The sequence below is a fragment of the Herbaspirillum sp. genome (assembly GCF_035644555.1).
Lineage (GTDB): Bacteria > Pseudomonadota > Gammaproteobacteria > Burkholderiales > Burkholderiaceae_D > Herbaspirillum.
On sequence record NZ_DASQOH010000053.1, the window covers coordinates 1 to 113245 of the forward strand.

The 113245-nt window shown below is 65.1% G+C and carries 110 protein-coding genes, 1 tRNA gene, 1 pseudogene and 1 riboswitch (1 of these 113 cut by a window edge); of the genes and pseudogenes, 82 read left to right on the forward strand and 30 right to left on the reverse strand.

All coding sequences use genetic code 11. The annotated features are described in order from the left end of the window. The 3 genes from VE092_RS14980 to VE092_RS14990 all read right to left on the reverse strand — a co-directional run. Nucleotides 1-1118 (reverse strand): GGDEF domain-containing protein (locus VE092_RS14980; RefSeq protein ID WP_324878044.1); only part of this gene is annotated, 1118 nt, incomplete at its 3' end. Nucleotides 1119-1388: 270 nt separating this feature from the next. After that, a complete protein-coding gene (locus VE092_RS14985) occupies nucleotides 1389-2042 on the reverse strand; it encodes a response regulator transcription factor (RefSeq protein WP_324878046.1) in 654 nt (217 codons plus the stop codon). 83 nt (nucleotides 2043-2125) lie between these two features. Beyond that, nucleotides 2126-2782 carry a sensor histidine kinase gene (locus VE092_RS14990; RefSeq protein WP_324878048.1) on the reverse strand — a complete coding sequence of 219 codons (657 nt, stop codon included), beginning with the start codon at nucleotides 2780-2782 and terminating at the stop codon, nucleotides 2126-2128. A gap of 172 nt (nucleotides 2783-2954) precedes the next feature. Between VE092_RS14990 and VE092_RS14995 the strand changes: the two genes are divergently transcribed. Then, nucleotides 2955-3031, forward strand: a tRNA-Arg gene (locus tag VE092_RS14995). A 99-nt stretch (nucleotides 3032-3130) separates the two neighbouring features. Here VE092_RS14995 and VE092_RS15000 read toward each other — a convergent pair. Next, nucleotides 3131-3535, reverse strand: a complete 405-nt coding sequence (locus VE092_RS15000) for a response regulator (RefSeq protein WP_324878050.1) — start codon at nucleotides 3533-3535, stop codon at nucleotides 3131-3133. 508 nt (nucleotides 3536-4043) lie between these two features. Here VE092_RS15000 and VE092_RS15005 point away from each other — a divergent pair. The 8 genes from VE092_RS15005 to VE092_RS15040 all read left to right on the forward strand — a co-directional run bounded on the left by VE092_RS15005 (nucleotide 4044) and on the right by VE092_RS15040 (nucleotide 12063). Continuing rightward, nucleotides 4044-5159: a patatin-like phospholipase family protein gene (locus VE092_RS15005; protein WP_324878052.1), complete on the forward strand. Its 1116-nt coding sequence runs from the start codon at nucleotides 4044-4046 to the stop codon at nucleotides 5157-5159. An 81-nt stretch (nucleotides 5160-5240) separates the two neighbouring features. Next, nucleotides 5241-6917, forward strand: a complete 1677-nt coding sequence (locus tag VE092_RS15010) for a methyl-accepting chemotaxis protein (protein WP_324878054.1) — start codon at nucleotides 5241-5243, stop codon at nucleotides 6915-6917. A 216-nt stretch (nucleotides 6918-7133) separates the two neighbouring features. Next, nucleotides 7134-7679 carry an iron transporter gene (locus VE092_RS15015; protein WP_324878056.1) on the forward strand — a complete coding sequence of 182 codons (546 nt, stop codon included), beginning with the start codon at nucleotides 7134-7136 and terminating at the stop codon, nucleotides 7677-7679. Between the two features lie 105 nt (nucleotides 7680-7784). Further along, on the forward strand, nucleotides 7785-8126 hold the full coding sequence (locus VE092_RS15020) for a cupredoxin domain-containing protein (protein ID WP_006464000.1): 342 nt from the start codon (nucleotides 7785-7787) through the stop codon (nucleotides 8124-8126). Nucleotides 8127-8171: 45 nt separating this feature from the next. Further along, the gene (locus VE092_RS15025) at nucleotides 8172-9050 is read left to right on the forward strand and encodes an FTR1 family iron permease (protein WP_324878058.1); all 879 of its coding nucleotides are present in this window, start codon (nucleotides 8172-8174) and stop codon (nucleotides 9048-9050) included. A gap of 57 nt (nucleotides 9051-9107) precedes the next feature. Then, on the forward strand, nucleotides 9108-10445 hold the full coding sequence (locus VE092_RS15030; RefSeq protein ID WP_324878271.1) for a 4Fe-4S binding protein: 1338 nt from the start codon (nucleotides 9108-9110) through the stop codon (nucleotides 10443-10445). Between the two features lie 163 nt (nucleotides 10446-10608). Beyond that, nucleotides 10609-10947, forward strand: coding sequence for a zinc ribbon domain-containing protein YjdM (locus VE092_RS15035; RefSeq protein WP_006463997.1), 339 nt, complete (start codon nucleotides 10609-10611; stop codon nucleotides 10945-10947). Nucleotides 10948-11055: 108 nt separating this feature from the next. Then, nucleotides 11056-12063, forward strand: a complete 1008-nt coding sequence (locus VE092_RS15040; protein ID WP_324878060.1) for a bile acid:sodium symporter family protein — start codon at nucleotides 11056-11058, stop codon at nucleotides 12061-12063. Between the two features lie 82 nt (nucleotides 12064-12145). Here VE092_RS15040 and VE092_RS15045 read toward each other — a convergent pair whose 3' ends face one another. Beyond that, entirely contained in the window at nucleotides 12146-13195 is a 1050-nt protein-coding gene (locus VE092_RS15045) for an NADP(H)-dependent aldo-keto reductase (protein WP_324878063.1), read from the reverse strand. Between the two features lie 190 nt (nucleotides 13196-13385). Between VE092_RS15045 and VE092_RS15050 the strand changes: the two genes are divergently transcribed. Beyond that, on the forward strand, nucleotides 13386-14669 hold the full coding sequence (locus VE092_RS15050; RefSeq protein WP_324878065.1) for an MFS transporter: 1284 nt from the start codon (nucleotides 13386-13388) through the stop codon (nucleotides 14667-14669). Between the two features lie 33 nt (nucleotides 14670-14702). On the opposite strand, the gene VE092_RS15055 is transcribed toward VE092_RS15050, so the two are convergent. After that, on the reverse strand, nucleotides 14703-17906 hold the full coding sequence (locus VE092_RS15055) for an EAL domain-containing protein (RefSeq protein ID WP_324878067.1): 3204 nt from the start codon (nucleotides 17904-17906) through the stop codon (nucleotides 14703-14705). A 718-nt stretch (nucleotides 17907-18624) separates the two neighbouring features. Here VE092_RS15055 and VE092_RS15060 point away from each other — a divergent pair. Next, on the forward strand, nucleotides 18625-19731 hold the full coding sequence (locus VE092_RS15060) for an S-(hydroxymethyl)glutathione dehydrogenase/class III alcohol dehydrogenase (RefSeq protein ID WP_013234687.1): 1107 nt from the start codon (nucleotides 18625-18627) through the stop codon (nucleotides 19729-19731). A 10-nt stretch (nucleotides 19732-19741) separates the two neighbouring features. Beyond that, entirely contained in the window at nucleotides 19742-20590 is an 849-nt protein-coding gene (gene fghA, locus VE092_RS15065; protein ID WP_324878070.1) for an S-formylglutathione hydrolase, read from the forward strand. Nucleotides 20591-20748: 158 nt separating this feature from the next. On the opposite strand, the gene VE092_RS15070 is transcribed toward fghA, so the two are convergent. The 5 genes from VE092_RS15070 to VE092_RS15090 all read right to left on the reverse strand — a co-directional run bounded on the left by VE092_RS15070 (nucleotide 20749) and on the right by VE092_RS15090 (nucleotide 24556). After that, nucleotides 20749-21252, reverse strand: a complete 504-nt coding sequence (locus VE092_RS15070) for a hypothetical protein (RefSeq protein ID WP_324878071.1) — start codon at nucleotides 21250-21252, stop codon at nucleotides 20749-20751. Then, the gene (locus tag VE092_RS15075; protein ID WP_324878073.1) at nucleotides 21249-21887 is read right to left on the reverse strand and encodes a hypothetical protein; all 639 of its coding nucleotides are present in this window, start codon (nucleotides 21885-21887) and stop codon (nucleotides 21249-21251) included. Before VE092_RS15075 ends, VE092_RS15070 begins: the two co-directional genes overlap by 4 nt. Next, nucleotides 21884-22387, reverse strand: coding sequence for a PAAR domain-containing protein (locus VE092_RS15080; protein WP_324878075.1), 504 nt, complete (start codon nucleotides 22385-22387; stop codon nucleotides 21884-21886). Before VE092_RS15080 ends, VE092_RS15075 begins: the two co-directional genes overlap by 4 nt. Before the next feature lie 212 nt (nucleotides 22388-22599). After that, complete coding sequence (locus VE092_RS15085) at nucleotides 22600-23523, reverse strand: Gfo/Idh/MocA family oxidoreductase (protein ID WP_324878077.1); 924 nt, start codon at nucleotides 23521-23523, stop codon at nucleotides 22600-22602. 46 nt (nucleotides 23524-23569) lie between these two features. After that, nucleotides 23570-24556, reverse strand: a complete 987-nt coding sequence (locus VE092_RS15090; RefSeq protein WP_324878079.1) for an aldo/keto reductase — start codon at nucleotides 24554-24556, stop codon at nucleotides 23570-23572. 142 nt (nucleotides 24557-24698) lie between these two features. Between VE092_RS15090 and VE092_RS15095 the strand changes: the two genes are divergently transcribed. Continuing rightward, entirely contained in the window at nucleotides 24699-25616 is a 918-nt protein-coding gene (locus VE092_RS15095) for a LysR family transcriptional regulator (protein WP_102662094.1), read from the forward strand. A 280-nt stretch (nucleotides 25617-25896) separates the two neighbouring features. Here the strand turns inward: VE092_RS15095 and VE092_RS15100 are convergent, their stop codons facing one another. The 3 genes from VE092_RS15100 to VE092_RS15110 all read right to left on the reverse strand — a co-directional run bounded on the left by VE092_RS15100 (nucleotide 25897) and on the right by VE092_RS15110 (nucleotide 30416). Then, nucleotides 25897-27471, reverse strand: a complete 1575-nt coding sequence (locus tag VE092_RS15100) for a DHA2 family efflux MFS transporter permease subunit (RefSeq protein ID WP_324878082.1) — start codon at nucleotides 27469-27471, stop codon at nucleotides 25897-25899. Between the two features lie 39 nt (nucleotides 27472-27510). Beyond that, nucleotides 27511-28749 carry an HlyD family efflux transporter periplasmic adaptor subunit gene (locus VE092_RS15105; RefSeq protein ID WP_324878084.1) on the reverse strand — a complete coding sequence of 413 codons (1239 nt, stop codon included), beginning with the start codon at nucleotides 28747-28749 and terminating at the stop codon, nucleotides 27511-27513. A 149-nt stretch (nucleotides 28750-28898) separates the two neighbouring features. Beyond that, the gene (locus tag VE092_RS15110; protein WP_324878086.1) at nucleotides 28899-30416 is read right to left on the reverse strand and encodes an efflux transporter outer membrane subunit; all 1518 of its coding nucleotides are present in this window, start codon (nucleotides 30414-30416) and stop codon (nucleotides 28899-28901) included. A 262-nt stretch (nucleotides 30417-30678) separates the two neighbouring features. Between VE092_RS15110 and VE092_RS15115 the strand changes: the two genes are divergently transcribed. The 13 genes from VE092_RS15115 to VE092_RS15175 all read left to right on the forward strand — a co-directional run bounded on the left by VE092_RS15115 (nucleotide 30679) and on the right by VE092_RS15175 (nucleotide 41675). Then, on the forward strand, nucleotides 30679-31305 hold the full coding sequence (locus VE092_RS15115; RefSeq protein WP_324878088.1) for a TetR/AcrR family transcriptional regulator: 627 nt from the start codon (nucleotides 30679-30681) through the stop codon (nucleotides 31303-31305). A 238-nt stretch (nucleotides 31306-31543) separates the two neighbouring features. Further along, complete coding sequence (locus VE092_RS15120; RefSeq protein WP_324878090.1) at nucleotides 31544-32167, forward strand: methylamine utilization protein; 624 nt, start codon at nucleotides 31544-31546, stop codon at nucleotides 32165-32167. Nucleotides 32168-32206: 39 nt separating this feature from the next. Then, entirely contained in the window at nucleotides 32207-34594 is a 2388-nt protein-coding gene (locus tag VE092_RS15125) for a putative bifunctional diguanylate cyclase/phosphodiesterase (protein WP_324878092.1), read from the forward strand. Between the two features lie 61 nt (nucleotides 34595-34655). Then, nucleotides 34656-35666 carry a DUF3034 family protein gene (locus VE092_RS15130; protein ID WP_324878094.1) on the forward strand — a complete coding sequence of 337 codons (1011 nt, stop codon included), beginning with the start codon at nucleotides 34656-34658 and terminating at the stop codon, nucleotides 35664-35666. 18 nt (nucleotides 35667-35684) lie between these two features. Beyond that, entirely contained in the window at nucleotides 35685-36122 is a 438-nt protein-coding gene (locus VE092_RS15135; RefSeq protein ID WP_414653502.1) for a group I truncated hemoglobin, read from the forward strand. 141 nt (nucleotides 36123-36263) lie between these two features. Then, on the forward strand, nucleotides 36264-36635 hold the full coding sequence (locus VE092_RS15140; RefSeq protein ID WP_324878098.1) for a hypothetical protein: 372 nt from the start codon (nucleotides 36264-36266) through the stop codon (nucleotides 36633-36635). 29 nt (nucleotides 36636-36664) lie between these two features. Then, nucleotides 36665-37237: an RNA polymerase sigma factor gene (locus VE092_RS15145; protein ID WP_324878100.1), complete on the forward strand. Its 573-nt coding sequence runs from the start codon at nucleotides 36665-36667 to the stop codon at nucleotides 37235-37237. Beyond that, nucleotides 37234-38106: an anti-sigma factor gene (locus VE092_RS15150; protein ID WP_324878102.1), complete on the forward strand. Its 873-nt coding sequence runs from the start codon at nucleotides 37234-37236 to the stop codon at nucleotides 38104-38106. Before VE092_RS15145 ends, VE092_RS15150 begins: the two co-directional genes overlap by 4 nt. Before the next feature lie 194 nt (nucleotides 38107-38300). After that, the gene (locus VE092_RS15155) at nucleotides 38301-38489 is read left to right on the forward strand and encodes a hypothetical protein (RefSeq protein WP_006463975.1); all 189 of its coding nucleotides are present in this window, start codon (nucleotides 38301-38303) and stop codon (nucleotides 38487-38489) included. Nucleotides 38490-38686: 197 nt separating this feature from the next. Then, nucleotides 38687-38875, forward strand: coding sequence for a YjfB family protein (locus tag VE092_RS15160; RefSeq protein ID WP_006463972.1), 189 nt, complete (start codon nucleotides 38687-38689; stop codon nucleotides 38873-38875). A 264-nt stretch (nucleotides 38876-39139) separates the two neighbouring features. Further along, nucleotides 39140-39442, forward strand: coding sequence for a helix-turn-helix transcriptional regulator (locus VE092_RS15165; protein WP_324878106.1), 303 nt, complete (start codon nucleotides 39140-39142; stop codon nucleotides 39440-39442). Then, nucleotides 39439-40779 (forward strand): type II toxin-antitoxin system HipA family toxin, encoded by a 1341-nt coding sequence (locus tag VE092_RS15170; RefSeq protein ID WP_324878108.1) that lies wholly within the window; start codon nucleotides 39439-39441, stop codon nucleotides 40777-40779. Before VE092_RS15165 ends, VE092_RS15170 begins: the two co-directional genes overlap by 4 nt. After that, nucleotides 40776-41675 (forward strand): pseudouridine synthase, encoded by a 900-nt coding sequence (locus tag VE092_RS15175; protein WP_324878110.1) that lies wholly within the window; start codon nucleotides 40776-40778, stop codon nucleotides 41673-41675. The genes VE092_RS15170 and VE092_RS15175 overlap by 4 nt, the downstream gene beginning before the upstream one ends. 65 nt (nucleotides 41676-41740) lie before the next feature. Here VE092_RS15175 and VE092_RS15180 read toward each other — a convergent pair whose 3' ends face one another. Continuing rightward, complete coding sequence (locus tag VE092_RS15180; protein WP_324878112.1) at nucleotides 41741-42409, reverse strand: GntR family transcriptional regulator; 669 nt, start codon at nucleotides 42407-42409, stop codon at nucleotides 41741-41743. Between the two features lie 148 nt (nucleotides 42410-42557). Between VE092_RS15180 and dctP the strand changes: the two genes are divergently transcribed. From dctP to VE092_RS15250, 14 genes are all read left to right on the forward strand, one after another. Continuing rightward, complete coding sequence (gene dctP, locus VE092_RS15185) at nucleotides 42558-43580, forward strand: TRAP transporter substrate-binding protein DctP (protein ID WP_324878114.1); 1023 nt, start codon at nucleotides 42558-42560, stop codon at nucleotides 43578-43580. After that, complete coding sequence (locus VE092_RS15190) at nucleotides 43577-44155, forward strand: TRAP transporter small permease (protein WP_324878116.1); 579 nt, start codon at nucleotides 43577-43579, stop codon at nucleotides 44153-44155. The genes dctP and VE092_RS15190 overlap by 4 nt, the downstream gene beginning before the upstream one ends. Further along, nucleotides 44152-45501, forward strand: coding sequence for a TRAP transporter large permease (locus VE092_RS15195; RefSeq protein WP_324878118.1), 1350 nt, complete (start codon nucleotides 44152-44154; stop codon nucleotides 45499-45501). Before VE092_RS15190 ends, VE092_RS15195 begins: the two co-directional genes overlap by 4 nt. Beyond that, nucleotides 45502-47169, forward strand: a complete 1668-nt coding sequence (gene mdcA, locus VE092_RS15200) for a malonate decarboxylase subunit alpha (RefSeq protein WP_006463963.1) — start codon at nucleotides 45502-45504, stop codon at nucleotides 47167-47169. Between the two features lie 38 nt (nucleotides 47170-47207). Then, complete coding sequence (gene mdcC / locus VE092_RS15205) at nucleotides 47208-47522, forward strand: malonate decarboxylase acyl carrier protein (RefSeq protein ID WP_006463962.1); 315 nt, start codon at nucleotides 47208-47210, stop codon at nucleotides 47520-47522. Then, complete coding sequence (locus tag VE092_RS15210; RefSeq protein ID WP_324878122.1) at nucleotides 47519-48424, forward strand: biotin-independent malonate decarboxylase subunit beta; 906 nt, start codon at nucleotides 47519-47521, stop codon at nucleotides 48422-48424. Before mdcC ends, VE092_RS15210 begins: the two co-directional genes overlap by 4 nt. A gap of 9 nt (nucleotides 48425-48433) precedes the next feature. After that, nucleotides 48434-49174 carry a biotin-independent malonate decarboxylase subunit gamma gene (gene mdcE / locus VE092_RS15215; protein WP_324878124.1) on the forward strand — a complete coding sequence of 247 codons (741 nt, stop codon included), beginning with the start codon at nucleotides 48434-48436 and terminating at the stop codon, nucleotides 49172-49174. Next, nucleotides 49171-49890 (forward strand): malonate decarboxylase holo-[acyl-carrier-protein] synthase, encoded by a 720-nt coding sequence (gene mdcG / locus VE092_RS15220; protein WP_324878126.1) that lies wholly within the window; start codon nucleotides 49171-49173, stop codon nucleotides 49888-49890. Before mdcE ends, mdcG begins: the two co-directional genes overlap by 4 nt. Further along, nucleotides 49878-50816, forward strand: coding sequence for a triphosphoribosyl-dephospho-CoA synthase MdcB (gene mdcB / locus VE092_RS15225; RefSeq protein ID WP_324878128.1), 939 nt, complete (start codon nucleotides 49878-49880; stop codon nucleotides 50814-50816). Before mdcG ends, mdcB begins: the two co-directional genes overlap by 13 nt. After that, the gene (locus VE092_RS15230) at nucleotides 50813-51757 is read left to right on the forward strand and encodes an ACP S-malonyltransferase (RefSeq protein ID WP_324878130.1); all 945 of its coding nucleotides are present in this window, start codon (nucleotides 50813-50815) and stop codon (nucleotides 51755-51757) included. Before mdcB ends, VE092_RS15230 begins: the two co-directional genes overlap by 4 nt. 244 nt (nucleotides 51758-52001) lie before the next feature. After that, entirely contained in the window at nucleotides 52002-52250 is a 249-nt protein-coding gene (locus VE092_RS15235; RefSeq protein ID WP_006463956.1) for a DUF6139 family protein, read from the forward strand. 44 nt (nucleotides 52251-52294) lie between these two features. After that, nucleotides 52295-52537 (forward strand): hypothetical protein, encoded by a 243-nt coding sequence (locus tag VE092_RS15240; RefSeq protein ID WP_006463955.1) that lies wholly within the window; start codon nucleotides 52295-52297, stop codon nucleotides 52535-52537. A 205-nt stretch (nucleotides 52538-52742) separates the two neighbouring features. Next, on the forward strand, nucleotides 52743-53675 hold the full coding sequence (locus tag VE092_RS15245) for a 2-hydroxyacid dehydrogenase (protein WP_324878134.1): 933 nt from the start codon (nucleotides 52743-52745) through the stop codon (nucleotides 53673-53675). Nucleotides 53676-53874: 199 nt separating this feature from the next. Further along, nucleotides 53875-54369: an acyl-CoA thioesterase gene (locus VE092_RS15250; protein ID WP_324878136.1), complete on the forward strand. Its 495-nt coding sequence runs from the start codon at nucleotides 53875-53877 to the stop codon at nucleotides 54367-54369. A gap of 84 nt (nucleotides 54370-54453) precedes the next feature. Here the strand turns inward: VE092_RS15250 and VE092_RS15255 are convergent, their stop codons facing one another. Both VE092_RS15255 and VE092_RS15260 read right to left on the reverse strand, forming a co-directional pair. Next, nucleotides 54454-55245, reverse strand: coding sequence for a hydratase (locus tag VE092_RS15255; RefSeq protein ID WP_324878138.1), 792 nt, complete (start codon nucleotides 55243-55245; stop codon nucleotides 54454-54456). A gap of 47 nt (nucleotides 55246-55292) precedes the next feature. Further along, nucleotides 55293-55742: a CopD family protein gene (locus VE092_RS15260; RefSeq protein ID WP_006463951.1), complete on the reverse strand. Its 450-nt coding sequence runs from the start codon at nucleotides 55740-55742 to the stop codon at nucleotides 55293-55295. A gap of 172 nt (nucleotides 55743-55914) precedes the next feature. Here VE092_RS15260 and VE092_RS15265 point away from each other — a divergent pair, with 172 nt between their 5' ends. Next, nucleotides 55915-56796, forward strand: coding sequence for an MOSC domain-containing protein (locus VE092_RS15265; protein WP_324878141.1), 882 nt, complete (start codon nucleotides 55915-55917; stop codon nucleotides 56794-56796). A gap of 60 nt (nucleotides 56797-56856) precedes the next feature. Next, on the forward strand, nucleotides 56857-58005 hold the full coding sequence (locus VE092_RS15270; protein ID WP_324878143.1) for a branched-chain amino acid ABC transporter substrate-binding protein: 1149 nt from the start codon (nucleotides 56857-56859) through the stop codon (nucleotides 58003-58005). A 78-nt stretch (nucleotides 58006-58083) separates the two neighbouring features. Here VE092_RS15270 and VE092_RS15275 read toward each other — a convergent pair whose 3' ends face one another. The 3 genes from VE092_RS15275 to VE092_RS15285 form a co-directional block, all read right to left on the reverse strand. Beyond that, nucleotides 58084-58533: a hypothetical protein gene (locus VE092_RS15275; RefSeq protein ID WP_324878145.1), complete on the reverse strand. Its 450-nt coding sequence runs from the start codon at nucleotides 58531-58533 to the stop codon at nucleotides 58084-58086. Nucleotides 58534-58871: 338 nt separating this feature from the next. Then, entirely contained in the window at nucleotides 58872-59879 is a 1008-nt protein-coding gene (galU, locus tag VE092_RS15280) for a UTP--glucose-1-phosphate uridylyltransferase GalU (protein ID WP_324878147.1), read from the reverse strand. Between the two features lie 78 nt (nucleotides 59880-59957). Continuing rightward, nucleotides 59958-60341: a hypothetical protein gene (locus VE092_RS15285; RefSeq protein ID WP_324878149.1), complete on the reverse strand. Its 384-nt coding sequence runs from the start codon at nucleotides 60339-60341 to the stop codon at nucleotides 59958-59960. A 407-nt stretch (nucleotides 60342-60748) separates the two neighbouring features. Here VE092_RS15285 and VE092_RS15290 point away from each other — a divergent pair, with 407 nt between their 5' ends. From VE092_RS15290 to VE092_RS15415, 26 genes are all read left to right on the forward strand, one after another. Further along, entirely contained in the window at nucleotides 60749-61000 is a 252-nt protein-coding gene (locus VE092_RS15290; protein WP_017450312.1) for a GlsB/YeaQ/YmgE family stress response membrane protein, read from the forward strand. Nucleotides 61001-61377: 377 nt separating this feature from the next. Continuing rightward, entirely contained in the window at nucleotides 61378-63027 is a 1650-nt protein-coding gene (gene pgm / locus VE092_RS15295) for a phosphoglucomutase (alpha-D-glucose-1,6-bisphosphate-dependent) (protein ID WP_324878154.1), read from the forward strand. A gap of 174 nt (nucleotides 63028-63201) precedes the next feature. After that, nucleotides 63202-63552, forward strand: a complete 351-nt coding sequence (locus VE092_RS15300) for a hypothetical protein (protein WP_324878155.1) — start codon at nucleotides 63202-63204, stop codon at nucleotides 63550-63552. 34 nt (nucleotides 63553-63586) lie between these two features. After that, a complete protein-coding gene (locus VE092_RS15305; RefSeq protein WP_006463942.1) occupies nucleotides 63587-63733 on the forward strand; it encodes a hypothetical protein in 147 nt (48 codons plus the stop codon). 240 nt (nucleotides 63734-63973) lie between these two features. Further along, nucleotides 63974-64741, forward strand: coding sequence for a hypothetical protein (locus tag VE092_RS15310; RefSeq protein WP_324878157.1), 768 nt, complete (start codon nucleotides 63974-63976; stop codon nucleotides 64739-64741). Nucleotides 64742-64889: 148 nt separating this feature from the next. After that, nucleotides 64890-65447, forward strand: a complete 558-nt coding sequence (locus VE092_RS15315; RefSeq protein ID WP_324878159.1) for a hypothetical protein — start codon at nucleotides 64890-64892, stop codon at nucleotides 65445-65447. 65 nt (nucleotides 65448-65512) lie between these two features. After that, a riboswitch (cobalamin riboswitch) is annotated at nucleotides 65513-65750 on the forward strand. 144 nt (nucleotides 65751-65894) lie between these two features. Next, entirely contained in the window at nucleotides 65895-66101 is a 207-nt protein-coding gene (locus tag VE092_RS15320; protein ID WP_006463938.1) for a CbtB domain-containing protein, read from the forward strand. A gap of 10 nt (nucleotides 66102-66111) precedes the next feature. Beyond that, nucleotides 66112-66846: a CbtA family protein gene (locus tag VE092_RS15325; protein WP_324878162.1), complete on the forward strand. Its 735-nt coding sequence runs from the start codon at nucleotides 66112-66114 to the stop codon at nucleotides 66844-66846. Nucleotides 66847-66909: 63 nt separating this feature from the next. Further along, nucleotides 66910-67251, forward strand: a complete 342-nt coding sequence (locus tag VE092_RS15330; RefSeq protein ID WP_166757936.1) for a (2Fe-2S) ferredoxin domain-containing protein — start codon at nucleotides 66910-66912, stop codon at nucleotides 67249-67251. After that, nucleotides 67244-71425 (forward strand): cobaltochelatase subunit CobN, encoded by a 4182-nt coding sequence (locus VE092_RS15335; protein WP_324878164.1) that lies wholly within the window; start codon nucleotides 67244-67246, stop codon nucleotides 71423-71425. Before VE092_RS15330 ends, VE092_RS15335 begins: the two co-directional genes overlap by 8 nt. Continuing rightward, complete coding sequence (locus VE092_RS15340) at nucleotides 71422-73452, forward strand: putative cobaltochelatase (protein WP_324878166.1); 2031 nt, start codon at nucleotides 71422-71424, stop codon at nucleotides 73450-73452. The genes VE092_RS15335 and VE092_RS15340 overlap by 4 nt, the downstream gene beginning before the upstream one ends. Next, nucleotides 73398-74201 (forward strand): cobalt-precorrin-7 (C(5))-methyltransferase, encoded by an 804-nt coding sequence (locus VE092_RS15345; RefSeq protein WP_324878273.1) that lies wholly within the window; start codon nucleotides 73398-73400, stop codon nucleotides 74199-74201. Before VE092_RS15340 ends, VE092_RS15345 begins: the two co-directional genes overlap by 55 nt. Beyond that, a complete protein-coding gene (locus VE092_RS15350) occupies nucleotides 74198-75787 on the forward strand; it encodes a precorrin-8X methylmutase (RefSeq protein ID WP_324878168.1) in 1590 nt (529 codons plus the stop codon). The genes VE092_RS15345 and VE092_RS15350 overlap by 4 nt, the downstream gene beginning before the upstream one ends. Further along, on the forward strand, nucleotides 75787-76992 hold the full coding sequence (gene cbiD, locus VE092_RS15355) for a cobalt-precorrin-5B (C(1))-methyltransferase CbiD (RefSeq protein ID WP_324878170.1): 1206 nt from the start codon (nucleotides 75787-75789) through the stop codon (nucleotides 76990-76992). The genes VE092_RS15350 and cbiD overlap by 1 nt, the downstream gene beginning before the upstream one ends. Further along, on the forward strand, nucleotides 76989-77756 hold the full coding sequence (gene cobI / locus VE092_RS15360; RefSeq protein WP_324878172.1) for a precorrin-2 C(20)-methyltransferase: 768 nt from the start codon (nucleotides 76989-76991) through the stop codon (nucleotides 77754-77756). The genes cbiD and cobI overlap by 4 nt, the downstream gene beginning before the upstream one ends. After that, a complete protein-coding gene (gene cobM / locus VE092_RS15365; protein WP_006713051.1) occupies nucleotides 77753-78529 on the forward strand; it encodes a precorrin-4 C(11)-methyltransferase in 777 nt (258 codons plus the stop codon). The genes cobI and cobM overlap by 4 nt, the downstream gene beginning before the upstream one ends. After that, entirely contained in the window at nucleotides 78526-79362 is an 837-nt protein-coding gene (locus tag VE092_RS15370; protein WP_324878174.1) for a cobalamin biosynthesis protein, read from the forward strand. Before cobM ends, VE092_RS15370 begins: the two co-directional genes overlap by 4 nt. Nucleotides 79363-79382: 20 nt before the next feature. Then, nucleotides 79383-80942, forward strand: coding sequence for a precorrin-3B C(17)-methyltransferase (cobJ, locus tag VE092_RS15375; protein ID WP_324878175.1), 1560 nt, complete (start codon nucleotides 79383-79385; stop codon nucleotides 80940-80942). Between the two features lie 2 nt (nucleotides 80943-80944). Continuing rightward, entirely contained in the window at nucleotides 80945-82072 is a 1128-nt protein-coding gene (locus tag VE092_RS15380) for a GTP-binding protein (protein WP_324878177.1), read from the forward strand. Nucleotides 82073-82097: 25 nt separating this feature from the next. After that, nucleotides 82098-82700, forward strand: a complete 603-nt coding sequence (cobO, locus tag VE092_RS15385) for a cob(I)yrinic acid a,c-diamide adenosyltransferase (RefSeq protein ID WP_324878179.1) — start codon at nucleotides 82098-82100, stop codon at nucleotides 82698-82700. Further along, nucleotides 82700-84034: a cobyrinate a,c-diamide synthase gene (locus VE092_RS15390; RefSeq protein WP_324878181.1), complete on the forward strand. Its 1335-nt coding sequence runs from the start codon at nucleotides 82700-82702 to the stop codon at nucleotides 84032-84034. Before cobO ends, VE092_RS15390 begins: the two co-directional genes overlap by 1 nt. Next, a complete protein-coding gene (bluB, locus tag VE092_RS15395) occupies nucleotides 84031-84729 on the forward strand; it encodes a 5,6-dimethylbenzimidazole synthase (protein ID WP_324878183.1) in 699 nt (232 codons plus the stop codon). Before VE092_RS15390 ends, bluB begins: the two co-directional genes overlap by 4 nt. After that, nucleotides 84726-85337 carry a bifunctional adenosylcobinamide kinase/adenosylcobinamide-phosphate guanylyltransferase gene (cobU, locus tag VE092_RS15400; protein ID WP_324878185.1) on the forward strand — a complete coding sequence of 204 codons (612 nt, stop codon included), beginning with the start codon at nucleotides 84726-84728 and terminating at the stop codon, nucleotides 85335-85337. The genes bluB and cobU overlap by 4 nt, the downstream gene beginning before the upstream one ends. Continuing rightward, entirely contained in the window at nucleotides 85331-86278 is a 948-nt protein-coding gene (gene cbiB, locus VE092_RS15405) for an adenosylcobinamide-phosphate synthase CbiB (RefSeq protein WP_324878187.1), read from the forward strand. Before cobU ends, cbiB begins: the two co-directional genes overlap by 7 nt. Beyond that, entirely contained in the window at nucleotides 86271-87293 is a 1023-nt protein-coding gene (gene cobD / locus VE092_RS15410; protein WP_324878189.1) for a threonine-phosphate decarboxylase CobD, read from the forward strand. Before cbiB ends, cobD begins: the two co-directional genes overlap by 8 nt. Then, nucleotides 87286-88782 (forward strand): cobyric acid synthase, encoded by a 1497-nt coding sequence (locus VE092_RS15415; protein ID WP_324878191.1) that lies wholly within the window; start codon nucleotides 87286-87288, stop codon nucleotides 88780-88782. The genes cobD and VE092_RS15415 overlap by 8 nt, the downstream gene beginning before the upstream one ends. Before the next feature lie 69 nt (nucleotides 88783-88851). On the opposite strand, the gene VE092_RS15420 is transcribed toward VE092_RS15415, so the two are convergent. Continuing rightward, nucleotides 88852-89049 (reverse strand): hypothetical protein, encoded by a 198-nt coding sequence (locus VE092_RS15420; RefSeq protein WP_006713029.1) that lies wholly within the window; start codon nucleotides 89047-89049, stop codon nucleotides 88852-88854. Nucleotides 89050-89380: 331 nt separating this feature from the next. On the opposite strand from VE092_RS15420, the pseudogene VE092_RS15425 reads away from it, so the two are divergent. From VE092_RS15425 to VE092_RS15435, 3 genes and pseudogenes are all read left to right on the forward strand, one after another. Next, nucleotides 89381-89548 (forward strand): annotated as a pseudogene (locus tag VE092_RS15425) (PAAR domain-containing protein); the annotation flags it as partial. A gap of 69 nt (nucleotides 89549-89617) precedes the next feature. Beyond that, complete coding sequence (locus VE092_RS15430) at nucleotides 89618-89929, forward strand: hypothetical protein (protein ID WP_324878276.1); 312 nt, start codon at nucleotides 89618-89620, stop codon at nucleotides 89927-89929. Beyond that, nucleotides 89926-90561, forward strand: coding sequence for a type VI secretion system amidase effector protein Tae4 (locus tag VE092_RS15435; RefSeq protein WP_324878194.1), 636 nt, complete (start codon nucleotides 89926-89928; stop codon nucleotides 90559-90561). Before VE092_RS15430 ends, VE092_RS15435 begins: the two co-directional genes overlap by 4 nt. A gap of 346 nt (nucleotides 90562-90907) precedes the next feature. Here VE092_RS15435 and VE092_RS15440 read toward each other — a convergent pair whose 3' ends face one another. Further along, nucleotides 90908-91894, reverse strand: coding sequence for a response regulator transcription factor (locus VE092_RS15440; protein WP_324878195.1), 987 nt, complete (start codon nucleotides 91892-91894; stop codon nucleotides 90908-90910). Next, complete coding sequence (locus VE092_RS15445; protein ID WP_324878197.1) at nucleotides 91872-95336, reverse strand: ATP-binding protein; 3465 nt, start codon at nucleotides 95334-95336, stop codon at nucleotides 91872-91874. Before VE092_RS15445 ends, VE092_RS15440 begins: the two co-directional genes overlap by 23 nt. 539 nt (nucleotides 95337-95875) lie before the next feature. On the opposite strand from VE092_RS15445, the gene urtA reads away from it, so the two are divergent. The 8 genes from urtA to VE092_RS15485 all read left to right on the forward strand — a co-directional run bounded on the left by urtA (nucleotide 95876) and on the right by VE092_RS15485 (nucleotide 103742). Then, nucleotides 95876-97132: an urea ABC transporter substrate-binding protein gene (gene urtA, locus VE092_RS15450; RefSeq protein WP_077236840.1), complete on the forward strand. Its 1257-nt coding sequence runs from the start codon at nucleotides 95876-95878 to the stop codon at nucleotides 97130-97132. Nucleotides 97133-97256: 124 nt separating this feature from the next. Continuing rightward, entirely contained in the window at nucleotides 97257-98174 is a 918-nt protein-coding gene (gene urtB / locus VE092_RS15455) for an urea ABC transporter permease subunit UrtB (protein ID WP_006713022.1), read from the forward strand. Nucleotides 98175-98217: 43 nt separating this feature from the next. Continuing rightward, nucleotides 98218-99444 (forward strand): urea ABC transporter permease subunit UrtC, encoded by a 1227-nt coding sequence (gene urtC / locus VE092_RS15460; RefSeq protein WP_324878274.1) that lies wholly within the window; start codon nucleotides 98218-98220, stop codon nucleotides 99442-99444. After that, on the forward strand, nucleotides 99441-100208 hold the full coding sequence (gene urtD, locus VE092_RS15465) for an urea ABC transporter ATP-binding protein UrtD (RefSeq protein ID WP_324878200.1): 768 nt from the start codon (nucleotides 99441-99443) through the stop codon (nucleotides 100206-100208). Before urtC ends, urtD begins: the two co-directional genes overlap by 4 nt. Nucleotides 100209-100233: 25 nt before the next feature. After that, the gene (urtE, locus tag VE092_RS15470) at nucleotides 100234-100923 is read left to right on the forward strand and encodes an urea ABC transporter ATP-binding subunit UrtE (protein WP_102663786.1); all 690 of its coding nucleotides are present in this window, start codon (nucleotides 100234-100236) and stop codon (nucleotides 100921-100923) included. A 30-nt stretch (nucleotides 100924-100953) separates the two neighbouring features. Continuing rightward, nucleotides 100954-101985: an aliphatic amidase gene (locus VE092_RS15475; RefSeq protein ID WP_324878203.1), complete on the forward strand. Its 1032-nt coding sequence runs from the start codon at nucleotides 100954-100956 to the stop codon at nucleotides 101983-101985. Between the two features lie 193 nt (nucleotides 101986-102178). Further along, the gene (fmdA, locus tag VE092_RS15480; RefSeq protein ID WP_006713014.1) at nucleotides 102179-103357 is read left to right on the forward strand and encodes a formamidase; all 1179 of its coding nucleotides are present in this window, start codon (nucleotides 102179-102181) and stop codon (nucleotides 103355-103357) included. Nucleotides 103358-103445: 88 nt separating this feature from the next. Next, complete coding sequence (locus tag VE092_RS15485) at nucleotides 103446-103742, forward strand: FmdB family zinc ribbon protein (RefSeq protein WP_006713012.1); 297 nt, start codon at nucleotides 103446-103448, stop codon at nucleotides 103740-103742. Nucleotides 103743-103771: 29 nt separating this feature from the next. Here the strand turns inward: VE092_RS15485 and VE092_RS15490 are convergent, their stop codons facing one another. Both VE092_RS15490 and VE092_RS15495 read right to left on the reverse strand, forming a co-directional pair. Next, the gene (locus tag VE092_RS15490; RefSeq protein ID WP_241811624.1) at nucleotides 103772-104008 is read right to left on the reverse strand and encodes a hypothetical protein; all 237 of its coding nucleotides are present in this window, start codon (nucleotides 104006-104008) and stop codon (nucleotides 103772-103774) included. A 10-nt stretch (nucleotides 104009-104018) separates the two neighbouring features. Next, nucleotides 104019-104891: an HDOD domain-containing protein gene (locus VE092_RS15495; RefSeq protein ID WP_324878208.1), complete on the reverse strand. Its 873-nt coding sequence runs from the start codon at nucleotides 104889-104891 to the stop codon at nucleotides 104019-104021. 150 nt (nucleotides 104892-105041) lie between these two features. On the opposite strand from VE092_RS15495, the gene VE092_RS15500 reads away from it, so the two are divergent. After that, a complete protein-coding gene (locus VE092_RS15500; RefSeq protein ID WP_324878210.1) occupies nucleotides 105042-107552 on the forward strand; it encodes a DUF3141 domain-containing protein in 2511 nt (836 codons plus the stop codon). 26 nt (nucleotides 107553-107578) lie between these two features. Here VE092_RS15500 and phnX read toward each other — a convergent pair whose 3' ends face one another. Genes phnX through phnD form a run of 5 tightly spaced genes read right to left on the reverse strand, consistent with a single transcriptional unit; the run spans nucleotide 107579 to nucleotide 112123 of the window. Beyond that, nucleotides 107579-108406 (reverse strand): phosphonoacetaldehyde hydrolase, encoded by an 828-nt coding sequence (gene phnX / locus VE092_RS15505; RefSeq protein WP_324878212.1) that lies wholly within the window; start codon nucleotides 108404-108406, stop codon nucleotides 107579-107581. A gap of 52 nt (nucleotides 108407-108458) precedes the next feature. Next, a complete protein-coding gene (gene psrA / locus VE092_RS15510; RefSeq protein ID WP_324878214.1) occupies nucleotides 108459-109556 on the reverse strand; it encodes an iron-containing alcohol dehydrogenase PsrA in 1098 nt (365 codons plus the stop codon). A gap of 47 nt (nucleotides 109557-109603) precedes the next feature. Beyond that, nucleotides 109604-110449 (reverse strand): phosphonate ABC transporter, permease protein PhnE, encoded by an 846-nt coding sequence (phnE, locus tag VE092_RS15515; protein WP_324878216.1) that lies wholly within the window; start codon nucleotides 110447-110449, stop codon nucleotides 109604-109606. 1 nt (nucleotide 110450) lies between these two features. Further along, entirely contained in the window at nucleotides 110451-111260 is an 810-nt protein-coding gene (gene phnC, locus VE092_RS15520) for a phosphonate ABC transporter ATP-binding protein (protein ID WP_077236853.1), read from the reverse strand. Then, nucleotides 111257-112123, reverse strand: a complete 867-nt coding sequence (gene phnD, locus VE092_RS15525) for a phosphonate ABC transporter substrate-binding protein (protein ID WP_324878220.1) — start codon at nucleotides 112121-112123, stop codon at nucleotides 111257-111259. Before phnD ends, phnC begins: the two co-directional genes overlap by 4 nt. A gap of 174 nt (nucleotides 112124-112297) precedes the next feature. Here phnD and VE092_RS15530 point away from each other — a divergent pair, with 174 nt between their 5' ends. Together VE092_RS15530 and VE092_RS15535 are read left to right on the forward strand one after the other, a co-directional pair. Next, a complete protein-coding gene (locus VE092_RS15530) occupies nucleotides 112298-113158 on the forward strand; it encodes a LysR substrate-binding domain-containing protein (RefSeq protein ID WP_324878223.1) in 861 nt (286 codons plus the stop codon). 74 nt (nucleotides 113159-113232) lie between these two features. After that, on the forward strand, nucleotides 113233-113245 hold the 5' portion of the coding sequence (locus VE092_RS15535) for a Dabb family protein (protein WP_324878225.1). 290 nt of this gene lie beyond the right edge of the window; 13 of the gene's 303 nt are visible here — the first part of the coding sequence; the start codon lies at nucleotides 113233-113235; its stop codon lies off the right edge, out of view.

Genomic DNA, 113245 nt, shown 5'->3' on the forward strand with positions numbered 1-113245 from the left:
GTCAGCTGGTCCTCGCGCACCAGTTCGCCCATCTGCTGCAACTGCTGCTCCAGGGTGTGGATGCGATCTTCGGCCTTTTCCACTTCCTGGCGCGCATCTTCCATGGCGTCGCGCGAACGGGTCGCTTCTTCCTGCGCCTTCTGGGTTTCGCTCATGATCTCGCTGAGCACGCTGTTGAGGTCGGCGATATTGCCGGCCTGACTGATCTGCTGCGAGAAGCCACGAATGGTGCGCTGGTAGTTGTCGGTGGTGGAGACCATCGCCGAGAGCCGATCCACAAAGGTCAGCATCATGTTCTTGACCACCACCTTTTCCTCGGACAGGGTGTTCTTCAGCAGGCCCTGCTTGTAGATCACTTCCTTGAGGTTCTTGGTGGCGTCGGCCAGCGAGGTGCTGCTGAGCGGCCCGGCAATCAGGCTTTGCACCGTCTCGATCTGGCTGGACAGCCAGGAGCCCTGTTCCAGCAGGCCGTTGATGTTTTCCAGCAGCAACTGGAACAGGCGCATCAGCAGATCCTGCTGCTGCGCCATGTCGTCGGTCTTGAGTTCGATCTGGAAGCTCAGTTGCTTGACGCGGGCGATGATGTCGTTCATCGCCTGTTCCGAAAAGGCGGTCTTGAGATCCTGGCCGCTGTCGCGTGATTCGTTGGCCAGCTCAGGCGCGGTCGAGAGCAGCGAGGGCAGGTTGAATACCAGCACCCGTGCCAGCATTTCGCGCAGCATCTTCTCCTTTTTGCTGTCGCGGATGAACTGGCGTTCCAGGTCGATGGGCACCAGTTCGCCGTGCGGGACTACCGGCGCGGCCGGGACGATGGGGCGGCTTTGCCAGTTGGCATCGGCGAACTCGATGAGCTGGCGCTCGAATTCGCTCCAGTCGCCGTTTTCGCGGGCGCGTACCAGGCGCGTGCCGAGCAGGCCGTTCTCTCCCGGCTGGCGGGACAGCTTGGTGGCGAAATTGCCGAGCACGGCCTCCGGCGAGACGCCCGGCGCATCGCCCTGGATCTCCTCGTAGGCGATGCGGTATGCGTCGGGAGTGGGCGCGATGCGCCGCGCCCCCAGTCTCTGGAAAGCTTCTCGGGCGATCTCGACAGGCGTGAGCGTGGTCGGTTTCTTGGTCATGCCGGCTGACTATATTGTTGGTGTGTATGTCGGTTTGCGACAGGAAGTTCCTTACGGTATCGGCGCACCCGGGCATTGCTTGAATGCCGCGTCGGACCGACGGATCACCCGCAGACGCCGACAGGTTCCCCGCTGTCGACTGTCTGTTGTCAGCCTCCTGCAGCAGAGGGACAAAATGACAACTAATTGTACGTCAGCGCTATCGCCGGGGATGCGTTTAATAGGGGGAGAAAAGGCCCGCATCAGCCAAAGCGGGCCTGGCTGTCTCTTTTATTCCACCAGGTTGTTCTTGAGGGCGTAATGGGTCAGCTCGGCGTTGTGGCGCATCTTCATCTTGGCCAGTACCCGCGAGCGATACATGCTGATGGTCTTGACCGAGAGCAGCAGCTCGGCGGCGATATCGCTGACGGTTTTGCCGGAGGCGATCATGACCATGGTCTGGTACTCGCGGTCGGACAGGGTCTCGTGCAAGGGCGTGTCATGGTCGAAGCCGATCTGGGTGGCCAGTTCCTGCGCCAGCGAGGGGCTGACGTATTTGCGCCCGGAAGCAGCCTGGCGGATGGCCGCCAGCAGTTCGGCCGGCGCCGCCTGCTTGTTGAGGAAGCCGGCGGCGCCGGCCTTGAGGGCGCGGATGGCGTACTGGTCCTCGCGATGGATGGACAGGATCAGGATTGGCAGCTCGGGCTGTTCCTTGCGGATCTGCTTGAGGATGTCGATGCCATTGCGGTCGGGCAGGACGATATCCAGCAGCAGGACATCGCCATTGCCCTCGCGCGCCAGCTTGATCGCTTCCAGCCCGTTGGCCGCATGGCCGGCCACGACGATGTCCTTGCTGCCGGCACAGATCTGGCGCAGACCTTCGCGCACGATGGCGTGGTCGTCGGCGATCAGGACCTTGATGGCGGCAGTGGCTTTCTTGCTCATGGGCGGAATGCGTGACTCTTCTGGACGTGCGACGGGCGGCTTCAGCCGGTGGGCTGCGCGAGGCCGTATTCTATAGCGTTCGCTCAGGGAGCGACAGGCACCCTGACCAGGATCACGCTGCCGCCGTCGGTGCCGCGCTGCAGCGTCAGATTGCCGCCGAGCGCCTGTGCGCGCTGGCGCATATTGCGCAGGCCGTGGCCATGTGTGGCCGCCAGCGCGGTGTCGAAGCCCTGTCCATTGTCACTGATGGACAGGTCCAGCACGCCCTCGGCCAGTGCCAGTTCTACCCGGATCTGGCTGGCCTTGGCATGGCGCACCGCATTGCTGAGCGCTTCCCGCGCTATGCGCAACAGCCCCAGCACCAGGAATTCATCGGCCAGCTGCAGTGTCGACGGGCTTTGCAGGCTGCACGGCAAGCCACTCTGCCGCGTCACCTGACGGCACTGCCAGGAAAGGGCGTCGACCAGGCCGAACTCGACGATGGGAGGGTGCAGGTCGTCGATGATCTGCTCCATGCTCTGCTGCGCCTGCTGCAGCAACTGGTGGGCATAGTCGGCCTGCCGCAGCGCAGGGCTGCCGGGCTCCGCGCCGGCCAGTCGTTCGCGCAGCTGGCCCAGTGCCATGCCGATGCCGACCAGTTGCGCACCGAGTTCGTCATGCAGGTCGCGGGCGATGCGGGCGCGTTCTTCTTCGCGGATGCGTTGTTGTCGGTTCAGGTCCAGGTCGGCTTGGTCGGGCATGGGGCAGGGCGGGGTGGATGGGAATGCCATCATAGCCGCCGGCCGGCTTGCGGTCACCTGGGGTGTGCCGCCCGGAATTGCCAACGGTTACCGGTTGTTTTCCGAGGAGGCACGAAATTTTGGCCAAGGGGCTTCCCAAAGCCAGGGACTTGCGGCTATAATTTTGTTTTTCGCGGCTGTAGCTCAGCTGGATAGAGTACTTGGCTACGAACCAAGGGGTCGTGGGTTCGATTCCTGCCAGCCGCACCAGATATGAAGGGTCCATCGCAAGATGGACCCTTTTGTCTTTTCTGCGCCCGTAGGCTGCGCCGGACCAGCTCCCGGTTTTACTTCCCGTCCAGCCTCGCCTCAGGCAGCGCTGTCGGCGGGCAGCCAGCGTGTCACGGTCTGGCTTACCAGCTGCATGAATTCGCGGGCATCGACCGGTTTCACCAGGTAATCGTTGGCGCCCGCCGCGCGTGAGCGGACGGCATCGTTTTCATCGTAAGAAGTGGCGAACATGATGATCGGCAGGGCCTGGGTATGCGGATGCGATCTCAGCAGCTGCAGCAGTTCCAGCCCCTCCATGCGCGGCAGGCGTGGTTCCAGCAGGATCAGGAAGGGCAGGGTTTCCGGCTGGCGTTGCGCCTGTTCGCTCAGCAGCGATTCCATGGTGTGCTCGGCATCCTCGAACCAGCCGAAGGCGCAATCGAGCTTGCTGCGCCAAAGGCTGAAGCGCGCCAGTTCCACCGACTCCGGACTGGGATCGACCATCAATATGCTGGGGCGGGACATGCGTATGAGAGAAGCGGAACCTGGTTTTTTTGGATACGGCACTTTTGTGTCCGGCAAGTTTGACATAGCAAGTTACAGAAATCCATTGCTGTTTGCTCACGTGCAGGCCCGGCGTGGCCGGCTCCGCTTCGGTTCCGCTTCGCCACGGCCTGGCGCAGGAGACTGCCAGCGCCGCGCGCAGGTTCTGGCTCGCGTTAGCCCAGTTTGCTTACGCCAAAATGACAAAAGGCCACCCTTCATCGCCTCCCGGCCGATTACGCGCCGCACGTCCACTGCCTGCCTGCCTCATTAAATTTCTGAATGCCAGATATGCGGGAATAAAATCCCGCAGTGCAGCATCACGCCGTTGCCGTTAAGCTATATTCGCGACGTGCGACCGGAATGTCTACAAAAGTTACGCTCATAGTTACGCGGTCGCGATCAGGGGTGGCGGCAGTTCGGTGCTTCCGGTGCATTGCACAAAAACGCCAATACAACAGGGGGTGCGATGAAAGTTTCACCAGGACGAAGCAGGAAAGCGCTGGTCATCGGGGGTGGGGCGCCCAATTCGACATTGATTGCCGGCGCGCTGGCGGCATTTCTCGACCAGGGGGTGGAGTTTGACGTGATTTCCGCCTCCGGTGCCGGTGTGCTCATGGGCCTGCTGGCGACTGCGCCGCGCGATGCCACGCCACGCCAGGCCTTGCTGCAATGGGCCGAGGTCGGGGTGGCCGACAGCATCTACAAGCTGTTTCCGGTCAACTACAAGGTCTTCAAGAAGCCCGGGGCCCAGGCCGAAAGCTATCGCGAGTCGATGCTGAACCACTTTCCGCCCATGCCGGGCCTGGCCGCCAGCCCATTCGCCGAACTGCTGACGCAGCATTTCGCCGCCGCCTCGGCCAAGTGGAACGACTGGATGCATCTGCTGATGTCGGCCATGTCACCCTCGGACCTGCATTCGGGCAGCCTGGGTCTGTGCGCCCATCTGCCGTTCCTGGAACAGTCCATCGATTTCAGTGCGGTCGCGGCGATGAGGCCGGAGTTCTTCATCAACGCCTACAATATCGACCGCCACCACATGCAGATATGGGGCAAGGACCAGATCACCCCGGCCCATGTCCGGGCTTCGCTGTCCTTCCCCTTCCTGTATGCGCCTACCGAAATCGACGGCGAAAACTACATCGAGGGCGCGGCACTGGATACGCTCAATTTCACCCCCTTCATCACCGACCCCGAGACTGGCGTGGCACCGGCCGGCGAGGTCGATACCCTGGTGGTGCTGGACATCCTGGGCGAAGACCGCCTGATCAGGAAGCCGCGCAATCTCTACGACGCCTGGGTGCGTTCCATCATCACGCCGCTGGTCAAGATCTCCAAGACCGAGCAGCGCCTGTTCGAACTGGAGCACAACCGCGATCCGCTTACCGGTGCCGCGCGACGGCAGGTGCTCAAGGTCGATCTGATGGGGGGCGTACCGTCACAGCATTGGCCGCAGGTCTTGGACTGGTCCAGTTCCAACATGCAGCTGCTGTTCGACGTCGGCTATCGCGCCGGGCTGGACTTCTGTCACCAGCATCACGACCTGCTCGACGCCCCGAGCCCGGCCACCTCGCTGGCCGCCTGAGCCGGGCCGGTCCCACGGTTTTCCTGCCTGACCTGCCGGCCCGTTCCGGCCATTTCATTTTTCATCGATGGATTTTCAATCATGACCATTACCAAGCGCCTCATCATCACTCTCTCGACGGCCCTGCTGGCGCTGCTGTTCGTCGGCGCCGGCGGCCTGTGGCAACTGCAGCGTGCCCAGCAGCGGCTGGAGCTGATCCAGAACCGCATCATCCCGGGCATGGACAGCCTGAACCTGCTCAAGGGCTACCTGGCTGATTCGCGCCTGGCCGGCTATCGCCTTTCCGTGTTCGCCAACCTGCCCGACAAGAGCGCCCTGCAAAAGGCGGTGGATGCCGCCAACAAGGCGCTGGACGAAGAGTTCGCCCACTACGAGCGCGACCTGATCTTCGACGACAAGGATCGTGCCCTGATCCAGGCCGACAAGGCCAACATCGAGGCTTATCGCAAGGCCCTGGTGCCGTTCTTCGCGGCCGCCTATGCCAACGACATGGATGGCGTACGCGCCACGCTGCAGGCCGGCACTCCGCTGGCGATCTCGGCGGCGGCCGCCAAGAAGGGCTTCGACGACCACATCCTGATCGGCCGCAAGATGATCGACGCGGTCAAGCAGGAGAGCGATCAGGCCTATGCCTTCGCATGGCGCAGCATGATCGCGGTGATCGTGGTGGCGGTATTGCTCACCGCCGTGCTCGGCATCCAGATGCTGCGCAGCGTGATCCGTAGCCTCGGCAAGATCCAGCAGACCTTCGAACACGTCAGCCAGACCCTGGACCTGTCGCGCCCGGTGCCGGTGGAGCGCATGGATGAAATCGGCCGCACCGCCGCCGCCTTCAACAAGCTGCTGGCGCGCATCGTGGATGTGGTGGCGACCACCCGCAGCTCAACCGATTCGGTGACGGTGGCCGCGCGCCAGATCGCCGCCGGCAATGCCGACCTGTCGGCGCGCACCGAACAGCAGGCGGCCGCGCTGGAGGAAAGTGCGTCCAGCCTGGAGCAACTGACCTCGGTGGTGCTGCAGAATACCCAGAATGCCCGTCAGGCCAACGAACTGGCGCAATCGGCGTCACACATCGCTTCGCAAGGCGGCGACGTGGTGCGGCAGGTGGTCGATACGATGAATTCCATCAATGATTCCTCGCGCAAGATCGTCGACATCATCGCCGTGATCGATGGCATTGCCTTCCAGACCAACATCCTGGCGCTCAACGCGGCGGTGGAAGCCGCCCGTGCCGGTGAGCAGGGGCGAGGCTTTGCCGTGGTCGCCTCGGAAGTGCGTTCGCTGGCCCAGCGCTCGGCAGCAGCTGCCAAGGAGATCAAGGAATTGATCGACGACTCCGTGGACAAGGTCGGCAGCGGCAGCAAGCTGGTCGAGCGGGCCGGTACCACCATGAGCGAGATCGTCGACAGCGTGCAGCGCGTGACCCAGATCGTCGGCGATATCGCTGATGCCAGCGAAGAGCAGAGCACCGGCATTTCCCAGGTCAACCAGGCTATCTCACAGATGGATCAGGGCACCCAGCAGAATGCCGCCCTGGTAGAGGAAGCCGCCGCAGCAGCGCAGGCCCTGCAAGGGCAGGCCGAGAAGCTGGAAAGCGTGGTCGCGGTGTTCAAGCTGGAACAGCGGGCGGCCGTCGGCGTGGCAGCGGCTGCTGTGGCCAAGCCCGCCGTGGATGTGACCCCCAGGGCGGCGCGTCTGCCAGCAGCGGCATCGGCCTCCGCCAGTCTCAAGAAGGAGCCGGAACTGCAAGAGTTCTGAACGACATAATCTCATTCCGGCCCCGTGGCGGGGCCGGTCAAGCCGGCCAGGTGCCGCCCGATTCACCTCGGGCGGCTTTTTTTCGTCCGGCGCTTCGTCTGCCATGCCTTGCTCGGTACCCCATTGGCAAATTGCAGAGGCAAGCAAGCAAGACTGGCTCAAACGATGATATACTTAATGCTAATCATTATCATTTGACCACCAGGAGAATACGCAATGATCGGTTTCAAGAAACTTGCCGTCGCCGCTGTGCTGAGCATGTCCTTCGCCGGAGCAGCCTCGGCCGCTGAATACCCCATCGGCAAGCCGCAGATCCAGAACGGCTTCGAAGTCAACGCCGTCTACCTGCAGCCGGTGAAGATGGAGCCGGACGGCATGATGCGCAAGGCCGAGGAATCCGACATCCACCTGGAAGCCGACATCCGGGCCGTCGCCAAGAACCCCAACGGCTTTGCCGAAGGCGACTGGATGCCCTACCTGGTCATCAAGTACGAACTGACCAAGGTCGGTTCCAGCAAGTCCATCAAGGGCGACATGATGCCCATGGTCGCCAACGACGGCCCGCATTACGGCGACAACGTCAAGCTGGAAGGTCCGGGCAAGTACAAGCTCAAGCTGACCATCTCCTCGCCTGCGGCCAACGAGCACGCGCACTTCGGTCGTCACGTGGACAAGGAAACCGGTGTCGGTCCGTGGTTCAAGACCTTCGAACTGACCTATGACTTCACCTTCGCCGGCATCGGCAAGAAGGGCGGCTACTAAGCCCTCGTGGAGCACGGGCCGCTGGCCCGGTGCCCGTGCATCGACTCCGGCCTGCTGCCATGGCGGCGCGCCGGTTTTATCGTTTTCAGGATTTTCGGAGTTTCGATGATTGCAAGCATTGTCCGTTCGTCCCTCCTGGCATTGACCCTGTTCGGCGCGGCCGTGCAGGCACAAGCCTCGGACCTGCCGACCTTCAAGCTGGAGATGCAGGACGGCAAGCTGATTCCGCCGCGCATCGAAGTGCCGGCCGGTCAGCGCATCAAGATCGAGGTGCACAACATCGGCAAGTCCGCCGCCGAGTTCGAGAGCGTGGAACTGCGCAAGGAAAAGGTGCTGGCCCCCGGCGCGCAATCCTTCGTGGTGATCGCGCCCTTGCGTCCGGGCGAGTACAAGTTTTTCGACGACTTCCATCTCAACATGCCGCAGGGCGTGATCGTCGCCAAGTAGGCGGCGGTGTTGCAGGGAGTCCAGGTTTCTAGGGAAGGGTAGTTCATGGGACAGGTCATGTTCATCGTCTGGCGCGAGAGCGTCGAGGCGCTTCTGGTGGTCGGTATTCTGTATGCCTGGCTGAAGAACGGTGACGTCAGCGCGCGCCGCGGCATCCCCTATCTGTGGGGCGGCGTGGCTGCCGGCGTGCTGCTGGCAGCCGGTCTGGGCGCGGCACTGCTGGGCTTTTCGGAACTGCTCTCGGGCGACGCCCAGACCTGGTTCCAGATCGCCATCGTGCTTATCGCGGCGGTGCTGATCGTGCAGATGGTGTTCTGGATGCGCAAGCACGGTCGCACGCTCAAGAAGGACATGGAAAACTCCATGCAGTCCAGCTACGAGAGTGGCAACTGGTGGGGCGTGTTCGTGCTGGTGATGCTGGCCATCGCCCGCGAAGGCAGCGAGACCGCGGTGTTCCTGTACGGCATCGGCCTGGGCCAGCAGGACGCCAGCACGGCCTCGCTGGTGCTGGCCGGCGTGATCGGGTTCGGGTTGGCCTTCCTGACCTTCTACCTGTTGCAGCTGGGCGGCAAGATCTTCTCCTGGCGCCGTTTCTTCCAGGTCACCGAAGTCATCCTGTTGCTGCTGGCAGCGGGTCTGCTGGTCACCGGCGTGGAAAAGCTGTTCGATGTGATCCTGGAAAGCTCGGACATGCTGGCCTCGGCCAACTGGACCATGACCTTGACCGCACCGGTGTGGGACACCTCCATGCTGCTGGATGACTCCACCACCCTGGGCAGCCTGGTATCCACGCTGACCGGCTACCGCGCCCGTCCGGCGCTGCTGTCGGTGATCGTCTATGTGGTCTACTGGGCTGTGGTATGCTCGGCCCTCTATCGAAAACCCCAGCCTCAGCCCAAGAGCAAGAGGCAAGAAGCAGTCTGAAGCCTGATGACGACCTGTACGCAATCGCCGACTCTGCTCACGCGTACCGGAGAATGGATGCGCCGCAATGGCGCATTCATCCGAGGCCTGCAATGGATCGTGGTGGCCGTGTATGCGCTGCTGATCCTGGTCCCGGTGTTCCTCCCTCTGCCTGACGAAACCGCCCACCTGTGGTCCAACTTGACCCTGATCGCCCAGTTCGCCTTCTGGGGCATCTGGTGGCCTTTCGTGCTGGTGAGCATGGTGTTGATGGGGCGGGTGTGGTGTGGCGTACTCTGTCCTGAAGGTGCACTCACCGAATTCGCCAGCAAGCACGGCCGCGGCAAGGCCATTCCCAAATGGATACGTTGGGGCGGCTGGCCCTTCGTGGCGTTCGCCCTGACCACCGTCTACGGCCAGATGGTCAGCGTCTACCAGTATCCCAAGGCGGTACTGCTGGTGCTAGGCGGTTCCACCGTGGGGGCCATGATCGTCGGCTATCTCTACGGCCGCGACAAGCGCGTCTGGTGCAAGTACCTGTGCCCGGTCAATGGCGTCTTTGGCCTGCTGGCCAAGCTGGCGCCACTGCACTACAAGGTCAATGAAGAGGCCTGGCGCGCGTCCTATCACCCCGAACACAAGATCATCCCGATCAACTGTGCACCGCTGGTGCCGCTGCGCAACATGAAGGGCGCCTCCGACTGCCACATGTGCGGGCGCTGCAGCGGTCACCGCGATGCCATCGCACTGACCTTCCGCCCTCCGGCGGTAGAAGTGGTGCAATTCGGCAAGACCCACAACAACCTGTGGGAAAGCGCGCTGGTGCTGTACGGCCTGCTGGGCATCGCCATCGGCGCCTTCCACTGGACCGTGAGTCCCTGGTTCATCGCCATCAAGCAGGACATCGCCACCTGGCTGATCGACCGCGACATCATGTGGCCCTTCGGCACCCAGGCGCCGTGGTGGCTGCTGACCAACTACCCGCAGCAAAGCGATGTCTTCACCTGGCTGGATGGCGCCATGGTGGTCGGCTACATCCTCACTACCGGCCTCGTACTGGGCAGCGGAGTGGCGCTCATGTTTGCTTTGGCCACACGGCTGTTGGGCAAATGGGAATGGGGCCGCTTCAACCACCTGGTGCAGGCCCTGATCCCGCTGGCCGGTTGCGGCGTCTTCATCGGCCTGTCGGCGACCACCATCAGCCTGTTGCGGGCCGAGCATTGGCCGGTGTATTGGGCCAATGATGTGCGCGCTGCCTTGCTGGCTGCCATGACCTTGTGGAGCCTGTGGCTGTGCTGGAAGGTGGTCGCGCGCCACGCCGACGGCTGGAGCCGGCAATGGCTGGCGATGCTGCCCTTGATCGGTGGCCTGGCCCTGGTCAATACCGCCTGGTGGCTGATGTTCTGGGGCTGGTAAGCAGGGACGCAGCAGCGAAGTCAACACCAAGGACGGCAGGTCTGCCCAGGCGGATCTGCCGTTTTTTTCATGTTTCGATGGCGAAGATGAACAGGATCATGGCGCAGTTGGCGGTTGAAGCAGTACAATCGCTGCCTTTTAACGCTAATTGCCGGAGTTTTTGATGAGTACCTTGCCAGCCTGTCCCCAATGCCAGTCCGAATTCACCTACGAGGACGGCAACCAGCTGGTCTGCCCGGAATGCGGCCATGAATGGAGCGCCCAGGCGACTCCTGCCGCCGAACAGGCCCGCGTCTGGCGCGATGCATCCGGCAACGTGCTGCAGGATGGCGATACCGTCACCGTCATCAAGGACCTGAAACTGAAGGGCGGCGGCGGTGTGGTCAAGATGGGGACCAAGGTCAAGAACATCCGCCTGGTCGAGGGCGACCACGATATCGACTGCAAGATCGACGGCTTCGGCTCCATGGGCCTGAAGACCGAATTCGTGCGCAAGGCCTGAGCCGCATCGCCTCCTGCGGTACTGCAAGGGACGGCGCCTCTCACGTAAAATGGCGGTTTGCCCACGCTGCGGCGCGGGTCATACCAATACAACAGAATCGATACCGCCATGGCCCGTCCCCGCTTCCTGCCCGACAACATGACCCTGATGCTGCTGGCCGTCGTGCTCACAGCATCCTTCCTTCCCTGTACCGGCCAGGTGGCCGAGGCCTTCGATGGCCTGACCACCTTCATGATCGGCCTGCTGTTCTTCATGCATGGCGCCAAGCTCTCGCGCGAGGCGGTGGTGGCCGGCTTCACCCACTGGAAGCTGCATGTAACGGTATTGCTCTGCACCTTTGCACTGTTTCCCCTGATCGGCCTGTTGTTGAAACCCGTGCTGCTGCAGTTCATCACGCCCGAGCTGTACCTGGGCCTGCTGTTCCTGTGTGTGCTGCCTTCCACCGTACAGTCTTCGATCGCCTTCACCTCGGTGGCACGCGGCAACGTGCCTGCGGCCATCTGCGCAGCTTCGGCCTCCAACCTGCTGGGCATTTTCCTGACGCCACTACTGGTGGGCGTGCTGGTGGTGGCGCATGACGGCGGTGGACATTCCTCGCTCGATTCGATCCTGAAAATCGTTTATCAATTATTGCTGCCCTTCGTGGCCGGCCAGATCGTCCGTCCCTGGATCGGTCGCTGGATCGAACGCAACAAGTCCTGGCTCAAGTTCGTCGACCAGAGCTCCATTCTGCTGGTGGTCTACGTGGCCTTCAGCGAAGCCGTGGTGCAAGGATTGTGGCACCAGGTGCCGGTGTCCATGCTGGTGGCGCTGCTGGTGATCAATGCCGTGCTGCTGGCCATCATCATGGGCATCACCACCTTCGGCAGCCGCCGCCTCGGGTTCAACAAGGAAGACGAGATCACCATCGTCTTCTGCGGCTCCAAGAAGAGCCTGGCCTCGGGCGTACCGATGGCCAAGGTGCTGTTCTCCAGCGGCGCCATCGGCATGGTTCTGCTGCCGGTGATGCTGTTCCACCAGATCCAGTTGATGGTGTGTGCGGTGATGGCGGCGCGCTACGGCGCCCGCGAGGAGCAGGTGCAAGCGGCCGTGGCCACTGAAAGTAGCGGCGACTGAAAATTGCTTGCTCGTTTGAGCGATGTGATGACACAAAAAAACCGGCGTAGCCGGTTTTTTTGTTGGTTCCGTCAGGCAAGGATCAGGGTGCCGGATTCGGCTGGGTGCGATGGATTGCCTCGATCCCCGCCAGCACTTCCTCGCTCAACTCCAACTGGGCGCTGTCGATATTGCTGCGCAGCTGTTCCAGCGTGGTGGCGCCAATGATGTTGGAGGTCAGGAAGGAACGGCTGTTGACGTAGGCCAGGGCCATCTGCGCGGGGTCCAGGCCGTGCTTGCGGGCCTGGGCGACGTACTCGGCCGTGGCGCGTTCGGCTTGCGGATTGGTGTAGCGCGCAAAGCGCTCGAACAGCGTCAGTCGACCCCCGGCCGGACGGGCGCCGTCAAGATACTTGCCGCTCAACATGCCGAAGGCCAGCGGCGAATAGGCCAGCAGACCGACCTGCTCGCGATGGGCGAACTCGGCCAGGTTGATCTCGAAACTGCGGTTGAGCAGGTTGTAGGGATTCTGGATGGTGACTATGCGCTCCAGCCCGTGCTGCTCGGCCGCGCGCAGGAATTGCGCCACGCCCCAGGCGGTTTCGTTGGACAGGCCGATGGTGCGGATCTTGCCCGCCTTCACGAATTCGCTCAGGACCTTGAGCGTCTCCTCGACCGGCACCGTGCTCTCATCGTCCACGTGCTGGTAGCCGAGCTGGCCGAAGCTGTTCACACTACGGTCCGGCCAGTGCAGCTGGTACAGGTCCACGTGATCCAGTTGCAGGCGTTCCAGGCTGCCATGCAAGGCCTCGGTCAAGCCCTTGCGGTCCAGGTTGTTGATGCCGCCGCGGATATGGCGCGGGTTGTGCGGCTTGCGTGCCGGGCCGGTGCATTTGGTGGCGATGAGCAGACGGTCGCGCTGGCCGGACTTCTTGAGCCAGGTGCCGAGATAGCGCTCGGTCAGGCCTTGGGTTTCCGGCTTGGGAGGGACCGGATACATCTCGGCCACGTCGATCAGGTTGATGCCATGTTCGACGGCCAGGTCGAGTTGCGAATGGGCTTCGGCTTCGCTGTTCTGTTCGCCCCAGGTCATGGTGCCCAGCGTGATCTGGCTGACCTTGATATCGGTGCGGCCGAGTTGGCGGTACTGCATATTGGTTCTCCTTGTAGTTGCGTCGGCTGCGGGCCGTGGCCTGCTCCTGCCGGCGGGCGCGGGATCGGGTAGTATATCTGCGCCCGTCCTGGCTTGCAGGGCAGGGCCGCAGCGGCGCCAAGACCGCCAGCGTCATGCCGGCCGCCACGGGCGATGCCGGTTCCAATTCGCCCAGACTCCATATCCAGACATGTCATCCACCAGCACCACCGAGCCGCCCGACGCGGACAGCGACGCGCAGCAGCCCCTGTATCGCCACACGCCCTTCAAATTGTTCTGGTGCGCCAGCGTGGCTTCCACCATCGCGTTGCAGATGCAGATCGTGGCGGTGGGCTGGCAGGTCTATCAGCTCACCCACAGCGCCTTCGACCTGGGCATCGTCGGACTGGTGCAGTTCATCCCCTCGCTGTTCCTGGTATTCGTGGTAGGCCATGTGGCCGATCGCCACGACCGTCGCAACGTGGCCCGCGTCAGTGCATTGGTGGAAGCCCTGGCCGCGGCCACGCTGGCCCTGGGCAGCATCGGCGGCTGGCTCAATCGCGAGATGATCTTCGCCATCGTCGCCGTCATCGGTGCCGGCCGCGCGTTTTCCAAGCCGACCATGTCGGCCCTGCTGCCCAGTCTGATGTCGCCCAGGGCCTTGCCGGGCGCGGTGGCCGGTTCGGCCTCGGCCACCCAGTTCGCCATCATCATCGGACCGGCGCTGGGTGGCCTGCTCTATGTGGCCGGACCGGCCGTGGTGTATGCCAGCAGTTGCGTCCTGTTCGCCCTGTGCAGCCTGCTGCTGTCGCTGATCCGGCGACCCGCGTCGGCAACCGCTGCTGCCGCCGCCACGGCCAAGCCGACCGGCGCCAGCCTGTCTTCGGTGTTCGCCGGGCTGGCGTTCATCCGCAGCAAGCCGGCCATCTTCGGTGCCATTTCGCTGGACATGTTCGCGGTCCTGCTGGGCGGTGCGACGGCCTTGCTGCCGGTCTATGCCAATGACATCCTGCATACCGGCACGGTCGGCCTGGGCCTGTTGCGCTCGGCGCCCGCCGCCGGTGCGCTGGCGGTGGCACTGTGGCTGGCGCGATGGCCCCTGGGCGGCCGCGTGGGCCGCACCATGTTCATGGCGGTGGGGGTGTTCGGCCTGGCGACCATCGTCTTCGGGCTGTCACGCTGGTTCCCGCTGTCGCTGGGCGCGCTGGCGGTGCTCGGCGCGGCCGACATGATCAGCGTGGTGGTACGTTCTTCCTTCGTCCAGCTGGAAACTCCGGATGCCATGCGCGGCCGGGTCTCGGCCGTCAATTCGGTCTTCATCGGCACCTCCAACCAGTTGGGTGAATTCGAGTCCGGCGTGACCGCCGCCTGGTTCGGCGCCGTACCCGCGGTACTGATCGGTGGCATCGGCACGGTCCTCATCGTGCTGCTGTGGATACGCCTGTTCCCTTCGCTCTACCAGGTAGACCGGCTCAGCGCGCGCACGGCGCGGTAAGGGCAGGGCACAGGGCAGCGGTCGGCCTGCCGCTTACGGTGGGCTGCCCTCGGCGATCAGCGGCTGCGCGGCCTGCCGCTGCACCTGGTGCTGCATCAGCAGCATCTGCAGGAACTGGGCATAGGGCACCGGCTTGCTGAAGTAATAGCCCTGGTATTCGTCCGAGCCGAACTCGCGCAGCGCCTGCAGCTGCTTCTCGGTCTCCACGCCTTCGGTCACCACCTTCAGGTTCAGGGCATGGCTCATGGCAATGATGGCCTGCACGATGGCGCTGCTGTTGGCGTCGTCGGGGATGTCGTTGATGAAGGACTTGTCGATCTTCAGCGTATTGACCGGGAAGCGCTTCAGGTAGGCCAGCGACGAATAGCCGGTGCCGAAGTCATCGATGGAGATGGTGAAACCCTCGGCGCGGATGCCGTCCATGATGGCGATGGCCTGGTCGCGATTGTGCATCACCATGCTTTCGGTGATCTCGAATTCCAGGCAGGCCGGTGGTGTGCCGTGCCGCGCCACCACCGACTTGATGTCGTCCAGCAGGTGCTCGTCGCCGAACTGGCTGCCGGTGAGGTTGATGGAAATACGTCCGCATTCCAGATCGCGCTCCAGCATCAGGCCGATATCGCGGCAGGCCACATCCAGCACCACCAGCCCGATCTGGTCGATCAGGCGGGTCTCTTCGGCCAAGGGAATGAACTCCACCGGCGGCAGCAGGCCGCGCACCGGGTGTTGCCAGCGCACCAGCGCCTCGGCACCGACGATGTGGCCGCTGGCCAGGTTGATCTTGGGCTGGTAGTGCACCACGAACTCGGCACGCTCGATGGCCCGGCGCAGCTCGGCCTCCAGCGCAATGCGCTCCACCGTATTGGTATTGACCTCGTCGGAGAAGAAGCGATAGTCGTCCTTGCCGTGGTGCTTGGCGCGGTACATGGCGATGTCGGCATTCTTGATCAGGGTCTGTGCATTGTCGCCATCGCCGGGATAGGTGGCGATGCCGATGCTGGCCGAGAGCATGGCCTCCTGGCCATCGATGATGAAGGGCTTGCGCGCCTCGGAAAGCAGTTTCTGCGCGATCTCGCCCAGTTGCAGCGGATCGTCGAAGTCATCCACCAGCACGATGAACTCATCGCCGCCCACGCGCGCGAGGATATCCAGTTCGCGCAGGCTGTTGCGGAAGCGCTGGGCGATTTCCTGCAGCACCGCCTCGCCGGCTTCATGGCCGAAGGTATCGTTGATGTTCTTGAAGCGGTCCAGGTCCATCAGCAGCACCGCCACCATGCCATTGCGGTGTTCGGCGTGGGTGATGGCATTGGACACGTGCTGGGTGCACAGGAAGCGATTGGGCAGGCCCGTCAGTTCATCGTAGTGCGCCAGGTGGCGGATGCGTTCGTCGGCGCGACGGCTTTCGATGGCCACGCTGGCCAGGTCGGCCGCGATATTGGCCAGTTGCAGGTATTCATTGCTGGGTGCCTGGTTTTCCTTGAGCAGTGCCGCGAACACGCCCAGCAGCTGGCCCTCCTTGCCGATGATGGGCCAGGCGCCGCAGGAGGGATAGATTTCCACGTCGATCAACACCCGCAGATGCTCGGTCACCGGATCCCGCGCGATATCGGTCACGATGCAGGGGCCACGGCGCAGGGCCGCCTCCGCCCCCACGCCGCAGCCGTGCCGGATCGGCATGCCCTGCAAGGCTCGCAACAGGCGTGGCGGATAGCGGCGGCTCAACACCGAGGTGAAGTGGGAAGCCTGTTCATTGACCAACATCACGCAACTGGCGCCATAGGGAATCTGGGCATCGGCAAAGCCGACGATCTCGTGGAGGATGCCGTCCAGGTCTTCGTCGGCCATGACCATGTGCAGCACCCGGTTCTGTTCGCTCTGTAGCAGTTCGGCGCGCTTGCGGGCACTGATGTCGCGCAGGATGGCGAAGATCGCATAACCGCGTTCGAATTCGGCGCGGTTCAGGGTGACGTCGGTATGGATGATCTTGTTACGGCGCACGGTCACCCACTCGAACTGCTGCGGCTGGCCCGAGAGTACGCGGCCGACCAGCTCATCGATATCGGGCTGATCGGCGGTCCTGGCCTTCTGGCGGGAGAACAGGCCGACCTTGCGGCCGATGATGCGTTCCTTGTCCGGGACCCCGAAGAAACGCAGCGCGGCCGCATTGCAGTCCAGGTAGCGCAGCTCCGATGAAATCAGCACGATGGGATCGCTGCCCTCCTCGTAGAGCTTGCGGTAGCGATATTCGCTGGCAGATAGCGCATGGTCCAGGCGACGTTGGTAGCGGTAGTACACCAGGAAGGAAATCAGCGCGATCAGGATGAAGCCGAGGATGCCGGTGGTCAGCAGGATGCGGTTCTCGGTGCGACTGCGCCAGGGCGCCAGCACGTCTTCCATGCGGCGCGCATAGACCGCCACCAGCGACCACTTCTCCAGCCGCTTGTAGGAGAACAGCAGCGATTCGCCGGTCAGGTGGGAGATTTCCTCGAAGGCGCCTTCCTCGGCGCCGGCACGGATGCGCCCCATGCTCTTGGCGTCGGCCAGGTTGATGCTGAGCCAGCGCTCTTCAAAGGGCGACCGCAGCATCATCGAGCCGCTTTCGGTCCGCAGCGAGACGATGGCCTCAAAGTTGGTGATGCGCTTGTAGAAATCGAAGAAGGTAGCGGCCCGCAGTTCGGCCACCAGCAGGCCGATCGGACGCGCGCTGCGGTCATACAGATTCATCGCCACCGGCAGGACCAGTTCGCGGTTGTAGCGGCTGCGCATGAGCTGGCCGACGAACAGGGTAGGGCGTGTGGGGTTGCCGTCCACATAGGTCAGCTTGCGATCATCCGGGATGCTGGTGGTATCGAAAGCACGCAGCGAACTGGCGCGGGTGTTGCCATTGCGGTCCAGATAGCGCAGCACCATCACCGTGGGCAGGCGCTGCTGCATCTCCGACAGCAGGCGGTACAGGGCCTGGTCGTCGTCCAGCAGGTCGGGGCCGGCGGCGTGGATGTTCTCGGCGGTGTTCCACAGCAGCTGGTCCAGGTCGCCGAAGACACGCTCGGCATGCTCCTGCACGCTGCGCACGGCCGCCATCGAACTGGCCCGTTCGGCATCGATGGTCAACTGGCGGTCCTGGCGGATTTCCCACCAAGTCTGCACCACGATGAAGGACCCGACGAAGCCGACGAAGAGCAACAAGGTCTTCAGGGTGTAACCCGTGCGTCCTGGCGATTTGTTCTGTTTTCCCATGTGAGCAATATCACATCACCCTGTCGTTAGGCAGCTGACCGCTGCGCGCTCATTCGCCCGACGCCTGCCGGACGACCGTTTCGACAGCCCTCTCACGCAATCCGCATGGCTCCTGCCCGTGCAGGGGGCCGCGCCAAGCCGCAGGCGGTCACCATAGTGACTCTTGCTTACGCCAAAATTACGTGGATGCCCCCACTGCGAGATACGCAGGATGACAGTATGCCATCCCCCATACTGCTGCGCTGATCCGCGCCTTGTCATGTTGCCTACTACCAGACCATTGCCGGCAGATGCTTGTCGTTGGAAGGGCCATCTGCGCCTGTTGCCCCGATTGCCACCGTTGCTGTTTTTGCTCTTTTCGCTGTTTTGCTATTTTTACTGTTGTGCTGTTCTGAACCCGCATCGCGCCCGTGGCGCCTTGGCCGTCCCCGGCTATCGTTTGTTTTGTAGCAACCTTACCGCAAGCCAAGGGCTTTGTCATTAAGGTGGCGCGCCGTCGGCAACGCGACAGCAGGTTTTTCATGTCAGACGGAAATTTTCACTTGTTATGGCATTAAGATGATCCATCGAAATTCACCTTGGTCGCCGTGTGCATGCATTTTCGTTTGCAATGCGATAATACCGCGCCCAGGACAACCGTACCTGAACATGCCTGCTCGCCACCGGCCGGAGGCGGGCAGGGCGCATTACTCCCATTACCAAGAAAAGGACCCATCCCATGAAGACAAGAGCCGCGGTAGCATGGCAGGCAGGCAAGCCCTTGACCATCGAGGAAGTCGAACTCGGCGGCCCCAAGGCCGGCGAAGTCCTGGTCGAGATCAAGGCCACCGGCATCTGCCATACCGACTACTACACCCTCTCCGGCGCCGACCCGGAGGGCATCTTCCCCGCCATCCTCGGCCATGAAGGCGCGGGCGTGGTGGTCGACGTCGGCCCGGGCGTGAAGTCGCTCAAGAAGGACGACCACGTCATCCCCCTGTACACCCCGGAATGCCGCGAGTGCAAGTTCTGCCTTTCGCAGAAAACCAACCTGTGCCAGGCCATCCGCGCCACCCAGGGCCGCGGCCTGATGCCCGACGCCACCAGCCGCTTCTCGCTGGACGGCAAGCCCCTGTTCCACTACATGGGCACCTCGACCTTCTCCAACTACATCGTGGTCCCGGAAATAGCCCTGGCCAAGATCCGCTCCGACGCCCCCTTCGACAAGGTCTGCTACATCGGCTGTGGCGTCACCACCGGTGTGGGCGCCGTGCTGTTCACCGCCAAGGTGGAGGCGGGTGCCAACGTGGTGGTGTTCGGCTTGGGCGGTATTGGCTTGAACGTGATCCAGGCGGCCAAGATGGTCGGCGCCAACAAGATCATCGGCGTGGACCTGAACCCGGCGCGTGAAGCCATGGCCCGCAAGTTCGGCATGACCGACTTCATCAATCCCAAGGATGTCCCCAACGTGGTCGATGCCATCATCGGCATGACCGACGGCGGCGCCGACTACAGCTTCGAGTGCATCGGCAACACCACCACCATGCGCCAGTCGCTGGAGTGCTGCCACAAGGGTTGGGGTCAGTCCATCATCATCGGCGTGGCAGCAGCCGGCCAGGAAATCTCCACCCGTCCGTTCCAGCTGGTGACCGGCCGTGTCTGGAAGGGCTCGGCCTTCGGCGGCGCGCGCGGTCGTACCGACGTGCCCAAGATCGTGGACTGGTACATGGAAGGCAAGCTCAACATCGACGACCTGATCACGCACAAGCTGCCCCTGGAACGCATCAATGAAGGCTTCGACCTGATGAAGAGCGGTGAATCGATCCGCTCCGTGGTCGAGTTCTGAGGAGAGCGCGATGCTGGAGAAACTCTCCGAGCACGGCTGTTTCGGCGGCGTGCAGGGCTATTACCGCCATGCCTCTCCGGCCATCGGCCTGGACATGCGGTTCTCGGTCTTCGTGCCACCGCAGGCCCGTACCGGCGGCAAGCTGCCGGTGCTGTTCTACCTGGCCGGACTGACCTGTACCGAAGAAACCTTCATGATCAAGGCTGGTGCGCAACGCGTGGCGGCCGAGCTGGGCATGATCCTGGTGACGTCGGACACCAGCCCGCGCGGAGCAGGCCTTGCGGGTGAAAGCGATAGCTGGGATTTCGGCGTAGGGGCGGGTTTCTACCTCGATGCCACCCAGGCACCGTGGGATCGGCATTACCGCATGGAGAGCTATGTGGTGGATGACCTGCGCCAGGCCGTGCTGGAGAATTTCCCGGCCGACCCGCAGCGCATGGGCATCTTCGGCCATTCCATGGGCGGGCATGGCGCGCTCACGCTGGCCTTGCGTCATCGCGATCTCTACCGCTCGGTCTCGGCCTTTGCGCCGATTGCGGCGCCGCTGCACTGCCCCTGGGGCCAGAAGGCCTTTGGCAACTACCTCGGCCCGGATCAGGAAAGCTGGCAGCAGCATGACGCCAGCGAACTGATGCGCAAGCTCTACGCTCCCTTCCCGCAGGGCATCCTGATCGACCAGGGCCTGGCCGACAAATTCCTGCTGGAGCAACTGCTGCCGGAACGCTTCGAGGCCGCCTGCCGCGAGGCCTCACAGCCGTTGACGCTGCGCCGGCACGAGGGTTACGACCACGGGTATTACTTCATCCAGAGCTTTGCGGAAGATCATCTGCGCTTCCATCATCGCATCCTGACAGCGTAAATTCCGGCATGGCGCTTGATGGCGTTGAATGAATTGGAGGGCTGACCTGCAGGTCAGCCCTTTTTGTTTCAGGATGAGCGGAAGGAAAGACAAGCTCGTCAGGGACTGCCCGCTTGCTGGCAAATGTCGATGAGGGTCTGGCTGGGCAAGGGTGAATTTCAGTCCACCAGACCATCGACGAAGAAGAGTCCTCCGTTCTTCCGCGTGTTCAGCAAGTAGGCATATCTGACCTTCTGGAAGCTTCCGCTACGTCCGAGTCCATCGAAATGATCAACTACGCAGAGATACTCGTCCCGGCCCTCTCGTATCAGAGACCAGCCCGCCAGCTCAAGACGGACTTCCGGTTTCTGCCTGGACCTGGTTAGCGCCAACGTGGTGGCCCTTCGGATAAGGTGAAGTCTTCCGTCATACAGGATTGCTCCGCCGCGCCGGGAGGTGGCGTAACCCACTTCCTTGCCGCGAAAGACGACGTACTCGGTCGAATAACCGGGCCGATAATCGGGCTGAAAGAAAATCTCGGTCGTTTCGATTTCTAGTTGCGAAATAGGTGGCAGCGCCTTCGCATGGAGGCAACTCTTGATGAGGTTTTCCGACGGAACGGCGGCAGCTGAGACGGGATCTGGAATCGAGAGCAGAGAGAGTGAGAATAGAAGCAGCCTCACTTATGTTCCTTTGCCTTTGTGTATTTCAGATAATCGGGATTTTGCTTCCAAAAAATTGTTCCTCCGTGGGCTGCGGTCGATTGATAAATATGGTCGTACCGGTAGATTTCTTCCTTTTGAATGGTGGACTTCCCGTCTACAGTTTTTTTGGTTGTCTTGTATTTTATGACCAACTTCGAGGATTCCTTGAGGGAGTAGATGTTGTGTGAGGAGTGAGTAAATCGGATGCCATTCTTCACCTTGAAGTGTGTTTCATAGTTCTTTTTGATATCCGCTCCGTCCCAGAACCATGCGCCGTTTGATCTGTCTGGACCATTCGCTAGCGCATTCTCCGCCGCTGCGACCGCAATCTTCATCGCCGGATCTATCAGAACCTGTGCATCCGTGGCACCTTTGAATTTCTGAAATCGCGGGTTCCCGTCACTTACGACATAACTGAAACTCGACTCTCCACGAACAAATTCAGCCATTGACGAATAGCGTCGCGCATCCCGTTGTCTTTTTAGAATGCTGGCAAGCGCATACATCTCATCGGCGTTGTTCTGGGTAGATGATTCCCCATAAGCAATAGCGGCTAGAAGTCGGACCTCTGGATCGATGGGTTTCTGGTTTGTTTCTGTCGTCTTTTCGTTCATGGCTGCCCCCCTTCTTTGGCTAGCCATAGCACCATGCTTGAATTTTCGCCGGTAAAGACTGTGCTTCTTCCTTCTGAGAAACTGGCCTGATGTGCCATGAGTTTCTCGTTTTGATACACGTCAAAGCGATAGCCTTCGATTGGAGTGCCATCTTCCCCCTCCAAGCTGTACCAGTGTTCGGTGATCTCGTCGCGAGATTCGTGTGGCGATTTCTGAGCGGTGGCTGCTCTGCTGCCGGTACCGATTCGAACGCTTGACTGGCTCGCTTGCAGTTCGGCGCCGCACGATGTCTTCATGCCCTCCACAGCGACGGGTTTGCCGAGGTAGCTGACGTTCTCGGCGCCTTGAACGATCGGGAAACTGCCCTTGCACTTTGGGCATAAGACCATATGGCCTACGCCGGCTGCGTTCTTGCCGAGCACATTGAGTGTCGCGAATCCCTCCAAAACGGTACCGCCGTGCGACGTCGAGTCGCCCTTGCAAATGATGGCGTTTGCCATGATTTTCTCCATTCCGAAAAGCGAAGAAAATAATCCGTGCCGTCAAATAGTCCCATCGCTAAACGACGATTTGTAGGAAGGGATCTGCGGCTCGTTCCTCCCGGGATTTGTTTTTTTGATTGCGTAACCGCCGGGCGGCAGACGAAAAAAAAACGGCCCAATCAGGGCCGTCGGTGCTGCGTTAGCAATGAGGTCAAGCCAAGAGGGCCATTTTAGACAAACGCATCCGTCACCACATGCTCCCCCAGCATGAAGGCATCGGCCACATGGCGCAGCGGTGCCACGTCCACATCCGAGGACTTGTTCCGGATCAGTTGGCAGAAATGGGCGTACAGCGAAGGATATTCACCTTCCACCGGCAGCTCGCTCGGCGCCTGGTCGATCCATAATTCATGCCCACCCTTCTTGAGATGCAGATGCGTGCTCGCGGTGTCGATCACGATATCCCAGGTCTGCTCGCCGGTCTGGCGCCAGTCGAAGTCGGCTTGCACATCCGTAGCCAGGGCATCGGTGAAGGCCAGTCGCGCGGCGATCGGGGTCTGGCGGTTGGCCGGCACTTCCAGCGTGGCCTGTTTGAGGAACATAGGCTGCGGCAGGATCTCGGTAACGATGGACAAGGCATTGATGCCCGGATCGAACACGCCCAGACCGCCCGGTTGCCAGATCCATTCCTGGTCGGGGTGCCAGTGGCGGACGTCTTCGCGCCAGATCACTTCGACCCGGCGCGGTGCGTGTTGCTCCAGGTGGCGCTTGAGCACCTGCACCGCCGGTGCATGGCGCGAGTGCCAACTGGCGAAGAGCGTCACGCCCTGTTCGGCCGCCAGCGCCTTGAGCGATTCGACTTCCGACAGCGTGGCGCCGGGCGGCTTTTCCAGGAACACGTGCTTGCCGGCGAGTAGCGCCTGGTGGGCCGCTTCATAGCGATACTGCGGTGGCATGCACAGCGAGATGGCATCGATCTGCGTGCCGGAATCCAGCATCTCGGCCATGGTCTTGAAGGCGGTCACGCCGTCGATGCTGTGGTTGCGGCTGGCCGTGGCGACCAGCTGGAAATCCGGGTTGCCGGCGATGGCCGGGGCGTGCTGGTCATAGACGATCTTGCCGACGCCGGCGATGGCGAGTTTGATGGGTGTCATGTTGTCCTTATGTTCTTGTAGGGGGGTGACGGGCAGGGGTCAAAGCTTACCAGCGGTGATGCACGTAGGGCGCGATGTCATCCAGATAAAGCTGCCACAGCGCCTGCATCACGTCGGCCTGGATCGGCGGCAGTCCGCTGGCGGCGCTGTTGGATTGCGCCTGCTGGACATTGCGCGCGCCGGGGATGACGGTGCTGATGCCGCTTTCCATGAGAATCCAGCGCAGCGCGAACTGCGCCATCGATACGCCTTCCGGCACCAGCGCGCGAATCTTCTCGACGGCCGCCAGCGCAACTTCGTACGGTACGCCGGAGAAGGTCTCGCCGACATCGAAGGCTTCGCCATGGCGATTGAAGTGGCGGTGGTCATCGGCGGCAAAGGTGGTCTGCGCCGACATCTTGCCGGTCAGGAGGCCCGAAGCCAGCGGCACCCGGGCGATGACGGCGATGTCGCGGCGCTGCGCCTCATCCAGGAACAGCGACAGCGGACGCTGGCGGAAGATGTTGAAGATGATCTGGATCGATTTCACGTTCGGGTATTCGATGGCCTTCAGGCCTTCTTCCACCTTCTCCACCGAAACGCCGTAGTGGGCGATCTTGCCGGCACTGACCAGGTCATCCAGGTAGCCGAAGACTTCCTGCTGGTAATAGACCTCCGGCGGCGGGCAGTGCAGCTGCACCAGATCCAGGCATTCCACCTCCAGGTTGCGCAGCGAGCGCTCGACGAAGGCGCCCAGGTTCTCGCGCGTGTAGCCGCTGGCGACATGGGGCGACAGGCGGCGGCCGGCCTTGGTGGCGACGAAGGGGCGCTGGCCACCACGTTCCTTGAGGACCTGGGCGATCAGTTGCTCGGAGCGGCCATCGCCATAGACGTCGGCGGTATCGATGAACGTGACGCCGCTGTCCAGCGCCGCATGCAGGGCCGCCTTGGCGTCCTGGCTGGAGACGTCGCCCCAGGAGCCGCCGATGGCCCAGGCGCCGAATCCGATCTCCGATACTTCCGCACCGGTGCGGCCAAACGTTCTTGATTTCATGTTGCTCATCCTTTGCGTGGGTGTTGTCCGGCCCGTGCGGGCGCCTGCGGGCGGTGAAACCGTATTTATACCCTGCGTCACGGCAGCGGGAGGATGGTTTAACATGCACATCATTAATTCATGAAGTGAATGGAGTTCATTCATGTCCTTGCTGGATCATGTGGATTTTTCGGATTTGCGGGTATTTGTCACGATCTTGCGGACCGGCAGTTTCAAGGCCGCTGCCATCCAGCTGGGCCTGACCCCTTCGGCCACCAGCCATGCCATGAAGCGGCTGGAGGAGCGGCTGTCCACCCGCCTGCTGTACCGCTCCAGCCGGGCGGTCTCGCCGACGGCGGCCGGCAGCGAACTGGCGCTGCGCCTGGAGGAGGGTTTCGAGAAGATCGGTGCTGCGCTGGGTGTGCTGGAAAGCGCAGCGGCGGGCAGCCTGGGGGAGTTGCGCATCAATGTCTTTGCCGATGCCGCGCATCTGCTGATCGAGCCGGCCATCCCCGAGTTCGTCCGGCAATGCCCCAAGGTCAAGCTCACCGTGGTGGTGGATGACCGGCCCATCGACATCGTCAGCGAAGGCTATGACGCTGGCATCCGCTACGGACACTACGTGCCGGAAGGCATGGTGACGGCGCCCTTGACGCGCGCCCACCGCTGGGTGGCGGCGGCCTCGCCGGACTATCTGCAGCGCTGCGGCCGTCCGCAGACGCTGGAGGACCTGGCGCAGCATAACTGCCTGCAACTGCTGCTGGGGGACAATTCCAGCTACAAGTGGGAGTTCGGCCGTGGCAAGCACCAGCAGCGCATCCGCGTGCCGGGCCTGGTGACGATCAACAATACGGCGGCCACCATCGCCGCCGCCCGGGCCGGGGTCGGTATTGCCTATCTGCTGGAGGCCAGGATCAGAAAGGACATCGAAGAGGGGGCGCTGGAAGTGCTGCTGCCTGAATGGGCTGCACCCAGCGAGCCCTTCCACATGTACTACAGCAGCCGGCGTCATGCCCATCCGGCCTTGCGCAAGCTGATCGACATCATCCGCCTGCAGCATGGGCTGGCCCGGCTGCGGTAGCCGGGCCAGGGCCTGTTCACACTCAATCTACGAGTGCGAGAGGTCGCCAAGCGTTGTCTGCCTAGGCGCAGCGACGCGCCGTAGTGGTGCTACGGCAAGGAGCTGCAACAACGGCAGGCGACGCTTGGCGGCCTCTCCCGGAGGGTTGGCGCCAGAAGGCGCGCTGGCGGCGTTGCACGTCAGGGCTGGTGGCACCACCACCAGCCCTGACGCGCGCCTTGCCACCACGCCTTCTGGGGCCAACGCATCTCGCAGATTGAGTGTGAACAGGCCCTAGGCCCTAGTGCGCCGCCGAAGCTTCGGCCGCGCCGGCACCGCCCTTGGATGGCTTGATGATCCAGATCAGCGGGATGATCACCAGGAAAATCACAGCCGACACAAAGAAGATGTCGTTGATGCCCAGCATGGCGGCCTGGAAGGTGATGGTCCGCTCCAGCATGGCGGCGCTCTGCTCGGCATTCAGGCCCAGGGTGCTGCTGATGTTGTTGAGCGTTTCCTGCAGCCAGGGGCTGTAGGGCGTGGCATGCTCGGTCAGCTGCGCGTGGTGCATGATGCTGCGGTTGTTCCAGGCGGTGGTGGAGATCGAGGTGCCGACCGCACCACAGAACACCCGCACGAAGGACGACAGGCCGGCGGCCGCCGGGATGCGTTCGGGTGGCAGGCCCGACAGCAGCAGCACCGTCAGCGGCACGAAGAACATGGCCGTCGGGATGCCCTGCAGCAGCGTGGGCAGGATCACCGTCATCTGGTCCACCTGCAGGTTGTAGCGCGAGCGCAGCCAGAACACGATGGCAAAGCCGATGAAGGACGCCGTGGCCACCTTGCGCGCATCCACCAGCGGCAGGAAGCGCCCGATCAGCGGCATCAGGATCACCGCGAAAATCCCGATCGGTGCGGTCGACAGTCCCGAATCGATGGAGCGGTAGCCCAGGTATTGCTGCAGCCACTGCGGCAGGATCACCAGGTTGCCGAAGAACACGCCATAGCCGATCGAAATGGCAATGGTGCCGCCGGCGAAATTGCGCCGGCCGAACAGGCGCAGGTCCACCACCGGGTGGTCATTGTTGAGTTCCCACACCACGAAGTAGGCAAACGCCACCAGGGCAATGATGCCCAGCGTGACGATGGTGGGCGAGGCGAACCAGTCCAGATCCTTGCCCTTGTCCAGCATGATCTGGAAGGCCGCCACCCAGGTCACCAGCAGTGCCAGCCCGATCCTGTCGATGGGCAGCTTGTGGGTGGGCGTTTCGCGCGAGCGGTAGATGGCCAGCGTGATGCCGGCCGCGATCAGGCCCACCGGGATGTTGATGTAGAAGATCCAGGGCCAGGTATAGCTGTCGGTGATCCAGCCGCCCAGCGCCGGCCCGGCCACCGGCGCCACCACGGCAGTCATGCCCCATAGCGCCAGGGCGAACGAGGCCCGCGACTTGGGGTAGGCCCCCAGCAGCAGCGATTGCGACAGCGGCACCATGGGGCCGGCCACCAGGCCTTGCAGCACGCGGGCGGCTAGCAGGATGGGCAGCGTGGGCGCCAGTCCGCACAGCCAGGACGCCACCACGAACAGCAGCACCGAGGTGACGAACAGGCGCACCGCGCCCAGCCGCTGGGTGAGCCAGCCGGTCAAGGGGATCGAGATGGCATTGGCGGCCGCGAAGGAGGTGATGACCCAGGTGCCTTCATCGACCGACACGCCCAGGTTGCCCGAGATGGTCGGAATGGCGACGTTGGCGATGGACGAGTCCAGCACGTTCATGAACACCGCCAGCGACACCGACAGGGTGCCCAGCACCAGGTTGGCGCCGGTCAGCGGTGGCGGTGGCGTGTAGGGTTTTGGGGGAGTAGGGCTGTTGGCCATGGGGCTCCGTCATTGTCCAGTGATTGCAGCGGCATGGTCTCAGGTATGCGGGACGGCAGCCGGCGTGGCCGCAGCCTTGCTCTTGCGGGCTTGCGGCAAACCACTTGCGTTGTCGCTGATGATGCGCTCGACGATGCTGTCGGCCTGCTTGCCCAGGTCGTCATAGACATCGGTCTGGTAATTGGTCGGCACCGCTTCCAGCGCGCGGCCGTCGCCGTGGATATCGACGGTGGCCGTAGTGGACAGGCCGATGCGCAGCGGATGGGCGCGCACCTGTTCCGGGTCCAGCGCGATGCGCACCGGCACGCGCTGCACCACCTTGATCCAGTTGCCGGTGGCGTTCTGCGCAGGCAGCAGCGAGAAGGCGCCGCCGGTGCCGGCCGAGAAACCGATCACGGTGCCCTTGTACTTGACGCTGGAGCCATAGACGTCGGCGATCACTTCCACCGGCTGGCCGATGCGGATGTGCTGCAACTGGCTTTCCTTGAAGTTGGCGTCGATCCAGATCTGTTCCAGCGGCACGATGGCCATCAGCGGGTTGCCGGCGGCGATGCGCTGGCCGACTTGCACCGAACGCTTGGAGACGAAGCCCGAGACCGGCGCCACGATATTGACGCGGGCGTAGTTCAGGTAGGCATTGCGCACGGCGGTGGCGGCCTGCAGCACGTTGGGGTGCTCGGTGACGCTGGTGTGGTCGGTCAGGGCACGGTTGGCGGCGGCGGCGGCGCGTGCCTGGTCCAGGGCGGCGCTGGCACTCTTGACGGCGTCACGGGCGTGCGAGACGTCTTCCTGCGAGACCGCGCCGGAAGCCAGGCCGGCCTGGCGGCGTTGCAGGTCTTCGCGAGCGCGGGCCAGGTTGGAGTCGGCGGCGGCGACGTTGGCGGCCAGGGTATCGTTGTTGAGGAACAGCTGGCGCGTCTGGCGCACCGCCTGCGCCAGTGCAGCCTGGGCCTGATCCAGTGCCAGCCTGGTGTCGGCGGCGTCCAGCGCCACCAGCGGCTGGCCGGCCTTGACGATCTGGGTATCGTCGGCCTTCACGGCCACTACGGTGCCGCCCACCTGGGCGGAAATCTGCACCACATTGCCGCCGACATAGGCGTCGTCGGTTTCTTCGAAGAAGCGTGCATGCAGGAACCAGTACAGGAAGCAGGCAACCGCGATCACCAGCAGCAGCAGGGTCAGCAAAATCAACTGGCGTTTGCGCTTGCCATTGCCGTTTCCATTTTCATTTCCATTGCCGTTGGCTGGCGCATTGTTTTGGGTGGTGCTGTCACTCATGGAGGACTCCGTTCTATCTTTTTGTAGGCGGTCAATCGGCGCGTCGCTGTTGCGGCACGCCGTCCCGGTGGTCGGCGGATCAGTGGAGAGACCGGCCACCAGGCTGGATTCAATGTCGGGATGTCATGCAGATCTGTGGCGGGCCTGCTTCAGCGTTGCTGCTGCGACGGCTGTTGCGGCTGACCATAGGCCAGCCCGGCCTGCTGGGCGTCGAAACCGCCACCCAGCGCCTTGTACAGCGCCACCTGCTGTTCGCGGCGCTGCGCCTGCAGCGCCACCATGGACTGGCGTTGACCCAGCACGGCGGTCTCGGCCGACAGCAGCGTCAGTTGCGAGACCAGTCCCAGTCGATAACGCTCGCGTGCCAGCTGGTAGGCGCGTTCGGCTGCTTGCAGGGCCTCGTCGCGAATCGGCAGTTGGCGCTCGGTCGAGTGGATCGCCGCGATCTGGCGTGCCACGTCGGCATAGGCATCGTTGAGCGCCTTGTTGTAGGTCGCCACGGCCAGCTCGTAGTTGGCGTATTCGCCCTTGAGTCCGGCCCGGAGCGCGCCGCCCTCGAAGATCGGCAGCGAGATGGCCGGTCCAAAGGCGATGCTCTTGCTGGCGGCCGTGAAGGGGTTGCTGTCGATCAGGCTGTCGAAGCCGATCATCGCCGAGAGATTGATATCCGGGTAGAAGCGCGCCTTGGCCACGGTGATGCCCTGGCTGGCGGCTTCCACCTGCCAGCGTGCGGCCACGATGTCGGGACGGCGACCCATGAGGTTCAGCGGCAGGTCCGCCGGCAGGCCGGGCGTGGCCAGGTTCTGCAGGGAGGGCGGTGCCAGTTGCAGGCCGCGGTCCGGCCCCTTGCCGCTCAGGGCGCCCAGTTGCTGGCGCAGCAGGATGATCTGGCCTTCGCTCTGTTCCAGCTGGGCGCGTGCCTCGGCGCTGCTGCTGCGCGACTGGTTGCGCTCGATCTGGCTATCCAGGCCGGTGCGCACGCGATCGGCGGTGATCTTTTCCAGGGAAGTACGCTGATCGACCGTGCGCTGCAGGATGTCGTGCAGCGCATACTGCGCCGCCAGCTGGCTGTAGACCGAGACGATGGAGGCGGTCAGGGCCAGGCGCGCTTCCTGTTCGCTGGCCTGGGCGGCTTTCTCGCTGGAGATGGCCTGTTCCAGGGCGGCCTGGTTCTTGTTCCACAGGTCGAGCTCATAGCCGACGTTGAGGCCGGCCTTCTTTTCGTTATACCAGTTGCCGCCATACGGCGGCGGGTAGATCGAGGTGCTGGAGAACTGGTTGCGCGTGAACGAGGCCTGCGCATCCACGCTGGGCAGCAGCGGCGCGCCGCGCGATTCGGCCAGGGCTGTGGCCGCGCCGATGCGGGCACGCGCCTGCTGCAGGCTGGGGCTGGCAGCCAGGGCTTCTTCGATCAGGGCGGTCAACTGGGCGTCGCCGAACTGGCGCACCCAGTCGCTCCCCGGCCACTGGCCGTCGGGCGCGCCGGGATTGGGATCCGACAGACTGCGCTGGGTCGCGAAATCGCGGGCCTGGGCGAGCTGCTTGTCACTGCCGATGCCTTCGAAGCTGGCACAACCTGACAAACCGAGCGCGCCCAGCAGGGCGGTCGCCACGACACGAGTGGCGATCGCCCGTGGCCGTAGCCCGGGCGACGTGATGCGTTTCATAGAATTCTCCACGAAGAGGTATTTGGCGATACGAGTTCTTTTGTGAGTTTTGCGACCCGCTGATGCCTGTGCAGCAGGCCACACGCATGGGATGCTGGTGCGCCGGTTCGATCCGGCGCCAAGCGCTCGCCTGGATTTACGAGTACCATCCGGGGGCGGGGCGAGTAAAAACTCATTTTCCGTATTATACTTGGATATACGAACAATCACTCATGTTGTGAATTCGCGTCGGGGGCGGGCGAATTCCTTACCAAAGCTGCCAATGAAACTGCAACCCAGAAAAGAACCACGCCAGGCGCGTTCGCGGGCGATGGTCGACACCATTCTCGATGCCATGTCGCGTGTGCTGGTCGAGCGTGGCTATGCCAAGACCAACACCAATCTCGTGGCCGAATCGGCCGGTATCAGCGTGGGCTCGCTGTACCAGTATTTTCCCAACAAGGACGCACTCATCTTCGCGCTGCGCGAACGTCATGTCTCGCGCATGCTGGCGCTGTTCGAGGACGTGGTGGCGCACATCGATGCCGCCGGCAGCCTGCATGAGGATTTCGACAAGTTGGTCGGTGCCCTGGTGGCGGCGCACCTGCTGGAGCCGGAACTGAACCGCATCCTGGAAGAAGAATTCCCGGCCTACAATCTGCCGGTATCGAGCGAGATCCGTCAGCGCTTCTTCGACGCCATCCGGCGCGTGCTGGAAAAGCATCGCAGCAGCATCACGCCGCCCGATCTGGACGTGGCGACCTTCGTCCTGCAGCGCATGCTCAAGGCGCTGATCAACGCCGTGGTCCTGACCGGCCCCGGCGGTCTCTCGCCCGGTAGCGTACGGCCGGAAATTCTGCCGGCCGTGATCGGTTACCTGACCTCTGCGCGCGCTGATTCACAGGCATAATCGATAGCCTGGAGGCACACGCAGGGTGCTGGCACGACAGGCAGAGGGATGGAGGCCGACCGGCCGCGCGAGATATTTCCTTGTGGCAATTCAGAAACTTCCCTATATGAATGTTGAGGGGCTTCCGTATAGTGCCGGGTGAAGGGGGGAAACTGCCCGGTCGGGCCACAAAAGTGGCTGGTCCGGCGGGCTTCCGGCTCCACCATTCTTCTATCACAGGGATATGCATAAAAAGAACATGCGTCGCCGGGCTGCGGCCATCGTCAGGGCGCTCACATTGTGGGGCAGTGCGGTCTGCGCCGTGGAGGCCCACGCGGGGGTCGCGGTGCAGGTACTGGACAGTGCCGGGCAAGTGGTGCCCAACGCCGTGGTGTATGCCGAGCCAGTCGGCGGCGCGGCCGCGCCGGCCAAGGCGCCGCGCCAGATCGAGATCGAGCAGAAAAACAAGACCTTCATTCCCCTGGTGACGGTGGTGCAGACCGGTACGCCCATCCTGTTTCCCAATCACGACAATGTACGGCATCACGTCTATTCGTTTTCGCCGGCCAAGACCTTCGAGCTGAAGCTGTATTCCGGCGTACCGGGCAGCCCGGTGGTGTTCGACAAGGCCGGTACCGTGGTGCTGGGATGCAATATCCATGACGAGATGGTGGCCTATGTGCAGGTGGTCAATACCCCGCATTTCGGCGTGACCGATCACCGTGGCACGGTCCAGCTGGATGGCCTGGGCAATGGCCGCTACACGCTCAAGGCCTGGTACTTCACCATGGGCCCGAACCAGGCGGCGGTGCAGCAGCCGCTGGAAGTGCAGGGCGAGGGCCGCGCCACCATCAAACTCAACGTCAAGGCGGTGCCGCTGTAGCGCGGTGTCCTCCACGACAAGCAAGGAAACGGGGCAAGAGTGCGTCTCTACCGTCTGGAAAGCAAGATCGTCGCGTTGTTCATCATCCTCATCGTGGTGGTGCAACTGGCCGGATTCGTGGCGATCCGTACCGCCATCGACCGCAATGCGCGCAGCGCTATCAGCGATGAACTGGTGATCGGCGAGCGCGTCTTCACGCGCCTGCTGGACCAGAACGCCCAGAAGCTGACGCAGGGCGCCAGGCTGCTGGCGTCCGACTTCGGCTTCCGCCAAGCCATTGGCACCGACGACCATGACACCATCGGCTCGGTGCTGGCCAACCACGGGGCGCGCATCGGTGCATCCATGGCCATGCTGATCGGCACCGATGGCCATATCCGTGCCTCCACCCAGGAATATCCCGACACCGACCTGCAGCGCAGCAGCCTGGAGCTGGTGCGCAAGGCCGACAAGGACAACGCCAATGGTGCCGCCGAGAGCGCGGTGGTGGGCGACAACCTGTTCCAGATCGTGGCCGTGCCGATCAAGGCGCCGGTCACCATCGCCTGGGTGGTGATGGGCTTCCCGGTGGATCGCGAACTGGTCAATGACATGCGCGCGCTGTCGCAACTGCAGGTATCCATCCTGGTCCGGCAACGCGGCAGGTCCGATTGGTCGGCCGATGTCTCGACCCTGCCGCAGCCACAGGCACGGATGCTGGTCCGCGAGGTCGGCGACGGACGCACCGCCGGGCCCGCCGATCTGCAGATCGATGGTAACCAGTACCGCGCCCGCCTGCTGCCGCTGGCCCACGCCAGCAACGGCCAGGAGGCGGTGGCGGTGCTGCAGCGTTCGGTCAGCGAAGCGGTGGCGCCTTACCGGCGTCTGCAGCTGATCCTGCTCAGCATTACGGTGCTGGGCGTGCTGGGAGCGGCCGTGGCCAGCGCCGTGATGGCCAGGCGCATCACCAGTCCGCTGCGCGATCTGGCCGGTGTGGCCAAGCGCCTGGGGGCGGGCGACTACAGCGAGGGCCTGTACATCCGGCGCCAGGACGAGATCGGCCGCCTGGGTGCGGCTTTCGAAACCATGCGGGGCGAGATGGCCAAGCGCGAACTGAAGATCAGCCGGCTGGCTTACCAGGACCAGTTGACCGGCCTGCCCAACCGGGTGCAGTTTGCCGACCTGCTGCGCGAGGCCATGGCGGCAGCCGAAAAGAGGGGCGGCAGTTGCCACATCCTGATGATGGACCTGGACCGCTTCCAGCAGGTCAACGACGTGCTGGGACACCACTTCGGTGATGACCTGTTGCGCCAGGTGGCGTTGCGGCTGTCGGAGCAATTGCTGTACCCGGATGCCAAGGTGGCACGACTGGGCGGCGACGAGTTTGCCGTGCTGTTGCCGCAGGCGGACCTGGAAGGGGCCCTGGCGCAGGCCGCGCACATCCTGCGCGCGTTGGAGCAGCCGCTGTCGCTGCAGGAGCAGACCGTGGACCTGGGCGCCGGCATCGGCATCGCCGGCTATCCGGACCACGGCCACAGCAGCGACGTGCTGCTCAGTCGTGTCGAAGTGGCAATGTACACCGCCAAGCGCAAGGGGAGCGGTGTGGTGGTCTACGACCCGGCCATTGATCGCAGCAGCCAGGAAAGCCTGTCGCTACTCTCCGAACTGCGACGCGCCCTGGAACGCGATGAATTCATGCTGTACCTGCAACCCAAGCTGAACCTGGCCTCCGGCGAGGTGTTCGGGGCCGAGGCGCTGGTGCGCTGGATGCATCCGGAAAAAGGCTTCATCGGCCCGGATAACTTCATTCCCTTCGCCGAGACCACCGGCTTCATCCGCATGCTGACCACGTGGATGATGGAAAAGGTCGCCGCCCTGTCGGCTGAATTGCGCCGCAACGACATCCGGCTCAAGTTTTCGGTCAACCTGTCCACCCGCGATCTGCTGGACCAGGAACTGCCGGCCACCTTCGGCGCCATCCTGGAGCGCCATGGGCTCACGCCGGCCGCGCTATGTCTGGAAATCACTGAAAGCGCCATCATGGACGATCCGGCGCGCGCCCAGAACACCCTGGACCGCCTCGCAGCCATGGGCTTTGCCCTGAGCATCGATGATTTCGGTACGGGCTATTCCTCGCTGGCCTATCTCAAGCGCCTGCCGGTACGCGAGCTGAAGATCGACAAGTCGTTCGTGATGAAGATGGCGCAGGACCAGGACGATGCCAAGATCGTGCGCTCCACCATCGACCTGGGCCATAACCTGGGACTGCGGGTGGTGGCCGAAGGGGTGGAGAGCCAGGAAGTCTGGTTCCTGTTGCGGCAGATGGGCTGCGACCAGGGACAGGGCTATTTCATGGGCAAGCCCATGCCGGTCGAGCGTTTCCTGGAATGGCTGCAACACTGGCGTGCGCCGGAGATCGTGGACCAGTCCGAAAACATGGCGGTATGAGTGTCGGCGCGGGTCGGGCGGCAACGATGACGAGCAGAAAAGACGGGCAGGGGGAAGCAGTATGAACAACACCATCAGGGGCGGCGCGCTGGCGCTGCTGGCCACGCTGGCCACGCCGGTACTGGCGCAGATGAGCGATGCCGAGCGCGAGGCCTGGGTCCTGGGCCGGCAGCAGAAGGCGGCCCAGGCCATGCGCGCCGCCGCTGCTGCCGCCGCAGCTCCCACCTCGGCTGCGGACGCGGACGAGGGCCGGCGCTGGATGCCCGACCTGGGCAAGCTCCTCGCCACCGGCGGCGTGATCCAGGTCGAAGGCGCCGGTGGCGGCGGACTCACGCCCTGGGCGCTGATCACCGGCTACGGTACCCGCGACAGCTACGGCGCCAATGCCCACTACACCTATCTCTCGACCCAGGATTACACCCTGAGATCCTATGGCGTGGCCGTAGGCATCATGGACCGGGTCGAGCTGTCGCTGAACAAGCAGGAACTGTATGGCAGCCTGGCCCCGCTGGCCGACCTCAAGATCAGCCAGGATATCGTGGGCATCAAGCTCAAGCTGGCCGGTGACGCCGTCTACGACCAGGATCGCTGGCTGCCGCAGCTGGCGGCCGGGGTCATGTTCAAGCGCAACAATGGCATCGGCGGCCTGGGCGCGGTGACCAGCGTCAGGCAACTGGGCGCGGCCAGTGATGCCGGCATCGACTACTATCTCTCTGCCACCAAGATCCTGCTGGACCAGAGCCTGCTGCTCAATGGCACACTGCGCCTGACCAAGGCCAACCAGATGGGTCTGCTCGGCTTCGGCGGTGACCTGGGCGACCGCTACCAGCCCATGGGCGAGTTCTCGGCGGCCTACCTGATCAATCGTAAGCTGGCGCTGGGCGTGGAATATCGCATGAAGCCGCGCAACCTCGCGGCCGACCATGAAAAGGATTACTACGATGCCTTCCTGGCCTGGTTCCCCGGCAAGAACCTTTCGGTGACCCTGGCCTACGTGGCGCTGGGCGACATCACCGTCTACAACCCCAAGCGGCAGCGCGGCGCCTATCTGTCGCTGCAAGCCGGATTCTGATCGCGAGGAGCAGCCATGATGAGACAGCAGATAGCGCGCGTCGCCGCCGCCCTGGCCCTGGCCGCCACAATGGGCGCGGCCCGGGCGCAGACGCCGCCGGACGACAGCCTCTACCGCGCCCTGGGCGGCTTGCCGGTGCTGCAGAAGGTGGTGGATGACTTCATGGCCAACATGCTGGCCGATCGGCGCATCAAGCATACGTTTGCCGAGTCCAATATCGAGCGCGTCAAGCAGAAGCTGGTGGAACAGTTCTGCCAGTTGAGCGGCGGTGGCTGCATCTACACGGGTGACCCCATGCGCGAAGTGCACCAGGGCCTCAAGCTCAGCAACGCCGACTTCAATGCCCTGGTGGAAGACCTGCAACTGGCCATGGACGCCAACGGCATCCCCTCGCACACCCAGAACCGGCTGCTGGCCCTGCTGGCACCGATGCAACGCGAGACCGTCAGCCGCTGAGGGTGCGGCGCGGTACGGCTCAGGTAAAAATATTTTTTGCAGGGACGGGAATAATGCAGGGGCCGGCCTCGTATACGTCGGCATGGGTATGGCATAACGCGTAACCCGTAACCTGTAACCCCACCAAGAAAAGGAAATGACATGAGACTGCTTGCGACCTCCCTGCTGGCCCTGGCCTGCGCCTCGGCATCCCTGACCGCCTCCGCCCAGAGCGCTGGCGTCAAGACCATGGACGGCATCCTGGTCGATGCCAACGGCATGACCGTCTATACCTTCGACAAGGACACCGCCAACAGCGGCAAGAGCGTCTGCAATGGCCCGTGCGCCAAGCTGTGGCCGCCGGTGGCACCCATGGGCATGCCCGCTGCACCGTATTCCACCGTGACGCGCGACGACGGCAGCGCCCAGCTGGCCTATCAGGGCAAGCCGCTGTACCTGTATGAAGCCGACAAGAAACCCGGTGAGCGCACCGGCGACAACTTCAAGGACATCTGGCACGTGGTCAAGCCCTGATCTGAGGCATCAGGCATCGGGAGCGCCCCATGTTCGGACGCAAGGCCAGGCTGGAACGGCAACAGCGCGAACGACAGGCCGACGAGCAAGCCATGCTCGCCTGCCTGCCGCGCCTGCGCCGCTACGCCCGCGCCCTGACCGGTGAACGCGAGGGCGCCGACGATCTGGTGCAGGACACGCTGGAACGCGCCTGGCAAAAGCGCGACAGCTGGAAGCGCGGCGCCGACATGCGTCCCTGGCTGTTCGCCATCATGCACAACCTGCATGCCGACCAGCGCCGCAAGCCGGTGCTCAATACAGTGGAACTGGAACTGGAGCAAGCCGAGACCATCGCGGCCCCCGCTCCGGCTACCGACCAGGGGCTGGCGCTGGACCTGGAAGCGGCCCTGCAGGCGCTGCCGGCCGAACAGCGTGAAGTCCTGTTGCTGGTGGTGCTGGAAGAAATGCGTTACGAGGATGTCGCAGTGACCCTGGGCATACCGACCGGTACCGTCATGTCGCGCCTGTCACGCGCCCGCGAGCGCCTGCGCCACGCGATGGACGGGGCAGGTGGCCTGGGTGCGCTGGGTAGCGCCGGCTCGACCCTGAAGGTGGTGAAATGAAGACCCCGGCAATTTCCGAAGAAGAGCTGCATGCCTATGCCGACGGCCAGTTGCCGGCATCGCGCGCCGGCGAAATCGCCGCCTGGCTGGAGCAGGACCCGGCCCACGCCGCGGAGTTGCAGCAGGTGCGTGCCTGGCGCGCCCAGAATCGCGCCTTGCATGCGCACTACGACCCGGTGCTGGAAGAGGCACTACCCCCGCGCCTGGCTGCTGCGGTGCTGGCAGGCGGCGAAGAATATCGCCGTCGTGATCACGGTGCAGCGTCCAACGCCGCCAATAGCGCGCTCTGGTGGCGCTACGCCGCCATGCTGCTGTTGACCCTGGCCGGTGGCCTGGGCGGCTGGTACCTGCGTGACCTGAGTGCCGGCGGCAATGCGCGCACTCTCGTGGCCTCCGCCCCGGTGATGCTGGCACGCCAGGCTGCAGTGGCCCATACCGTCTTCAGCGCCGACCTGCGGCGCCCGGTGGAGGTCGGCGCCGACCAGGAGCAGGCCCTGGTGACCTGGCTGTCGCGCCGGCTGGGCGCCAATGTGCGCGCGCCCAAGCTGGCCCCGCTGGGCTATGACCTGATCGGCGGTCGCTTGTTGCCCGGCCAGAGCGGGCCGGTGGCACAGTTCATGTACCAGGATGCGGCCGGTCAGCGGCTCACCCTGTATGTCTCGCACGACCAGGTGCAGAACCACGAGACGGGCTTCCGTTTCGCCCAGGAAGGCCGCGTCAACGTCTTCTACTGGATCGACGGCCAGTTCGGCTACGCCCTCTCGGGCAGTCTCGCCCGCCCGGAACTCTCGCGCATTGCCAGTTCGGTCTATGAACAACTGGCCCCCGTGGTGACCACTCCCGCTCCGCCCCCGGCTGCGCCCAACTGAATGGCTTCGCTACCCGGTTTACAAGTGCAAAAGCGGGTAAGGAAGGGGTAATCACCGTCAAGGGACGCTGCCCGGCTGCCGCTAACACATTCACCCATGACGTAAAGCCTGTACCGCCGTGCAGGGGGGAATCTGGAAACACGGACGGGCAGGCCGCGTCATGGCCCCGTTGCAGTTCACACAAGGAGTTTCATATGGAGCTAGCAACGCTCGCCAGCGGCGCAGCAACGGCCTGGCTGGCCGACAAGGCGGCGCAGTCCGTCGGCATTGATCTTGGCAAGGTCGCCAAGACGGCGGTGGATGATGTGATCGGTGCAGCCACGACCGTGGCGCGCCTACCGGCCAATATCAATATCGGCCGCATCATCAACACCATCGTCTAGCCAGACAGGGCGCCGGATGGCGCTCAGCGAATGGCATCACTTGATCGCACCCCTCGGGGTGCGATTTTTTTGCGTGGCAGAGATGACAACACCTGTAAAAAAATTCTTGATTGACGTAAAGAAACACGATTCAATGCCGTAATTGAAGCACCGGGCCCGAGATTTTCTGGTTCGGTTTCCCCCAAAAGGAGAGATACATGGATATCAACCAAATCGCATCGGTGGCCACCAGCCTGGCCTCGGCGCAGACTTCGGACTCAGTCAACATGCTGGTCCTGAAGAAGGCGCTGGACAGCCAGGCGGCCGCAGCTGTCGGTATGCTCCAGGCATTGCCGCAGTTGCCGGCCAATCCCAACATTGGCCGCAACGTCAATACCACCGCCTGAGTGCTTTTACAGACTTTTGAAAATCGCAGTCTCCGGGCTGCGATTTTTTTGGCCTGCCTGATGCTTCACTTGAGGTAAGTGTGGCGCTATATCTCCCCGCTCCGAGCCCGGGCGGAGTGGCCAGCGCTGAAAGCCACTTCATTTCGTCAAAAAATCACAATAAATTAGGCAATAAGTAAAAAGTATAATTAAATAGTCTTGTCATTTATCGCGTGACCAATATAATGGACTTATGGAATAAAGCCTATTTTATTGGGTTAAAAGATGACCAACCTGCAAGACATCGGCCAGCGCATCCGCACCGCCCGCAAGGAGCAGGGGCTGACGGCCATCGAACTGGCGGCGCGTACCGGCATGCATCGCAACACCTTGCTGGCGCTGGAAACCGGGCGCGGCAACATCGAGCTGGTCAAGTTGCTGGCCCTGTGTGATGAGCTGGACCTGGACCTGTTGCTCCTGCCCCGTCAGGCGGCCAGCCAGCGGGCGGCCGAGAGTCAGGGGGCGGGCAGTCATACCGAACTGGGCCAGCGCCTGCAGGCACTGATGGGCGGGGGAGGCGAGGCATGAGCATGTTGCGTTCGTTGCGCATCCGCCTGGGCCAGACTGAGGTGGGCTCGCTGTTCGCGCTGGATGACGGTCGCTGCTATTTCCGCTTCGATGATGCCTACGCCCTGCTGGGACCGCAGCGGCCGGTACTCTCCCAGCTCTACCAGGCCTCCACCGAGGAGCGTACCCTGGCTCAGTTGCTCGACCCCACCCTGGCCGTTAATCGGGGTGACGGGCGCGGCGGATTGCCGCCGTTCTTCCAGAACCTCTTGCCCGAAGGCCAGTTGCGCAAGCACCTGATCCAGCGCGCCGGTCTGGCGCCGGATGACGAATTCGGCCTGCTGGCCTATTGCGGTCGGGACTTGCCCGGCGACGTCTCAGCCTTGGCCGAAGAACTGGACGAGCGGGGAATGGGCAGGCTCTTGGGGCAGGGGCATGACAGCTACGAAATGAGTTCCGGCCAGTTGCCGGTGCCGGGCGGGGAATCGCTCTCCGGCGTGCAGCCCAAGCTGGCCCTGGTGAAGGAGGCGGGTGGGCGCTACGTGATGCGCTCCAAAGACAGCCACGGCAGCCATTTCATCGCCAAGCTGCCGGCCACCGACTATCCCAACATGCCGCAGGTGGAATTCTCGTCCCTGACGCTGGCCGCCGCGGCCGGTGTGAATACCTGCAGTTTCAGCCTGGAGCCCCTGTCGGCCATCGCCGATCACCTGCCCTTCGGGCTGCGCAACGATGCCAGCCGTTTCCTGCTGGTACAGCGCTTCGACCGCGATGCGCCCACTCCCACCGAGCGCCTGCACATGGAGGATTTCGCCCAGATTACCGGCACCGCACCGGGCGCCAAGTACGTCGGGACCTATGCCGCCCTCGGTGTGGTGCTGGCCGAGCGCAGCACGCGCGGGGTCGAGGATGTCTACGAGTTGCTGCGACGGATCAAGGTCAACGAACTGCTGGGCAACTTCGACGCCCACCTGAAGAACTTCAGCCTGCTCTACCACACGCCCCAGGCCGCCTCCCTGTCGCCGGCCTATGACATCGTGGCCTATGCCGCCTATGTCGGCGGCGATGGGCACGCACTGGCCTTCCTGCCGGGGCAGAAGGGCAAGCAATTGCTCACCCCCGCCATCCTGCGCCAGCTGGCCAACCTGTGGCGCCTGCCGGAAGCCAGGTTGCAGGCGGTGCTGGTGGAGACGGTGGGCCGCGCCATGACGCACTGGCCAGCCCTGATCGACAGCCTGCCCTTGACCGAGGCCCAGCGCGCCAGGTTGCTGGCCCATCTGGAGGCCAATGCCAGCGTCGTCGCCTGGCGCCGGCGCGCCGCCCGCAAGAAGAGTGCGTCCGGCGGGGAGGGCGCATGAGGCCTACTCCGACCCTACCCATGCGCAACGGCCTCTCGCCCAGCTACCTGTGGCTGCAGCCGGGGCCGTGGCGCGACATGCTGTCCTTCCTGGCCGAACGCTTTCCGGCCGTGCCGGCCGCGCTCTGGCGCGAGCGCCTGTTACGCGGCGAGGTGCGCAACCAGCACGGCGAAGCGCTGCGTCCAGAGTCAGCCTATCGCAGCGGCGACTGCATTTTCTATTACCGCGAACTGCCCCAGGGCGAGTCGCGCATCCCGGTCGAGGAAAAGATCCTGCACCTCGACGAGCACCTGCTGGTGGCCGACAAGCCGCATTTCCTGCCGGTGATCCCGACCGGGCGCTTCGTGCAGGAGACGCTGCTGGTGCGGCTCAAGCAAGCCACCGGTCTGCAGGACCTGGTCCCCATCCACCGACTGGACCGGGAGACCGCAGGCGTGATCGTCTTTTCGCACCAGCCGGCCAGCCGCGGCAAGTACCAGTCGATGTTCCAGCAGCGCGCCATGTTCAAGGTCTACGAAGCCATTGCCCCTTTGCGGCCCGACCTGGAGCTGCCGCGTGTGCATCGCAGCCGGGTGGAGGAAATCCCCGAGCAGTTCTTCAAGATGCATGAAGCCGAGGGCCCGCCCAATTCGGAAACCCATATTTCCCTGATCGAACAGCGCGGGGAGCTGGGCCTGTACCGGCTGGAACCGGTCACCGGCCGGCGTCATCAGCTGCGGGTGCACATGGCGTCGCTGGGCATCCCCATCGTCAACGACCTGTTCTACCCGCACGCGGTGCCGGTGGGCGTGGCCGATGACCTCGACCGCCCCCTGAAGCTGCTGGCCCGCTCCCTTTTCTTCATTGATCCACTCGATGGCAGTGAACGCCACTTCACCAGCGAACGCAGTCTATAAATCAGCCTCACCCACAGCCAGCCTATGAGGGCGCCGTTTGTCATCTCAAGAAAGCGGGAAGGCAGTCAGGCCGCTGACTTCAGCTGGTGCAGCGACGCCACCAGATCGGCAAAGCGTTGTCCCTGGATCATGATGTGGTGGCGCAGGACCTCCACCGTCTTCTCGGCATCGCCGGCGATGATGGCATCGACTGCGGCCTGGTGTTCGTCGAAGGACATCTTCAGGCGGTCCCGCACCCGCAACTGCAGGCGCCGATAGGGCCGCAGGCGGCGGTGCAGGGCGCGCGCCTGGTCGGCCAGGAAACCGTTGTGGCTGCCGGCGTAGATGTGGTCGTGGAAGGCTTCGTTGAGGTAGAAGTAGGCGTCCGGATCGCTGGCGTCGCGGGCCGCCTGGCAGGCCTGGTGCGCCGCCAGCAGCTCGGCATGTTCGGCCGGCGTCATCCGGCGCGCCGCCAGGCGGCCGCACATGGCCTCGAATTCGGCCATCACCTCGAACATCTCGATCAATTGCTGCGGGCCGATCTCGGCCACGATGGCGCCCCGGCGCGGCCGCATCTCGACGATGCCCATCGAGGCCAGCTGGATCAGCGCCTCGCGGATGGGCGTGCGCGAGACCCCGAATTCCTCGGCCAGCGAGGTTTCATCGAGATGCTGGCCAGGTGCCAGCTTGCCCACGGCAATCATCTCTTCTATCGATTCGCGCAGGGTTTCGGAGCGGGTCTTGGGGCTGTCCATGATCAAGTTGCCTTTAAAGCAAGCATTGTAAAGGGAATGCGATCCACAGGATTAATGCTTGACAATGTATGCGTTTGAAACGAAATTGTATACACAATGAGAGCATAAAAACACACGTAGTTCCATCAATCCTGGAGGAGACACCCGCATGAACGCATTCACCCGCCGCCAATTCCTTGGCGCACTCGCCGCCGCACCGCTTGCCAGCACCATCCCGTCCGCCTGGGCGCAATCGGCCAGCCTGAAGATTTCACATCAGTTTCCCGGTGGCACCATTACAGAGGGCGATTTCCGCGATCGTCTGGTGCGCATGTTTGCCCAGCAGGTCAGCGAGCGTACCAAGGGCGCGCTGAAGTTCGAGATCTATCCCGGTTCATCGCTGATGAAGACCAACGCGCAGTTCTCGGCCATGCGCAAGGGCGCGCTGGACATGTCGCTGGTGCCGCTGAACTATGCCGGTGGCGAAGTCCCGGAAACCAATATCGGCCTGATGCCCGGCCTGGTGACCTCCTACCAGCAGGGGGCCTCCTGGAAGAATGCCGAAGTCGGCAAGGAGCTGGCCCGGGTGCTGGGCGAGAAGGGCGTGGTCATCGTCAGCTGGATCTGGCAGGCCGGCGGCGTGGCTTCGCGCGGCAAGCCCATCGTCGATCCTGCCGATGCCAAGGGCATGAAGGTGCGCGGCGGCTCCCGCGAGATGGACCTGATCCTGAAGGAAGCCGGCGCCGCCGTGGTCACGCTGCCTTCCAACGAAATCTATGCCGCCATGCAGACCGGGGCCATGGATGCGGCGATGACCTCCTCGACGTCCTTCATGTCGTTCCGCCTGGAAGAGGTCGCCAAGGCCCTCACCACCGGCCGTGACAAAGCCTACTGGTACATGTTCGAACCGCTGATGATGTCCAAGGCCGTCTTCGACAAGCTGCCCAAGGACCAGCAGGCGGTCATCATGACCGTGGGCGCGGAGATGGAACAGTTCGCCACCAAGGCCGCCCAGGCTGACGATATCGCCGTGGCTCAGGTGTACCAGAAGGCGGGCGCCAAGGTGGTCGATCTGAATGCCGAGGTCGTCAAGAAGTGGCAGGACATCGCCCGCAATACCGCCTGGAAGGACTTCGCCGGCCGCAATGCCAGCTGCGCCAAGCTGCTGGCCCTGGCGGAGAAGACCGTATGAGCCACGGTTTCGAGATGCCCGGCGCGGCCGCCGCGCGCCCGGCCGTCCCCGCCAGCGCCCCGGTGGCCTGGCTGGCGGCCTTCCTGCAGGGCTACCACCGGGTGGCCGTGTTCCTGGGCATGATTGCGCTGCTGGTGACGTCGTGCATCCTCACCTATTCGGTGGTGGTGCGCTATTTCTTCCACCAGCCCACCGACTGGCAGGACGAGGCATCGGTGTTCATGCTGGTGGGGGTGATCTTCCTGTGCTCGGCCTATGTGCAGTCGCTGCGCGGGCATATCGGTATCGAGGCCCTGGCCGGCATGCTCTCGCCCTTGGCCAACAAGGTGCGCATGTTCATCGTCGACCTGGTGTCGCTGGCCTTCTGCGCCTTCTTCACCTGGAAGTCGTGGGCGCTGTTCCATGAAGCCTGGGTGGAAGGGCAGACCACCTCGTCCACCTTCGCTCCGCCACTGTGGATTCCGTATTCGCTCATGGCACTGGGCATGAGCATGCTGACCCTGCAACTGCTGGTGCAGGTGCTGGTGCGCATTACCGGCACCGTTCCTGCCGCGCAGGTTGGAGGTGCGCAATGAGTCCGCTGACCCTGGGTGTGCTCTATGGCGTGGTCACCATCCTGGTGATGTGCTCGGGCATGCCGATCGCTTTCGCGCTGGGCGTGGTGGCGACCGGTTTCATGTATTTCTTCATGCCGGCATCCTCGCTCGATACCATCACGCAGAACGTCTATGAGGAAATCGCTTCCATCACCTTGCTGTCCATTCCGCTGTTCATCCTGAAGGGGGCGGCCATCGGCAAATCCCCGGCGGGCAAGGACCTGTATTCGGCCATCCATGCGTGGTTGAACAAGGTGCCGGGTGGCCTGGGTATCGCCAACGTCTTCGCCTGCGCGCTGTTTGCGGCCATGGCCGGTTCCTCGCCGGCGACCTGCTCGGCGATCGGTTCGGCCGGTATCCCGGAAATGCGTCGCCGTGGTTATTCGCCCGGGTTTGCGGCCGGCATCATTGCTGCCGGCGGTACGCTGGGCATCCTGCTGCCGCCCTCGATCACCATGATCCTGTACGCAGTGGCGGCCGAGCAGTCGCTGGGACGGCTGTTCCTGGCCGGTATCGGCCCGGGCGTGCTGCTGGTGTTCCTGTTTGCCGGTTATGCCGTCTATCGGGCGCGCAAGGAGTACAAGCTGGCCCATGCGGTCTATACGGCCGGTGGCTGCAAGTCGGCCTACCTGGATGACGAGCATTTCACGCTGGCGCAGAAGGTGGAGATGCTGCCTCGCGTGCTGCCTTTCCTGATCCTGCTGATCGGTGTGATGGTGGCGCTCTATGGCGGCCTGGCCACGCCCTCCGAAACCGCCGGCCTGGGTGCGCTGCTGGCGCTGGTGCTGATCGCCATCGTCTATCGCATCTACAAGCCGCGCGAGATTGCACCCTTTCTCAGTTCCACCATCAAGGAATCGGGCATGCTGTTGTTGATCATCGGCATGTCGCTGCTGTATTCCTACGTGATGAGCTACCTGCACATCAGCCAGTCGGCCGCGCAGTGGGTGGTCGATCTGCACCTGTCCAAGTGGTTGCTGCTGGCGGTGATCCTGGGGATGGTGATCGTGCTGGGCTTCTTCCTGCCGCCGGTGTCGATCATCCTGATGACCGCCCCCATCATCCTGCCGCCGCTGAAGGCCGCCGGCTTCGACCTGATCTGGTTCGGCATCGTCATGACCGTGGTCATGGAGATGGGCCTGATCCACCCGCCGGTGGGGCTGAATCTGTTCGTGATCAAGAACATCGCACCCGACATCGCCTTGGGCGATGTGATCAAGGGTACGATTCCTTTCCTGGCGCTGATGTTCCTTGCGGTCCTGCTCTTGTGCATGTTCCCGGGCATCGCGACCTTATTGCCTGATCTGTTGATGGGAGCCAAGTAAATGAGTAGTAGCGAACGCGTGTGGAATGCGCGCCAGAAGAACCGTGAACAGCGGCTGGCACGCGCCACCGCCGCATTGGGAAGCCAGTTGCAGGGCAAGATCGCCCCTGCGGAAAAACTGGCCGACCTGCTGTATGCGGTGCTGGAAAACGGTGACCGTGTCTGTGTCGAGGGCAACAACCAGAAGCAGGCGGATTTCCTCGCCAAGGGTCTGGCCGCACTCGATCCGGCGCGGGTGAACGGCTTGCACATGCTGTTCTCGGTGCTGGCCTTGCCGGAACACCTGGACGTGTTCGAACGGGGTATCGCCGACCGCCTGGACTTTTCCTTCTCCGGCCCGCAGGCCGGCCGCCTGGCCAAGCTGGCCTCGGCCGGCAAGCTCAACATCGGCGCCATCCATACCTACCTGGAACTGTTCGGCCGCTATTTCACCGACCTCACGCCGCGCGTGGCGCTGGTGGCCGCGCAGGCGGCCGACCGCCACGGCAATCTCTATACCGGTCCCAATACCGAAGACACGCCGGCCATCGCCGAGGCCACGGCCTTTTCCAGCGGCATCGTCATCGCCCAGGTCAACGAGATCGTCGATGTGCTGCCCCGCGTGGACATCCCGGCCGACTGGGTCGGCTTTGCCATCCAGGCGCCCACGCCGCATTACATCGAACCGCTGTTCACTCGCGACCCGGCGCAGATTTCCGAGATCCAGGTCCTGATGGCGATGATGGCCATCAAGGGCATCTATGCCGAATACGGCGTGCAGCGCCTGAACCACGGCATCGGCTTCGATACCGCCGCCATCGAACTGATCCTGCCGACCTATGCCGAATCGCTGGGCCTGCGCGGCAAGATCTGCAAACACTGGGCGTTGAACCCGCACCCGGCGCTGATACCCGCCATCGAAGCCGGGTTTGTGGAGTCAATCCATTCCTTCGGTTCCGAACTGGGGATGGAAGACTACATCCGCGCCCGGCCCGATGTGTTCTTCGTCGGCCCCGACGGCTCCATGCGCAGCAACCGCGCCTTCTCGCAGACGGCCGGGCATTACGGCTGCGACATGTTCATCGGTTCCACCCTGCAGATCGACTTGCAGGGCAATTCCTCCACGGCCACCCTGGGGCGCATCGCCGGCTTCGGCGGCGCACCCAACATGGGCGCCGATGCGCGCGGACGTCGTCATGCCAGCGAGGCCTGGCTCAAAGCCGGCCAGCAGGCCCGCGCCGGGCGCAATACCATCCCGCGTGGCCAGAAACTGGTGGTGCAGACGGTGGAAACCTTCCGCGAACACATGCAGCCGGCCTTCGTCGAAAAGCTCGACGCCTGGCAACTGGGCGAGCAGGCCAGGATGCCCATCCCGCCGGTGATGATCTACGGTGATGACGTCACCCACATCCTCACCGAAGAGGGCATCGCCAACCTGCTCTTGTGCCGCACCGACGAAGAGCGCGAACAGGCCATCCGTGGCGTGGCTGGCTATACCGCCGTGGGCATGGGACGCGACAAGCGGATGGTGGAAAACCTGCGCGACCGTGGCATCATCCGGCGCGCCGAAGACCTGGGCGTGGACAAACGCCTGGCCACCCGCGACCTGCTGGCGGCCAAGAACATGAAAGACCTGGTGCGCGCCTCCGGCGGACTGTACAACCCGCCCAAGCGCTTCCGGAACTGGTAAGCAAAGACAAGTCACTGGCAAGCAATCGGAACAAGACGATGGAAACTCTGAATTTTCGCTTTGAACAAGGACGCCGCCGCCTGAAGGCTGCGCCCGAACTGGTGGGCGTGGTCAGCTCCGGCAACCTGGAAGTGCTGATCGAGAATGTCGATCTCAAGGGCGCCTGCGCCATCGAGATCAAGACCGCCGCCCGCGGATTCGGCGCCATCTGGGAGGCGGTGGTGGGCGACTTCCAGCAGCGCTGGCAACTGGCCGATGCGCGCATCTCCATCAACGACATGGGCGCCACGCCGGCCGTGGTCAGCCTGCGCCTGGACCAGGCGGTGGAAGCCATGGTCGAGGAGGGCGCATGAGCGCGAGCTATCTGGAAGCCACGGCCCGGGAACGCATCCTGGCCTTGCTCGATGCCGGCAGTTTCAATGAACTGTTGCCGCCCGCGCAGCGGGTGGTGAGCCCGCACCTGGGGCAACTGGATGCGCCGGTGTCCTTCGATGATGGCGTCATCATCGGCGAAGGCCTGCTGGGCGGACGCGCGGTGATGGCCGCCGCGCAGGAAGGCGGCTTCATGGGCGGGGCGGTGGGCGAGGTGCACGGCGCCAAGCTGGTCGGGCTGATCAAGCGCGCCATCCGCAAGCAGGTGGCCGGCGTGGTCCTGTTGCTGGAGACCGGTGGCGTGCGCCTGCACGAAGCCAATGCCGGTCTGATCGCCGTCTCCGAGGTGATGCGCGCCGTGCTGGAAGCCCGCGCCGCCGGCATCCCCGTGATTGTGCTGGTGGGTGGCGCCAATGGCTGCTTCGGCGGCATGGGCATCGTCGCCCGCTGCGCCAACACGGTCATCATGTCCGAAGAGGGAAGGCTGGCCATGTCCGGGCCGGAAGTGATCGAGACCGCCAACGGCGTGGAGGAGTTCGACTCGCGCGACCGCGCCCTGGTCTGGCGTACCACCGGCGGCAAGCATCGCTACCTGATCGGCGATTGCCAGCAATTGGTGGGTGACGACACCGAGGCCTTCCGCCAGGCCGCCATGGATGCCCTGACTGCGCAGGCCCAGTCCGGCGCGCCCGAGCTGACATTGGCCGCCCTGGAAGCCGAACAGGAAATGCTGCGCCGTCGCATCGCCACCTTCGGCCATGCCGAGGACCCGATGGATATCTGGGCCGAGCTGGGCGTGGAACGCCCTGAGACAGTGCCGATGCTGGAAGCGGCCGCCTTCACCGCGATGGCCCAGGGCCTGCGCATTCCCTTCAAAGCCTGAGAGAGAGCCATGAGTCAAACACCCCCTCCGAGCCAGGTCGACTGGCGCGCGCTGGCACAGACCCTGTTCCCGCAGGGCCAACAGATTACCGAAAAGGATCACTTCCTCTCCGGCACCGCCCAGGTCGACGGTCGCACCGTCACCGTGGTCGGCACCACCGGTCACACGCCCATCGGCATCGAGATCGCGCTGGCCCAGGCCAGCGTCATCCTGCAGACGGTGCGCGAGCATCCCGGTCGGCCCATCGTGATCCTGGTCGATACCCAGGGCCAGCGTCTGCGTCACCGCGACGAAATGCTGGGCATCAACAGCTACATGGCACATCTGGGCAAGTGCGTGGAACTGGCGCGCCGCCAGGGCCACCGCGTGATCGGCCTGGTCTATGACCAGGCCCTGTCGGGTGGTTTCATCACCAGCGGCCTGATCGCCGACGCCTGCTATGCGCTGCCGGATGCCACCATCCGCGTCATGGGCCTGCCGGCCATGGCGCGCATCACCAAGGTCCCGGAAGAGCGCCTGACCGAACTGGCCAGGAGCAACCCGGTGTTTGCCCCCGGACCGGAAAACTATCTGCGCATGGGCGGCGTGGCCGACATCTGGCACGACGACCTGGCACAGGCCCTGAGCGCTGCGCTGGCGACCGATGACAGCGTCGACAACCGTGCCGCCGTGGGGTTGGAGCGGGGCGGACGCAAGTGGGCGCAGCGCGTCATCCAGGCCGTGGCCAATGATGTGCCGCTGAACGGATGAGTCCGTCGCAACATCCCGGGCGGCACCATCTGCTCTGGTTGCACGACGCCGCCTGGCAGCGCTTGCAGCAAGACAGCGTGGACGAACGCCAGCGCGCCAGCCTGGCGCACTGGCAGCGCATGCGCTGGCCGGTGGTGGTGCGCCGCACCGATGTCGATGCGCGTGCCGATGAGCTCTGCGTCGGTATCGCGCTGCCGCCGGATGCGCAGGGCAACAAGCCCCGCATCGCGCTGCGCGTGACGCCGCAGGAAGTGGCGGCCAGTCGCGCCCCGTTCCCGCTGCGCGATATCGTGGCCGCGCGCCTGGGCGGTCTGCCCTCGTCCTGGCCGGCCGGGCTGGCCGAATTACAGCAACACATGGAGCGCGCCGGCATCGCCCTTTCCGTGTTCGGTTCGCTGGCCTGGCAGGCGGTGACGGCCGAGCCCTACCTGCGCGCCAGTTCCGATATCGACCTGCTGTTCTGCCCGCGCAGCCGCAGCCAGCTGGAGGGCGGTGTGCGCCTGCTGGCCTGGCAGGCGATGTTCCTGCCGCTGGATGGCGAGATCGTCTTCCCCGATGGCGGCGCAGTGTCGTGGAAGGAGTGGCGGCAGGTGGCGGTACTGGGCGCGGGCGAGCTGGGCCAGGTGCTGGTCAAGCGCGCCAACCGCGTCGCGCTGGAGCGGGTCGGCAGCCTGATTGCCGGCCTGCCGCAGGAGGAGCAGCCATGCGCCGCCTGATGGCACATCCGGCCACCCTGGATGCGGCCGTCCATCATCTGCAGAAACGCCGGACCGAGCGCGACAACCTGGCCTTCTGCCGTGTGCTGGCACGGCTGGCAGTGCGCAGCCTGCATCACGAGCTGGTGCTCTATCCCAAGCCCGGCCTGGTTTCGCGGGTGGACAATGGCAGCCACACCGACATGAATGCGCTGACCTTCCTGCGCAGCCTGTTCTCGTTGCGTCATTACTTTTACCAGATCGCCGTTGCCGGCCTGGAGGCCGCGCCTTTCCACCGCCTGCAGACGCTGGCCATCAGCGCCGAGCAACGCATGCTGCGCGCCACGGGCGGCATCAATACCCATCGCGGCGCCATTTTCGCGCTGGGCATGCTGTGCGCGGCCACGGCCTGCTGTCGGGCACGCAGGATGCCGCTGCAGCCGCAAGTGATCCGTGCCACTCTGCTGATCCAGTGGGGTGATGCGCTGGCGCGCCATAGTATTGCCGGCGCGGGCGAGCAGCCTCACCTGCCGTCCAGCCATGGCCAGCGGGTCGCCGCACAGTATGCGGTGGGCGGTGCGCGGGAAGAGGGTGCGTTGGGCTTTCCGGCGGTCTTCGAGGTGGCCTTGCCGCAGTTGCAGGCCACCCTGGCCCAGGGGCGCGACTGGACCTGCGCCAGCATCGACGCCCTGTTCGCCCTGATGGCTCAGCTCAGCGATACCAACGTCTATCACCGGGGCGGTGCGGCCGGCGCTTCACTGGTGCGCGCGCGCAGCGCCGCTTTCCTGGCCGCCGGTGGGTCTGCCCGTGATGGATGGCAGCAGCAAGCGCTGGATTGCCACCACGCCTTCGTGGCGCTGCGCCTGTCACCGGGCGGGGCTGCCGATCTGCTGGCGGCGGCCTGTCTGCTGCATCAGGTCGGTCTGCTGGACGGTGAGCGCGGATGAGCATGCGGCTGGCCATTCTCTGTCCAGGGCAGGGCGCGCAGCATGCCGCCATGTTCGATCTGCTGAATGAGGATGCGCAGGCCGCGCAATTCCTGGCCCAATGTGATCTCGCCGGCCTGTTGCAGGCGCCGCTGCAACAGGTACTGGCGGACCCGGCCCAGCTCTACGCCAACCGCAATGCCCAGCCCCTGATCGTCGCCGCCCAACTGGCGGCCTGGCAAGCCTTGCGCGAACCGCTGGCGGCAATGGCTGGGGCGCCGGCGGTGGTGGCCGGCTACAGCGTGGGCGAGCTATCGGCCCAGGCGATTGCGGGCGTGATCCCGGCTCCGACCACGGTCGCGCTGGCGGCACAACGGGCCGAGTGCATGACGCTGGCGGCCAGCGCACAACCGGCCCAGGGCCTGATGGCGGTGGGCGGTATTGCGCTGGCTTCGGCGCAGAGCACGCTGGAACGGCATGGCGCGCACGTGGCCATCATTACCGGCGACGACACGCTCATTGCCGGGGGAAGCGACACGGCGCTGCAGGCAGCCGCTGTCGAGCTCGCGGCAATGGGAGCACGCAGCTCGGCCCTGCCGGTCGGGCTGGCCTCGCATACGCCGTTGATGCAGGCAGCGGTGGCGCCGCTGGCAGCAAGTCTGGCCGCCATGGTCAGGCACGACCCTGAATCCACCTTGCTGGCCGGCGTCACCGGGCAGGCTGTTGCCGATGCCCGACAGGCGCAGGACCTGCTGCTGCGTCAGCTGACCGAGCCCATCCAGTGGGCGGCCTGCATGGACGCCTGCGTCGAACGTGGCGTCACCGTGGCCCTGGAACTGGGGCCGGGCGCAGCGCTTTCGCGCATGCTGCGCGAGCGTCATCCGCAACTGCAGTGCCGCTCCCTGGCCGATTTCCGCAGCCTTGCGGGTGCGCTGGCGTGGTTGCGGCGCCAGCTCGACTGAGCGGGCAGGGGCGCGATTTCTTCCTGGCATCGTCACAGGGCCGGTGCTATCTTGAATAAATCACGATGCAGCATCTCAGCGCAGGGCGGCTCGCCTGTGGGATCAGGCTGACAGCGCAACACGCTTTGTGGCCATCGCATGGCCCATTCATCGAACCAATGTGCTGCCGTCCAGTCGCACCAAGCAGGCGCACCCGGTTCCCACCGGGCCGCGCCCTCGTTCAACCCGACCAGGAGGCCCCCCGATGAAAGTCGATGTCTACAAGCGCCCGGACGGCGAAGGTCTGTTTTCCTACCTCGTCTTGCCGCACGAAAAAGCCCTACCGGAAGAAGTCACCAATACCGATTGGCAGATCCACGAGCAGAACGTGGACTTCGAACGCGACGGCAAGCGGCATTTCACCCTGGAGGCGGAGGACGCCTTCATGCAGATCGGCGAAAAGGGCTATGCCATCACCCATCTGGACCAGCGTGCCGGCGACGGTGCGGCCTGAGGACCGGACCTAAGCGGACGCAAGCGGACAAGAGGAGACACATCATGCCAACCGAACAAGTGGGCGACTACGAAGTCGAGTACGCGGGTGTACGCGTGATCGGCGGTGACGAATGGGTGGCGCAGGTCGCCATCTTCGGCCATTCCATCAACCCCATGCACCGCAATCCGGTGTTTCCGGTCCAGCGTGTGCTGCCTGACCAGACGTTCGCCGACGAGAAAGCAGCCGAGCAGGGCGCGCGCCAGGTAGCGCACGAGATGCTGGAAAAAGAACAGGCGCGGCATTGAGCCGGTCGCACTGAGCAAGATCACGCGCCGGCCCTGAGCCGTCGCATCCCCGACAGGCCCGGCCGCCGTATGGCGCGCCGGGCCTGTTTGCGCTGGTGGCATGGAATTCGCATGAGGGCGGGTTGACCTCTGCCGGACTGATTGCGCAATTCGCAATAGAATGGCGGGCACTGCATTTTCCTTCATCCGCATCGCCAGGCCTTTCATGAAACCGCCCTTACTCGTCCTGATCCATCTTTCCGAAGAAAGCACCGCCACCATCGCGGCCCACTATGACATCTTCTACGCGCCGGACCGCCAGCGCCGTGACGAGATGATTGCAGGCCCGGCCCGCAAGGTCGCCGTGGTGCTCACCAATGGCACCACCGGCCTGACCGCCGATGAAATGCGCGCCTTGCCGCATCTGCAACTGGTCTGCGCACTGGGCGCCGGGGTGGAAAACATCGACGCCGCCCACGCCCGGGCCCATGGCATCGAGATTGCCTCCGGAGCCGGTACCAACGAGGATTGCGTGGCCGATCACGCCATGGGGCTGCTGCTGGCCATCGTGCGCAACATCCCGGTACTGGACCGCTACACCCGCGACGGTGGCTGGCGCGAAACCATCCCGCTGCAGCCGCAACTGGCCGGCAAGCGTGTGGGCATCGTCGGCATGGGCAATATCGGCAAGAAGATCGCCCGCCGCGCCGCTGCCTTCGACGCCGACATTGCCTATTGCAACCGCAAGAAGCGCGATGACGTCGATTACCACTATTTCCCTGATGTCGCCCAACTGGCAGGCTGGGCCGATTGCCTGATCGTGGCCGCCCCCGGCGGCGCCCAGACCCGGCACCTGATCAATGCGCGGGTGCTGGAAGAACTTGGCTCCCACGGTTACCTGGTCAATATCGGTCGCGGCAGCGTGGTCGATACCGAAGCCCTGGCCGCGGCGCTGGCCGCCGGCCGCGTGGCCGGTGCCGGCCTGGACGTCTACGAAGGCGAACCGAAACCACCGGCAGCCCTGATCGGCCTGCCCAACGTGGTATTGACGCCGCACGTGGCCGGCTGGTCGCCGGAGGCCATCAGCGCCTCGGTCCGCCAGTTCCTGCGCAATTGCGAGGAGCATTTCGCCGCAGCCGAGCCGGTGGTGCGGGCCTGAACGGGAGCGGCCCTGACCGTGGACGCGAGTTTTTTTGCCATGGCAGGGCTGGCTGGCCGATAATGTCGGCCGCAGTCGGCTTTCCTCCACGAAAGCCGGCCGTGCCCCTCGCCTGTGCACTCGGGGGAGTGCCCGTAGCGGGACGCCGCGCCATCCCATGATCAACCCATCGCCACCACTACAGAGAGAGCCTCGCACCATGGATCTGCCATCTCACCAACTCACCATGACGGTCCTGATGACCCCGGACATGGCCAATTTCGCCGGCAACGTGCACGGGGGAACCATCCTCAAGCTGCTCGACCAGGTTGCCTATGCCTGCGGCAGCCGCTACGCCGGCCAGTATGTGGTGACCCTGTCGGTGGACCAGGTGATGTTCCGCCAGCCCATCCACGTGGGCGAACTGGTGACCTTCCTGGCAAGCGTCAACCACACCGGCAAGTCCTCCATGGAAATCGGCATCAAGGTGGTGGCCGAGAATATCCGCACCCAGGAAACCCGCCACGTCAACAGCTGCTTCTTTACGATGGTGGCGGTGGACGACCAGCGCAAGCCGATCCCGGTGCCGCCGCTGCGCCCGTTCTCGCAGGAAGAAAAGCGCCGCTTCGATGCCGCCGTGATCCGCAAGTCGCTGCGCCAGGAGCTGGCGCGTCGCTACGAGGAAGTCAAGCCGGGCGTCGAGAAGGCCAGCTAAGCCAGGTAAGCCAGCTCGATGCCGTGCCGGAATGAAAAAACGGATGAGCCCGGGCTCATCCCTTTTGCATGGTCATCCCCGGATTCAGTCCAGATGCACCAGCACCGCGCCCAGCACGCCCAGTTCAGCGTGCACCGTCTGGCCGGCCCGCACCGCCATGGGGACGATGGTGGAACCGCTGGCCACCACGTGACCGGCGCCCAGCGTCAGGCCATGCGTGCGCAGCTCATTGGCCAGCCAGGTGAGCGCAATGCGTGGATCGCCCAGCACCTGGGCTCCGCTGCCGCTGCTCCGTTGCCCGCCACCTTCGACGGTGGCCGAGGTGGCCAGGACGGCCAGGTCCAGGGTGCGCCAGTCCACATCGGCCGGTGCGCCCAGCACGAAATGGTCGGCGCAACTGTTGTCGGCGATCAGCTGCGCCGCACCCACATGGCGGAATTGTTCATAGCGGGTATCGGGAATCTCGATGGCGGGGTGGATGGAGCCCACCGCATCCAGCACTTCCTCCTGCGTATAGGGCGTGGGGCGTGGCGGCAGGCTCGTGCGCATACGGAAGGCTACTTCCACTTCCAGCACGCTCATCAGGTTGTCGCCCAGGGTGATGCGCGCCCCGCTGCGATGCAGGCGCTCTGCCAGCAGACGGCCTGCCAGCGGTGCGTCGACCTGGAGCAGCTGCTGGCCGCCCGGGCCGGTGGCGCCGATCTTCCAGCCGGCCAGCGGCGCGAAGCTGCGGGCTTCCAGGCGGCGCTGGATATCGTAGGCTTCCTGGCGATCAACCGGTTGCAGTTCGGCCGGCAGGTGCGGGATGCGGCGGTTGTGCGCCCAGCAGTCCCACAGCAGATCAGCGGCTTGCTGGCGTTGCGATTCGTTCAGCACGGGTGTCTCCCCCTTTTGGATAGTGATCTTGCGCGGACCCCGCCGCGTCAGGCAGCCAGCGGCCCCAGTGCGCCGATGGCGATGGTCAGCAGGCCCAGGCACAGGTTGATGCCCACCAGCATGCGGATCTGGCGCAGCGCGCGCGAGGCGCGGTCCCAGTCCTGCTGTGCGGCCGACAGTTTCAGGCGGCGGAAGGGGGCGAAGAAGATATGCGCGAAGATCAGCATCATCACCGCACCGATGCCGCTCATGGCATGGACATACGGCGGCAAATGGGCGCCACCCATCACCGCCATCATGTGCAGCCCGCTGCCCAGCACCAGCGCGATGGCCACCCAGACCCAGATGAAGAACCCGCCCAGCACCGCCGACATCAACGTCAGTCGCTGCTCCGGGTGCAGCACCGCCAGCGCGGGGCGCAGCGCCATGTGGGCGAAGAACATGCCGCCGACCCAGATGGTCAGTCCCAGCAGATGGAAGAATTTGGCAACCAGCATGGCACTCCCGTGAGGAAAAGCTTCGTGAATAGGCGTGCATTGTCGCATGAGCGGGGGTGACGTGTTGCTCCCGCCACAAGCCAATGCCGAGCTTGTGGTAATGTCTTGCCGAAACTTCATCTGCATTTTTTGTCGGCGCCTGCCAGACGCCGTTCCCTGGGCCAGTATCACCATGTCGACATCCAGCGCCATCAGCACCATCAGCACTCTCAGCGCCATCTGTTTCTATCCCGTCAAATCCTGCGGTGGCCTGTCGGTCACGCGTGCCGATATCGGCGCCCTGGGCCTGGCCCTGGACCGCCACTGGATGCTGGTGGACCGCCAGGGCCGTTTTCTGACCCAGCGCAGCCATCCGCGCATGGCCTGCATCACGCCGGCCTTCGAGGGCGATGCGCTGGTGCTGCGCGCCCCCGGCATGCCACCCTTGCGGCTGGCCGCTGCCGGCGAGGACGGCGCCACCCTGGCGGTACAGGTCTGGAACAGCCAACTGGATGCCCTGGATCAGGGCGAGCCGGCCCGTCACTGGTGCTCCCATTATCTCGGCGAGGAGGTGCGCCTGGTGCGCTTCGACCCGGCCGTCACGCGCGCCTGCAGCCAGCGCTGGACCGGCGCGCACCAGGCCACGACCCAGTTCTCGGACGGCTATCCGCTGTTGGTGATCGGCCAGGCCTCGCTGGACGACCTCAACGCCAGGCTGGCCGCCAAGGGCGCACCCAGCCTGCCGATGGACCGTTTCCGGCCGAACCTGGTGATCAGCGGGCTGGCGCCCTACGAGGAAGATTTCATCGATACCCTGCGCTTTGGCGAGGGCGAGCAGGCGGTGCAGCTGAAGCTGGTCAAGCCCTGCGCCCGTTGCCCGATCCCCGGCATCGACCAGCACACCGGCCTGCGCGACGCGCAATGGCCCGACGAGCCGCTGGACACGCTGGCGGCCTACCGCGCCAATCCCCGCGTGGACGGTGGCCTTACCTTCGGCCAGAACGCCATCGTCATCGGCGGCGTCGGCGGCAGCATCGAGGTCGGGCAGGCCTGCCACTGGGAATTCGATTTCTGAGGTGGCCCGAAACCTGCTAGCTATCGCGGCAGGGAAGCAAGAACAAGGATGATCAAGGCAATGCGTAGAACAACTCTGCTCTCCGTCGTCCTTCTGGGCGCCGGATGGGCGATGCAAGCCGGGGCGCTGGCAGCCACACCGCGCACCGTGCTGATCGGGCTGGCGGCGCCGATGTCCGGCGCCTCCGGCAGTACCGGGACAAGTCTGGAACATGCGGCACAACTGGCCGTTGACGACATCAACCATGGCAAGCCCGTCATCGGCGGGGAGCCGGTGCTGTTCAAGCTGCTGCCGCAGGATGACCGCGCCGATCCGCGCACCGGCGAACTGGTGGCCCGGTATTTCGTCAAGAGCGGGGTGGCGGCAGTGGTGGGGCACTGGAACAGCGGCGTGGGCATACCGGCTTCGCGCATCTATGCCGCTGCAGGCATCCCGCACGTCGCACCGGCCGTGACCGCACCTGACTATACCCGGCAGGGTTATGCCACCGCCTTTCGCATCGTCCCGCACGATGGCGATGGCGCGCGCCATACCGCCCAGTACGTGCTGCACGACCTCAAGGCGCGCAGCATCGCGGTCATCGACGACCGCACCGTGTTCGGTGCCACCTATGCCGAGGAATTCGCGCGCGCCGTGACGAGGCTGCAGGGGCGGCTGGCGGGCCGCTATTCGGTCAGCAGCAAGACCTCGGATTTCAACAGCATCCTGCGCAGCATCCGTGCCAGTGACCCGGACGTGGTGCTCTTCGCCGGTCTGGATGCCCAGGCCGCGCAGTTGGCGCAGGATCTGCGCCGCCTGCAGATCCGCGCCCGCCTGGTGGGGATAGGCGGCCTGGTCGGGCCGACCTTCCTGCGGCTGGCGGGACCTGCCGGCGAGGAGACCAGCGTGGTGGAACCGGGTCTGCCTTCCTACAAGGGGCCGCAATGGAGCCATTTCGAAAGCGCCTGGAAAGCCCGCTATCAGGATGACATCTATCTCTACGCGCCGTTTGCCTACGACGCCGTGCGAGTAATCGCAGCGGCCATGCGCGAGGTCGATTCGGTGGACCCGGCCAAGGTCACCGCGGCGCTGCACCGGATTCGCTACCGCGGCATCTCTGGTCCGATCGCCTTCGATGCCGAGGGCAATCTGCGCGATCCGGTGTTTACCCTCTACCAGGTCCAGCAGGGGCGCTGGCGCGTAATCCGCAGCATGAGTGACAAGAACTAGGCCACCAAAAACGATGCCGCCCGGTCGGAACCGGGCGGCATCGGCAATTTGCGCTGCGCCGGCGGGTGCCCGGGCGGCTTACTTCTTGGGACGGCCGACCTTCAGCGGGGTCAGGCTGCCGAGGATGTCCTTGAGTTCGCCAATCTTGAGGTTCTTGATCAGCGACACGCCGATACGCAGCAGGTCGCTCTTCTTGATCTCGACACCGGCCTTCAGGCAGGACTTCTTGACCTGGGCCAGCACCGCGTATTCATTCTCGGGCATGGTGAAGCTGTCGCGCACCTGCTTGACCTTCTTGGCCTTGGCGACCTTCTCGGTCTTTTCCGCCTTCTCCACCTTCACCGGCTTGACGACCTTCTCCACCTTCTTTTCAGTCTTCACGGCCTCCGGGGCCGGCTTGGCCACAGCGGCGGCCTTGGGCGCGGGACGCGCTGCCGGCTTCTTGACTGGGGGCTTGGGGGCTGCTGCCTTGGCGACAGGTTTCTTCTTTTCGGTCGATGCTGCTGCGGCTTGAACTCGGGTGGCCATGAACGCTCCTGTGATAAATTGATATAAACAATATATATTTTTTGCGCCTTTGCCGCAATTGCTGCTGAGCCTGGCAACGATTTCATGCTGCATTATCTGCATTGCAAACGTTTACAAGTGGCGTGCGGTGAACACAGCATACGCTGCCTGGCCCGCGCTGCGGCAATCCGTGTCGTCCCGGCGAAATGCAATTCTGCAGATGCATGGCGGCGATGCTAGCAAGTCCAGGTTAAAACTCTGTGACAAAGGTCAAAACAATTTATACGAAGCGTAGCGACGAAAAAAAAGCAGTCCGGCCAAAGGCTGGACTGCAATGAACAACGGTCTCTACCGGGGACTTACATGACGCTACGGGCTACTGCTGGCTGATTTTCGGTACTTGCCGCCGCAGGCGCGCTGCCTGCTGCCGGCTTGAGGGGCGTGACGGTGGCCGGGCCCTTGGGCTGGGCCGCCTGTTGCAGATCGTGCTGGGCGGCGAACTCCTGCAGGAACTGGGCGAAGCCGCTGCCCACTTCCTTGTGCTTGATGCCCATGGCCACGGCGGCCTTGAGGTAACCCAGCTTGGAGCCGCAGTCGAAACGCTGGCCCTGATAGCGATAGGCCAGGATCTGTTCCTGCTGCAGCAGGGCAGAGATGGCGTCGGTGAGCTGGATCTCGCCGCCGGCGCCGGTGCCGATGTTCTCCAGGCGCTCGAAGATGGCCGGGGTCAGCACGTAGCGGCCCACTACCGCCAAGGTGGAAGGGGCTTCTTCCGGTGCCGGTTTTTCGACGATGCCGGTCAGCAGTTCGGTACGCTCGCCATGGGCGCTGCCGCTGACGATCCCGTACTGGCGGGTCTCGGGACGAGGCACGTCCTGGACCGCGAGCAGGCTCTTGCCTTCGCGTTCGAACAGCGCCGTCATCTGCGCCATCACGTTCTTCTGGCCCGGTGCGGCATCCATGAAATCGTCGGCCAGCAGGACCGCGAAAGGCTCGTCACCCACCAGTGGCTTGGCCAGCAGCACGGCGTGGCCCAGGCCCAGCGGTTCGGCCTGGCGGACATAGACGCAGTTGATATGCTTGGGAATGACGTTGCGGATGGTTTCCAGCAGCTTGACCTTGCCGGCGGCTTCCAGTTCGCTCTCCAGTTCATAGGCCTTGTCGAAGTGATCTTCGATGGCGCGCTTGTTGCGGCCGGTGATGAAGATCATTTCGGTGATGCCGGCTTCGACCGCTTCCTCCACCGCATACTGGATCAGAGGCTTGTCCACGATGGGCAGCATTTCCTTGGGCTGCGCCTTGGTGGCGGGCAGGAAACGGCTGCCCAGACCGGCGACGGGGAAGACGGCTTTGGTGATTTTTTTCATGGTAGGTCCAGGTTGAGTAGGTTGGAGGACGTGGCACCCTCATCGACACGGTGCAGGTCTTGCAGCGCACACTGCGCTTCAGGCCTGTCGTTTGTTCTTGATCAATTTCATCTGCAGCAGCGCGCGACCGCCGGGCAGGGCATGCTGCAGCACCTTGCGCAGCGCGCCAGCCGCATTGCCCAGCAGGCCGGCTCCGCCTGACGCGGCGCCATCAGCGCCCGCCGGTTGCGGGTCGAGGTCGATGCGACGCTGGGCGCTGCCTTCGTTGAGCTGCTCCAGCACCGACGCCAGTTGCGGGGCCTTCATCGAGATCTGCTGCATCAACTGGGCCGATTCACGTGCATAGCGTGCATAGTGGTCGGCGAACTCGCTGCTGCGCGGCGCGCTTGCACCGAAGGCGTTGAGGGCAAACGGATTGGCGAAGGCGCTGGACGGGCTGGTGCCGGATTCGTGGATCGACATGGTGGCGGCTCTCTCGAAAGGGTCGGGCTGGCGATGGGGCAGTGTGGGTGGCCTGGTCTTGCGCGCGGGCGCCGGACTTGCCATGTTGCACTGCTCCGATGCGAAGCAAGCTTAGGAAAACTCGCGCTTCCTCTCTATAGGAATGGCGCTTTTTGCCTTGTAGGAAAACAGGAGGCCGCGACCGTCCCCGGTTACGCGGTCCTGGTCGGGGAGGGGCATCGAGCGGACTTGTCCTACAAGGAAATGGGCCGCTGTCCGATACCTCGCCGCCGTCGTCGTTTCTAAGATGACCTCATCTGTTGCGCCGAGCGCCTGCAGAAAAGAGGAAGGGGGGCCAGCGACCGCGCGACGGTCGCGGTACTCCAAGACCAACCCGAGAAAGACAGAACGCTAGGAAAGGGAACATCATGGAACACGGACTCATCGCATGGCTGATCATTGGTGCCGTCGCCGGCTGGCTGGCTGGCGTGCTGGTCAAGGGCGGCGGCTTCGGCCTGCTGGCCGACATCCTGATCGGTATCGTCGGTGCCGTCATCGGTGGCTGGCTGGCCGGTCTGCTGGGCATCGCCGTCGGTGGCGGCATCCTGGCCTCGATCGTCACCGCCACGTTGGGCGCGATCGTCTTGCTGGTGATCGTACGCGCCTTCCGGCGAGCCTGATGGCATGAGGCAATGACGCCGGCAGGGCGAGGGGAGCGCGGCTCCCGGCGCCTGCCCGCTCAGCGTCCAGCCTGCACCAATGCGTCCGTGGCCTTGCCCGGACGCATTTTGCATTGATGCAGCGGCGGTCGCGACCGGCGGCGATGTCCCGTCCAAGGGCAGCACACGAAATCATTCGCCGATTGCTGCAATGCGGGAACGAAGCGTTACAATGATTGTGACGTTGAAAAAAGATTAAGTATGGATCTGATGCTCCCCGGTCAAGGGGGGCCGCCGCCCTCGGCTGATCCAGGTACATCCGCCCGTTGGCGCAGTCTGGCGCCGCCAGGGCAGGTGTTCTGTTTTCTCCCTGTTTCCATTGATCAAGAAAAAACATCATGAGTAGCGTCCATCCCCTCGCCGGCAAACGTGCCGCCCCTTCGGCCCTGGTCAACCTGCCGGTGCTGCTGTCCAACTACTACAGCCTGCGCCCGGACATGGCCGAACCCGGTCACCGGGTCGCCTTCGGTACCTCCGGCCATCGCGGCAATGCCAACCACCACAGCTTCAACGAATGGCACGTGCTGGCCATCACCCAGGCCATCTGCGACTATCGCAAGGAGCAGGGTTTCAAGGGGCCGCTGTTCCTCGGCATCGATACCCACGCCCTGTCGGAACCGGCCTGGCACAGCGCGCTGGAAGTGCTGGCGGCCAACGAGGTGGTGACCATGCTGGCCGAGGGCAGCCCCTATGCGCCGACCCCGGCGGTGTCGCACGCCATCCTGAGCCACAACCGCGTGCACCGCGACAAGCTGGCCGACGGCATCGTCGTCACTCCCTCGCACAATCCGCCCGACAATGGCGGCTTCAAGTACAACATGCCCAATGGCGGCCCTTCCGATTCCGACGTCACCGGCTGGATCGAAAAGCGCGCCAATGCCTATCTGGAGCAGCAGCTCAAGGGCGTGCAGCGGGTCAGCTTCGAAAAGGCCCTGAAGGCCGATACCACCCGCCGCTACGATTATCTGGACAACTATGTGGGCGACCTGCCCAACATCATCGACCTGGCCGCCATTGCCGGCGCCAACGTCAAGATCGGCGTCGATCCGCTGGGCGGGGCCGGGCTGCATTACTGGTCGGCCATCGCCGATCGCTACAAGCTCAACCTGGAAGTGGTTAACACCGATGTCGATGCCAGCTTCCGCTTCGTGCCGCTGGACTGGGACGGCCAGATCCGCATGGACCCGTCTTCGCCCCATGCCATGAGCGAACTGATCGCCCTGAAGGAGCGTTTCGACGTCGCCATGGCCTGCGATACCGACCACGACCGGCACGGCATCGTCGCCCGCAGCAGCGGCCTGCTGCCGGCCAACGACTATCTGTCGGTGGCAGTGTACTACCTGTTCCGCCACCGCCCGGCATGGCGCGCCGATGCGGCGGTCGGCAAGACCCTGGTGTCCAGCCAGATGATCAACCGCGTGGCCGATCACCTCGGTCGCAAGCTGCTGGAAATGCCGGTCGGTTTCAAGTGGTTCGTGGATGGCCTGTATGACGGCAGCCTGGCCTTTGGTTGCGAGGAAAGCGCCGGCGCCTCCTTCGTACGCTTCGACGGCCAGCCCTGGAGTACCGACAAGGACGGCATCACCGCCGCCCTACTGGCCGCCGAGATGACCGCCCGCACCGGCAATGATCCGGGCCAGATCTACCAGGATCTGACCCGCCAGCTGGGTGCCCCCCTGAATGCCCGCAAGGAAGCCGCCGCCACCCCCGAGCAGAAGGCCAGGCTGTCGCGCCTGTCGCCGGCCGATGTCAGCTCCAAGGAACTGGCCGGCGAGCCGATCCGGGAAGTCATGACCACCGCCCCCGCCAATGGCAAGGCCTTCGGCGGCCTCAAGATCGTGACCGACAATGGCTGGTTTGCGGCACGTCCCTCGGGCACCGAAAACATCTACAAGATCTACGGGGAAAGCTTCCGCGACCAGACCCACCTCGACAAGATCTTCGCCGAAGCACAGGACATCGTCAGCCGCGCCCTCAAGGGGGCCTGAGTCCGCACACCGGGCATGGGCCTGGTGTGAGCGGGTTTCCCTCACCGCCGTCCGCGTGGACGGCGGTGCGCATTTCCCTCCTTCCTACAGACGAATCGGCCGATGTCTGGCTGAGGGCAGGGCAGGGGCTTCGTAAGATGAGGTATTCCATTCCAGCCCGGCAAGGAGGACCGCATGGAACCGTCTCAGTCCCGCCCCCGGCCGTCCAGCGAACCGGCGGCGGCCTTGCTCAAGCCGCCCGGCAGCGTGCGCGGTGCGTCCGCCGGCCAGCCCGTGGCGCCCCCAGCCTCGTTGCCGCCCGGCGAAGTCGAACCCGATGGGACCGAGGACCCCTGGGCCAATGCCGATGACGGCATGATCCCCGAGCATCCCGAACCGCCGGCCGCCAGTTCCCCCGTCTTACCCAAGGAGAATCACATGCACAAGCCCCAGGACACCCCACCGGTGGAAGTCCCGCCACTGGACCCGACGCCGCCGCAAGATCCGATCCCGCACCAGAATCCCACCGCCGGCCGGCAGAGCTGAGCGGCGCCCGGTCCATTCCAGAGAGGAGGCCCGTTTGAACATCGCCCTGCATACCCCCCAGGAAACCCCGCCCGCGCACGACCCGCATCTGCCGCCGCCGGAGTTGCCGGACGACGATCCTGTGCCGGTGGAAGATCCGCCGCTCAATCCGCGACCTTCCGACAAGCCCATCCGGATGTAGTCTCAACGCCGCCGTTCTGGCGGCGTTCTGCATTTCCCGGCTCGCAAATGGCAGTCCTTGCGATGTACATCGATGATTCAGACGAATCTCATGTCCAGCGCCTTGCATCTGTGAAAACATCCCGATTTGGCAGCGGGACATGAAGAACAGGGCAAGAGCACCGGACCGGCAGCCCCGGCCTGTGTTCTCCCTCGACGATCCGGCTGACCATTTCCGCGTGTCCACAGAGGAGCACAGGCCGTGTCCGACCTTCCCCCGTTTTCCTTCACGTCCGGTGATGCCGGCCAGCCGGGCGCCGTCCTGCCGCTGTCCGGCCGCCGTCACATCCTGCAGACCCTGACGCCGCTCTATGTGCTGGTGCGCGCGGCCGCGCCGGACCAGGCGCAGGCGCGCTGTCAGGTACTGTGCGAGCGTCTTGCGGGCGTGGCTACAGGGATGGCGGCCACCCATGCCACCAGTGTCACCAATGCCATGGTGGTCTACCTCTCTCCCTTCGACGCCTGCATCGATGCCGCCTGGAATGCCCTCGCCGCCGAGCGCTACCAAGTACTGGCGGCGTCCGCCTTCCGGCCCGACGAATTGCTGACCCAGTACCGCGAGCAGTTGCCGTATTGCCTGCATGTGGCCTGGTGCGCCCACGACGGTCGCCTGCTGGTGCGCCCCGACGGCGGCCTGTTGCGTCTGTCGCTGGCGCGCAGCGCCCGCGTGTCGGCCCTGATCGACGCCATCCACCTGGCCATCGAGATGCCCGTGCTGGAGAGCTGCCAACAGCTGTGGGAACAGGCCGGCCTGTTCGCCCACGAGGAATCACATGCTCAGGTGCTGGCCTGCCACGCCGCCGAGCGCCACCGGCAGGCCCTGCGCGCCATCGAGCGCATCCCCGGTACGGCCACGCCCGATCATCCGGTCAACCAGCTGGCGCTCTATGACGTCGAGTCGGCGCATTGGCATTTCGTCGCGCTGCCCCGGTTTGCAGACATCCTCCGGCAGCGTCATCCGGACCGCTAGTGCCGGCAGTCCGCCCATTGGGGCAGGCTTTCTTCGCGTTCATTCAGACTTTTCTGATATTAAAGGAATTGCTCTTCTGCAACGATGACAGCGAACCCGGGGCCGGGCGTCCGAGCCCCGTCCTGTCGTACGAACTAGGAGCCAGTCTTTGACCCGCTGCCTTACCGCTGTCTGTCACTGGTGCGTACCGCTGCTGCGTTCCGTGCCACTGGCTTCGCTGCTCGTCTGCCTGACGGCCTGCCCGGCGGCGCAGCCGGTGCCCGATGCCGTGCTCGACGCCTGCCTGGCGGTTGACGGCGGTGCGGATGGGCGGGTCGGCATCGATCCGGTGGCCGGGCGGGTGCAGGTGCTGGAACAGGGGCCGATGTCGCCTTACCGCCTGTACCTGCCCGATGGCGACAACCGCCGCCTGCGCATCGGTTATGCCAGCGGCAACCCGGCCGGTAGCGATTACCTGTTCGTCAATTCCCATCGCGGCTACATCGACCGCGCCATCTCCCTCAGCCCGCGGGCCGCACCGACGCTGGAACGTCCGCGCCAGGCCTCGTTTGCCTTGTTGAGCCACCTCGGCCAGCGCTATCTCTGCCTGATGGAGCAGCGCGGCGAACCCGGCAGCGGGCTGCTCAGATCGATCTTCGTGGCCCGCATCCCCGCCCGCATGGGCCGGGAACTCAATCTCTACTACAAGCTGGCGGCCTTGCCCTGAGCGCCGCAACCGCCGTGCTGCGAGCGCACCGTGTTGCCCAACCGGCCCCCGCGCCCTTATACTTCGCCCCTAGCATTGCTTCTGGTATCCCGCGCGCAGCCGCGCCAGGGATTCAAACGGGAAGCCGGTGCGGCCCACGCGACCACGTGCGGCCAATGCCGGCGCTGCCCCCGCAACGGTAAGCGAGGAAGGACACGCACTACGCCACTGTGCTCCAGCATGGGAAGGCGCCTGTCCGCGAAGCCTCAGACCTTGAGACTTCATCCCGCCAGCCCGGAGACCGGCCAGTGGCAAATTCTTCAATGATTCGCGGAGGGCGATCATGCGGACAGCTTCCATCATGTTTCCGAGCAGGCCCTGGCCAGCGTCGTCCGTGGACGACCGGATCGTGCATGGGCGCTTCACGTGTGGCTTTCTCCGTTCCATCCATCCCGTCAAGGAACGCGCATGTCCACCACCTCCGGTCTCAATGCCAGCAGCACCACTTCATCCTCCCACGCCGGCAGCCATGTCTGGCGCGATCGCATCGCTCCGTCGCTGCTGGCCTTTGTGCTGGGCGTGGCCCTGATCTACGGTGCCGGCTTCGCCTCCAAGGTCGAGCTGCACAATGCCGCCCACGACGGGCGCCATTCGGCCGGCTTCCCCTGCCATTGAGGAGCGTGCAATGAACTGGACCGTCTTCCGGCGCATGGCGTCGGCCGTGGTGGTGGCAGGCGCCTTGTCGGGCGTGCTGCTGTCGGGTGTGCAGCAATTCCAGGTGGAAAAGATCATCCTCCAGGCCGAGCAGTATGAAAAAGCGGCCGAAGAGGCCGCTCCGGCCGCCGCCAGTACCCATGACCATGATCATGACGCTGCCCCGGCCCATAGTCACGGCGATGCACATGAGCACGACCCCAACGCCTGGGAGCCGGCTGACGGCGCCGAACGCACCGGCTATACCGTGCTGGCCAACGTCAGCATGGCAGTCGGCTTCGCCCTGATGCTGGTGGCCGCCTTTGCCATCAGCGGTCGCCGCGTCGGCTGGCGCAGCGGCCTGCTGTGGGGCCTGGCCGGCTATGGCGTGTTCTTCGTTGCGCCCTCGCTGGGCCTGCCGCCGGAAGTGCCGGGCACCCTGGCCGCGCCCCTCCACGCACGCCAGTTGTGGTGGGTGATGACGGCGGTCATGACCGCTGCCAGCCTGGGGCTGTTCGTGTTCGGCCGTGGCTGGTGGTGGAAGGTCCTGGCGGTACTGCTGCTGGTGGTGCCGCACCTGGTCGGCGCGCCGCAACCCGAACTGCATGGCAGTGCCGCACCGGAAGAGCTGGCGCAAGCCTTCATCCGCGCCACCGCCATGGCCAATGCCGTGTTCTGGCTGGCCCTGGGCGGCCTGACCGGTTTCTTCTACCGCCGGTTCGGCTGAACCGCCTGGCGTTGGCTGTCCGGCCAACGCCCATCGCGTCGCGGCGCCTCTGAAAGTGAAGCAATGAGAACTCATCACCGCCACGTGCTCATGTGCGTTGGCCCGCGCTGCACCGAGAACGGTGTCCTGGCCGAAGCCATGTTCGGCGTCCTGGGCGAGCAGATCGACGCCCGTCCCGACTTGCGCGTCAAGCGCACCCGCACCCATTGCATGGTGGCCTGCAAGGCCCAGGCACCGGTGGTGGTGGTCTATCCCGAAGGCGTCTGGTATCGCTGTGAAGACGCCAGCGCCATCGAGCGCGTGGTGGTGGAACACCTCGAAGGCGGACGCGAAGTCAGCGACCTGGTCTTCCATCGCCTGGGCAGCGGCGACGTCCATCCCGAACCGGAGCGCAGCGATGTCTGAATCAGTCACTTCAGCGACCTCAGCCGCCCGCCCGCAGATCGTCCTGCTCACCCACGCCCCGACCGACCTGGCCATGCTGGCCGCCGCCCGCAGCCAGTTGCCGGCGGACTTTCCCCCGGTGGCCGGCTACGACCTGCAAGGCCTGCACGCTGACACCGATGAACACGGGCAGCCGCGCCGCACCCTGGCTGACATGCTGCGCGAAGAGCTGTCGGCAGCGCAGGTGATCGTGCTGCGTATCCTTGGCCGCCTGGGCGCCGTCAATGGCCTGCCCGAGCTGCTGCGCGTGGCGCGTACCGAGGGCCGGCAACTGATCCTGCTGTCCGGCACCGGCGAGCCCGATGCCGAACTGGCCGCCGCCTCCACCGCGCCGGTCGATGCGCAGCAGCAGGCGCTGGCCTATTTCAACGGCGGCGGCAGCGTCAACCTGGCGCAGATGCTGCGCTGCCTGTCCGACCGCCTGCTGCTGAGCGGCTATGGCTATGCACCGGCGCAGGCACTGCCCGAACACGGCCTCTACCATCCCGACCTGGAGCAGGATGCCGGCATCGCCGACTGGCTGGCCCTGCGCGCCCGCGCACCCGCCGACAAGCCGGCCGTGGGCATCATCTTCTACCGGGCGCACTGGCTCTCGGGCAATACCGGTTTCATCGACGCGCTGGTGGCCGCGCTGGAAGCACGCAGCCTGGACGTGCTGCCGGTGTTCACCTCCTCGCTGCGGGTGTCGGCCGCCAGCGGCGGCGCCTTGCCGCCCGCGCTGCAATACTTCGGCGCCGGCCAGGTGGACCTGATCATCAACACCACCTCTTTCGCCATGGGCGAGATCACGGCCGGTGGCGTCACGCCGGCCGGCTGGTCGGTCTCGGTACTGGAGCAACTGGACCTGCCGGTGCTGCAAGCCATCACCAGCGGCATGACGCAAGACCAGTGGCAGAACTCCACGCGTGGCATGAACCCGCTGGACGCCGCCATGAACGTGGTGCTGCCCGAGTTCGACGGCCGCATCATCAGCGTGCCGCTGTCCTTCAAGGAAGTCACCGACAATGGCGCCGTGCAATACCGGGCGCTGCCGGACCGCGTGCATCGCATCGCCGGCCTGGCGCAGCGGCTGGTGCGCCTGCGCACCACGCCCAATTCGCACAAGCGCATCGCCTTCATCTTCACCAATTCCAGCAGCAAGGCCGCGCAGATCGGCAATGCCGTCGGGCTGGACGCCCCGGAGTCCTTGATGGCCGTGCTGCGCGCCCTGCAGGCCGACGGCTACGCCATCGCCGACCTGCCGGCCAGCGGTACCGCGCTGATCCATGAACTGGTGGACCGCTGTTCCTACGACGACACCCTGCTCACCGAAGACCAGTTGCGCCGCGCCGCCGCCCGCATTCCCGCTGCCCGTTACGCGCAATGGTTCGCCGCCTTGCCCTCGGCCCTGCAAGCCAGGATGGAGCGCCAGTGGGGCGCCGCGCCCGGCCAGGCCTATGTGCATGAGCAGCACCTGGCCATCGCCGGCCTCGACCTGGGCCATGCCTTCGTCGCCCTGCAGCCGCCCCGTGGCTATGGCATGGACCCGGACGCCATCTACCACCAGCCCGACCTGCCGCCCACTCACCACTACTACGCCCTGTACCGCTGGCTGGACGAAGAGTGGGGCGCCGACGCCATCGTCCACGTCGGCAAGCACGGCACGCTGGAATGGCTGCCCGGCAAGGGCGTGGGCCTGTCCGAGGCGTGCTTCCCCGATGCGCTGCTGGGCGACCTGCCGCTGTTCTATCCCTTCATCATCAACGACCCCGGCGAGGGTTCGCAGGCCAAGCGCCGCGCCCACGCCGTGGTGGTGGACCACCTGACGCCGCCGATGACCACCGCCGACAGCTATGGCGCGCTGGCCGAGCTGACGCAACTGGTGGACGAGTATTATCAGGTCGAGGTGCTGGACCCCGCCAAGCTGCCGCTGCTGCAGCAGCAGATCTGGGAACTGGTGCGGCAGACCAATCTGGATACCGACCTGCAGTACAAGCTGCTGCATCATGACCATGACCATGACCATGATCATGACCATGATCATGACCACGATCACGGCCATGGACATGCACACCACCATCACCATCCTGGCGATCACGCTCACCATGATCATGACCACCACGATCACGACCACCCGCACGAAGACGGCGAACTCCCGCACGCCCTGACCGAACTGGACGGCGCCGGCGTGGCCCACCTGATCGAGGATCTGGACGGCTACCTCTGCGAACTGGGCGCGGCGCAGATCCGCGACGGCCTGCACATCCTCGGCCGCATGCCCGATCAGGCACAGATGCCCGACATGCTGGTGGCCCTGGTCCGCCTGCCCAACCAGGACCTGCCGGGCCTGCAGGAAGAGGTGGCGCGGCTGTTCGGCCTGTCGCTGGACATGCTGCTGGAACACAAGGGCCGCCGCCTCAATATCGACGATGCCCTGGCCCGTTGCGCCGGTCGCGCCATCGTCACCCGCGCCGATGCGCTGGAGGTCATCGACGCCCTGTGCCTTGCGCTGATGCAGGCCCTGCAGCAGCAGAACTTCACTGTGCAGTCCATCGATAGCGTGCTCAAGACCGTCTTCGCTGCACTGGAGCAAGCCAGCCCCGAGCAGCGACCGCGCCTGCAACCCGCCCTGGGCAAGAGCGCCGGCAGCGTGCTGGTTGGCATGCGCGCGCTGGCACGTCCGTCGGCCACGCCGGTGAAGCGGGCCACGCCCCCCGCCGCGCACACGACGCTGGACCAGGCCAGCGGGCTGGGCCGTGTGCTGGCCTTCGCCTGCGAGCAACTGGTGCCGCGCCTGCACCAGACCAGCGAAGAAATCGGCAACCTGCTCAGCGGCCTGCGTGGTGGCTACATCCCGGCCGGCCCCAGCGGTTCGCCCACGCGCGGCATGGCGCACATCCTGCCTACCGGCCGCAATTTCTATTCGGTCGATCCGCGCAGCGTGCCCTCGCAATCGGCCTGGCGCGTGGGTCAGCAACTGGCGCGTGAAGTGCTGGCGCGCCACCACCGCGAAAGCGGCGATTACCCCGAGAGCGTGGCCATCAGCATCTGGGGTACCAGCGCCATGCGCACCCACGGCGACGACGTCGCCCAGATTCTGTCGCTGATGGGCGCACGCCCGCTCTGGCGCGCCGGCAACCGGCAAGTAGCCGGGGTCGAACTGGTGCCACTGGAAGAATTGCAGCGCCCGCGCATCGACGTCACCACCCGTATCAGTGGCTTCTTCCGCGACGCCTTCCCGCAGTTGATCGAACTCATCGACGACGCCGTGCAATTGGCCATCGCCGCCGACGAGCCGGAGCACATGAACTTCGTGCGCAAGCACTTCCTGCGCGACCTGCAGCAGGGCCTGCAAACCGGGCTGGGCCAGGCCGAGGCCGCCACCCAGGCGGCCTACCGCGTCTTCGGCGCCAAGCCCGGCAGCTACGGTGCCGGCATCCTGCCCCTGATCCAGGAAAAGAACTGGCAGGACCAGGCCGATTTCGCCGAGGCCTACATCAACTGGGGCGGCTTTGCCTACGGCCGCAAGGTGCAGGGCGCCGACCAGCGCGAGGCCTTCCGCCAGCGCCTGGCCGGGGTGCAGGTGGCCCTGCACAACCAGGACAATCGCGAGCACGACATCTTCGACAGCGATGACTACCTGCAGTACCACGGCGGCATGATCGCCACCATCCGCGCCCTGTCGGGCCAGCAGCCGCGCCATTACTTCGGCGACAGCCATGACCCGCAACGCGCCGCCGTGCGTGACCTGAAGGAAGAGACCCTGCGCGTCTTCCGCGCCCGGGTGGTCAATCCCAAGTGGCTGGCCAGCATCCGTCGCCATGGCTACAAGGGTGGCCTGGAACTGACGGCCACCGTCGATTACCTGTTCGGCTACGACGCCACCGCCCAGGTGCTGGACGACTGGATGTACCAGCAACTGGCCGAGACCTATGGCTTCGACCCGGCCATGCGTGAATTTCTGGAACAGGCCAACCCCTGGGCCCAGAACGCCATCGCCGAGCGCCTTCTGGAAGCCGCCAGCCGCGGCATGTGGCAAGAGCCGGATGCACAGACGCTGGAACAACTGCGCGCCCTCTACCTGCACAGCGAAACCCTGCTCGAAGCCCGTGGCGAAACCGTGCGCGGCAGTGAACACACCAAGGACATGCAATGAGCGCGGCCCACCCCCATCACCATCCCGGCTATCCCTTTTCAGCCATCGTCGGCCAGCCCCTGCTGAAAGAAGCACTGCTGCTGTGCGCCGTCGATCCCGGCATCGGCGGCGTACTGGTGCGCGGCGACAAGGGAACCGCCAAGAGCACCGCCGCACGCGGCCTGACCCAGGTGCTGCCGGCCATCCTGCGCAAGCCCGGTTGCGCCTTCAACTGCGCGCCCGGCCAGCCCGCTGCGGTCTGTGCGGTCTGCAGCGCGCAGGAGCCACCCACCGCCAGGTTGGCCGAGGTCCCCTTCGTCACTTTGCCGCTGGGCGCCACCGAAGACCGCGTACTGGGTTCGCTGGACCTGCAGCTAGCCCTGCAGGGCGGCCAGCGCGCCTTCCAGCCGGGGCTGCTGGCAGCGGCCCATCGCGGCATCCTCTACATCGATGAAGTCAACCTGCTGGCCGATCACCTGGTCGATGTCCTGCTGGACGTGGCTGCCATGGGCGTCAATGCGGTACAGAGAGAAGGGCTGTCGGTCAGCCATCCGGCCCGCTTCACCCTGATCGGCACCATGAACCTGGAAGAGGGCGACCTGCGCCCGCAACTGCTGGACCGCTTCGGCCTGATGGTGGAAGTGACGGCGCCCACCGACAAGTCAGTACGCGCCGAGGTGGTGCGCCGACGCATCGCCTACGAGGCCGACCCGCAGGCCTTCACCAGCCAGTGGCAGGCCCAGCAGGATGCCCTGCGCGCCCAGGTGGCCCAGGCCCAGCGCCTGCTGCCCGGCGTGGCGCTGGACGACGCCATGCTGGAACTGATCAGCCATCTCTGCTGCGAGTTCGAGGTGGCCAGCCTGCGTGCCGACATCGTCATGCACAAGACCGCCCGCGCCATCGCCGCCTTGCAGGCCCGCGCGCGCGTGACGCCCGACGACGTGCGCGCCGCCGCGCTCCTGGTGCTGCCACACCGCCGTCGTCGCAAGCCTTTCGAACAGAGCGGCATGGACCAGGACAAGCTCGACGATCTTGTCGATCAGGCGCGACAGGCGCAGGGGGAAAGCCAGGGGCAGGGCAGCGCAGGCGCACCACCCGATACCGCTCCGGATGAACAGGAAGGGCAAGAACCGCAGGATCAAAAGGAGCAGCAAGAGCAGCAAGAACAACAGAATGCAGAAGGCGAGGGTGCCCAGCAGACCTTCGCCATCGGCGCCGCTGGTCCGGCCCGCAAGATCAGCGTGGTCACGCCCACCACGAGCTTTCCGGCCTCCACGGCCAGCGGCCGCCGCAGTGCGGTGGCCGACGCCAGCCGGGGCAGCGCCCTGCGCGCCGTGCCGGACGCCAATCCGGACCGCCTGGCCGTCGGTGCTACACTGCGCAGCGCCGCCGTGCGGGGCGCCCTCGCGGGCGAGGGCGGCGAGTGCCTGCAGGTCACCCGTGAGGACCTGCATCGCCAGGTGCGCAGCGGCCGGGGCGCCAACCTGATCGTCTTCGTGGTCGATGCCTCCGGCTCCATGGCCGCGCAGCGGCGCATGGAAGCGGTCAAGGGCGCCGTGCTGGCGCTGCTGACCGACGCCTACCAGCGTCGCGACCAACTGGCCGTGATCGGCTTTCGTGGCGAACAGGCGCAACTGCTGCTGGCCCCCACCCGCAGTGCCGACCTGGCCGAGCAGGGCCTGCGCGAACTGCCCACCGGTGGACGCACGCCACTGCCGCACGCGCTGCAACTGGCGACGCAACTGCTGCAGCAGACCAGCCAGGCCAGCGATGAGCTGCCGCCGCTGCTGGTGATCCTGTCCGACGGCAAGGCGAATGTGAGCCTGCCCGGCAGCCAGGGCGACGCCTGGACGCAGACCCTGGAAGCGGCCGCCAACCTGGCCGCGCAAGGCATACCGGCGCTGGTGCTCGATACCGAATCGGGCTACCTGCGCCTGGGCCGTGCGGCCCAACTGGCCGAGGCGCTGGGTGCGCCCTGCCTGACCCTGGAACAATTGACCGGCGACGCCCTGGCGTTGACCGTGCGCGCCCAACTGGGCAAGCGCTGAAAGGAAAGACCATGATCATCTGTATCGGCGCCGGCCCCGGCGACCACTCCTATCTCACCCTGCGCGGCGCCGAACTGATCCGCAACGCCGACGTGGTGGCCGGCTTCAACGCCGTGGTCGACGTAGTCAAGGAACTGATCCCCGCCAGCGCCCAGGTGGTGCTCATGGGCTACCGCGACCAGGTCGCCAAGCTCGACGAAGTGGCGGCATTGCACCACGCCGGCAAGCGCTGCGTGGTGGTCTTCATGGGCGACATCCACTTCAGCGGCTTCCAGTACCTGGAACGCGTGGAGCGTGCCTGCGGCCATCGGGTGGAAACCCTGCCCGGCATTTCCTCGGCCCAGATCCTGGCCTCCCGCGCCCGCGTCTGCTTCGACGAGACCACCTTCATCACCTTCCACCGCCGTGGCGACCTGGAGCCCTTCAAGCGCCATCTGGTGCATGTCCTCAATGACGGTCGCAATGCCATCGTCATCCCTTGCCCCTGGGATGCGGCGCGTTCCTTCATGCCGCGCCACATTGCCAGCTATCTGCTGCAGCAGGGCGTCAGTCCCGATCACCCCACCGAGGTCTGGGAAAACCTGACCCGGGGCGACGCCGAATGGCACGGCAAGCTGGCCGATTGCGCCGATGTCGAATTCAGCGACATGAGCATCATGCTCATCCGCACCCTCGCCCCCATGGCCAGCCAGATCGAACCGCCGCCGGCAACTGCGGTGGCAGGAGCAGCGGCAGGAGGAGAGGCATGAGGGAGCTCACCCCGCAGCGGACCAGGTCGGCGGTCGTCATCGCCGGTCACGGCAGCCGCGATCCCGATTCCCTGCGCGAATTCGAGGCGCTGGTAGAACTGGTGCGCCAGCGCGCCCAGGGGCACATCGTGCGCCATGGCTACCTGGAATTCGCCGCCCCCACCATTGCCGAGGCGGCTGCCGCCTGCGTGGCCGAGGGGGCCACCGAGGTGGCCGTGGTGCCCGGCGTGCTGCTGGGCGCGCGCCATGCCAAGAACGACATGCCGGCCGAACTGCTGGCCCTGGCGCGGGATTACCCGCAGGTCGATTTCCACTTCGGCGCGCCGATGGACCTGCATCCGTTGCTGCTGCAACTGGTGCAGCAACGGGTGGTGGAGGCCGAGGCCACCTCCGAGGAAATCATCCACCGCCAGGACAGCTGCCTGGTGCTGGTCGGCCGTGGCACCACGGACCCTGATGCCAATGGCGAGATCGCCAAGCTGGCCCGCATGGTGCAGGAAGGCATGGGCTTCGGCGGCGTCAAGGTCTGCTTCTCGGGTACGGCCACGCCGCTGGTGCGCGAAGGCCTGTCGCTGGCCGCCGGCCAGGGCTGGCAGCGCCTGGTGGTACTGCCGTTCTTCCTCTTCGATGGCGTGCTGGTCAAGCGCATCTATGCCGCCGCCGACGAACAGGCCGCGCGCGAGCCCGGCGTGGAAGTGCTCAAGGCCGCCTACCTGGGCGTGCACGCCCATGTTGCCGATGTCATGCTGGAGCGCGCCCGCGAGGCCGTCGAAGGCCGCGCCGCGATGAACTGCACCCTGTGCAAGTACCGCGTGCAGATCGTCGGCTTCGAGCAGCAGGTCGGCGAGCCGCAGCGCGCCCATCATCTGCAGGTGCGTGATCTGACTGCCCGCGCCCAGTCGGCGGCGATACCGGCGCGCACCGCGCCCTACGTGCCGCATCCCATCGAGGCCGAGAGCATGGAGATCATCCAGGCCGGGCGCGACTGGAGCGGCTTCCCGCCGGAGCACCTGACCGTGCTGCAGCGCCTGGTGCATACCAGCGGTGACTTCGCCGTGGCCGATGAAATCTATTTCTCCGCCGGTGCTGCCCAGGCCGGCGTGAAGGCCCTGCTGCGCTGCAAGCGCGTGGTCACCGATGTGACCATGGTGCAGACCGGCTTGAAGCGCGCCGTGCTGGAACAGCTGGGCGTGGAGACCTGGTGCGGCGTTCATGATCCGGAGTCGCACCTGATGGCCCAGAACCTGGGCATGACCCGCTCGGCGGCCGGCATCCGGCGCGCCTGGCAGAAGTTCGGCAACGATATCGTGCTGGCCATCGGCGACGCGCCCACCGCCATCACCGAAGCCGTGCGCCTGATCCGCGAACACGGCTGGCGCCCGCAACTGGTGATCGGCCTGCCGGTCGGCTTTGTCGGCACCCGCGAGAGCAAGGACGAGCTGCGCCGCTGCCTGCAGGTGCCGCGCATCACCAACAGCGGCACCCGGGGCGGCTCGCCCTGGGCTGCCAGCGTGGTCAATGCCCTGATGATCGACGCCATCGCCTGGCTGGTGCAGCAGGAAGCGCAAGCCGAAGGCGTGCAGTGATGGACCACCCGGGCGAACTGCAACGCGCCGAATATGACCTGGCCGTGCTCGCCCCCAATGGTCTGCGACGTGGTCGCAGCACCGGCAGTTGCGCCACGGCGGCGGTGCGCGCCGCGCTCTATCGCCTGCTGGGCGGCGTGACGCTGCAACAGACCGACGTCAGCCTGCCCGATGGCCGGCATTACCTGTGTGTGCCGATCAAGGCGGTGCGCATGGTGGAAGAGGGCATGGCCGAAGCCGAAGTCCTCAAGGACGGCGGCGACGATCCCGACAACACCCATGGCGCCACCATCGTCGCCCAGGTGCGGCGCAATGCGCTAGGCGAGGTCCGCTTCTTCGCCGGCGAAGGCGTAGGCACGGCCACCATGCCTGGTCTGCGCGTGGCCGTCGGCGAGCCTGCTATCAACCCGGTGCCGCGTGCCATGATGCGTGCTGCCGTCGCCGAGGTATGGGAAGAACTGCAGCCCGACCCGGCCGACATGCCCGGCTTCGACCTGCACATCGGTTGCCGCGAGGGCCGGGCCATCGCGCCCAAGACCTTCAACCCCAAGCTGGGCATCGTGGGTGGCATCTCCATCCTGGGCACCTCCGGCATCGTCGAACCGATGTCGATGGCCTCCTGGATCGCCTCCATCGAGGTCTATATCCGCGTGGCGCTGGCAGCCTGCACGCCTGGTGACGATGAGGGGGATGCCGTGGCCTACCTGCCGGGCAAGATCGGTCGCGTCTTCGTGGCGCAGACCCTGGGCCTGCCGGACAAGCGTAGCGTGCAGATCGCCAATTTCCTTGGCGATGCGCTCGACTTCACGCAGCAGGCCCTGAGCGAAGAGGGTCGCAGGCTGCCGCTGCTGTGGCTGGCCGGCCATCCCGGCAAGCTGGCCAAGGTGCTGGATGGCGTGTGGGACACCCATTCCAGCAAGAGCAACATGGCCATGCAGGGCGTGGCCCGCGTGGCGCAAGACATGAATGCAGCAGGCGAGGGCGAGCTGTTCTCCCCCGCGCTGTTGCAGCAGATGAAGGAAGCCAATACGGTGGAAGCAATCATAGAGCTGGTCCGCCAGCAGGATGCCGCGCTCTCGCGCCGCCTCTGGAGCGGGATCGAAAGCCGCATCGCCGCGCTGGCGCAGGCCCGCGTACCGGCGGTCTCGCGCATCGAAGTGCGCCTGTTCGACCTCGACGGTCGTCACCTGGGAGCGCTGGCATGACGGATCCCAAGACCGGTCGCCTGACCGGCATCGGCGTCGGCCCCGGCCCGGCCGGCTACCTGCCGCTGGCGGCGCTGGCCGCATTGCGCAGCGCCGACCTGATCTACATTCCCCGGGCGCGTGGCGCCGACCTGTCGGTCGCCCTGCAATGCCTGGAAGGCGTGGAGTTCGACCGCAGCCGCCTGCGCGAGATCGAGTTCAACATGGACCCCGACCGCCAGGTCCTGCAAGAACACTACGCCCAGCTGGGCCAGCAACTGGCGGCGCAACTGCGCGCCGGTCAGCGACTGGTGTACCTCACCATCGGCGACGCGCTGACCTACTCGACCTATGGCTATGTGCTGGCGGCCGTGCGCGACCTCTATCCGCAATGTGACTGCGTCACCTTGCCCGGCATCACCAGCTACGCGGCCGCTGCGGCGGCGCTGGAATGGCCGTTGGGTGTGGGCAAGGAGCGCACCCTGATCCTGCCCTGCCCGGAAGATGCCGCCACGCTGCGCGCCGAGATCGAGAGCCACGACATCGTCGTGCTGATGAAGGTCGGCGCGCGCCTGCCGTGGGTGCTGGACCTGCTGCGTGAAATGGACATCGCCCGACACTGCGGCTTTGCCCGCCGCATCGGCCTGGAAGGGGAAGTGCTGGCCAGCGACCTGAGTACGCTCGATGCGGCCGAGGCCAGCGGCTACCTAGCCGTGCTGCTGATCCGCAAGACCGCGCAGGCGCAGCGCCATCGCCCGCCCGCATCATTGAAAGGAAGTGCATGAAAGTCTATTTCGTCGGCGCCGGCCCCGGTGCGGCCGACCTCATCACCCTGCGCGGTGCGCGCCTGCTGGGCCAGGTGCAGATGGTGCTGTATGCCGGCTCGCTGGTGCCCACCGCCTTGCTGGAACATTGTCGCGCCGATGCCGAGATCATCGACACCGCCGCGCTCGACCTGGAACAGCAACAGGCTTGCTATGAACGCGCCCGGGAGCAGGGCATCGACGTCGTGCGCCTGCATTCCGGCGACCCCGCCATCTATGGCGCCACCGCCGAACAGATGCGCCGCCTCGACGCGCTGGGCATCGCCTACGAGGTGGTGCCGGGCGTGTCCTCCTTCACGGCAGCCGCCGCTGCGGTCTCGGCCGAGCTGACCAAGCCCGAGGTATCGCAGAGCGTGATCCTGACCCGCGTCTCCGGCCGCGCCTCGGCCGTGCCGGAATCCGAATCGATCGCCTCCCTGGCCGCGCACCGCGCCACGATGTGCATCTTCCTCTCCGGCCCGCACCTGAAGAAGATCGTCACCGACCTGCTGCTGCACTATCCGCCCGAGACCCCGGTGACCCTGGTCTATCGCGCCACCTGGCCCGAGCAGCGTGTCTACCAGGGACAACTGGATCGCGTGCTGGAAGAGAACAAGCGCGGCGAATGGAACCTGACCACCATGATGCTGGTGGGCGCGGCGCTGGACAAGGCACAGGTGGCCGAGTCCAGCCTCTATTCCAAGGACTTCACGCATCTGTTCCGCGTGGTGAAGAAGAACAAGGACGCCGCATGAACCCGCCGGTCGCCCTGCCTGAACTCGGCCTGTGGCCAGTGCGCGTCGAAGCCGCGCCGCTGGCCATGTACCTGCAGGACAGGCTGGGCGGCCCGTCGGGTCAGCTGCGCCAGTCCTGCCAGTTGTACCAGCCCTGGCTCAATAGCGAGGCAGGCACATCGCAGTCGCAGCGCCAGCAGTTCGCGCTGGCCTATCGCCGCCATCGCCAGTGGATCATGATCGGCGCCACCGGCATCGCCGTGCGTTTCCTCGACGGCCTGCCGCAGGACAAGCACAGCGACCCGGCCGTGGTGGTGGTGGATGAAGCGGCCCGCTTCGCCATCGCGCTGCTGGCTGGCCACGAGGGTGGGGCCAACAGCCTGGCCTATCGGGTGGCGCAGGTGACGGGCGCGCAGCCGGTCGTGACCACCGCCACCGAAGCCGTCAAGCCGCTGGTGCTGGGCATAGGCTGCCGCAAGCTGGCTTCGGTCGAACAGATCGGTGCGGCCGTCGCGCAGGCGCTGCAGCAATGCCCCGGCGCCACACTGGCCCAGGTGCGCGAAGTCGCCACCATCGACCTCAAGGCCGAGGAACCCGGCCTGCTGGCCTTCTGCGCCACCCATGGCTTGCCGCTGCGGGTGATCGCCCGCGAGCAGATCGCCCGGCGCGCCTGGGTGAGCAAGCCCTCGGAGTGGGTGCGGCAGAACATCGGCGTGGACGGCGTGTGCGAACCGGCGGCGCTCATCGCCAGCCCGCGTGGCCGCCTGTTGCTGGGCAAGACGGCGCTGGATGGGGTGACGGTGGCCATCGTGGATGATGGCCAGGGCTGGCGCAGTTTCGTACAAAATCCGTAAATCATTTGCAGGAAAACAGGATGGAAGCAGTCAAGAAAAAAGGCGTATTGAACCTGGTCTCGGTCGGCCCCGGTTTCGAAGAGATGATCATCCCGCGTGCCATCGAGGCCTTGCGCGAGAGCGAGGTCATCGTCGCCTACGAGTTGTACCTGCGCTGGATCGCCGCGCACATCGAGGGCAAGGAAATCCACACCCCGCCGCTGACGCAGGAGCGCGAGCGCGCCCTGCTTGCCATCGAACAGGCGCGCGCCGGGCGCCGGGTGGCGCTCATCTCCAGCGGCGACATCGGCATCTACGCCATGGCCGCGCTGGCTTTCGACGACATGCGCGAGGACGATACCTTTGAAGTCAATGTCATCCCCGGCGTGACCTCGGCCAATGCCTGCGCATCGCTCCTGGGCTCGCCGTTGTCGCACGACTTCGCCACGCTGTCGCTGTCCAACCTGCTATGCCCGTGGTCATGGATCGAACAGCGCGCCAGCCACATCGCCCAGGCCGACCTGGCCTGCGTGCTCTACAACGTGCAGAGCGCCGGCCGGCAGGAGGGCGTCTATCGCATCCTGCAGCTGATGCTGCAGCACAAGGCCCCGCATACCCTGTGCGGCGTGGTGCGCAATGCCTACCGCCCGGGCCAGCAGGTCGCCATCCATCGCCTGGATGAATTGCCGGGCCTGCAGTTCGACATGCTGACCTCGATCGTCATCGGCAACCGCTTCACCCAGCGCAAGCGCGACTGGATTTTCACCCCGCGTGGCTACAACGACTGGAGCGAAGAATCGCAGGCCCAAGCCGCCGCTCAATTGCCAGCACAGGCGGTGTGGGTGTTCGCCGGCACCAGCGACGGCAATGCGCTGGCCGCCGAGCTGGCCGGGCAGGGCCGCAGCGTCGTGGTTTCCACCGCCACCGACTATGGCGGCCAACTGGCGCGTGGCGATTGCCCGGGCGTGTTCGTCTGGTCCGGGCGCCAGGGCGTGGAGGCGCGTCGCCAGGCCCTGCGCGACAGCCAGGCCCGGGTGCTGGTGGATGCCACCCATCCCTTTGCGGTGCAGATGTCGCAGCAACTGATGTCGCTGGCGCAGGAGCTGGGTATTCCCTACCTGCGCTATGAGCGCCCCGGCGAGATCGCCGCCGATGATCCCCACGCCTGCACCGACATGCAGGAGGCCGCCGCCCGGGCCATTGCCATGGGGCGCCGCATCTTCCTGGCCACCGGCTCCAAGGATCTGGCAACCTTCCTGCATGCCAGCGGCGCGCAGGAGCGCCAATGGTTCGCCCGTGTCACGGCCGACCCAGACTTCCTGCGTCGCGCCCTGGAACTGGGCCTGCCGCGTGCGCAGCTGTGCGCCATGCAGGGGCCGTTCTCGCAAGCCTTCAACGAAGCACTGTGGCGCGACTGGGGTATCGATTGCGTGGTCACCAAGGACTCCGGCGAGGCCGGCGGCTACCGGGCCAAGGTCGCGGCAGCGCGCGCCCAGGGCATCCCCCTGCTGACGGTGCGCCGTCCGCGCCTGGACTACCCGCAGGTCACCCATGATTTCGCCGAAGTCCACGCCCGCCTGGCGGCACTGGCGGGAGCCTGACGATGAGCGCCGCATTGGCTACTGCCATGCCGCCCATCCCGGTGACCGTGGTCACCGGCTTCCTCGGGGCCGGCAAGACCACGTTGCTGCGTGCCCTGGTGCAGCGTCGCCAGTCGCGCCGGCTGGCCTTGCTGATCAATGAATTTGGCGAGGTCGCCATCGACGGCGACCTGCTGCGCGCCGAGGGCGATGGGCAGGGACAGGTGCAGATCCAGGACTTTGCCCATGGCCTGATCGCCTATGGTGAGGACGAGCAGTTCGTGCCAGCCATGCTGGCGCTGGCCGCCCGCCGTGCGCAGATCGATCACGTGCTGATCGAAACCTCCGGCCTGGCCCTGCCCAGCGCCGTGATGGAGGTGCTGCAGTCGCCCGAGCTGGCGCCGCACTTCGTGCTGGACGCCACCCTGGCCGTGGTCGATACCCCCTTGCTGCTGGAAGAGGCCTTCGCCAGTGGCGACGTGGTACGCGATGCCACCGCCAGCCTGTTCCGCCAGCAACTGGAATGCGCCGACGTGGTGGTCCTCAACAAGATCGACGGCATGGACGAAGCGCCCTTGCTGCAGGCCGAAGCGACCGTGCGCGCACTGGCGCCCAATGTGCGCTTCCTGGAACTGGCCTATGGCGCCCGGCTGGATATCCGCCTGGCACTGGGCCTGCGCCTGCACCAGGCGGGCGCGACCGTGCATCACCACTACACGCCGGTGGGCATGCCGGGCGAGCGTGCCACGGTCGCGGCCGACCAGCGCCGCTTCAACGGCCATGCCCACTCCGGCCTGGGTGCGCACAGTCACGGGCTGTCCACCCACAAGCACTTCCACGAGCAAGACCCCGGCTGGCAATCCTTCACGCTGCGCAGCACGGGGCCGCAGGACCCGGAGCGCCTGCGCCAGGCCGTGGCGGCCGCCGCCCTGGCCGAGCCCATCCTGCGCGCCAAGGGCTTCGTGCACAGCGCCGCCGGCCCGCTGCTGCTGCAGGCGGTGCGCGCCCGCGTGGTGGCCGCCGCCAGCGGGCAGGGCGGTGCCGCCAGCCACGATGGCAAGCATAGCGAACTGGTCTTCATCGGCTACCATCCCAGTCGCAGCAACGTCGCCCGCATCCTTGCCGAGCGCACCGGTGCCGACTGGACCTGAACGAATCTTTGGAAAGAACCCGACCGTGAAAACCGATCCCGACTCCCACAAGCGCATGACCCAGCGCCACAAGGAAGGCTTTGAAAAGAAGAAGGCCGCTGCCCAGCTGGAAAAGGGGCTGCTGATCGTCCACACCGGCACCGGCAAGGGCAAGTCCAGCGCCGCCTTCGGCATGGGCATGCGCATCCTCGGCCATGGCATGAAACTGGGCGTGGTGCAGTTCATCAAGGGCGCGCTCTACAGCGCCGAACGCGACTTCCTGGGCAGCCATGCGAATTGCGACTTCCACGTCGTCGGCGCGGGCTATACCTGGGATACCCAGGACCGCGAGGCCGACATGCGCACCGCTGCGCGCGGCTGGGCCGAGGCGCTGCGCATGATCAACGACCCCAGCTATGACATGGTCATCCTGGACGAACTCAACATCGTCCTGAAATACCAGTACCTCGATCTGGAAGAAGTGCTGCGCGTCTTCGCCGGCCGCCGCGAGATGCTGCACATCGTCGTCACCGGCCGTCACGCCCCCGAGGCGCTGATCGACCAAGCCGATCTGGTCAGCGAGATGCGCCCCGTGAAGCACCCCTACAAGGAGCAGGGCGTGAAGGCGCAGAAAGGCGTGGAATTCTGATGTCCGATCTTCATCACAGCTGCCCGGCACTGTTCATCTCGGCCCCGGCCTCCGGCCACGGCAAGACCACCATCACGGCCGCGCTGGCGCGTCTCTATCGCAGCCAGGGCAAGCGCGTGCGGGTCTTCAAGACCGGCCCCGACTTCCTCGATCCCATGGTGCTGGAGCAGGCCAGCGGCCAGCCGGTGGTCAATCTCGACCTGTGGCTGGGCGGCGAAGACCACTGCCGGCGCCAGGTGGCGCTGGCTGCGGCCGAGGCCGACGTGCTGCTGGTAGAGGGTGTCATGGGCCTCTACGATGGCGAACCCAGCAGTGCCGACCTGGCCCAGTTGCTGGGCATCCCGGTGGTGGCGGTGATCAATGCGCGAGGCATGGGCCAGACCATCGGCGCGCTGGCGCAGGGTCTGCTGGCCTACCGGCCCGAACTGAAGTTTGCCGGCGTGCTGGCCAATGGCGTGGCCAGCCCACGTCATGCGCAGATGCTGCGCCAGGGCCTGCGTAACGCCCGGCCATCGGTACCGCTGCTGACCGGCTTGCAGCGCGACATGCAGTTCGCCCTGCCGGAGCGCCACCTCGGCCTGGTGGCCGCACCCGAGATCGCCGACCTCGATGCGCGCCTGGACGCGGTGGCCGAGCGCATGTCCAGCACCTCCCTGGCCACGCTGCCGGACCCGGTGGACTTCGGCGTGCCACCGCCGGAGCGCGAATTCCCGCGCCTGCTGGAAGGCAAGACCATCGCCGTGGCGCGCGACCTGGCGTTTTCCTTCATCTACACCGCCAACCTGGAATTGCTGCAGCAGATGGGTGCCAGCCTGGCCTTCTTCTCGCCGCTGGCCGATGATCCCTTGCCGCCCTGCGATGCGGTGTGGCTGCCGGGTGGCTATCCCGAGCTCTACCTCGCCACGCTGCAGGCCGCGCAGGTCACCCAGTCCGGCCTGCGCGCGCATGCGGCTGCCGGCAAGCCGCTCTACGCCGAGTGCGGCGGCATGCTGTTCCTGCTGGAGGGCATCGTCGGCCAGGACGGCCGCAGCGGCCAGATGTGCGGCGTGCTGCCCGGTCAGGCCACGGTGCAGCCACGCCTGCAGGGGCTGGGTTACCAGACCCTGAAGTTGAACCTGCCGGGCGCCGTGGGCGAGCATCTGCGCTGCCACACCTTCCACTATTCGCGGGCGGTGGTGGGCGCGCAATTCATGGCACGGGGCGAGCGCCTGTTCGACTCTTCCGAGGGCGAGGTGGTCTATCGCCAGCAACAGGTCACCGCCAGCTACCTGCACGCCTATTTCCGTTCCGCCCCGCGTACCGTGGCAGCCCTGCTGGGAGGCGCGGTCGCATGAATCCGACGGCCTCGCCCCAGCCAGCCTCGCCCCTGCCGGCCCATCGCTATCCGCAGGAGCAGATCGACGCCCTCTATCGCGTCATCCGCGAGCGGCGCGACATGCGCCACTTCCTGCCTGATCCGGTCGAACCGGCCCTGCTGGAACGCCTGCTGCAGGCCGCGCACCAAGCGCCCAGCGTGGGTTTCATGCAGCCCTGGCGCTTCATCCGCATCGCGGACCGCGACCTGCGCCAGGCCATCCACGCACTGGTCGAGCAGGAACGCGTGGCCACCGCGCAGGCACTGGGCCAGCGCGAGGACGAGTTCATGCGCCTGAAGGTGGAAGGCATCCTGGAGTGCGGCGAAGTGCTGGTCGCCGCCCTGATGGACCACCGCGAAGCCCACCTCTTCGGCCGCCGCACGCTGCCGCAGATGGACCTGGCCTCGCTCTCCTGCGCGCTGCAGAACATGTGGCTGGCCGCCCGTGCCGAAGGCCTGGGCATGGGCTGGGTATCGCTGTTCGATCCGCTGGCCCTGGCGCAGTTGCTGCAGATGCCGGCCGGCGCCGAGCCGGTGGCGGTGCTGTGCCTGGGCCATGTCCCCGCCTTCTACGAACGGCCCATGCTGGAACAGGAGCAATGGGCCACACGCCAGTCACTGGCCGATCTGGTCTACCAGGACCGTTGGCCCGCCCAGGGAGAACCGCAAGCATGAAGCCCGCTTCCCGCCCGCCGCAACGCACCCTGGTGTTCGGCGGCGCCCGCTCCGGCAAGAGCGCACATGCCGAGAAACTGGCGCTGGCCGCCTGGCAGGCCGGCGCCGGCGAGATCGTCTATCTCGCCACCGCCAGCCGTCGCGCCAGCAGTGACGATGCCGAGATGCAGGCCCGCATCGACCACCACCAGCAACGCCGCCTGACCTTGGGTGGCCCATGGCGCACGGTGGAAGAACCGCTGGCCCTGGGCCAGGCCCTGCGCGACCACAGCCGCCCCGATCGCGTGGTGCTGGTCGATTGCCTGACCGTGTGGCTGGCCAATCTGCTGTTTGCCGACGGCATTGAATTTCCTGAACTGGGGCCGATCAACCCGCCACCGGCATTCACGCTGCAGCGGGTGGATTTCCTGCGCGCCTTGCAGGAGGTCGCGGGGCCGGTGATCATCGTTTCCAATGAAGTGGGCATGGGCATCATCCCGCAGGGCGCCATCTCGCGCTGGTTCGTGGATGAGGCCGGCCGCCTGAACCAGTCCGTGGCCGCCCTCTGCGAACGGGTGCAATGGGTCGCCGCCGGGCTGCCCCTGAGCCTGAAGGACAGTACATGCTGAGCGGCCTGTCCTGGCCCTGGCTGGCCGTGCTGATGGCGCTCGGCGTGGCGCTGGACCTGGCCCTGGGCGAGGCGCGTCGCTGGCATCCGCTGGTCGGTTTCGGCAACCTGGCCAAGGCCATCGAGCGCACCCTCAACCAGCGCCCGGCATTGCGCCTGCGCGGCGTGCTGGCCTGGAGCCTGGCGGTGCTGCCGCCGGTGCTGTTGGCCGCCTGGCTGCTGGCGGCCGCACCCTGGTGGCTGGCCGCCTTGCTGCATGCGGCGCTGCTGTATTTCTGCATCGGCCTGCGCAGCCTGCGCGAACATACCCTGCCCATTGCCCAGGCACTGGCCATCGGCGACCTGCCGCAGGCACGCCGCCTGACCTCCTACATCGTCAGCCGCGATACGCGTCAATCCAGTGAGCAGGACCTGGCCAAGGCCGGCGTCGAATCGCTGCTGGAGAATGGCAACGACGCCGTCTTCGGCACGCTGTTCTGGTTCCTGGTGGCCGGTGGCCCCGGCGCCTTGCTGTTCCGCCTGGCCAATACCCTGGATGCGATGTGGGGCTACCGCACGGCGCGCTTCCTGCACTTCGGCTGGGCCGCAGCACGCATCGACGATGCCTTGAACTGGCTGCCGGCACGCCTGACCGCCTTGTCCTACGCCTGGCTCGGCAAGCGGCGCCAGGCCATGGCCTGCTGGAAGGAACAGGCCCCGGCCTGGAGCAGCCCCAATGCCGGGCCGGTGATGGCCGCAGGCGCCGGCGCACTGGGCCTGGCCCTGGGCGGGCCGGCGATCTATGACGGCGAACTGGAACAGCGTCCGCCACTGGGGCGCGGCCCCATGCCGCAAGGGCCGGACATCGTTCGCGCCTGGCGACTGGTGGCCATGAGCACGGCCCTATGGCTGGCCGTCATCAGCGCCGTGGCGCTGCTCTGCCTGGGAGGCCTGCATGCTTGAACACGGCGGCAACCTCACCGACGCGGCGCGCCACTACGGCCGCCCCCGCAGCCAATGGCTGGACCTGTCCACCGGCATCAATCCGCGTCCCTATCCGGCGCCTGCCATCGCCGCCGACGCCTGGCACCGCCTGCCCGAAGCCTCGCCGGCGTTGGAACAGGCCGCCTGCGCCTACTACGGTGCGCCCCGCATGCTGGCCGTGGCCGGTACCCAGGCCGCCATCCAGGCACTGCCGCAACTGCGCCTGCGGCAGGACGGACGCCCGGCCCAGGTGGTAGTGGCCGCGCCCATCTACGCCGAACATGCGCACTGCTGGCAGCGCGCCGGCCATGCGGTGCGCGAAGTCCCGTACGCCGTGCTGGACGAGGCAGTGCAGGGCGCTGCCTGCGACGTATTGGTGTTCTGCAATCCAAACAATCCCACCGGCGCAAGGGTGGCCCCGGCCCAGCTCCTGCAATGGGCCGCGCACCTGGCCGCACGCGGTGGCTGGCTGGTGGTGGACGAAGCCTTCGGCGATACGTTGCCCGGGCAGAGCGTGGCCGCCCACACTGCGGCCCACACGGCCACCTCCGGCCTGATCGTATTGCGCTCGGTGGGCAAGTTCTTTGGCCTGGCCGGCCTGCGGCTGGGCTTCGTCGCCGCCGCGCCGGCGCTGCTGGATGCGCTGGCTGACTGGCTGGGACCCTGGACCATCAGCGGCCCGGCCCAGCAGATCGGCTGCGCCGCACTCGGCGACATCCAGTGGCAGCAGGCCACCCTGCAGCAACTGCTGGCCGCCGGCGAGCGCCTGCAGACCCTGCTGGCCGCCCACGGCATCGCCTCCCATGGCACTGCGCTGTTCCAGTGGTGGCCGGAACCGCAGGCCGTGGCGTTTCACCAGGCCATGGCGCAAGAGGGCATCTGGGTGCGCCTCTTCACCCGTGGTGCCGGTGGCATCCGCCTTGGCCTGCCGCCTGACGAAGCCGGTTGGGAGCGGCTGCAACAAGCCCTGCATAGATGGAGCCGACGTGGCTGATTTCCCCTTCCACACCCTGATGATCCAGGGCACCACCTCGGACGCCGGCAAGAGCACCCTGGCCGCTGCCCTGTGCCGGCTGCTGAAGAAGGACGGCATCGCCGTGGCTCCGTTCAAGCCGCAGAACATGGCCCTGAACAGCGCCGTCACCGCCGACGGCGGCGAGATCGGCCGCGCCCAGGCCCTGCAGGCCCAGGCCGCCGGCATCGCCCCGCATACCGACATGAACCCGGTCCTGCTCAAGCCCTCCAGCGACACCGGCGCCCAGGTCATCGTGCACGGCAAGGTGCGCGCCGACATGAACGCCCGCGACTACCACCGCTACAAGACCGAGGCCATGCAGGCCGTGCTGCAATCCTATGCCCGCCTGCGCGCGCACTATGCCTGCGTCATCGTCGAAGGCGCCGGCAGCCCGGCCGAGATCAACCTGCGCGCCCGCGACATCGCCAACATGGGCTTTGCCGAAGCAGTCGATTGCCCGGTCATCATCGTGGCCGACATCGACCGTGGCGGTGTCTTCGCACACCTGACCGGCACCCTCGATTGCCTCTCCGAGAGCGAGCGCGAGCGCGTGGTCGGCTTTGTCATCAACCGCTTCCGGGGCGACATCAGCCTGCTGCAAGGCGGGCTGGACTGGCTGGAGCAACGCACCGGCAAGCCGGTCCTGGCGGTGCTGCCCTACCTGCACGGCCTGCAGCTGGACGCCGAAGATGCGGTCGCCGCCACGCAGGAGCACAAGGGGGAGTTCCGCGTGGTGGTACCGGTCTTCCCGCGCATCAGCAACCACACCGACTTCGACGCGCTGCGCGCCCATCCCGACCTCGACCTGCGCTTCATCGGCCCCGGCCAGCCGATTCCCCCGGCCGACCTCATCATCCTGCCCGGCAGCAAGAACACCCGGGGCGACCTGCAATGGCTGCGCCAGCATGGCTGGACCGAAGCCATCACCCGCCACCTGCGCTATGGCGGCAAGCTCATCGGCATCTGCGGCGGTTTCCAGATGATGGGCGAGCGCATCGACGACCCGCATGGCGTGGAAGGTACCCCCGGCAGCAGCGCCGGCCTGGGCCTGCTCGCCATGCACACCGAACTGACGCAGGAAAAGCGCCTGCTGCAGGTCAGCGGCCACTGCAACTTCGATAACTTCGGTAACTTCGGCAATCCCGGCCAGGGCAACGCCAGCGTGCGCGGCTACGAAATCCACATGGGCGTTTCACACGGTGCTGCGCTGGAGCGACCGGCCTTCGTCATCGAAGGGCGGGGCGAGGGCGCACAATCGGCCGATGGCCAGTTGCTGGGCAGTTACCTGCACGGCATGTTCGACCATCCGCAGGCACTGGCCGCCTTGCTGGCGTGGGCCGGCCTCAAGGACGCCGCCGCGCTGGACCTGGACGCCCTGCGCGAAGCCAGCCTGGAACGCCTGGCCGAGGCCACCCGCCCTCTCTACGACGCCCTGCGCGCACTCTCCACGCGCTTTGGCCGCGACTGAACCATGAAAAGAAAATCCCGGCCTTGCGGGCCGGGATGCTGGTGGTAGGGGAGGTTGGCGGGACCTGCTTCAGGCCAGGGCTTCCTTGGCGGCTTCTTCCGGGGTCAGGCCGTCGTAGAACAGATCGGTGAACCACTCCACCTGTTCTTCGATGTGCTCCTGCGCCTGGTCCAGCGTGGCGCCGCCCTTGACCAGGAATTGCTCGACTTCGGTACACCATTGGATCAGGGCTTCGGTTTCCGGGTCCAGTTTCTCTTTCTTGGGCATGATGACTCCTTGCTTCGGTGATGATGGGCGTAAGTGCCCTGTGCAAGGATAGGGCAAAGCGCCCGCTCATGTGAAATTTTCTTCAGGCGCCCGCCGATCCCATCTCGTATTTCGCCTGGAAAAGTGCCCCTCTTTTACGAGCAATCGATCTGATTGTTTCGGTGTTTTCAAGCTATTTCTCCTGTGTTTTCCGGGTTGCCGAAGCGGCATGCAAAATGCCCGGTTCTCGGCCATGGCACTCGTTCCATGGATCCCAATCGCACAATCAAACACAGGGGAATAGCATGCAGCGAAAGACCAATGGATCCACCTTATGTGCGCGAGGTGACGCATGAGAATCATAGGGTGGGTAAGGGAGGGCGACGCGACGGCCTGCGGTGGCCGTGTCGCGGAAGGCGATCAACGGGTCAAGAGCAGGGGACGTGCCTATGCCTTCCAGGGGGCGCGCATTGCCTGTGAGAAGGGGTGTGTCATCGCTGAAGGATATGGGCGTGCCAGACTGACGAACGGGCAATCAAGGGTTCTTCACGGCATGCGCAGTACGAATGGCTGCCCATGCTATTCCACCTTGAACGACGTGGATGGCGTGTCCGATGTCGGTGCTTCGCCCGTATCGGAGCGATATCTCCCCGACGAGCAGGGCCGATCGATTTCCGGCGATCAACAGCCTGTGGCAGAGCGGTTTGACGAACGCTTCAGGTTGCAGGCTTCCGGAGTGGAAGGGGTGCCGTATTACGCCGTTCTCCCAGACGGACGAAGCATTTCCGGCCGTTTTGGGGCAGATGGACTGATGCCCAGGATCGCGACTTTGCGTGCCGACAATCTGGTGATCTATTGGGGAGATGATGCCCTGGTCATGATGGAAGGAGCGGGCCAGTGAGAGCGCAGAAGCGGATTCAGCAAGCACGTATCCGAACCAACTCCGTCAAGGATTCACTATGCAGTGTTGAAGTGCCGGCCGTACGTTTCGCGGATTTGTGGCGCAACTATGTGAGCGGCAATCCGTACAAGCCAGATGGGTCGGAAAGCGAGGAATACGGCAACCAGTGTGCGATTCGCATCAGCGCCACCTTGCATAAGGTGGGCATAGAAATGCGGTCGTTCTCCCAGAAATCCGTCAAGCCCATGGCAGGGCGCAAGACCCTCGGGCGCATACTGCTGGACGGAAAGCCCGCCGCGACCCGAGCGCAGGAATTGGCCGAATGGCTCAAGCTGCAGCCATTCTGCGGCTTACCGCCGGAGCCGGAAAATATCACAGGCCAGGACTGGGAAGCGAAAATCAAGGGCAGAACCGGCATCATCATGTTCCATGCCTATTGGTACCGTTCTGGTGAAACAGTACCCAGCGGCGGCCACATCGATCTATGGAACGGCTCCCGGCTGACCTATAACGGCATCACTGGCACGGTCGAAACCTTTGCGCGATTCCATCTGGGGATACATCGGCCTTGGCTGCCACTCTATTCCGACCTGCGTAGTGCCCAACTGATTCTGTTTTTTTTCATTCCATGATGCTTGCTAATGTCCGAGGATTTCTCCTCGGCACCGGGGTAGGCCTGGTCATTGACCTGATCCCGCATGCCCTCGAATCCGTCTTGCCTATCACCCTGTGCCGTGAGTCCTGTGGCAATACGCTCAGGGTGATCTCGCTATGGATCTATGGCCTGGTCCCGCTCTGTTGCGGTCTCATCGTTGCGCGGGCCTCGGTGCAACGCCAATATGACCGCCTGATGAAGTGCGGTATTCCCGCCTGTATGCTCGTCGTCGCAGCGTTGACACTGGTGCTGTACCTGCGACAGCTAAGATGATCCAATCAGCGTCAGTCCTGATCAAACCAGGTGCCGACTGGGTGAATCCTCTATTGCAGCAACTGCCCGCCACTCCCCGCCGCCACGCTACTGGCCAGCACCGCCGCCGCCGAGCGGGTTTCCACGCCCAGTTTCACGAAGATGTGTTCCAGGTGCTTGTTCACCGTGCGCGGGCTCATGCCGAGGATGTCGGCGATGTCGCGGTTGGTCTTGCCCTTGCCCAGCCACAGCAGGACGTCGCTCTCGCGCGGGGTGAGCCGGCAGGCTTCCAGCGAGGCGGGTAGCACCGGGCCATCTTCCGGCCGGGCCAGCGCTGCCGGGCCGCCGGTCTTTTCTTCCAGCAGCAGGCTGGCGCCATGCCCCTGGCCGGGGCCGCACAGGGTGATGTGCAGTTCGCCCTGGTCCAGGCGCACCACAAGCGGGGGCAACTGGTCCAGGTTCTCGCCCTGGCGCTGGCGCACCAGTTGTTCGTTCAGCCAGACCTGCAGTGCCGCCGGCAGCCGCTGGCTGCCCGGTGCGGGGGCGCCGAAATACTTCTCCAGCCATTGCGAGGCCTTGCTGGTCTGCCAGGTCGGCAGGCCGTTGCCGCCCAGGACGATCACCGCATGCGCGGCCTGTTCCAGGACCCCGCGTGCCTGCGACATCATGCGCCCGGTGCGGATGTGGGCGCCGATGCGGGCCACCACTTCCTGCGGGCGGATCGGCTTGGTCACGTAGTCGATGCCGCCGACCTCGAAGCCGCGCACCACATGTTCGGTCTCCGACAGGCCGGTCATGAAGACCACCGGCACGTGGCTCACCTGCCGCAGTTGCTTGATGCGGCGACAGGTCTCGAAGCCGTCGATGCCGGGCATCATGGCGTCCAGCAGGATCAGGTCGGGCGTGATGTGATCCAGCCGCTGCAGCGCCGAGAGACCATCGGTGGCGACCAGCACGATGTGGCCGCTTTCGTCGAGGGCGTCGGACAACATGGCCAGATTGTCGGGCATGTCATCGACGATCAGTACGACTTGCCTATCGAACGTCGTTGAGATCATGGCGGATCAGCTCCTTGATGCGGGTGACATATTCGTTGAGTCGGAATTGCCTGACCAGTTGCCGCAGCTCCGTGGTGAAGGGCAGGTAGGCCGGGTTCTGGCGGTCCATGGCGTCCAGCTGGCGCAGGATTTCCTTGGCATAGCCGATGCTGCCCAGTTGCAGCAGGGCGGCCAGCCTGTCCTGGCCCGGCACCAGCATCAGTGGCTTGGCCGTGATGGTGGTGGTGGCGGTGGTGGCGGGCGGCGTGGCAGCGGGCGCCGAGGCGGTCGTGCCGGGCGCCACCCAGTCCAGTTGCAGGTGTTGCCGGATCTTGCCCAGCAGTTCGTTGTACGAGACCGGCTTGACCAGGAAATCGTTGACCAGTGGCGCGCCATTGCGTTCGTGCAGGTTCTCGAAGGCATTGGCCGAGACCAGCAGGATAGGCAGCTGCGTCAGGCCCCGCGCGCGGATGGCGCGGGCCACGCTCCAGCCATCCATCTGCGGCATGGCGATGTCGAGCAGGATCAGGTCCGGCAACTCGTGCGCCAGTTTTTCCATGCAGGCCAGGCCGCTGTCGGCCTCGCTGACCGCAAAGCCCAGCGGGGCCAGCATGTCCTTCAACAGGCGCCGTTGCGAGGCCTGGTCGTCCACCACCAGGATATGGCGCGAGGGGCCGGCGTAGCCGGACATCTGGTCTTCCAGCTGCAGGCGGGGGCGCGGCACATGCACCTCCGGCAGGTAGAGCTTGAGCTGGAAGCTGCTGCCGCTGCCGACCCTGCTCTGTACGCTCAGTTCGCCCCCCATGATGTGCACCAGCATGCGGCTGATGGCCAGGCCGAGCCCGGTGCCGATGTCTTCGCGCAGGCTGGCCGCGTTGCTGCGTTCGAAGGGCAGGAAGATGCGCTCCAGGTCGTCGTCGGCGATGCCGATGCCGGTATCGACCACCTCGAACCAGGCGATCTCGCGGGCATAGCGCACCTTCAGGGTGACCCCGCCCCGGTCGGTGAACTTGACGGCATTGCCCAGCAGGTTGATGAGGATCTGCCGCAGCCGCTTCTGGTCGGCATGCACGATGTGCGGCAGACGGCCGGTTTTTTCGAAGCGGAACTGCAGGCCCTTCTGTTCGGCCTGCGGGGCGAACATGCCCACGATCTGTTCCAGGAAGGCTTCCAGCGCCAGTTCGTCGGAGGCCAGGCGCATCTTGCCGGCCTCGATCTTGGCGATGTCCAGCAGGCCGTCGATCAGGCTCAGCAGGTGTTCGCCGCTGCGGCGGATGATGGCGATGGCTTCCTTGCGGGCCGGCGGGATGGTGGCGTCCACGTGCAGGATCTGGGCATAGCCGAGGATGCTGTTCAAGGGCGTGCGCAGCTCGTGGCTCATGCCGGCCACGAAGCGGCTCTTGGCCAGGTTGGCCGATTCGGCGGCTTCCTTGGCGCGCTGCAGTTCGGCGTCGGTCTGCTTGTGGGCTTCGATTTCCTGCAGCAGCAGGTTGGTCTGGCGCTCTGATTCTTCCTGCGCGACGGCGCGGCTTTCATTGGTCAGCACCAGCCACCACGCGCCCACGCCGACCACCACCAGCAACAGGCAGAACAGCTTGATGAAGACGCCCCGCAGCGAGTCGGGCGCGGAAAGCGTCAAGCCGGAGAGGTCGGCCATCTGCTGGAAGTACAGCATCCACAGCACGATGGCCAGGCCACCGGCCAACAGACCGAAGACGCTCAGGTAATGGCCGATGCGGGTATTGAGCTTGAGCGCGAAGCGCGCCGGGATCAGCTGGCGCAGGGTATGCAGGATCTGGTTGGGCAGCCGCGCGCGCGGGGTCTTGCAGCGGTCCTTGCAACGCGCATCGAGCGAACAGCACAGCGAGCAGATGGCGCCCTGGTAGGCCGGGCAGTGCGCCATGTCCGGGGTTTCGAAGGCATTGCCGCAGATGACGCAGTCCAGTACCGAGGGGCTGTGGCCGGGCGTGTAGGGGCGATAGCTCTGTTCGGACAAGGTATCGCGGCGGGCGATGTAGTAGCGGCTGCCGGTGGCCACCGCGATCAAGGGTGCGCTCACCAGGGCCGTCCCCAGTGCGATGAAGGGGGACAGTGCCGCCACCGTCTTGCCCAGCACGCCGGACATGGCCAGCGTGGAAAGCAGGGTGGCGATCACCATCGAGCCCACGCCGACCGGGTTGACGTCGTACAGGTGGGCGCGCTTGAACTCGATATGCGCCGGGCTCAGGCGCAACGGCTTGTTGATCACCAGGTCGGCCACCACCGCACCGATCCAGGAGATCGCCACCAGGCTGTAGAGCGCCAGCACGTGTTCCAGCGCATTGAACACGCCCAGTTCCATCAGCAGCACCGCGATCAGGACATTGAACACCAGCCACACCACGCGGCCCGGGTGGCTGTGGGTCAGGCGGGCGAAGAAATTGGACCAGGCCAGCGAACCGGCATAGGCATTGGTGACATTGATCTTGATCTGCGACACCACCACGAACAGCACCACCGCCCCCAGCGCCAGGGCCGGATTGCCGAACACGTACTGGTAACCGATCAGGTACATCTGGGTCGGTTCCACGGCACGCGCCATCGGCACCTCGTGCTGGATGGCGAGGAAGGCCAGCAGCGCGCCACCCAGCATCTTGGCGCCGCCCAGCAGAATCCAGCCGGGGCCGGCCAGCAGCAGGGCGCTCCACCAGCGGCCGCGATTGGCGGCGGTCTTTTTCGGCAGGAAGCGCAGGAAGTCGACCTGCTCGCCGATCTGGGCGATCAGCGAAAAGGCCACCGTCGCCGCCGCGCCGAACAGCAGCAGGTTGAAGGAGCTGCCTTCCTCGGCACGGCCGGCAAAGCTCATCAGGTTGCGCAGGGCGTCGGGTTCCTCGTACAGCACGCACAGGTAGGGCAGCACCAGCAGCACCAGCCACAGCGGCTGGGTCCACATCTGCAGGCGGTTGATCAGGGTGATGCCGTAGGCCACCATGGGGATGATGATCAGCGAACAGAGCACGTAGCCATACACCAGCGGCAGGCCGAAATAGATCTCGATGGCCTGGGCCATGATGGCCGCTTCCAGCGCGAAGAAGATGAAGGTGAAGCTGGCATAGATCAGCGAGGTGATGGTCGAGCCGATGTAGCCGAAGCCGGCGCCGCGCGTGAGCAGGTCCATGTCCACCCCGTAGCGCGCCGCGTAGTAGCTGATCGGCAGGCCGGTCAGGAAGAACAGCACCACCACGCAGACGATGGCCCAGAAGGCATTGGTAAAGCCGTAGCTGAGGGTGATGGCGCCGCTAATGGCTTCCAGCGCCAAAAAGGAGGTCGCGCCCAGGGCCGTGTTGGCCAGGCGGAATTCGGACCAGCGGCGAAACGACAGCGGCGTATAGCGCAGTGCGTAATCTTCCAGGGTCTCGTTGGCGACCCAGGTGTTGTAGTCGCGGCGGACCTTGACGATGCGTTGTGTGGCGGGATGGGTCACGTTGGCTCGGGGGAAGTCAGGTCATCTCGTCAGGTCCTGGGCTGCCGGACCGCTCGCGTTTAGGCGCAAGCAATTTTCAAACCATTTGGACGGTGAGGGCATACGTCAAATGACGTATGTGCGCTGCCGCATTCCACGGGAATTCACCAAAACACAGCAGACCCGCAGGAGGTATTGCCACCCCGGCAAGAGCATCGCCACGCTCCCCGCCATTTGCCTGCACCAACAACAGGCGGCGGGCGGGCAAAAGCTGTGCAGGCGGGCGGCCGACCGCGGCCGGGAGCTTACGTCAAACAACGTATTGTTGCGCTGCACCGCCGATCCTATTCTGCCTCCCAGAACGAAGGGGAGGGCCAGCGCAGCTAAAAGCCGGCTTGAAGGAATATTCATAGGTATCAGGGGATTTTTTCCTGAATACCGCGCCAGTGGCGGTCCTTTCCCTCGTTTGTTCACTTTTTCGTTTTTTACCGGCTTTTTTTCTGCACGACGCCACGTTTGCCCGGCCGGCATCCAACAACAACGACCGAAAGGAGTACCGCATGTCGCATTCCTCGTCTTCCAATCCGCCCTCGCTACCGCGCCGCAAGGTCCTCATGGGCCTGGCCGCCGGTGCTGCCGCAGCCGCCCTGCCGGGCATGGCCTCGGCCCAGCAGTATCCGACCGCCAAGGTCAACACCACCAAGCTGGCCATCACCGATACCGAGGTCACCGTGGGCCAGCTGCACTCGGCCACCGGCACCATGGCCATCAGCGAGACCGGGTCGATCCAGGCCGAGCGCCTGGCCATCGACCAGATCAATGCCATGGGCGGCATCCTCGGTCGCAAGATCAAGATCATCCAGGAAGACGGCGCCAGCGACTGGCCGACCTTCGCCGAAAAGGCCAAGAAGCTGCTGGAGAACGACCGCGTGGCGGCGGTCTTCGGCTGCTGGACCTCGGCCTCGCGCAAGGCGGTTCTGCCGGTGTTCGAGAAGGACAACGGCCTGCTCTACTACCCGACCTTCTACGAAGGCCTGGAGCAGTCCAAGAACGTCTTCTATACCGGGCAGGAGGCGACGCAACAGGTGCTGGCGGGCCTGAACTGGGTGGCCAAGGAAAAGAAGGCCAAGACCTTCTTCCTGGTCGGCTCGGACTACATCTGGCCGCGCACCTCCAACAAGATCGCCCGCAAGCACATCGAGAACGTGCTCAAGGGCTCGGTGGTGGGCGAGGAATACTATCCGCTGGGCAATACCCAGTTCGGCTCGCTGATCAACAAGATCAAGCTGAAGAAACCCGATGTCATCTTCGCTGACGTGGTGGGCGGCTCCAACGTGGCCTTCTACAAGCAGTTGAAGGCGGCCGGCGTCACCGCCAAGACCCAGAACCTGCTGACCATCTCGGTCACCGAAGATGAAATGCTGGGCATCGGCGGCGAGAACGTGGAGGGCTTCTTCGCTTCCATGAAGTATTTCCAGAGCCTGGACAACGCCAACAACAAGAAATTCGTGGCCGAGTTCAAGGCCAAGTTCGGCGCCAATTCGGTCATCGGCGACGTCACCCAGGCCGCCTACCTCGGCCCCTGGCTGTGGAAGGCAGCGGTGGAAAAGGCCGGCAGCTTCGACGTCGACAAGGTGGTGGCAGCCTCCCCCGGCATCGAACTCAAGACCGCGCCGGAAGGCTACGTCAAGGTTCACGAGAACCACCACCTGTGGAGCAAGACCCGCATCGGCGAAGCGCAGAAGGATGGCCAGTTCAAGGTGGTCTATGAGTCTGACCTGATCGAACCGAATCCCTTCCCCAAGGGTTACCAGTAAGCAGTAGGCGTCTCTTCACTGCGTAGCAAAGCGGCGGCGTCTGTAGTGACATGCGGGCGCTGCCGCCCCTTAACGATCAATTCGGTCAATTCGGTCAATTCATCCTTGCCCATCGGGAGTCAACATGGTTTCTCTATCCGAATTCGGCGCCATCTTCGCCATGCAGGGCTTCAATGGCCTCTCGGTGTTCTGCGTCCTGTTGTTGATGGCGCTGGGCCTGGCCATCATCTTCGGGCAGATGGGCGTGATCAACATGGCCCACGGTGAATTCCTCACCATCGGCGCCTACATCACCTATCTGCTCTCGCATCTCACCACCACCTATGCGCCGGCCTTGCAGCCGATCTACTTCTTTGTGGCCATCGTGCTGTCCTTCGCGGTGGCCTACGGCGTGGGCTACCTGACCGAACTGCTGCTGATCAGCCGCCTCTACAAGCGCCCGCTCGATACGCTGCTGGCCACCTGGGGCCTGTCGCTGGCGATGCAGCAGACCTTCCGTTCCATCTTCGGCGCCAAGGAAGTCAGTGCCACCCTGCCGGACTGGCTGATGGGTTCCTTCAAGCCGACCGACGCCATCGACATTCCCATCAATGGCCTGTTCATGATGGGCATCACGGTGCTGCTGACTGGGGCCATCTTCGTGCTGCTGTTCCGCTCGCGCTGGGGCCTGCAGGTGCGCGCCACGATGCAGAACCGGGTCATGAGCGGGGCGGTCGGCATCAATACCCGCAAGGTCGACCGCACCACCTTTGCGCTCGGTTGCGGCGTGGCCGGGGTGGCGGGTGCGGCCTTCACCACCATCGGTTCCACCGGTCCCACCAGCGGTTCGCTCTACATCGTCGATACCTTCCTGGTGGTGGTCTTCGGCGGCGCGCAAAGCCTGATCGGCACCATCGCCTCGGCCTTCTCGATTGCCCAGACGCAGTCCACGGCGGAGTTCTTCCTGACCGGTTCCATGGCCAAGGTGCTCACGCTGTCGGCGGTGATCCTGATCCTGATGCTGCGTCCGCAGGGCCTGTTCTCGGCCAAGGTGCGCAAGTGATGGCCGGCTTTTCTTTCTCCAACAACCCGTGCGAGGTCCGATGATGCATGCAGCCTATGAAAAACTGTTGGGCGGGCGCTCCGGGGCGGTGGGCCTGCTGGTGATGGCGGTGCTGTTGCTGGTGGTGTTTCCGCTGACGCTGGACATGTTCCGTCTCAATCTTGTGGGCAAGTACCTGTCCTATGCCTTCGTGGCGGTGGGCCTGGTGCTGTGCTGGGGCTATGGCGGCATCTTGAGCCTCGGCCAGGGGGTGTTCTTCGGGCTGGGCGGCTATTGCATGGCCATGTTCCTGAAACTCGAAGCCTCCGACCCCATCAGCACCAAGATCCAGTCCACGCCGGGCATTCCCGACTTCATGGACTGGAACCAGATCACCGCCTTGCCGGCCATGTGGGAGCCCTTCCACAGCTTTGCCTTTACCGTGCTGGCGGTGCTGCTGGTGCCGACCATCCTGGCTATGCTGATCGGCCTGGCCATGTTCAAGCGCCGGGTGGGGGATGTGTATTTCTCCATCGTCACGCAGGCCATCGCGGCCATCCTCTCCATCCTGATCATCGGCCAGCAGGGCCTGACTGGCGGCGTCAACGGCATCACCGACCTGAAGACCCTGATGGGCTGGGACATCCGTACCGACCATGCCAAGCTGGTGCTGTACTTCGTCAATGCCGCCTTGCTGTTCGGCTGCATCCTGTTCGGCCGCTATGTGCTCGGCTCCAAGCTGGGACGCCTGCTGGTGGCCATGCGCGACAAGGAGGAGCGGGTGCGCTTCTCGGGCTATGACGTGGCCAGCTTCAAGGTCTTCGTGTTCTGCGCGGCGGCCATGTTCTCGGCCATCGGCGGGGCCATGTTCACGCTGCAGGTGGGCTTCATGTCGCCCTCCTTCGTGGGCATCGTGCCGTCCATCGAGATGGTGATCTATGCCGCCGTCGGTGGTCGCATGTCGCTGCTGGGCGCGGTGTACGGCACGCTGCTGGTGAACTTCGGCAAGACCTATTTTTCCGAGACCTTCCCCGAGCTGTGGCTGTTCCTGATGGGCGGCCTCTTCATCGCGGTGGTGATGTACTTCCCCAATGGTTTGGCCGGTCTCTGGCAGACCCAGGGCAAGCGGCTGATGGCGCGGCTGCGGGGCGAGCCCAAGCCGGCGGCGGTGCCAACGGTCGCACCCGCTGTGGCCCCAGCTGTCACGACTGTCGCGGCGGCCCGTCCGTCCACCCCTGAACCCAAGCGCGACGGTATCGAGCCCGGCGCCACCCTGGAGGCCAGCAAATGAGCGAGAACCCCATTGGTTTCGAATCGGATGCCCATCCGGTCCTGGCCATCGAAGATTTGACGGTGTCCTTCGACGGTTTCAAGGCGGTGGACGGCCTCAATCTCTACGTGCAGCGCAACGAGGTGCGCGTGGTGATCGGCCCCAACGGCGCCGGCAAGACCACCGTGCTGGACCTGATCTGCGGCAAGACCCGCGCCACCTCCGGCAGCATCAAGTTCAACAGCCATGAGCTGACCAGGATGAGCGAGCACGCCATCGTGCGGGCGGGGGTGGGGCGCAAGTTCCAGACGCCGTCCATCTACGAAAACCTCAGCGTCTTCGAAAACCTGGAAATGTCCTTCCCGCGCGGCCGCAAGGTGTTCGGCGCGTTGACCTTCCAGCGCTCGCCGGACGTGGTGGCACGGGTGGAGGCGGTGGCCGCCGAGATCTTCCTCGACCAGCAGCTGCACACCCAGGCCGACCTGCTCTCGCACGGGCAGAAGCAGTGGCTGGAGATAGGCATGCTGCTGATGCAGGAGCCCGAACTGCTGATGCTGGACGAACCGGTGGCCGGCATGAGCGTGTCCGAGCGCGAAAAGACCGCCGAGCTGCTGGGCCGCATCAGCCAGGGCCGTTCGGTGGTGGTGATCGAGCACGACATGGATTTCGTCAAGAGCATCGCCCACAAGGTGACCGTGCTGCACCAGGGCAAGATCCTGGCCGAGGGCAGCATGGAGAAGGTGCAATCCGATCCCAAGGTGATCGATGTCTATCTCGGTCACTGAACGCCTACCCAACCCGGAGCCAGCCATGTTCAAAGTCTCGCAACTCGCCTCCGGCTACGGCCAGAGCAAGGTCATCCACGACGTCGACCTGTCGGTGGCCAAGGAAGAAATCGTCGCCGTCATGGGCCGCAACGGCATGGGCAAGACCACGCTGTTCAAGACCCTGATGGGCATCCTGCCGCTGCGCGGCGGCAGCATCAGCATCGATGGCGTCGAACTGGGCGCCCTGGAAAGCCACCAGCGCGTGGAGCGCGGCGTGGCCTATGTGCCGCAGGGGCGGATGATCTTTTCGCACATGACGGTGCTGGAAAACATTCAGACCGGTCTGCCGGCCTCGGCCCGGGGCAAGGTGCCGGACGAGCTGTATTCGCTCTTCCCGGTGCTCTATGACATGCGCACCCGCAAGGGCGGCAACCTCTCCGGCGGCCAGCAGCAGCAACTGGCCATTGCGCGGGCGCTGGCCACCAACCCCCGGGTGTTGTTGCTGGATGAGCCCACCGAGGGCATCCAGCCTTCCATCATCAAGGACATTGCCAGGAGCCTGAAGGAAATCCGCAAGATCCGCGCGCTCACCATCGTGGTCTCGGAGCAGGTGTTGAGCTTCACGCTGGAGATCGCCGATCGCTTCCTGGTGATCGACAAGGGGCGCTTCGTCTACGAGGACACGCGCGCCAACGTCGATGCGCCCACCATCAGCAAGTACCTGTCGGTCTGAATTCACCTGTTTGCGAGAAGGAGAAAGCCCATGAGACACGGAGACATTTCAAGCAGCAAGGATGCCGTCGGCGTGGCGGTGGTCAACTACAAGATGCCGCGCCTGCATACGCGCGGCGAGGTGCTGGAAAACGCCAGGAAGATCGCCGCCATGCTGGTGGGCATGAAGCAGGGCCTGCCGGGGCTGGACCTGGTGGTGTTCCCGGAGTATTCGACCCACGGCATCATGTATGACCGCGACGAGATGTTCGAGACCGCTGCCGCCATCCCCGGCGAGGAGACCGCCATCTTCTCGGAAGCCTGCCGCATCGCCGGTGTGTGGGGCGTGTTTTCGCTGACCGGCGAACGCCATGAAGAGCATCCGCGCAAGGTGCCGTACAACACGCTCATCCTCATCAACGACCAGGGCGAGATCGTGCAGAAGTACCGCAAGATCATGCCCTGGACGCCCATCGAGGGCTGGTATCCGGGCGACACCACCTATGTCTGCGACGGCCCCAAGGGCTTGAAGATAAGCCTGATCATCTGCGACGACGGCAACTATCCCGAAATCTGGCGCGACTGTGCCATGAAGGGCGCGGAGCTGGTGGTGCGCTGCCAGGGCTACATGTACCCGGCCAAGGAACAGCAGATCATGGTCTCCAAGGCCATGGCCTGGATGAACAACCTCTATGTGGCGGTGGCCAATGCGGCCGGCTTCGATGGCGTGTATTCCTACTTCGGCCACTCGGCCATCGTCGGCTTCGATGGCCGCACCCTGGGCGAATGCGGTACCGAGGAAATGGGCATCCAGTATGCCGAGCTGTCCATCGGCGCCATCCGCGATGCGCGCCGCAACTGGCAGTCGCAGAACCACCTCTACAAGCTGCTGCACCGGGGCTATACCGGCAAGATCAATTCGGGCGAATCGCCGGCCGGCGTGGCCGAGTGTCCCTTCGATTTCTACCGCACCTGGGTCAACGATCCGCAGGCCGCCCGCGCCCAGGTCGAGGCGCTCACCCGCAACAGCGCCGGCACGCCTGAATGTCCGATGCCGGGGATTCCTACTGAGCCGGCAGCTTGACAAGTCATTCGGGTTGGCAAGCTGCTGGCCGTTCGGACTGAGTAGACCCGAAGGGTCGTATCGAAGGCGCTCATGCCGCTCGCCAACCGCTGGCGCGCCTTCGATACGCCGCGTTGCGGCTACTCAGGACGAACGGCAGCAGCACTGCAGACTGGCCGCAAGCCACGAACCTATCCACCACCAAGGAGATCGCATGCAACACTTCAAGATCAAGCCCGGCGTCCCGCTGGCAGAGCAGCCCGAACTGGGTCACAACCGCTGGCACCCGGACCTGCCGTTCCTGGCCTCGGTCAAGCCCGGTGAATCCATCCTGATCGAGTCGCTGGACTTCCTGGATGCCCAGATCAAGGACACCGATGACGTCTCCGACGTCAAGAATGTCGACCTGACCCGCGCCCACCCGCTGACCGGTCCCTTCCACGTCGAAGGCGCCGAACCGGGTGACTTGCTGGTGATCGACCTGCTGGACATCAAGCCGGTGACGCCGGTGGGGTTCTCGGGCGTGTTCTCCAAGGAAAACGGCGGCGGCTTCCTGGCCGATTACTTCCCCGAGGCCGACAAGGCCATCTGGGACCTGAAGGGCCTGTATGCCACTTCGCGCCATATCCCGGGCGTGCGCATCGCCGGCCTGACCCACCCGGGCCTGATGGGCTGCCTGCCGTCGCATGAGCTGCTGGCCGAATGGAACCGCCGCGAAGCGCCGCTGGCCGCCAAGGGTCTGGCCAAGCCGCCCGATCCGAGCACCGCCGTGCTGCGCGGTCTGACCGGCGCCAAGTTCGACGAGATGGCCAAGGTGGCGGCGCGCACCGTGCCGCCGCGCGAGCATGGCGGCAATACCGATATCAAGGACCTGTCGGCGGGTACGCGCATCTTCTTCCCGGTGTATGTGAAGGGCGCCGGTTTCTCGATGGGTGACCTGCACTTTTCGCAGGGCGATGGCGAGATCGGTTTCTGTGGCGCCATCGAGATGGATGGCGTGAGCCACGTCGGCTTCGATCTCATCAAGGGCGGCATGGCCAAGTACAACATCACCTCGCCCATCTTCATGCCCAGCATCGTCAAGCCGCATTACGAGCAGTGGCTGACCTTCGAGGGCATCAGCGTGGAAAACGGCGTGAACTACTACCTCGACGCCACCGTGGCCTATCGCCAGGCCTGCCTCAAGGCTATCGACTACCTGACCCACTTCGGCTACACCGGCAGCCAGGCCTACATGCTGCTCACGGCCGCGCCGGTGGAAGGGCGCATCGGCGGCATCGTCGATATTCCCAACTGCGCCTGCACGGTGGCCTTGCCGACCTCGATCTTCGATCAGGACATCACGCCCAAGGGCATGTTGAACGACAAGTCCTACTGGGGGCGCAAGGGCTGACGCCTGAGGCTTCGTTGTGCGTAGTGTGTTCCCGGCCGGAGGTCTTTCCGGTCGGGTCTTTTCGGGTCGGGATTCTTCAGGAGGGGACATGCCCTTGTACGACATTCGTTGCAGCCATTGCGACGGCATCTTCGAACGACTGATTCCCTTGCAGGCCTTGCATGGCGACACCAGCTGTCCCTATTGCAAGCAGCCGACGGCGGCCGCGCCCATGCTCACCGGCGGCCATGTGGGGCTGCAGGTCAGGTATCGCTGGCAACCGCGCAACGGCGCCGAACAACTGGCCGGTCAGGGAGCCACCGGCCCCGGTACCCATGCCGGGGCTGGTCGCAGCAGCGTACTGCACAACTGCAAGGGGCATAGCTGCAGCATCTGTGCGACCTGATGTCGCTGCAGGCAGCGGCCCGAAGCGGGTCAGCCCAGCCAATGCGCCATCAGGATCAGCAGCGCTACCGTGGCCAGCAAGCCCAGCAGGGTGACCAGGTCGACGTCCTGCACCTGATGGCGCCAGTGTTCGCCGCGCAGCGGCGTCAGGCGCGGGTAGCGGCCCAGCGTGACCAGCTTGAGCAGGCCGCAGCCGATGGCGTAGAAGACGGCATTGAAGGCCAGATGGCGTAGCAGGCCCAGCACCAGGCCGATGAAGGTCTCCATGGTGACGGCCTTATTCCAGCATGGCGTCCAGCCCGGCCGACAACTCGCTGAAGGAGGGCATGGCGCGCCCGGCCTGATCTGGCGCATGTTTTACCAGCACCGGGCGCCACGCCGGGTCCACGCCCAGTTTTTTGGCCAGCGCAGCGGGATAGCTGGCCAGGGCCGTGGCGTCATCCAGCGCAAGTACCTCGACCCGGGCCGCCCAGGCGCCCAGGTGGACCCAGGCTGCGGCGCGCTCCAGGCGACCGGCGGCCAGGGGATCGGGAATGCTGCGCAGGGCGGTGGTCATGGCGTCGGGGAAGTGCCAGAGGGTGGCCAGTTCGGCCGAGACATCGGCGTAGTGGAAGCCCCAGGCGGCTTTCTCCCGTTCGGCGCGGTCGGCGTCGAGCACATTGCATTGCTTGTCCAGGGGCGCTACCGCTGCTGCGGCCACAGCGTGCAGTTGCAACTGGCCGATGCCATGCATCATGGCAACCGTGAAGACGGCGTCGCCATTGTCTTCACCGGCATGACCGGCGTGCATGGCCAGCCAGCGGGCGGCGACGGCGGTATAGAGGGTGTGCAGCCAGAACTGGTGCAGGTCCATGCCGCGCGTGTTCTTGAAGGCGGCCACCATGCCGTTGCCCAGCACCAGGTTGCGCACCATGATGAAACCCAGCATGCGCAGCGCGTCATCGACCGTGCCGATGGTCCGCGAGGCGTGGAAGAAGGCCGAATTGGCCAGCCGCAGGACCTTGGCGGTGAGCGCCGGATCGGCGGCGATCTGCTGGGCGATGTCCTGGGCCGAGACGTCCTCGGCATTGAAACTGGCCATCAGTTGCTGTACCACCTTGGGAACGGTCGGCAACTTGCCGGGCTGGTCCACCAGGCTCTTGAGCTCCATGAGAATTCCTCCACGCAATGATTTTGTTGTGCCGGCTGGGCCAAAGCAGGGAAAAGCGGTTTTATTGTCTCAGAGATCGGACGATTTGCTTTCACCTTTCTCCGTATGATGGACTGGTTACCCCTCTGAACCCCCTCCGGGAGCGAGTCCATGGCAAGTCGCAAGAACGCTGGATCCCTTCACCCTGATGCCGCCACCGGTGCTGCAGCCGATACTGCAGCCCCGCCAGCCCTGGCCTGGGGCGATGTGCAGGCGTATGTGGAGGACTGCGTGCAGCGCAGTTTCCTCTTCCTCGATACCCTGCTGGACCGGGGCAATGATTACCTGGAACACCTGGAGCAGGGCACGCCGCCGCTGCTGAAGTTCGACCATACCCTGGTGCTGGACGGAAAGGACCTGCCGGCACCCTGCAACTACGCCTTGCTATTGCTGCAACCACCGCCGGAACTGCCGGTCGATCCTGCAGCGCGGCCGGTGGTGGTGGTCGATCCCCGGGCCGGGCATGGCCCCGGGATTGGCGGCTTCAAGTTCGATTCCGAGGTGGGCATGGCGATGAAGGCCGGGCATCCGGTCTATTTCGTGACCTTCCGGCCGGAGCCGGAGGATGGCCAGACCCTGGTCACCGTGATGGAGGCCGAGGCGCGCTTCCTGGAAGAGGTGATCCGCCGTCATCCGCAATGTGCGGCCAAGCCGGTGGTGATCGGCAATTGCCAGGCCGGCTGGGCCATGATGACGCTGGACGCGGTGCGGCCGGAACTGTTCGGCCCGCTGATGATGGTCGGGGCGCCAGCCTCCTACTGGGCCGGCAGTTCTACCTTGAATCCCATGCGCTACAGCGGCGCCACGCTGGGCGGTACCTGGCTGGCTTCGCTGGCGGCCGATCTCGGGGCGGACCGCTTCGATGGCGCCAGCCTGGTGGAGAATTTCAAGAAGCTCAACCCGGCCAATACCTTCTGGAACAAGTATTACAACCTGTGGGCGGGGGTCGATCAGGAGGCGCCGCGCTTCCTGGAGTTCGAACGCTGGTGGGGTGGCTTCTTCCGCATGACCGGGGCCGAGATCGAGGCCATCACCGAGAACCTGTTCGTCGGCAACAAGCTGGCGCGCGGCGAGCTGGAGGTGCGCGGCAAGGCGGTGAACCTGCGCGACATCGTGGCGCCCATCGTGGTCTTCGCCTCCTGGGGCGACAACATCACGCCGCCGCCGCAGGCCCTGAACTGGATCATCGATACCTGGGGCGACGAGCGCGCCATCGCTGCTGCCGGGCGCACCATCATCTACGTGTTGCATGAGAGCGTGGGCCACCTGGGCATCTTCGTGGGGGGATCGGTGGCGCTGAAGGAACACGACCAGCTGGTGAGCTCGCTGGACGTGATCGAAAGCCTGCCACCGGGCCTCTACGAGATGAAGCTGGAGCGCAAGGATGGCCAGCAGGCGCAGCGCTGGGACGCGCTGGAGCCGGGCGACTATACCGTGCAATACCAGCACCGCACCATGGACGATCTGCGCCGGCTCAATCCCGAGGGGCGCGAGGAGGAATCCGTCTTCTCGACGGTAAGCCAGTGGTCGCAGATCAATGCGCAGTTCTACAAGACCTGGGTACGCCCCTGGGTGCGCATGACGGCCACCCGCGAAAGCGCCAATGCGTTGATGCGCCTGAACCCGCTGCGCATGCAGCGCCAACTGTTCTCGGATGCGCACCCGGCGGCGTCGTTCATCCGCCAGCAGGCCGCGCAGGCGCGGGCGCGGCGGGTGCAGCTGGATGCCCAGCATCCGCTGAAGCGCTACGAGCAGCGCATGGCGCAGAAGATCACCGATGAACTCAATGCCTGGCGTGACCAGCGCGATGCGCGCACGGTGCGCATGACGCGCCAGGTGTTCGGCCCCAACGGACTGGGCGCCGTATTGCCGCCCCGCGAGGCCGATGCCGAGGTCGCGCAGCGTTGGGCGCAGGAAGAACTGGGACGTTATCGCAGCGCCGTCATCGGAGACATCGCCAACGGCGGCTTTGCCGAGGCGGTGTGCCGCATCGTCATCGCCGGGATGATCTCGGTGGGCGTGTTCGAGCGGCGCAGCCTGCGTCTGGCGCGCCTGCTGGCGCAGCTGCCGGGCATGCATGCCAGTGTGTCGCCCCAGACCAACTGGGTGCAACTGTTGAAGGAGCAGGCGCGCGTGACCGCCGTGGCGCCGGTGGAAGCCCTGAATGCCCTGCAGCAGATGCTGCCCGACCGCGCCAGCCGCGAACGGGCGCTGGCCTTGTCGGCGGCGGTGATGATGATCGAGCCGACGCTGGCCAACCCGCGCTCGGAAATCATCGAGCTGTTGATCGGCACGCTGGACGTCGATCCCGGCAAGGTGATCGCGCTGGCGCGCAAGCTGACGACGGCCATCGGTGAGTCCCCTGACGAGATCACGGTTGATGCCGATGCGGCCGATGCGGACGATGGGGGCGATCGTGCCACTGCACCATCACGCAAGGCCCCGGCGACGCCGCGCAAGAGCACCCGCAAGGCGGCGCCCATCGCAGTGGCCAAGCCTGTGAAGCCCGCCAAGGTGGTCAAGCCAGCCACCGCAGCGGCCAAGGCTGCTCCCGCCAAGCGCAGCGCGGCGCCGAAGAAGGCGGCCGCGACCAGCCCCCGGGCGCGCAAGCCGCGCAGCTGATCCGGGGACCTCGGAGACTCGGGACTTCAGGGACGTTCGCCGCTGGCCAGGCGGGCACGGATGTGGGCCACCACCTCCGGCAGCGTCGCCACCGAATCGATCACATAGTGGGCGCCGGCTGCGCGCAGGCGCGCTTCGGCCTGCTGCTTCAGATGCGTCACTTCAGCTGGCGTCCGGGTGAACAGTTCTGCCTGGGTGAGTCCCACTTCATTGCCCGACAGCGACACCCCCACGCTCCACATGCCGGCGCGCAGACCTTCCTCGATACCAGGTACGGTGTCGTCCACCTTGATGCAGCCTGCCACGTCATCAATGGCCAGCGTCAGCATGTTGGCCAGCGCCATGTAGGGGCCGGGGCGGCCACCGGCCTGCAGTTCGTCGCCGGCCACCACGTGGTCGGGGCGGATGCCCTGTTCGGCTGCCAGCGGCAGCAGCACGTCCAGCACCTGGCGCGGATAGCCGGAGCAGGAGCCGATCTTGAGGCCCTGACCACGCAGCCAGGCCAGCACCTGGGCCGCGCCCTCGATGGGTTGCGAATACTGGCCGACCTTGGCGATCTGCATCGGCATGAAGCGGGCATAGATGGCATCGACATCGGCATCGCTGGCCGGGCGGCCGGCGTGGCGCTGCCATTGGGCGGCGATGTCGGCGTCGTCCAGCAGTACGCGGATGTGCTGCCACTTGGACAGGCCCATGGGGCCGCGCGCCTGTTGCAGGGTGATCTCAATGTCGAAGCTCTTGAAGGCGTCCACGAAGATCTGGGTCGGCGCCAGGGAGCCGAAATCGACCAGCGTGCCGGCCCAGTCGAAGATGACGGCTTGCAGGTTGCGGCCGGGTTGCGGGGTGGTGTGCATGAATATTCTCCTTGTCGGATGGCGATGTGCAGTGTTGGGATGGGCGTGCAGATCAGGATGCGGCCGCGATGAAGTTGCGCCCGCGAGGGCCTTGCAGGGCCTGCTGCAGGGCGGCGTCCCAGCGCTCGCCTTCACCCAGGCCATAGCGGGCCGGGTCGGTGGACACGCCTAGCCCTTCCAAGAAGGCGGTGAGCCGGGCCACGGCCTGGTGGGCGTCGCTGGCGTCGAAGATGTCCAGCAGCAGCGCATCCACGGACGCATCGCGGCCCAGCGCCAGGCGCAGGATGTGGGGCAGCGAGAACGAGCAGGCGATGCCGTGGACCACCCCTTGCCGCAGCGTGATGTCATAGGACAGCGAGTGCGCCAGGGCGGTGCGGGTATTGGAAAAGGCCAGGCCGGCCTGCAGCGCCGCCACTGCCATCTGCTCGCGCAGGGACAGTGCGTCGGGCTGGCGCATGAGGGCCGGCAACGTGGCGAGGATGCTGCGCGCGGCACTGGCGGCCAGGGTCGAGGAGACCGGGTTGCGGTGGCGGTTCCAGATCGCCTCCAGGGCATGCGACAGCGCGTCCAGGGCGCTGGCCAGGGTGGCGGCCGGGGGCAGGCTGCGCATCAGTTCGGCATCGATGAGGGCGGCCTCGGGCCAGGTCCAGGGACGATGCAGGGAATACTTGTGACCGCCTGCCGCATCCCACAGCGTGGCCCAGGGCGTGACTTCGCTGCCGGTGCCGGCGGTGGTGGGAATGGCGATGAGCGTCTTGATGCGGGCGGGGTCGGGCTGGAAGGCGCTGTCCTGGCGCAGATGGGTGAGCAGTTCCTCGAAGCGGCCCGAGGGCGTGGGCGCCAGCATGGCCTTGGCACAGTCGATGACACTGCCGCCGCCCAGCGCGATCAGGCAGGGGACGTCGGGGTGCTGCTGCCACAGGCGCTCGTGCATCGCGCCCAGCCAGGCGACGTCGGGATTGGGTTGCACGTTGTTTTCGATGGCCACCAGCTGCGGTCCGAGCAGGGCGGCGATGGCCTGCTCCAGGCCCAGCGCGGCGGCCTCGGGAAAGGTGATCAGGATGGCGCGCCGGCCTGCCAGCAATTGCGGCAGGGTGGCAAGGCTGCCGGCGCCGGCGTGAATAGCGACCGGGTTATGGAAATTCCACATGAGTCTGTTCTCGGGGTTTTCGGGGTTCGCGATGTTGAATGGGGAGATCAATGCGTGCTGCCATCCTGGATCAGGCGCCGCAGGTGGCTGGAGAGCGCATCGGCGGCCACCACCATCAGGGTCACCACGACGATGCAGGTGGCGGTGTCCTGGTACTTGAACAGCTTGAGGCTGTTGACCAGTTCGAAGCCGAGGCCGCCGGCCCCGACCATGCCCAGCACGGTGGCCTGGCGCAGGTTGACCTCGAAGCGGTAGAGCACGGTGGCGATCCAGGCCGTGGCGACCTGCGGCAGTACGCCGAAGATGATCACCTGCAGCGGCCTGGCGCCGGTGGCGCGCAGTGCTTCCAGCGGACCCTGGTCGATTTCCTCGATGCTTTCGGCGAAGAACTTGCCGACCATGCCCACGCCGTGTACCGCCAGTGCCAGCACGCCCGGGAAGGGGCCCAGCCCCACCGCCGAGACGAACACCAGCGCCAGGATCAGTTCATTGATGCTGCGGGTGACGTTGAGGCCCTGGCGCACCAGGGCGTGCAGGGTGCGGTTGGGGTTGAGGTTGCGTGCTGCCAGCAGGGCCACCGGTACGGCGCCGAGCACGCCCAGCAGGGTTCCCCACAGCGCGATCTGCAGGGTCTCGATGGCCGGGGCCAGCAGTGCCGGCAGCAAGGACCAGTTGGGCGGGAAGGAGCGGGCCAGGAAGTCGCCGATCTGCGGCAGTCCATTGGCCAGTTCGCTCCACGACAGTTGCGTGCCCTGGGCGCTCCAGCCGAGGAGCCAGGCGATCAGCGCCACCAGGGCGGCGTAGCCCAGCCAGGCGCGCAGCGTCTGCGGACGGGGGCCGGTCCAGAGATAGCCGGGGGCGGGCGAAGAAGGAGAGGAGGAGGGACTGTTCATGTCAGGTTCCTTGGATCGCCGGTGCCAGGCTGGTGGCGGCGGTGGCGGTGGCTTGGGAAGCCGGGTGCGGTACGTGACCGGGGCTGGCATAGATGCGGTCCAGGTGATGCTGGTCCAGCGCCGTGCCGGGGCCGTCGAAGACCAGCTCGCCACCGGACAGGCCGATGATGCGGTCGCCGAATTCGCGGGCGTAGTCCACCTGGTGCAGATTGCAGACCACGGTGATACCCAGTTCGCGCGAGGCGGCGCGCAGGTAGTGCAGCACCAGGCGCGAGGTCTTGGGGTCCAGGCTGGCCACCGGTTCGTCGGCCAGGATCACCTGCGGCTGCTGGGCCAGCGCGCGGGCGATGCCGACCCGCTGGCGCTGGCCGCCGGAGAGGGCGTCGGTACGCTGGTGGGCCTTGTGTTCCAGTTCCACGCGGCGCAGGCAGTCCATGGCCAGGGCCACGTCCTGGCGGCTGAACAGTTGCAGGATCGAAGACCAGGTCGGGACCTGGCCGAGGCGCCCGGTCAGGGTGTTCTTCAGCACCGACAGGCGCGGCACCACATTGTGATGCTGGAAGATCATCGCCACCTGGCGGCGCAACTGGCGGACCTGGCGGGCGCGGGGATCGGTGGCGTCGAAGCCGGCGATCCGGAGTTCACCCGAACTGGGCTGGACCAGACCGTTCATGCAGCGCAGCAGGGTGGACTTGCCGGCCCCGGACGGGCCCAGCACCACCAGGAACTGGCCGGCCGGGACGTCCAGATCAATCCCGCGCAGCACGGCATGGCTGCCGTAGTGCTTGGCGAGGGCGCGCAGCTGGATCATTTCATGGCCTTCAGGTCCAGGTTGAGGATCTTGGCGGTCTCGCGCACCACGTCGTAGGCGCCGTCGGTGGTGGGGACGAAGCCGTTCAGGACGCCCTGGTCACCCCATTTCACGTCCTTGATGTTGGCGAAGGCGGCGGCGATCTTCTGTTTCAGGGCCGGGTCCAGGTCGCGGCGCCAGACCATGGGCGACTCGGGGATGTCGGGCGAGGTCCAGACCACGTTCAGGTCCGATTGCTGGACCACGCCCTTGGCCACGGCGGCCGCCAGGATGCGGTCGGCCACGGCAGCGGCATCGACCTTCTTGTTGGCCACGGCCAGGATGCTGGCGTCATGGGAGCCGGAGAAGATCACCCGGGAAAAATACTTGTTGGGATCGATATTGAGTTTTTGCAGGCCGGCGCTGGGGAACAGGTGGCCGGAAGCCGAGGACGGGTCGACGAAGGCCATGGTGCGGCCCTTCAACTGCTCCACGCTCTGCAGGCCGCTGTCCTTGCGGGTGATGATGAGGCTCTTGTAGAAGCTGCGGCCGCTCTTCTTGGTCTCGGCCACGGCGAAGGCTTCGACATTGGCCACCGAGCTGGCCAGCACATAGGAGAAGGGGCCGAGGTAGGCCACATCCAGCTTGCGCGAGCGCAGCGCCTCGATGATGCCGTTGTAGTCGGTGGCGATGAAGGGCTTGACCGGTATGCCCAGCTGCTGCTGCAGGCTGTCGATGACGGCCTTGCTGTTTTCCAGCATGGCCTGCGAATCTTCGGCCGGGATCAGGCCCACGGTCAGGGGCTGGGCGGCGCGCACCGGCTGGCTCAGCAGGAGGGAGGTCAGGGCGCCCAGGCACAGGGCGAGCAGGGAACGTCGTTGCATGGTGGATCCTTGTCGTGGGCGTCCGGTGTTGGACGCAGTGGGTGATCGGCGGCGCAGTGTCGGGCGAATTGGTCGGGCCGGTACTGACAGGAAGGGAGCTTACGGGGGCTTTATGACGGCCCTATTATCGATATAATCGTTAAAATTCGACGAAGCTATTGATTGAGGCTATAGATGACTCCTTCACAACTGCGCGCCTTCCTCGCCGTGGCCCGCCATCGCGGCTTTTCGGCGGCGGCCCGGGCCTTGGGCGTGAGCCAGCCGACCCTGACCACCCAGGTGCAATCGCTGGAGCGCGAACACAATGTGGAACTGTTCTTCCGCCGGGGGCGGCGGGTCGACCTGTCGGAGACGGCGCAGCGCCTGTTGCCGATCGCGCAGAACATTGCGGAACTGGAGCTGGACGCGCTGAACCTGCTGGTCAATTCGGGAGCGCTGCATGTGGGGCATCTGCGCATCGGTGCGGTCGGGCCCTTCCACGTGATCGAGATGGTGGACGCCTACCGCGCCCGTTATCCGCAGGTCGAGCTGTCGATCAAGCTGGGCAACTCGGCGCAGTCGCTGGCCGATCTGGAGAACTACGTGACCGATGTCGCGGTGTTGGCCAGCTTTACCGATGATGCCCGGTTCCACGCACTGCCCTATGCCGATCACGCGGTGGTGCTGTTTGCCCACCGCAGTCATCCCTTCTACCAGCGCGAGACGGTCGCCCTGGCCGAGCTGGAGCAGCAGCCGATGCTCATGCGCGAACAGGGTTCGACCACACGACTGGCGCTGGAAAAGGTGTTGCAGCAGGCCGGCGTGAAGCCCCGCGTGGTGATGGAGATCGGCAGCCGCGAAGCCCTGCGCGAGGCGGTGGCACGCGGCCTCGGGCTGGCGGCGGTGTCGGAGGCGGAGTTCATTCCCGACGAGCGTTTTCGCATGGTGCGCATCGAGGGCGATCCGGTGAGCACCCACACCTATGTCTATTGCCTGGCCGAGCGCCGCGAAGGGAGGCTGGTCGGGTCCTTCATGAAGATCGCTGCGCGTGGCTGACGGGGTGCCGGTCGTGGTCGGCGCTTTCGCTTATCATTGCGGTTTATCCAATTTTCGACTGAGGAAGACCGATCGTGATCAAGCATA

Coding starts and splice junctions, on each gene's coding strand:
- VE092_RS14985 (WP_324878046.1), bottom strand. CDS start 2,042: ATGAGCAAGAAAGCCACTGCCGCCATCAAGGTCCTGATCGCCGACGAC.
- VE092_RS14990 (WP_324878048.1), bottom strand. CDS start 2,782: ATGCCCGACCAAGCCGACCTGGACCTGAACCGACAACAACGCATCCGC.
- VE092_RS15000 (WP_324878050.1), bottom strand. CDS start 3,535: ATGGTCGATCCCAGTCCGGAGTCGGTGGAACTGGCGCGCTTCAGCCTT.
- VE092_RS15005 (WP_324878052.1), top strand. CDS start 4,044: ATGAAAGTTTCACCAGGACGAAGCAGGAAAGCGCTGGTCATCGGGGGT.
- VE092_RS15010 (WP_324878054.1), top strand. CDS start 5,241: ATGACCATTACCAAGCGCCTCATCATCACTCTCTCGACGGCCCTGCTG.
- VE092_RS15015 (WP_324878056.1), top strand. CDS start 7,134: ATGATCGGTTTCAAGAAACTTGCCGTCGCCGCTGTGCTGAGCATGTCC.
- VE092_RS15020 (WP_006464000.1), top strand. CDS start 7,785: ATGATTGCAAGCATTGTCCGTTCGTCCCTCCTGGCATTGACCCTGTTC.
- VE092_RS15025 (WP_324878058.1), top strand. CDS start 8,172: ATGGGACAGGTCATGTTCATCGTCTGGCGCGAGAGCGTCGAGGCGCTT.
- VE092_RS15030 (WP_324878271.1), top strand. CDS start 9,108: ATGCGCCGCAATGGCGCATTCATCCGAGGCCTGCAATGGATCGTGGTG.
- VE092_RS15035 (WP_006463997.1), top strand. CDS start 10,609: ATGAGTACCTTGCCAGCCTGTCCCCAATGCCAGTCCGAATTCACCTAC.
- VE092_RS15040 (WP_324878060.1), top strand. CDS start 11,056: ATGGCCCGTCCCCGCTTCCTGCCCGACAACATGACCCTGATGCTGCTG.
- VE092_RS15045 (WP_324878063.1), bottom strand. CDS start 13,195: ATGCAGTACCGCCAACTCGGCCGCACCGATATCAAGGTCAGCCAGATC.
- VE092_RS15050 (WP_324878065.1), top strand. CDS start 13,386: ATGTCATCCACCAGCACCACCGAGCCGCCCGACGCGGACAGCGACGCG.
- VE092_RS15055 (WP_324878067.1), bottom strand. CDS start 17,906: ATGGGAAAACAGAACAAATCGCCAGGACGCACGGGTTACACCCTGAAG.
- VE092_RS15060 (WP_013234687.1), top strand. CDS start 18,625: ATGAAGACAAGAGCCGCGGTAGCATGGCAGGCAGGCAAGCCCTTGACC.
- fghA (WP_324878070.1), top strand. CDS start 19,742: ATGCTGGAGAAACTCTCCGAGCACGGCTGTTTCGGCGGCGTGCAGGGC.
- VE092_RS15075 (WP_324878073.1), bottom strand. CDS start 21,887: ATGAACGAAAAGACGACAGAAACAAACCAGAAACCCATCGATCCAGAG.
- VE092_RS15080 (WP_324878075.1), bottom strand. CDS start 22,387: ATGGCAAACGCCATCATTTGCAAGGGCGACTCGACGTCGCACGGCGGT.
- VE092_RS15085 (WP_324878077.1), bottom strand. CDS start 23,523: ATGACACCCATCAAACTCGCCATCGCCGGCGTCGGCAAGATCGTCTAT.
- VE092_RS15090 (WP_324878079.1), bottom strand. CDS start 24,556: ATGAAATCAAGAACGTTTGGCCGCACCGGTGCGGAAGTATCGGAGATC.
- VE092_RS15095 (WP_102662094.1), top strand. CDS start 24,699: ATGTCCTTGCTGGATCATGTGGATTTTTCGGATTTGCGGGTATTTGTC.
- VE092_RS15100 (WP_324878082.1), bottom strand. CDS start 27,471: ATGGCCAACAGCCCTACTCCCCCAAAACCCTACACGCCACCGCCACCG.
- VE092_RS15105 (WP_324878084.1), bottom strand. CDS start 28,749: ATGAGTGACAGCACCACCCAAAACAATGCGCCAGCCAACGGCAATGGA.
- VE092_RS15110 (WP_324878086.1), bottom strand. CDS start 30,416: ATGAAACGCATCACGTCGCCCGGGCTACGGCCACGGGCGATCGCCACT.
- VE092_RS15115 (WP_324878088.1), top strand. CDS start 30,679: ATGAAACTGCAACCCAGAAAAGAACCACGCCAGGCGCGTTCGCGGGCG.
- VE092_RS15120 (WP_324878090.1), top strand. CDS start 31,544: ATGCGTCGCCGGGCTGCGGCCATCGTCAGGGCGCTCACATTGTGGGGC.
- VE092_RS15130 (WP_324878094.1), top strand. CDS start 34,656: ATGAACAACACCATCAGGGGCGGCGCGCTGGCGCTGCTGGCCACGCTG.
- VE092_RS15135 (WP_414653502.1), top strand. CDS start 35,685: ATGAGACAGCAGATAGCGCGCGTCGCCGCCGCCCTGGCCCTGGCCGCC.
- VE092_RS15140 (WP_324878098.1), top strand. CDS start 36,264: ATGAGACTGCTTGCGACCTCCCTGCTGGCCCTGGCCTGCGCCTCGGCA.
- VE092_RS15145 (WP_324878100.1), top strand. CDS start 36,665: ATGTTCGGACGCAAGGCCAGGCTGGAACGGCAACAGCGCGAACGACAG.
- VE092_RS15150 (WP_324878102.1), top strand. CDS start 37,234: ATGAAGACCCCGGCAATTTCCGAAGAAGAGCTGCATGCCTATGCCGAC.
- VE092_RS15155 (WP_006463975.1), top strand. CDS start 38,301: ATGGAGCTAGCAACGCTCGCCAGCGGCGCAGCAACGGCCTGGCTGGCC.
- VE092_RS15160 (WP_006463972.1), top strand. CDS start 38,687: ATGGATATCAACCAAATCGCATCGGTGGCCACCAGCCTGGCCTCGGCG.
- VE092_RS15165 (WP_324878106.1), top strand. CDS start 39,140: ATGACCAACCTGCAAGACATCGGCCAGCGCATCCGCACCGCCCGCAAG.
- VE092_RS15170 (WP_324878108.1), top strand. CDS start 39,439: ATGAGCATGTTGCGTTCGTTGCGCATCCGCCTGGGCCAGACTGAGGTG.
- VE092_RS15175 (WP_324878110.1), top strand. CDS start 40,776: ATGAGGCCTACTCCGACCCTACCCATGCGCAACGGCCTCTCGCCCAGC.
- VE092_RS15180 (WP_324878112.1), bottom strand. CDS start 42,409: ATGGACAGCCCCAAGACCCGCTCCGAAACCCTGCGCGAATCGATAGAA.
- dctP (WP_324878114.1), top strand. CDS start 42,558: ATGAACGCATTCACCCGCCGCCAATTCCTTGGCGCACTCGCCGCCGCA.
- VE092_RS15190 (WP_324878116.1), top strand. CDS start 43,577: ATGAGCCACGGTTTCGAGATGCCCGGCGCGGCCGCCGCGCGCCCGGCC.
- VE092_RS15195 (WP_324878118.1), top strand. CDS start 44,152: ATGAGTCCGCTGACCCTGGGTGTGCTCTATGGCGTGGTCACCATCCTG.
- mdcA (WP_006463963.1), top strand. CDS start 45,502: ATGAGTAGTAGCGAACGCGTGTGGAATGCGCGCCAGAAGAACCGTGAA.
- mdcC (WP_006463962.1), top strand. CDS start 47,208: ATGGAAACTCTGAATTTTCGCTTTGAACAAGGACGCCGCCGCCTGAAG.
- VE092_RS15210 (WP_324878122.1), top strand. CDS start 47,519: ATGAGCGCGAGCTATCTGGAAGCCACGGCCCGGGAACGCATCCTGGCC.
- mdcE (WP_324878124.1), top strand. CDS start 48,434: ATGAGTCAAACACCCCCTCCGAGCCAGGTCGACTGGCGCGCGCTGGCA.
- mdcG (WP_324878126.1), top strand. CDS start 49,171: ATGAGTCCGTCGCAACATCCCGGGCGGCACCATCTGCTCTGGTTGCAC.
- mdcB (WP_324878128.1), top strand. CDS start 49,878: ATGCGCCGCCTGATGGCACATCCGGCCACCCTGGATGCGGCCGTCCAT.
- VE092_RS15230 (WP_324878130.1), top strand. CDS start 50,813: ATGAGCATGCGGCTGGCCATTCTCTGTCCAGGGCAGGGCGCGCAGCAT.
- VE092_RS15235 (WP_006463956.1), top strand. CDS start 52,002: ATGAAAGTCGATGTCTACAAGCGCCCGGACGGCGAAGGTCTGTTTTCC.
- VE092_RS15240 (WP_006463955.1), top strand. CDS start 52,295: ATGCCAACCGAACAAGTGGGCGACTACGAAGTCGAGTACGCGGGTGTA.
- VE092_RS15245 (WP_324878134.1), top strand. CDS start 52,743: ATGAAACCGCCCTTACTCGTCCTGATCCATCTTTCCGAAGAAAGCACC.
- VE092_RS15250 (WP_324878136.1), top strand. CDS start 53,875: ATGGATCTGCCATCTCACCAACTCACCATGACGGTCCTGATGACCCCG.
- VE092_RS15260 (WP_006463951.1), bottom strand. CDS start 55,742: ATGCTGGTTGCCAAATTCTTCCATCTGCTGGGACTGACCATCTGGGTC.
- VE092_RS15265 (WP_324878141.1), top strand. CDS start 55,915: ATGTCGACATCCAGCGCCATCAGCACCATCAGCACTCTCAGCGCCATC.
- VE092_RS15270 (WP_324878143.1), top strand. CDS start 56,857: ATGCGTAGAACAACTCTGCTCTCCGTCGTCCTTCTGGGCGCCGGATGG.
- VE092_RS15275 (WP_324878145.1), bottom strand. CDS start 58,533: ATGGCCACCCGAGTTCAAGCCGCAGCAGCATCGACCGAAAAGAAGAAA.
- galU (WP_324878147.1), bottom strand. CDS start 59,879: ATGAAAAAAATCACCAAAGCCGTCTTCCCCGTCGCCGGTCTGGGCAGC.
- VE092_RS15285 (WP_324878149.1), bottom strand. CDS start 60,341: ATGTCGATCCACGAATCCGGCACCAGCCCGTCCAGCGCCTTCGCCAAT.
- VE092_RS15290 (WP_017450312.1), top strand. CDS start 60,749: ATGGAACACGGACTCATCGCATGGCTGATCATTGGTGCCGTCGCCGGC.
- pgm (WP_324878154.1), top strand. CDS start 61,378: ATGAGTAGCGTCCATCCCCTCGCCGGCAAACGTGCCGCCCCTTCGGCC.
- VE092_RS15300 (WP_324878155.1), top strand. CDS start 63,202: ATGGAACCGTCTCAGTCCCGCCCCCGGCCGTCCAGCGAACCGGCGGCG.
- VE092_RS15320 (WP_006463938.1), top strand. CDS start 65,895: ATGTCCACCACCTCCGGTCTCAATGCCAGCAGCACCACTTCATCCTCC.
- VE092_RS15325 (WP_324878162.1), top strand. CDS start 66,112: ATGAACTGGACCGTCTTCCGGCGCATGGCGTCGGCCGTGGTGGTGGCA.
- VE092_RS15330 (WP_166757936.1), top strand. CDS start 66,910: ATGAGAACTCATCACCGCCACGTGCTCATGTGCGTTGGCCCGCGCTGC.
- VE092_RS15335 (WP_324878164.1), top strand. CDS start 67,244: ATGTCTGAATCAGTCACTTCAGCGACCTCAGCCGCCCGCCCGCAGATC.
- VE092_RS15340 (WP_324878166.1), top strand. CDS start 71,422: ATGAGCGCGGCCCACCCCCATCACCATCCCGGCTATCCCTTTTCAGCC.
- VE092_RS15350 (WP_324878168.1), top strand. CDS start 74,198: ATGAGGGAGCTCACCCCGCAGCGGACCAGGTCGGCGGTCGTCATCGCC.
- cbiD (WP_324878170.1), top strand. CDS start 75,787: ATGGACCACCCGGGCGAACTGCAACGCGCCGAATATGACCTGGCCGTG.
- cobI (WP_324878172.1), top strand. CDS start 76,989: ATGACGGATCCCAAGACCGGTCGCCTGACCGGCATCGGCGTCGGCCCC.
- cobM (WP_006713051.1), top strand. CDS start 77,753: ATGAAAGTCTATTTCGTCGGCGCCGGCCCCGGTGCGGCCGACCTCATC.
- VE092_RS15370 (WP_324878174.1), top strand. CDS start 78,526: ATGAACCCGCCGGTCGCCCTGCCTGAACTCGGCCTGTGGCCAGTGCGC.
- cobJ (WP_324878175.1), top strand. CDS start 79,383: ATGGAAGCAGTCAAGAAAAAAGGCGTATTGAACCTGGTCTCGGTCGGC.
- VE092_RS15380 (WP_324878177.1), top strand. CDS start 80,945: ATGAGCGCCGCATTGGCTACTGCCATGCCGCCCATCCCGGTGACCGTG.
- VE092_RS15390 (WP_324878181.1), top strand. CDS start 82,700: ATGTCCGATCTTCATCACAGCTGCCCGGCACTGTTCATCTCGGCCCCG.
- bluB (WP_324878183.1), top strand. CDS start 84,031: ATGAATCCGACGGCCTCGCCCCAGCCAGCCTCGCCCCTGCCGGCCCAT.
- cobU (WP_324878185.1), top strand. CDS start 84,726: ATGAAGCCCGCTTCCCGCCCGCCGCAACGCACCCTGGTGTTCGGCGGC.
- cbiB (WP_324878187.1), top strand. CDS start 85,331: ATGCTGAGCGGCCTGTCCTGGCCCTGGCTGGCCGTGCTGATGGCGCTC.
- cobD (WP_324878189.1), top strand. CDS start 86,271: ATGCTTGAACACGGCGGCAACCTCACCGACGCGGCGCGCCACTACGGC.
- VE092_RS15420 (WP_006713029.1), bottom strand. CDS start 89,049: ATGCCCAAGAAAGAGAAACTGGACCCGGAAACCGAAGCCCTGATCCAA.
- VE092_RS15440 (WP_324878195.1), bottom strand. CDS start 91,894: ATGATCTCAACGACGTTCGATAGGCAAGTCGTACTGATCGTCGATGAC.
- urtA (WP_077236840.1), top strand. CDS start 95,876: ATGTCGCATTCCTCGTCTTCCAATCCGCCCTCGCTACCGCGCCGCAAG.
- urtB (WP_006713022.1), top strand. CDS start 97,257: ATGGTTTCTCTATCCGAATTCGGCGCCATCTTCGCCATGCAGGGCTTC.
- urtC (WP_324878274.1), top strand. CDS start 98,218: ATGCATGCAGCCTATGAAAAACTGTTGGGCGGGCGCTCCGGGGCGGTG.
- urtD (WP_324878200.1), top strand. CDS start 99,441: ATGAGCGAGAACCCCATTGGTTTCGAATCGGATGCCCATCCGGTCCTG.
- urtE (WP_102663786.1), top strand. CDS start 100,234: ATGTTCAAAGTCTCGCAACTCGCCTCCGGCTACGGCCAGAGCAAGGTC.
- VE092_RS15475 (WP_324878203.1), top strand. CDS start 100,954: ATGAGACACGGAGACATTTCAAGCAGCAAGGATGCCGTCGGCGTGGCG.
- fmdA (WP_006713014.1), top strand. CDS start 102,179: ATGCAACACTTCAAGATCAAGCCCGGCGTCCCGCTGGCAGAGCAGCCC.
- VE092_RS15485 (WP_006713012.1), top strand. CDS start 103,446: ATGCCCTTGTACGACATTCGTTGCAGCCATTGCGACGGCATCTTCGAA.
- VE092_RS15490 (WP_241811624.1), bottom strand. CDS start 104,008: ATGGAGACCTTCATCGGCCTGGTGCTGGGCCTGCTACGCCATCTGGCC.
- VE092_RS15495 (WP_324878208.1), bottom strand. CDS start 104,891: ATGGAGCTCAAGAGCCTGGTGGACCAGCCCGGCAAGTTGCCGACCGTT.
- VE092_RS15500 (WP_324878210.1), top strand. CDS start 105,042: ATGGCAAGTCGCAAGAACGCTGGATCCCTTCACCCTGATGCCGCCACC.
- phnX (WP_324878212.1), bottom strand. CDS start 108,406: ATGCACACCACCCCGCAACCCGGCCGCAACCTGCAAGCCGTCATCTTC.
- psrA (WP_324878214.1), bottom strand. CDS start 109,556: ATGTGGAATTTCCATAACCCGGTCGCTATTCACGCCGGCGCCGGCAGC.
- phnE (WP_324878216.1), bottom strand. CDS start 110,449: ATGAACAGTCCCTCCTCCTCTCCTTCTTCGCCCGCCCCCGGCTATCTC.
- phnC (WP_077236853.1), bottom strand. CDS start 111,260: ATGATCCAGCTGCGCGCCCTCGCCAAGCACTACGGCAGCCATGCCGTG.
- phnD (WP_324878220.1), bottom strand. CDS start 112,123: ATGCAACGACGTTCCCTGCTCGCCCTGTGCCTGGGCGCCCTGACCTCC.
- VE092_RS15530 (WP_324878223.1), top strand. CDS start 112,298: ATGACTCCTTCACAACTGCGCGCCTTCCTCGCCGTGGCCCGCCATCGC.